The 111,423-nt window shown below is 72.7% G+C and carries 97 protein-coding genes (2 of these 97 running past the window's edge); 56 read left to right on the top strand and 41 right to left on the bottom strand.

Annotated features, from left to right (window positions below):
- A protein-coding gene (locus tag ACBJ59_RS15555; RefSeq protein WP_375110876.1) for a 4-hydroxybenzoate 3-monooxygenase crosses the window boundary here: on the bottom strand, window positions 1–1,056 show its 5' portion. It extends 117 nt beyond the left edge of the window; only the first 1,056 of its 1,173 coding nucleotides appear in the window; it begins with the start codon at window positions 1,054–1,056; its stop codon lies beyond the left edge, outside the window.
- Window positions 1,057–1,400: 344 nt separating this feature from the next.
- Between ACBJ59_RS15555 and ACBJ59_RS15550 the strand changes: the two genes are divergently transcribed.
- Entirely contained in the window at window positions 1,401–1,808 is a 408-nt protein-coding gene (locus tag ACBJ59_RS15550) for a DUF2267 domain-containing protein (RefSeq protein ID WP_364122996.1), read from the top strand.
- Between the two features lie 4 nt (window positions 1,809–1,812).
- Here ACBJ59_RS15550 and ACBJ59_RS15545 read toward each other — a convergent pair whose 3' ends face one another.
- The 4 genes from ACBJ59_RS15545 to ACBJ59_RS15530 are packed head-to-tail and all read right to left on the bottom strand — an operon-like array spanning window position 1,813 to window position 3,442.
- A complete protein-coding gene (locus ACBJ59_RS15545) occupies window positions 1,813–2,067 on the bottom strand; it encodes a hypothetical protein (protein ID WP_375110874.1) in 255 nt (84 codons plus the stop codon).
- A 57-nt stretch (window positions 2,068–2,124) separates the two neighbouring features.
- Window positions 2,125–2,496 (bottom strand): hypothetical protein, encoded by a 372-nt coding sequence (locus ACBJ59_RS15540; RefSeq protein ID WP_375110872.1) that lies wholly within the window; start codon window positions 2,494–2,496, stop codon window positions 2,125–2,127.
- On the bottom strand, window positions 2,493–3,218 hold the full coding sequence (locus ACBJ59_RS15535) for a DUF6221 family protein (protein ID WP_375110871.1): 726 nt from the start codon (window positions 3,216–3,218) through the stop codon (window positions 2,493–2,495). Before ACBJ59_RS15535 ends, ACBJ59_RS15540 begins: the two co-directional genes overlap by 4 nt.
- Window positions 3,164–3,442, bottom strand: a complete 279-nt coding sequence (locus ACBJ59_RS15530) for a hypothetical protein (RefSeq protein WP_375110869.1) — start codon at window positions 3,440–3,442, stop codon at window positions 3,164–3,166. Before ACBJ59_RS15530 ends, ACBJ59_RS15535 begins: the two co-directional genes overlap by 55 nt.
- Window positions 3,443–3,716: 274 nt before the next feature.
- Here ACBJ59_RS15530 and ACBJ59_RS15525 point away from each other — a divergent pair, with 274 nt between their 5' ends.
- Window positions 3,717–5,051: a hypothetical protein gene (locus ACBJ59_RS15525; RefSeq protein WP_375110868.1), complete on the top strand. Its 1,335-nt coding sequence runs from the start codon at window positions 3,717–3,719 to the stop codon at window positions 5,049–5,051.
- A 60-nt stretch (window positions 5,052–5,111) separates the two neighbouring features.
- Here ACBJ59_RS15525 and ACBJ59_RS15520 read toward each other — a convergent pair whose 3' ends face one another.
- The gene (locus tag ACBJ59_RS15520; protein ID WP_375110867.1) at window positions 5,112–6,515 is read right to left on the bottom strand and encodes a hypothetical protein; all 1,404 of its coding nucleotides are present in this window, start codon (window positions 6,513–6,515) and stop codon (window positions 5,112–5,114) included.
- 126 nt (window positions 6,516–6,641) lie between these two features.
- Window positions 6,642–6,806 carry a hypothetical protein gene (locus ACBJ59_RS15515; RefSeq protein WP_375110866.1) on the bottom strand — a complete coding sequence of 55 codons (165 nt, stop codon included), beginning with the start codon at window positions 6,804–6,806 and terminating at the stop codon, window positions 6,642–6,644.
- Between the two features lie 215 nt (window positions 6,807–7,021).
- Here ACBJ59_RS15515 and ACBJ59_RS15510 point away from each other — a divergent pair, with 215 nt between their 5' ends.
- The gene (locus ACBJ59_RS15510) at window positions 7,022–7,804 is read left to right on the top strand and encodes an SAM-dependent methyltransferase (RefSeq protein ID WP_375110865.1); all 783 of its coding nucleotides are present in this window, start codon (window positions 7,022–7,024) and stop codon (window positions 7,802–7,804) included.
- Window positions 7,805–7,891: 87 nt separating this feature from the next.
- On the opposite strand, the gene ACBJ59_RS15505 is transcribed toward ACBJ59_RS15510, so the two are convergent.
- A complete protein-coding gene (locus ACBJ59_RS15505; RefSeq protein WP_375110864.1) occupies window positions 7,892–8,194 on the bottom strand; it encodes a hypothetical protein in 303 nt (100 codons plus the stop codon).
- 46 nt (window positions 8,195–8,240) lie between these two features.
- Entirely contained in the window at window positions 8,241–8,711 is a 471-nt protein-coding gene (locus ACBJ59_RS15500; protein WP_375110863.1) for a hypothetical protein, read from the bottom strand.
- Window positions 8,712–8,993: 282 nt separating this feature from the next.
- On the opposite strand from ACBJ59_RS15500, the gene ACBJ59_RS15495 reads away from it, so the two are divergent.
- Window positions 8,994–9,734, top strand: coding sequence for a response regulator transcription factor (locus ACBJ59_RS15495; RefSeq protein WP_375110862.1), 741 nt, complete (start codon window positions 8,994–8,996; stop codon window positions 9,732–9,734).
- A gap of 64 nt (window positions 9,735–9,798) precedes the next feature.
- On the opposite strand, the gene ACBJ59_RS15490 is transcribed toward ACBJ59_RS15495, so the two are convergent.
- Complete coding sequence (locus ACBJ59_RS15490) at window positions 9,799–11,289, bottom strand: hypothetical protein (protein ID WP_375110861.1); 1,491 nt, start codon at window positions 11,287–11,289, stop codon at window positions 9,799–9,801.
- On the bottom strand, window positions 11,286–12,170 hold the full coding sequence (locus ACBJ59_RS15485; RefSeq protein ID WP_375110860.1) for an ABC transporter ATP-binding protein: 885 nt from the start codon (window positions 12,168–12,170) through the stop codon (window positions 11,286–11,288). Before ACBJ59_RS15485 ends, ACBJ59_RS15490 begins: the two co-directional genes overlap by 4 nt.
- A 65-nt stretch (window positions 12,171–12,235) precedes the next feature.
- On the opposite strand from ACBJ59_RS15485, the gene ACBJ59_RS15480 reads away from it, so the two are divergent.
- From ACBJ59_RS15480 to ACBJ59_RS15465, 4 genes are all read left to right on the top strand, one after another.
- Window positions 12,236–12,808, top strand: a complete 573-nt coding sequence (locus ACBJ59_RS15480; protein ID WP_375110858.1) for a TetR/AcrR family transcriptional regulator — start codon at window positions 12,236–12,238, stop codon at window positions 12,806–12,808.
- 68 nt (window positions 12,809–12,876) lie between these two features.
- Window positions 12,877–13,455, top strand: coding sequence for an NADPH-dependent FMN reductase (locus ACBJ59_RS15475; RefSeq protein ID WP_375110945.1), 579 nt, complete (start codon window positions 12,877–12,879; stop codon window positions 13,453–13,455).
- A gap of 22 nt (window positions 13,456–13,477) precedes the next feature.
- Window positions 13,478–14,449 (top strand): ATP-binding cassette domain-containing protein, encoded by a 972-nt coding sequence (locus ACBJ59_RS15470; RefSeq protein WP_375110857.1) that lies wholly within the window; start codon window positions 13,478–13,480, stop codon window positions 14,447–14,449.
- On the top strand, window positions 14,446–15,288 hold the full coding sequence (locus ACBJ59_RS15465) for an ABC transporter permease (protein WP_375110856.1): 843 nt from the start codon (window positions 14,446–14,448) through the stop codon (window positions 15,286–15,288). The genes ACBJ59_RS15470 and ACBJ59_RS15465 overlap by 4 nt, the downstream gene beginning before the upstream one ends.
- Before the next feature lie 48 nt (window positions 15,289–15,336).
- Here ACBJ59_RS15465 and ACBJ59_RS15460 read toward each other — a convergent pair whose 3' ends face one another.
- Window positions 15,337–16,134, bottom strand: coding sequence for a class I SAM-dependent methyltransferase (locus ACBJ59_RS15460; protein ID WP_375110855.1), 798 nt, complete (start codon window positions 16,132–16,134; stop codon window positions 15,337–15,339).
- 86 nt (window positions 16,135–16,220) lie between these two features.
- Here ACBJ59_RS15460 and ACBJ59_RS15455 point away from each other — a divergent pair, with 86 nt between their 5' ends.
- Together ACBJ59_RS15455 and ACBJ59_RS15450 are read left to right on the top strand one after the other, a co-directional pair.
- Window positions 16,221–16,826, top strand: coding sequence for a YdcF family protein (locus ACBJ59_RS15455; protein WP_375110854.1), 606 nt, complete (start codon window positions 16,221–16,223; stop codon window positions 16,824–16,826).
- An 86-nt stretch (window positions 16,827–16,912) separates the two neighbouring features.
- Complete coding sequence (locus ACBJ59_RS15450) at window positions 16,913–18,409, top strand: RICIN domain-containing protein (RefSeq protein WP_375110852.1); 1,497 nt, start codon at window positions 16,913–16,915, stop codon at window positions 18,407–18,409.
- Here ACBJ59_RS15450 and ACBJ59_RS15445 read toward each other — a convergent pair.
- Together ACBJ59_RS15445 and ACBJ59_RS15440 are read right to left on the bottom strand one after the other, a co-directional pair.
- Complete coding sequence (locus ACBJ59_RS15445; RefSeq protein WP_375110851.1) at window positions 18,406–21,654, bottom strand: AAA family ATPase; 3,249 nt, start codon at window positions 21,652–21,654, stop codon at window positions 18,406–18,408. The genes ACBJ59_RS15450 and ACBJ59_RS15445 overlap by 4 nt on opposite strands.
- A gap of 109 nt (window positions 21,655–21,763) precedes the next feature.
- Window positions 21,764–22,960 carry a cytochrome P450 gene (locus ACBJ59_RS15440; RefSeq protein ID WP_375110850.1) on the bottom strand — a complete coding sequence of 399 codons (1,197 nt, stop codon included), beginning with the start codon at window positions 22,958–22,960 and terminating at the stop codon, window positions 21,764–21,766.
- Between the two features lie 190 nt (window positions 22,961–23,150).
- Between ACBJ59_RS15440 and ACBJ59_RS15435 the strand changes: the two genes are divergently transcribed.
- Both ACBJ59_RS15435 and ACBJ59_RS15430 read left to right on the top strand, forming a co-directional pair.
- Complete coding sequence (locus ACBJ59_RS15435; protein WP_375110849.1) at window positions 23,151–24,677, top strand: FAD-dependent monooxygenase; 1,527 nt, start codon at window positions 23,151–23,153, stop codon at window positions 24,675–24,677.
- Window positions 24,678–25,006: 329 nt separating this feature from the next.
- A complete protein-coding gene (locus tag ACBJ59_RS15430) occupies window positions 25,007–25,699 on the top strand; it encodes a maleylpyruvate isomerase family mycothiol-dependent enzyme (RefSeq protein WP_375110848.1) in 693 nt (230 codons plus the stop codon).
- A 33-nt stretch (window positions 25,700–25,732) separates the two neighbouring features.
- Here the strand turns inward: ACBJ59_RS15430 and ACBJ59_RS15425 are convergent, their stop codons facing one another.
- Together ACBJ59_RS15425 and ACBJ59_RS15420 are read right to left on the bottom strand one after the other, a co-directional pair.
- Window positions 25,733–26,314 carry a hypothetical protein gene (locus tag ACBJ59_RS15425; protein WP_375110847.1) on the bottom strand — a complete coding sequence of 194 codons (582 nt, stop codon included), beginning with the start codon at window positions 26,312–26,314 and terminating at the stop codon, window positions 25,733–25,735.
- Window positions 26,311–26,709: a VOC family protein gene (locus ACBJ59_RS15420; RefSeq protein ID WP_375110846.1), complete on the bottom strand. Its 399-nt coding sequence runs from the start codon at window positions 26,707–26,709 to the stop codon at window positions 26,311–26,313. Before ACBJ59_RS15420 ends, ACBJ59_RS15425 begins: the two co-directional genes overlap by 4 nt.
- A 60-nt stretch (window positions 26,710–26,769) precedes the next feature.
- Here ACBJ59_RS15420 and ACBJ59_RS15415 point away from each other — a divergent pair, with 60 nt between their 5' ends.
- The 3 genes from ACBJ59_RS15415 (at window position 26,770) to ACBJ59_RS15405 (ending at window position 29,421) form a co-directional block, all read left to right on the top strand.
- Entirely contained in the window at window positions 26,770–27,414 is a 645-nt protein-coding gene (locus ACBJ59_RS15415; RefSeq protein ID WP_375110845.1) for a TetR/AcrR family transcriptional regulator, read from the top strand.
- 102 nt (window positions 27,415–27,516) lie between these two features.
- Window positions 27,517–27,975 carry a GNAT family N-acetyltransferase gene (locus ACBJ59_RS15410; RefSeq protein ID WP_375110844.1) on the top strand — a complete coding sequence of 153 codons (459 nt, stop codon included), beginning with the start codon at window positions 27,517–27,519 and terminating at the stop codon, window positions 27,973–27,975.
- Between the two features lie 450 nt (window positions 27,976–28,425).
- Window positions 28,426–29,421, top strand: coding sequence for an NAD-dependent epimerase/dehydratase family protein (locus ACBJ59_RS15405; RefSeq protein WP_375110843.1), 996 nt, complete (start codon window positions 28,426–28,428; stop codon window positions 29,419–29,421).
- A gap of 85 nt (window positions 29,422–29,506) precedes the next feature.
- On the opposite strand, the gene ACBJ59_RS15400 is transcribed toward ACBJ59_RS15405, so the two are convergent.
- Genes ACBJ59_RS15400 through ACBJ59_RS15380 form a run of 5 tightly spaced genes read right to left on the bottom strand, consistent with a single transcriptional unit; the run spans window position 29,507 to window position 34,139 of the window.
- Complete coding sequence (locus ACBJ59_RS15400; protein WP_375110842.1) at window positions 29,507–30,775, bottom strand: ABC transporter substrate-binding protein; 1,269 nt, start codon at window positions 30,773–30,775, stop codon at window positions 29,507–29,509.
- Window positions 30,776–30,780: 5 nt separating this feature from the next.
- Window positions 30,781–31,785, bottom strand: coding sequence for a branched-chain amino acid ABC transporter permease (locus ACBJ59_RS15395; protein ID WP_375110841.1), 1,005 nt, complete (start codon window positions 31,783–31,785; stop codon window positions 30,781–30,783).
- Window positions 31,782–32,663 (bottom strand): branched-chain amino acid ABC transporter permease, encoded by an 882-nt coding sequence (locus ACBJ59_RS15390; RefSeq protein ID WP_364123057.1) that lies wholly within the window; start codon window positions 32,661–32,663, stop codon window positions 31,782–31,784. The genes ACBJ59_RS15395 and ACBJ59_RS15390 overlap by 4 nt, the downstream gene beginning before the upstream one ends.
- A 4-nt stretch (window positions 32,664–32,667) precedes the next feature.
- Entirely contained in the window at window positions 32,668–33,384 is a 717-nt protein-coding gene (locus tag ACBJ59_RS15385; protein WP_364123059.1) for an ABC transporter ATP-binding protein, read from the bottom strand.
- Window positions 33,381–34,139, bottom strand: a complete 759-nt coding sequence (locus ACBJ59_RS15380) for an ABC transporter ATP-binding protein (protein ID WP_375110840.1) — start codon at window positions 34,137–34,139, stop codon at window positions 33,381–33,383. The genes ACBJ59_RS15385 and ACBJ59_RS15380 overlap by 4 nt, the downstream gene beginning before the upstream one ends.
- Window positions 34,140–34,317: 178 nt before the next feature.
- On the opposite strand from ACBJ59_RS15380, the gene ACBJ59_RS15375 reads away from it, so the two are divergent.
- The 3 genes from ACBJ59_RS15375 to ACBJ59_RS15365 are packed head-to-tail and all read left to right on the top strand — an operon-like array spanning window position 34,318 to window position 37,821.
- The gene (locus tag ACBJ59_RS15375) at window positions 34,318–35,679 is read left to right on the top strand and encodes a PucR family transcriptional regulator (protein ID WP_375110839.1); all 1,362 of its coding nucleotides are present in this window, start codon (window positions 34,318–34,320) and stop codon (window positions 35,677–35,679) included.
- Window positions 35,666–37,138, top strand: a complete 1,473-nt coding sequence (locus ACBJ59_RS15370) for a long-chain fatty acid--CoA ligase (RefSeq protein ID WP_375110838.1) — start codon at window positions 35,666–35,668, stop codon at window positions 37,136–37,138. The genes ACBJ59_RS15375 and ACBJ59_RS15370 overlap by 14 nt, the downstream gene beginning before the upstream one ends.
- 41 nt (window positions 37,139–37,179) lie before the next feature.
- Window positions 37,180–37,821, top strand: coding sequence for a response regulator (locus ACBJ59_RS15365; protein WP_375110837.1), 642 nt, complete (start codon window positions 37,180–37,182; stop codon window positions 37,819–37,821).
- 30 nt (window positions 37,822–37,851) lie between these two features.
- On the opposite strand, the gene ACBJ59_RS15360 is transcribed toward ACBJ59_RS15365, so the two are convergent.
- The 4 genes from ACBJ59_RS15360 to ACBJ59_RS15345 all read right to left on the bottom strand — a co-directional run bounded on the left by ACBJ59_RS15360 (window position 37,852) and on the right by ACBJ59_RS15345 (window position 42,346).
- The gene (locus tag ACBJ59_RS15360; protein ID WP_375110836.1) at window positions 37,852–39,540 is read right to left on the bottom strand and encodes a GAF domain-containing protein; all 1,689 of its coding nucleotides are present in this window, start codon (window positions 39,538–39,540) and stop codon (window positions 37,852–37,854) included.
- 78 nt (window positions 39,541–39,618) lie between these two features.
- Window positions 39,619–40,359, bottom strand: a complete 741-nt coding sequence (locus ACBJ59_RS15355) for an SDR family NAD(P)-dependent oxidoreductase (protein WP_375110835.1) — start codon at window positions 40,357–40,359, stop codon at window positions 39,619–39,621.
- Window positions 40,356–41,231: a dihydrodipicolinate synthase family protein gene (locus ACBJ59_RS15350; protein ID WP_375110834.1), complete on the bottom strand. Its 876-nt coding sequence runs from the start codon at window positions 41,229–41,231 to the stop codon at window positions 40,356–40,358. Before ACBJ59_RS15350 ends, ACBJ59_RS15355 begins: the two co-directional genes overlap by 4 nt.
- A gap of 14 nt (window positions 41,232–41,245) precedes the next feature.
- Window positions 41,246–42,346, bottom strand: coding sequence for a mandelate racemase/muconate lactonizing enzyme family protein (locus tag ACBJ59_RS15345; RefSeq protein ID WP_375110833.1), 1,101 nt, complete (start codon window positions 42,344–42,346; stop codon window positions 41,246–41,248).
- An 80-nt stretch (window positions 42,347–42,426) separates the two neighbouring features.
- On the opposite strand from ACBJ59_RS15345, the gene ACBJ59_RS15340 reads away from it, so the two are divergent.
- From ACBJ59_RS15340 to ACBJ59_RS15285, 12 genes are all read left to right on the top strand, one after another.
- Window positions 42,427–43,227 (top strand): IclR family transcriptional regulator, encoded by an 801-nt coding sequence (locus ACBJ59_RS15340; RefSeq protein WP_375110832.1) that lies wholly within the window; start codon window positions 42,427–42,429, stop codon window positions 43,225–43,227.
- Entirely contained in the window at window positions 43,224–44,069 is an 846-nt protein-coding gene (locus ACBJ59_RS15335) for a sugar ABC transporter permease (protein WP_364123079.1), read from the top strand. Before ACBJ59_RS15340 ends, ACBJ59_RS15335 begins: the two co-directional genes overlap by 4 nt.
- Entirely contained in the window at window positions 44,066–44,941 is an 876-nt protein-coding gene (locus ACBJ59_RS15330; RefSeq protein ID WP_375110831.1) for a carbohydrate ABC transporter permease, read from the top strand. Before ACBJ59_RS15335 ends, ACBJ59_RS15330 begins: the two co-directional genes overlap by 4 nt.
- Before the next feature lie 27 nt (window positions 44,942–44,968).
- Window positions 44,969–46,249, top strand: coding sequence for an ABC transporter substrate-binding protein (locus ACBJ59_RS15325; RefSeq protein WP_375110830.1), 1,281 nt, complete (start codon window positions 44,969–44,971; stop codon window positions 46,247–46,249).
- A 114-nt stretch (window positions 46,250–46,363) separates the two neighbouring features.
- Window positions 46,364–48,646, top strand: coding sequence for a hypothetical protein (locus tag ACBJ59_RS15320; protein WP_375110829.1), 2,283 nt, complete (start codon window positions 46,364–46,366; stop codon window positions 48,644–48,646).
- 15 nt (window positions 48,647–48,661) lie between these two features.
- A complete protein-coding gene (locus ACBJ59_RS15315; protein ID WP_375110828.1) occupies window positions 48,662–50,503 on the top strand; it encodes a BNR-4 repeat-containing protein in 1,842 nt (613 codons plus the stop codon).
- Window positions 50,504–50,567: 64 nt separating this feature from the next.
- Window positions 50,568–51,317: a sulfite exporter TauE/SafE family protein gene (locus ACBJ59_RS15310; protein ID WP_375110827.1), complete on the top strand. Its 750-nt coding sequence runs from the start codon at window positions 50,568–50,570 to the stop codon at window positions 51,315–51,317.
- Between the two features lie 43 nt (window positions 51,318–51,360).
- Window positions 51,361–52,884 (top strand): ABC transporter substrate-binding protein, encoded by a 1,524-nt coding sequence (locus tag ACBJ59_RS15305; RefSeq protein ID WP_375110826.1) that lies wholly within the window; start codon window positions 51,361–51,363, stop codon window positions 52,882–52,884.
- Between the two features lie 19 nt (window positions 52,885–52,903).
- Complete coding sequence (locus tag ACBJ59_RS15300) at window positions 52,904–53,848, top strand: ABC transporter permease (protein ID WP_375110825.1); 945 nt, start codon at window positions 52,904–52,906, stop codon at window positions 53,846–53,848.
- Window positions 53,845–54,648, top strand: coding sequence for an ABC transporter permease subunit (locus ACBJ59_RS15295; protein WP_375110824.1), 804 nt, complete (start codon window positions 53,845–53,847; stop codon window positions 54,646–54,648). The genes ACBJ59_RS15300 and ACBJ59_RS15295 overlap by 4 nt, the downstream gene beginning before the upstream one ends.
- On the top strand, window positions 54,645–56,468 hold the full coding sequence (locus tag ACBJ59_RS15290) for an ABC transporter ATP-binding protein (protein ID WP_375110823.1): 1,824 nt from the start codon (window positions 54,645–54,647) through the stop codon (window positions 56,466–56,468). Before ACBJ59_RS15295 ends, ACBJ59_RS15290 begins: the two co-directional genes overlap by 4 nt.
- A complete protein-coding gene (locus ACBJ59_RS15285) occupies window positions 56,465–56,995 on the top strand; it encodes a GNAT family N-acetyltransferase (RefSeq protein ID WP_375110822.1) in 531 nt (176 codons plus the stop codon). The genes ACBJ59_RS15290 and ACBJ59_RS15285 overlap by 4 nt, the downstream gene beginning before the upstream one ends.
- 34 nt (window positions 56,996–57,029) lie before the next feature.
- Here ACBJ59_RS15285 and ACBJ59_RS15280 read toward each other — a convergent pair whose 3' ends face one another.
- Window positions 57,030–57,719, bottom strand: a complete 690-nt coding sequence (locus ACBJ59_RS15280) for a hypothetical protein (protein WP_375110821.1) — start codon at window positions 57,717–57,719, stop codon at window positions 57,030–57,032.
- A 90-nt stretch (window positions 57,720–57,809) separates the two neighbouring features.
- Window positions 57,810–58,832 carry a LacI family DNA-binding transcriptional regulator gene (locus tag ACBJ59_RS15275; protein WP_375110820.1) on the bottom strand — a complete coding sequence of 341 codons (1,023 nt, stop codon included), beginning with the start codon at window positions 58,830–58,832 and terminating at the stop codon, window positions 57,810–57,812.
- Between the two features lie 137 nt (window positions 58,833–58,969).
- Between ACBJ59_RS15275 and ACBJ59_RS15270 the strand changes: the two genes are divergently transcribed.
- From ACBJ59_RS15270 to ACBJ59_RS15255, 4 genes are read left to right on the top strand one after another with little or no spacing between them, the layout of a single operon-like run.
- The gene (locus ACBJ59_RS15270; RefSeq protein WP_375110819.1) at window positions 58,970–60,340 is read left to right on the top strand and encodes an ABC transporter substrate-binding protein; all 1,371 of its coding nucleotides are present in this window, start codon (window positions 58,970–58,972) and stop codon (window positions 60,338–60,340) included.
- Entirely contained in the window at window positions 60,337–61,254 is a 918-nt protein-coding gene (locus tag ACBJ59_RS15265; RefSeq protein WP_375110818.1) for a carbohydrate ABC transporter permease, read from the top strand. The genes ACBJ59_RS15270 and ACBJ59_RS15265 overlap by 4 nt, the downstream gene beginning before the upstream one ends.
- On the top strand, window positions 61,251–62,093 hold the full coding sequence (locus ACBJ59_RS15260) for a carbohydrate ABC transporter permease (RefSeq protein ID WP_375110817.1): 843 nt from the start codon (window positions 61,251–61,253) through the stop codon (window positions 62,091–62,093). Before ACBJ59_RS15265 ends, ACBJ59_RS15260 begins: the two co-directional genes overlap by 4 nt.
- Before the next feature lie 25 nt (window positions 62,094–62,118).
- Window positions 62,119–64,146 (top strand): glycoside hydrolase family 2 protein, encoded by a 2,028-nt coding sequence (locus ACBJ59_RS15255; protein WP_375110816.1) that lies wholly within the window; start codon window positions 62,119–62,121, stop codon window positions 64,144–64,146.
- Window positions 64,147–64,336: 190 nt separating this feature from the next.
- Here the strand turns inward: ACBJ59_RS15255 and ACBJ59_RS15250 are convergent, their stop codons facing one another.
- A complete protein-coding gene (locus ACBJ59_RS15250) occupies window positions 64,337–64,915 on the bottom strand; it encodes a TetR/AcrR family transcriptional regulator (RefSeq protein ID WP_375110815.1) in 579 nt (192 codons plus the stop codon).
- 173 nt (window positions 64,916–65,088) lie between these two features.
- On the opposite strand from ACBJ59_RS15250, the gene ACBJ59_RS15245 reads away from it, so the two are divergent.
- Complete coding sequence (locus tag ACBJ59_RS15245) at window positions 65,089–67,980, top strand: AAA family ATPase (protein WP_375110814.1); 2,892 nt, start codon at window positions 65,089–65,091, stop codon at window positions 67,978–67,980.
- An 8-nt stretch (window positions 67,981–67,988) separates the two neighbouring features.
- On the opposite strand, the gene ACBJ59_RS15240 is transcribed toward ACBJ59_RS15245, so the two are convergent.
- Window positions 67,989–71,399, bottom strand: coding sequence for a M28 family peptidase (locus ACBJ59_RS15240; protein WP_375110813.1), 3,411 nt, complete (start codon window positions 71,397–71,399; stop codon window positions 67,989–67,991).
- Window positions 71,400–71,664: 265 nt separating this feature from the next.
- On the opposite strand from ACBJ59_RS15240, the gene ACBJ59_RS15235 reads away from it, so the two are divergent.
- From ACBJ59_RS15235 to ACBJ59_RS15225, 3 genes are read left to right on the top strand one after another with little or no spacing between them, the layout of a single operon-like run.
- On the top strand, window positions 71,665–75,309 hold the full coding sequence (locus ACBJ59_RS15235; protein WP_375110812.1) for a BTAD domain-containing putative transcriptional regulator: 3,645 nt from the start codon (window positions 71,665–71,667) through the stop codon (window positions 75,307–75,309).
- Window positions 75,310–75,347: 38 nt separating this feature from the next.
- Complete coding sequence (locus ACBJ59_RS15230) at window positions 75,348–76,490, top strand: FAD-dependent monooxygenase (RefSeq protein WP_375110811.1); 1,143 nt, start codon at window positions 75,348–75,350, stop codon at window positions 76,488–76,490.
- 33 nt (window positions 76,491–76,523) lie between these two features.
- Window positions 76,524–77,087 (top strand): hypothetical protein, encoded by a 564-nt coding sequence (locus tag ACBJ59_RS15225; RefSeq protein ID WP_375110810.1) that lies wholly within the window; start codon window positions 76,524–76,526, stop codon window positions 77,085–77,087.
- On the opposite strand, the gene ACBJ59_RS15220 is transcribed toward ACBJ59_RS15225, so the two are convergent.
- Complete coding sequence (locus tag ACBJ59_RS15220) at window positions 77,077–77,895, bottom strand: SAM-dependent methyltransferase (RefSeq protein WP_375110808.1); 819 nt, start codon at window positions 77,893–77,895, stop codon at window positions 77,077–77,079. The genes ACBJ59_RS15225 and ACBJ59_RS15220 overlap by 11 nt on opposite strands.
- Window positions 77,896–78,229: 334 nt before the next feature.
- Between ACBJ59_RS15220 and ACBJ59_RS15215 the strand changes: the two genes are divergently transcribed.
- Complete coding sequence (locus ACBJ59_RS15215) at window positions 78,230–78,415, top strand: hypothetical protein (protein ID WP_375110807.1); 186 nt, start codon at window positions 78,230–78,232, stop codon at window positions 78,413–78,415.
- Between the two features lie 27 nt (window positions 78,416–78,442).
- On the opposite strand, the gene ACBJ59_RS15210 is transcribed toward ACBJ59_RS15215, so the two are convergent.
- Window positions 78,443–79,543: a serine hydrolase domain-containing protein gene (locus ACBJ59_RS15210; protein ID WP_375110805.1), complete on the bottom strand. Its 1,101-nt coding sequence runs from the start codon at window positions 79,541–79,543 to the stop codon at window positions 78,443–78,445.
- A 102-nt stretch (window positions 79,544–79,645) separates the two neighbouring features.
- Here ACBJ59_RS15210 and ACBJ59_RS15205 point away from each other — a divergent pair, with 102 nt between their 5' ends.
- Complete coding sequence (locus ACBJ59_RS15205; RefSeq protein ID WP_375110804.1) at window positions 79,646–80,284, top strand: TetR/AcrR family transcriptional regulator; 639 nt, start codon at window positions 79,646–79,648, stop codon at window positions 80,282–80,284.
- Here the strand turns inward: ACBJ59_RS15205 and ACBJ59_RS15200 are convergent.
- Window positions 80,265–81,077, bottom strand: coding sequence for an N-acetylmuramoyl-L-alanine amidase (locus ACBJ59_RS15200; protein WP_375110803.1), 813 nt, complete (start codon window positions 81,075–81,077; stop codon window positions 80,265–80,267). The genes ACBJ59_RS15205 and ACBJ59_RS15200 overlap by 20 nt on opposite strands.
- Window positions 81,078–81,144: 67 nt before the next feature.
- Window positions 81,145–82,827, bottom strand: coding sequence for a carbamoyltransferase C-terminal domain-containing protein (locus ACBJ59_RS15195; RefSeq protein ID WP_375110802.1), 1,683 nt, complete (start codon window positions 82,825–82,827; stop codon window positions 81,145–81,147).
- Window positions 82,828–83,139: 312 nt separating this feature from the next.
- Between ACBJ59_RS15195 and ACBJ59_RS15190 the strand changes: the two genes are divergently transcribed.
- The 5 genes from ACBJ59_RS15190 (at window position 83,140) to ACBJ59_RS15170 (ending at window position 88,108) form a co-directional block, all read left to right on the top strand.
- Window positions 83,140–83,772, top strand: coding sequence for a GPP34 family phosphoprotein (locus tag ACBJ59_RS15190; protein ID WP_375110801.1), 633 nt, complete (start codon window positions 83,140–83,142; stop codon window positions 83,770–83,772).
- 25 nt (window positions 83,773–83,797) lie between these two features.
- Window positions 83,798–85,291 (top strand): APC family permease, encoded by a 1,494-nt coding sequence (locus tag ACBJ59_RS15185; RefSeq protein ID WP_375110800.1) that lies wholly within the window; start codon window positions 83,798–83,800, stop codon window positions 85,289–85,291.
- 23 nt (window positions 85,292–85,314) lie between these two features.
- A complete protein-coding gene (locus ACBJ59_RS15180) occupies window positions 85,315–85,950 on the top strand; it encodes a GNAT family N-acetyltransferase (protein WP_375110799.1) in 636 nt (211 codons plus the stop codon).
- Window positions 85,951–86,076: 126 nt separating this feature from the next.
- Window positions 86,077–87,204, top strand: coding sequence for an alkaline phosphatase PhoX (locus ACBJ59_RS15175; RefSeq protein WP_375110798.1), 1,128 nt, complete (start codon window positions 86,077–86,079; stop codon window positions 87,202–87,204).
- Window positions 87,205–87,250: 46 nt separating this feature from the next.
- Window positions 87,251–88,108: an SGNH/GDSL hydrolase family protein gene (locus tag ACBJ59_RS15170; RefSeq protein WP_375110797.1), complete on the top strand. Its 858-nt coding sequence runs from the start codon at window positions 87,251–87,253 to the stop codon at window positions 88,106–88,108.
- Window positions 88,109–88,114: 6 nt separating this feature from the next.
- On the opposite strand, the gene ACBJ59_RS15165 is transcribed toward ACBJ59_RS15170, so the two are convergent.
- Both ACBJ59_RS15165 and ACBJ59_RS15160 read right to left on the bottom strand, forming a co-directional pair.
- Window positions 88,115–89,383, bottom strand: a complete 1,269-nt coding sequence (locus ACBJ59_RS15165) for a PucR family transcriptional regulator (protein WP_375110796.1) — start codon at window positions 89,381–89,383, stop codon at window positions 88,115–88,117.
- Between the two features lie 52 nt (window positions 89,384–89,435).
- Window positions 89,436–89,909 (bottom strand): hypothetical protein, encoded by a 474-nt coding sequence (locus tag ACBJ59_RS15160; RefSeq protein ID WP_375110795.1) that lies wholly within the window; start codon window positions 89,907–89,909, stop codon window positions 89,436–89,438.
- Between the two features lie 174 nt (window positions 89,910–90,083).
- Here ACBJ59_RS15160 and ACBJ59_RS15155 point away from each other — a divergent pair, with 174 nt between their 5' ends.
- On the top strand, window positions 90,084–93,560 hold the full coding sequence (locus ACBJ59_RS15155) for a BTAD domain-containing putative transcriptional regulator (protein ID WP_375110794.1): 3,477 nt from the start codon (window positions 90,084–90,086) through the stop codon (window positions 93,558–93,560).
- Here the strand turns inward: ACBJ59_RS15155 and ACBJ59_RS15150 are convergent.
- On the bottom strand, window positions 93,484–94,515 hold the full coding sequence (locus ACBJ59_RS15150; RefSeq protein ID WP_375110793.1) for an ABC transporter substrate-binding protein: 1,032 nt from the start codon (window positions 94,513–94,515) through the stop codon (window positions 93,484–93,486). The two genes, ACBJ59_RS15155 and ACBJ59_RS15150, sit on opposite strands and share 77 nt — an antisense overlap.
- A 168-nt stretch (window positions 94,516–94,683) precedes the next feature.
- Between ACBJ59_RS15150 and ACBJ59_RS15145 the strand changes: the two genes are divergently transcribed.
- The 7 genes from ACBJ59_RS15145 (at window position 94,684) to ACBJ59_RS15115 (ending at window position 102,216) form a co-directional block, all read left to right on the top strand.
- Window positions 94,684–97,215, top strand: a complete 2,532-nt coding sequence (locus tag ACBJ59_RS15145) for a glycoside hydrolase family 9 protein (RefSeq protein WP_375110792.1) — start codon at window positions 94,684–94,686, stop codon at window positions 97,213–97,215.
- A 90-nt stretch (window positions 97,216–97,305) separates the two neighbouring features.
- A complete protein-coding gene (locus ACBJ59_RS15140; protein WP_375110791.1) occupies window positions 97,306–97,728 on the top strand; it encodes a hypothetical protein in 423 nt (140 codons plus the stop codon).
- A 55-nt stretch (window positions 97,729–97,783) separates the two neighbouring features.
- Window positions 97,784–98,413: a TetR/AcrR family transcriptional regulator gene (locus ACBJ59_RS15135; protein WP_375110790.1), complete on the top strand. Its 630-nt coding sequence runs from the start codon at window positions 97,784–97,786 to the stop codon at window positions 98,411–98,413.
- On the top strand, window positions 98,410–99,735 hold the full coding sequence (locus tag ACBJ59_RS15130; protein WP_375110789.1) for an MFS transporter: 1,326 nt from the start codon (window positions 98,410–98,412) through the stop codon (window positions 99,733–99,735). The genes ACBJ59_RS15135 and ACBJ59_RS15130 overlap by 4 nt, the downstream gene beginning before the upstream one ends.
- Window positions 99,732–101,153 (top strand): pyridoxal phosphate-dependent decarboxylase family protein, encoded by a 1,422-nt coding sequence (locus ACBJ59_RS15125; RefSeq protein ID WP_375110788.1) that lies wholly within the window; start codon window positions 99,732–99,734, stop codon window positions 101,151–101,153. The genes ACBJ59_RS15130 and ACBJ59_RS15125 overlap by 4 nt, the downstream gene beginning before the upstream one ends.
- A 40-nt stretch (window positions 101,154–101,193) precedes the next feature.
- Complete coding sequence (locus ACBJ59_RS15120; protein ID WP_375110787.1) at window positions 101,194–101,904, top strand: toxin glutamine deamidase domain-containing protein; 711 nt, start codon at window positions 101,194–101,196, stop codon at window positions 101,902–101,904.
- A gap of 12 nt (window positions 101,905–101,916) precedes the next feature.
- Window positions 101,917–102,216 carry a YrhB domain-containing protein gene (locus ACBJ59_RS15115; protein WP_364114083.1) on the top strand — a complete coding sequence of 100 codons (300 nt, stop codon included), beginning with the start codon at window positions 101,917–101,919 and terminating at the stop codon, window positions 102,214–102,216.
- A gap of 7 nt (window positions 102,217–102,223) precedes the next feature.
- On the opposite strand, the gene ACBJ59_RS15110 is transcribed toward ACBJ59_RS15115, so the two are convergent.
- From ACBJ59_RS15110 to ACBJ59_RS15090, 5 genes are read right to left on the bottom strand one after another with little or no spacing between them, the layout of a single operon-like run.
- Window positions 102,224–102,718 carry a hypothetical protein gene (locus ACBJ59_RS15110; protein ID WP_375110786.1) on the bottom strand — a complete coding sequence of 165 codons (495 nt, stop codon included), beginning with the start codon at window positions 102,716–102,718 and terminating at the stop codon, window positions 102,224–102,226.
- A gap of 5 nt (window positions 102,719–102,723) precedes the next feature.
- Entirely contained in the window at window positions 102,724–103,035 is a 312-nt protein-coding gene (locus ACBJ59_RS15105; RefSeq protein ID WP_375110784.1) for a hypothetical protein, read from the bottom strand.
- A 26-nt stretch (window positions 103,036–103,061) separates the two neighbouring features.
- Window positions 103,062–103,883: a hypothetical protein gene (locus ACBJ59_RS15100; RefSeq protein ID WP_375110783.1), complete on the bottom strand. Its 822-nt coding sequence runs from the start codon at window positions 103,881–103,883 to the stop codon at window positions 103,062–103,064.
- A 50-nt stretch (window positions 103,884–103,933) separates the two neighbouring features.
- The gene (locus ACBJ59_RS15095; RefSeq protein ID WP_375110782.1) at window positions 103,934–105,025 is read right to left on the bottom strand and encodes a sensor histidine kinase; all 1,092 of its coding nucleotides are present in this window, start codon (window positions 105,023–105,025) and stop codon (window positions 103,934–103,936) included.
- Between the two features lie 54 nt (window positions 105,026–105,079).
- On the bottom strand, window positions 105,080–107,029 hold the full coding sequence (locus ACBJ59_RS15090; protein ID WP_375110781.1) for a family 10 glycosylhydrolase: 1,950 nt from the start codon (window positions 107,027–107,029) through the stop codon (window positions 105,080–105,082).
- Between the two features lie 185 nt (window positions 107,030–107,214).
- On the opposite strand from ACBJ59_RS15090, the gene ACBJ59_RS15085 reads away from it, so the two are divergent.
- From ACBJ59_RS15085 to ACBJ59_RS15075, 3 genes are all read left to right on the top strand, one after another.
- Window positions 107,215–108,726: an N-acetylmuramoyl-L-alanine amidase gene (locus ACBJ59_RS15085; protein ID WP_375110780.1), complete on the top strand. Its 1,512-nt coding sequence runs from the start codon at window positions 107,215–107,217 to the stop codon at window positions 108,724–108,726.
- Between the two features lie 189 nt (window positions 108,727–108,915).
- Window positions 108,916–111,099, top strand: coding sequence for a hypothetical protein (locus tag ACBJ59_RS15080; RefSeq protein WP_375110779.1), 2,184 nt, complete (start codon window positions 108,916–108,918; stop codon window positions 111,097–111,099).
- 42 nt (window positions 111,100–111,141) lie between these two features.
- On the top strand, window positions 111,142–111,423 hold the 5' end (the start) of the coding sequence (locus tag ACBJ59_RS15075; protein ID WP_375110777.1) for a hypothetical protein. 429 nt of this gene lie beyond the right edge of the window; only the first 282 of its 711 coding nucleotides appear in the window; it begins with the start codon at window positions 111,142–111,144; its stop codon lies off the right edge, out of view.

Raw genomic sequence — 111,423 nt, 5'->3', positions numbered from 1 at the left:
GGACTCGTGCAGCATCTCGGTCATCCAGCGGGAGAACTCCTGGTGGTTCCAGACCCGCTTGAGACACGTGGCCGAGTACGCCGCCAGCCGCCCGTCGTCACCCTCGCGCAGCGCCGCGCGCAACGCGTGGGCCAGCACGTTCGCGTCGGCGATGGCCAGGTTCATGCCCTTGCCGCCCATCGGGGTGATGATGTGCGCGGCGTCGCCGACCAGGAAGAGCCGGCCGTGGCTCATCGGGTCGACGACGAAGCTGCGCATCTCCACGACCGCCTTCTCCGTGATCGGCCCCTCGGGCAGGCCCGCGTCACCGAGCCGGAGCCGCAACTGCGCCCAGATCCGCTCGTCGCCCCAGTCGTCGAGGGCGTCGTCGGGCGCGCATTCGAGATAGAAGCGGCAGGCCCCGGGCCCCCTGGGGAACTGGGCCGCGAAGCCCGCCGAATGCACCGCGAGGAGCGGGTGGCGCGGCGGCGGGACATCGGCGAGCACCGTGAACCAGCCGATGCCGTGGTCATAGGTGTACGTGGTCAGCGCCCCCGCGGGCACGGCGGTGCGGCTGACACCGTGGTAGCCGTCACAGCCGGCGACGTAGGAGCAGGCGATCTCGCGTACGACGCCGTCCGGGCCCCGGTAGCTGACGACCGGGGAGGCGCCGTCGAGATCGTGCGGGCGCACCTCGCCCGCGTCGAACCGCAGGTCTCCCCCGCCCTCCAGGAAGGCCGCGACGAGCCGGCCGACGAGGACCTGCTGCGGCACGATCCGGCCCGCCCTGCCGTCGGCCAGGCCGGGGACGTCGAGGTAGCGCGGCTCGCCGTCCACGCGGATCTCCAGCATGCCGTCGCGCGGCGTGCCCGCCAGCACGCTGTCGGCCAGGCCCCAGTCCTCGAAGACGCGCGCGCCCGCGTGTTCCAGCACGCCCGCCCGCTGCCGCCGCTCCACGTAGGACCGGCTCTGCCGCTCCAGCACCACGCAGGCGACACCGGCCCGCTGGAGCAGGTTGGCCAGGGTCAGGCCGGCCGGGCCGGCTCCGATGACGACGACCTCGGTGCTCTCGCGCATGCCGGTCTCCTGGGGGGTGAGAGATCCCTACGGCTCGGCATCCGACACCAAGATCGACGCATCCGCAAGCCTGCCAGGTCACGAGGGGTCCGCGCCCTCCTCCCGCACCGCCGGCACGCCGCGGGCGAACTGCTGGAAGCGCTTTCCTACTTTTCACCCCGCCGCAGCGCACAGGAGTCGTTTCCGTATAAGGCGCCCGGGTAGCCCGCTCAGGAGGGCCCGCTCTTCCCGGGGTTCCGTGCCCCGGACCGGGGGGCGGGAGCCAGCCCGCCCCGTAGGCGGCGCTGTAGATCCTCGGTCAACACATCCACGCCACAGGGCGGACTCAGTCGTGTGGAGGAATCGTGCAACACGACGAATTCATCGGAAAAGTACAGGCACGCGCTCACCTCCGCGGCCGTGAGCAGGCCGAGCGGGCGAGCAGGGCGACACTGGAGACGCTCGGCGAGCGCATTCCCGAAGGGCTCGCCGAACATCTCGCCGCCCAGTTGCCGCACGAGATCGCCGAGAACCTCCGGCGTACCGAGGTCTTCGGCGGCCTCGGCACCGGGGAGCACTTCGGACGGGAGGAGTTCGTGCAGCGGGTCGCCGGCCGCGCCGGCGTCGACAAGCCGCAGGCCACCTACATCGCGCGGGTGGTGCTGGAGGTCACCGCGGAGGCGACGCAGGGCCATGTCATGGACAAGGTCTGCGACAGCCTCCCGCAGGACCTGCGCCCGCTCGTGACGGCCGGCAGCCGGGGCCACCTCTGACGGATCAGGCGCCCAGGTCCCGGACGATGTTGTCCAGCCGGTGGGCCAGGCCGTCGAGGGCCTGGTCCGTCGGGGCGTCGTCCGGGAGCTGGGCCAGCACCTCGTCCCGCCGCGCGATGACCAGCCCCTTGTGGGCGTCGTCCACCTCAGTGGCCGGCATGACCACGCACTCACCCCGCACGAACACCAGCGTGGCGTCCGGCTGCTGCGAGTCCAGCAGTTGGCGGACGCATTCTCTGTCGATCAGCGACATGGACATCTCAAGCTCCTCCGTCGGCTCCCGCCTGGCGTTTACCCAGCTGGGAGCTGTGAAACCTCAACAGAACGTGGGCGGGCCGCCGTTCGAGCGGGACCGCCGCACGCTGAAGGCGACCAGGTAGACGGCCGCGGCCAGCGCCACCACGGCGGGCGGGACGGCCAGCGCGGGCCGGGCGGCGAGCAGCGCCAGCACGGTCAGCACCACCCCGGCGAGCAGCACGAGGCCGGCGGCGAGCAGGCGCAGGCTCAGCTTGTTCGCGGGCGGCGGGGATTGCGGCCACTGCCCGTGACCGGCTCCGGGCACGCCCGGCACGCCGGTGTCGCTCACCGGCCCGTCCTTCGGGGGCGGCGGCTCCCGCAGCACCGGAGCGAAGAACTCGTCGCCGGGATCGTCCCGCCGGTTCGTGCCGGGGTCGTCGGGCCGGTTCATGAGGCGCCCCTTGCCGCCCATTCGTCCCGCCAGCCGGGACGCAGGTGGTAGCCGGCCGCCAGGCACCGCAGCGTCGAGCAGGGCGACCCGGACGCGCACTCGGGGCAGTCCCGGCCGTGCTCGGCCAGCAGCGCCAGCTCGGCCGTGCAGCGCGCGACGACGTCGGCCGGGTCGTGCAGCGCGATGTGGATCGCCTCCACCGGCTGCAGGAGGTCGTCGTCGTGGAAGCCGATCGCGGCCACGCCCCGCCGCTCGTCGAACTCCAGCCGGTTGCCCTTGTGGGCCGGCACGTACCGCCAGGCGCGCGCCCCCGCCGACTCGGCGGTCGCCTTGTCCGCCTCGATCTGCGTACGCAGCCACTCCGGCATCGGCCCCGCCTCCCCGCCGCCCTCCAGCTCCCGCACGAACGGGGTGACCACGGCGTTCAGCTCCGCGATGAGCGCTTCGAGCGCGGCCTGGGCGTCGTCGAGGTTGGGCAGCCCGGAGGCCCGCGCCTTGGTGGGGGTGGGCAGGCGGTCGGCGGGCAGGGGCAGGCGCAGCTCCATCGTGGTCAGCGCGGTCGGCCGCTCGTACGGCGGCGCCGCGTACGTCCCGTCGTCCCCGTCCTGCCGCTGCCAGCTCACCCATCCGCCGGACAGCCGCACCGGCGCCGGCACGGCCAGCTCGATCACCGCCAGCAGGCCCCGCGCCTCCTCCGGCCGGTGGCAGGTGGCGTCCAGCACGCGGGCATGGCGGCGTACGTAGGGAGAGTCCGCCACCGGCCGGGTGGCCACCTCCCAGCCCCCAGCGCGAAGTGCAGCGGATCCAGCGTGACGCCCTCCGCGGCCGGCTCGTCCTCCGTGGCCGCGAAGGCGTGCCGCCACTTGCGCAGCTGCTCGCCGTAGTGCTCCTGCGTGCCCGCGTGTGCGGCGTCGATCCAGAACGCCTGCGTTCCGGTGCCGGCCATGGCTCCCCCGAACTCATCCGATGTCCTCCGTCCGTGCCCCTCCTCTGCCCCGGGCCGGTGCGAATATTGCCCGCCCGGATCAGGTGGGGCGCCGGATCCGCGGGCCCGTGGCCGATGCCGCCGAGCAAGCCGGGCTGCGGCGTCGCGACCTCACTTGACCTGGGGGAACGCCATACCACGCCACCACGTTTTGTGCTCGGAATATTACTGAACGTAACCGTAGGGTGTGCTCAGTGGCCCCCGGTGGGCCCCGCAGCTATCGAGAGGATCGAGCATGGCGCAGGAACCGAGAATCGACGTCGAGACCAGGGCCGACGGGATCGAGCGCAGTCTGAGCTCCGAGCAGGTCGAGCGGATCGCCGACTCGCTCGGGCAGCAGGGGGTCTGGTTCGCCACCCCGCCGGAGCGCCGGGGCGAGGCCCGCCAGGCGGAGCAGACCTGGGACCTGGTGGGCGACCAGCCGCACCACGGCCGCATCGCCACCGGACGGGCGGCCGTGCACCTGGCCGACGGGCACGACGCGCTGACCAGGCCGCTGATCCTGGCCGACGGCTTCAACTACGGGCCGAGCGACCTGGACGAGCTGTGGCGGCACTTCAACCAGCCGTACCAGAAGGGCGCGCCCGGCTTCCTCGACCAGCTCAGGACGATGGGCATCGACGTCGTGCTGCTCGGGTTCGACCAGCGGCACATCTCCATCCAGGCCAACGCCGCCGTGGCGGTCACCTGCGTGCTGCGCGCGATCGAGGAGCGGCGGGGCGACAACCCGCTGGTCGTCGGCGGGGTCAGCATGGGCGGGATGATCACCAGGTACGCCCTGGCCCGCATGGAGAACGAGCGCATCGACCACCAGACCGACAAGTACTTCTCCTACGACACCCCGCACCTCGGCGCCTGGATCCCGCTGGTGCTCCAGCAGCTCGCCTACCTGCACGAGGCGCTGGAGCCGCGCTCCGACGGCCCCGGGCAGGCGGAGCTGATCCGCAGCCCGGCCGCGCAGCAGCTCCTGTGGGGCTGGGTCGAGAGCGCGGACTACTCGGGTCCGGTGACGAGCTCCAGCGCGCTGCGCCAGGAGTTCCTGGAGGACCTGCGCAGGGTGGGCTGGTTCCCGATGCGCCCGTACAAGCTGGGCCTGGCCAACGGCACCGGCAACGGCATCGGTCCCGACCTGGCTCCGGGGACGCCGGTCTTCGACCTGCAGCACGAAGCGCTGCAGCTCACGGCCCGGATCCAGCCGGACATGGGCGAGCTGCAGAACGTCGGCGTCGTGCGCTTCGGCGCGCCGGTGTGGACGAGCGCCACCTCGCACGTGGCCGCGTTCGACGGGGCGCCCGGCGGCACGCTGGAGTCCTGGGGCCGGCTCGCCGACGCGGTGGGGCTGCCGATCCAGGACCGGTTCAGGTGGAGCTGCTTCGTCCCGGCGGTCAGCGCGATCGCCCTGGCCAGGGACCCGTTCCAGTGGCAGTCGGACCTGTACCGCGACCTCAGCGACCTGCCGAAGGACGAGACGTTCCTGGACGCGTTCTGCTGCGACGTGGCCAACACCGAGCACAGCTCCGTGTCCAGGCCGCTGATCGAGTGGTTCCTGGAGCAGCTCGCCGGCTGGTGACCTGCCCCTGAGCACACGAGTGCCGGCCCGCGGACCGCGAGCCGGCACTTTCCATGTCCGCTAGCGGATGCCCCGGTGCACGCACAGGAGCTGGTCGCGGGTGGCGTTCTTGTCGCGGTAGGCGATGGCCGCCGGGCCCTCGGCGCTGTAGTGCTCGGGCAGCCGCTCGTCGGCGGTCCAGCCGGAGCCGTTGAAGCTGGTCCACCACAGGCTCTGGTCCGAGCCGCCGCGGTGCAGGCAGTAGAGCCGGTCCTTGTAGACGGTCAGGGCCGGGCCCTCCGTGGCGTGGTGGGCGGGCAGCTTCTGGTCGGGGCTCCACTTCGAGCCGTCCCAGCGCGTCCACCACAGCGCCGAGTCGTCGCCGGCGCCGCGGTGCACGCAGTAGAGGTGGCCCCGGTAGACCGCCAGCGCCGGGTTCGAGCGGCTGGCGTGGCCGGGCAGCTTCTGGTCCGGGCTCCACTTCGAGCCGTCCCAGCGCGTCCACCACAGCGCCGAGTCGTCGCCGGCGCCGCGGTGCACGCAGTAGAGCTGCCCGTCGTACGCGGCCAGCGCGGGAGCCGCCTCGCTGAAGTGCTGCGGCAGCTTCTCGTCGGCGCTCCAGCTCGACCCGTCCCAGCGGGCCCACCACAGCGCCGCGTCGCCGCCGGCGCCACGGTGCACGCAGTAGAGCTGCCCGTCGTACGCCGCCAGCGCCGGCCCCGCGTCGCTGAAGTGCTGCGGGAAGCGCTGGTCCTCGCTCCAGCCCTCCTCGGCGTCGTAGACCGCCCACCACAGGGCGGCGTCGCCGGCGTTGCCCCGATGGGCCAGGTAGAGCCGGTCCTGGAACTCGGCCAGCGCCGGGCTCGACGCGCTGAAGTGGTCGACGAACCGCTGGTCCCGGCTCCAGCCCTCCCCCGGCTCGTGCACCGCCCAGTACAGCGCGGCGTCCCCGGCGGGCCGGCCGTCCTGCCGGGCCGGTACGAGCATGCCGGGCGCGGTCCACGGCGAGACCAGCTTGACCCCGTACGGCCGGGCGACCGAGGCGATCCAGCCGGCCTTGGCCCGCACGGCGCGCTCGACGATCGGCGCGAGCCAGGGACCGAGCACGGTGCCCGCGGTCTCGCCGATGAGCTGCGGGATCTCGGCGGCCAGCAGCGCGGCCGACTCGTTGAGGTGGATCTCGTAGCCCCACCACCTGGCCACCGGCCAGACGTCGGCGCCCATGGTGCGCAGCTCACGCTGGAAACGGCGGACCCGCTCCTGGTCCTTGGAGGTGAGCTCGGCGATCTGGTGCTCGCTCTCCCGCCTGGCTTCGACCGCCTCGCGCGCCGGGGCATCTTCCAGCAGCTCGGTCTCGACCGCCGCGTCGACGGCGGCCGAGGCCACCGGGTCGTCCTGAGCGTGCAGCAGCGCGGCCTCCCCGCCGAGCGCCACCTCTTCCTCCGTGTCGATACTGATCTTGTCGGCCCGGGTCTCGTCAGTCATTCCAGCCCCCTGGAGTAATAGATGCGCGAACTTCGCCATCGTAACTTTGGGTAGTGATTCGATTACTCTAGGGCTGGATTGTTCCGGGTAAAGCCCGGCGAACGGCGTGCAACCGCCCGCCGAGCCTCAGGGCCGCCGGCCCCCGAGACACCTCTCCAGGGTGTGCCCGGCCGCCTGCGCGTCGGTGAGCTGCGGCCGGTCCGGCGTGACGGCCGCCCCGGGCCCGGTGTTGCGGTCTCCGGCGAAGCGGCCCGCGCCCTCCCACGGGTCGTCCTTGACGTGCGCGCCCAATTCCGGCAGAGCGGCAGCATCCGCACCGGCCCCACCCCCCACGGCCGGGCCCCCGGACTGCCCCTCCCCTTTTGAAGACCCTCACCACCACTGTCCGCCCGCCCATCCCCAGAAGCCGGGGTGCAGGCGATCTTCGACGAGTACGCTCTTCCTCATATCGCCATATAGCCCGATATAGCCGATGACTCCCCCTTGTCCCTGGGAAGGCGCCACCGATGACCGAACGTCCGCTCGACACCGACATCCCGAGCCCCGCCCGCATCTACGACCTGTGGCTGGGCGGCAAGGACAACTACGAGATCGACCGCGTCGTGAGCGAGCAGATCCTCGCGGCCGTGCCCGAGCTGCCGGTGCTGGCACGTACCAACAGGGAGTTCCTCGGCCGGGCGGTGCGCTACATGGCCGGCGAGGCGGGCATCCGCCAGTTCCTGGACATCGGCACCGGCATCCCGACCGCGAACAACACCCACCAGGTGGCCCAGTCGGTGGCGCCGGACAGCCACGTCGTGTACGTCGACAACGACCCGATGGTCCTGGCCCACGCCCGCGCCCTGCTGCGCAGCGCCCCGGACGGGACGACCGCGTTCATCGACGCCGACCTGCGCGAACCCGACAAGATCCTGGCCGCCGTCCGCGACCTGCTCGACTTCGACCGCCCCATCGGCCTGACCCTCCTCGGCGTCGTCGACTTCCTCCCCGACACCGGCGAGGCCGCCTCGATCATCCGCACCCTCCTGGCCCCCATGGCGCCGGGCAGCCACCTGGCCATCTCCCACGGCCTCGTCGGCACGCAACTCGACGAGGGCGTACGGCACTGGAACGAGAGCGGCGGCAGCCCGATGACCCTGCGCACCCTCGAAGAGGTCACCGGCTTCTTCGACGGCCTCGACCTCCTGGAGCCAGGCGTGGTCGCCCTCCCCCGCTGGCGCCCCGTCCCCGAAACCCTGTACGCCGACCGCGAGGCCGTCTATTACGCAGGCGTGGGCCGCAAGAGCTGACTGACAGGGGACCAGAATCGCCCGACCGACAGCGCCTGCGTCCTGACAGGATCCTGCTGCGCCACGCCGCCCTCTGCGACGAGTTCGCTATTCGGTGTCCTTGGGGTGTCGAGGCGACGCGTAGATCACCCAGACGGTACGCGTCGTGTCGTCGATGGCATAACGCACACGCCCGCCGCTCGTGACCTCGAACTCCCACTGTTCCAAGTCCTTGCCGTTGTGACGGTGAGTCGCGAGGTCACCCCGTAGACGATGTTGCCGATCGTGGCTGGAGCCCGAACGTGGATCAACCCGCAGCGTCTCGAAGCACCGACGTGTATTGGCCAGGGCATGACGGCACAGCTCCTCCCAGCCCCGGACCGCGTCGCTGGTGCCGAACCGCACATCCACTGGTCATCCGGAGGCGGCACCGTAACCCGGTCTCCGCGCTTCGGGCTCATGCCGAGACCTGCACCGGCCCGAAGTCACCGTTCGTGGGCCGGCGGGCCTCGGCGTGGTGCGCAGGGTCTGCCTTGATTCTGGCAGTGGCTCGCCAGCCCGCTATGACCTCCTGGGTAGTCGCATCGACGTCCAGTTCGGCCGCGTCGGAGAGCGCTTCGACCAGTTCCAGGGTGAACGCACGCAGCTCGTCCGAAGTCAGGTGGCGAACCCATGGGAAGACCTCCGGCATGGCCATGACCAGCGCACGCGCGGTGGGGTCGTGCTTGATCAAGGCGAGGAGCAACCGGGACGCGGTATTCAGCGTCCGTTCGCGCTCCTCTTCACGGTCAGCCGCGGTCAGGTAGAAGTCGGGGGCGTCTCGATGCGTGACACGCACCCGTCCCAGGCGAGCCGCCCGCTCGGCGACCGCGCGTGGGTTTCTCGACAAGTCGGAGAAGGTCACTGCGTCGGCATGGCTGTTGCTCACCCACCGAGCCTATGTCAGAACACGTTCTGATGTGCACGCCTATGATCTCGCGCCAGCCTCACCGTACGCGTGCATGCTCAAGATCCTCCGTAGATCAGTGCGCCGGATGGGACCGCAGGCGCGGACGGCGGCCCGTGGCTGTGGACCACGTCAGCTCGCCGTACTTCCGACGCCGAGACCTGCTCCGCTGCTCAGAGGCGGTCAAGCCGCGCTCATCGACTCACAGTCGATTCATAAGAAGCCATCATCAAACACTCATACAAGCACGTCATCGTCACGGCTATGCACACGACCAGCACGAACTTCCAGTCCGAGCCGGTGCACCGGCCCCACGGCAACTCGATCAGCATCCTGGTGGTGGACGACGAGCCCCCGCTGACGGAGCTCCTGTCGATGGTCATGCGCCAGGAGTCGTGGGACGTGCGCTGCGCGCGCAACGGCGGCGAGGCCATCCGTGCGGCCCGGGGCCTGCGGCCCGACGCGATCGTCCTGGACGTCATGCTGCCCGACATGGACGGGATCCAGCTCCTGCCCAGGTTGCGCGCGGTGCTGCCGCGGGTGCCGATCCTGTGCCTGACCGCGCGGGGCTCGGTGCGGGACCGGCTCGTCGGGCTGCGGGCGGGGGCCGACGACTACGTCACGAAGCCGTTCAGCCTGGAGGAGGTCGTCATCAGGCTGCGGGGGCTGCTGCGCCGCTCGGGCGCGGAGCGGGCGCGGCCGGACTCCGGGCTCGCGGTCGGGGACCTCACGCTGGATCAGGAGACCCACGAGGTACGCCGGGCCGGCAAGGAGATCAGGCTGACGCCCACGGAGTTCGAGCTGCTGCGCTTCCTCATGCACAACCCGGGGCGGGTGCTCAGCAAGGCGCAGATCCTCGACCGCGTGTGGGCCTACGACTTCGGCGGCCAGAGCAACGTGGTCGAGCTGTACATCTCCTACCTGCGCCGCAAGATCGACGCCCAGCGCAAGCCGATGATCCACACCGTGCGCGGCGTGGGATACACCATCCGACCGGCCGTATGACGATGTCGCTGGAGACCGGGCGGGTCGGGGTGACCAGCGTCCCGGGGAGGCCGGAACCCCGGCCTCACCCGAGCAGGTCCCGGCGGGCGAAGGCGGCGCCGCCGACGGTCACGAACACGGCGGCGACCAGGGTGAACACGGCCGGAGCCACGAAGCCGGGTGAGATCGCGGGATGGCCGTAGCCGAACGGGGTGAGCAGGAACGCCGCCCTGCCGATCGTCCCGGCCTCCCACATCGCCACGCAGGCGGCCGACAGCGCGACCGTCACCCAGCCGGTGGGGGCGGCGAGGCGCGGGCGCAGGCCGTACGCGGCGATCGTGATGCCGGCGATCGCCCAGGTGGCGGGCGCGAACATCAGCGCCGTGCCGATCTGGGCGGCCGGCCGGCCGCTGCCGAGCCCGGTGCCGAGGCCGACGGCCAGCAGCATGGCGGTGGGCGCGGCCATCGAGAGCGCGACGTGCCCGGCCAGCCAGCGCGTCCTGCCGGTGGGCCGGGCCAGCAGGGGCTCCGCGCGGCCGCGGCTCTCCTCCGCGTACGGCCGCAGCGCCCCCGCCACGGCCAGGCAGGCCACGACCAGGCAGAAGACGTACGTGAAGATCTCCAGCAGGCTCTGCCCCGTGATCGTGCCGACCTCGAACGAGCCGGACACCCAGCCCACCCCCACCGAGACCGTGCCCAGGCTGACCGTCCACCCGGCCGCCTGCCCGCCGTACAACCGCCAGGCCAGCGCGACGGGGCTGCCCAGCCTGCCCCGCACCGGCCCGGTGCCGCCCGCGCGGTCCGGCAGCAGGCCCGCGCCGAGGTCACGGCGCCCCGAGACCGCGTACGCGACCAGGGTGAGCACCACCGCGAACCCCAGCGGCAGCAGCGGGACCCACCACTGCTCGGCCCCGTACGCACGGGCGATGCGCGGCCATCCGGCCGGGAAGATCCCGATCCGGTCCTCCGGCACCACGACGCCGGGCACGAGCCCCGCCACCAGCACGCCCACGCCGGCGCCGCGCGCGAGCGGCGCGCTCTGGGAGAGCTGCGCCGCGACGAGCCCGCAGGCGGCGAACACCGTGCCTCCCGCCCCGGCCGTCAGCCCGAACAGCAGCGACCCCCCGAAGGGATGGCCGAACCCGAGGGGCAGCACGACGGCGAGCAGCGCGGCGACGGCCACGTTCACGGCGGTGGCCACGGCCATGACGGCGCTGACGGAGGCGTACCTGCCGGCGGCTCCCGCCGCCACGAGCTCCCCGCGGCCCGCGTCCTCCTCGGCACGGGTGTGCCTGATGGCGAACAGCAGCCCCGCCAGACCCGTGATGAGCAGGCTCTGCACGCTCGACCGCCAGGCGACCAGCCCCGCGATGGAGGTGTCGTGGACCGGGCCGAGCAGCGCCGTGGCGATGGGGTTGGCGGTGCTGACCGCCACGAACGCTTCCCTGATCTGCTGGGTGGGCAGCAGCGCGCCCAGGGAGTAGGCGTTGAACGCCGGCACCGCGACGGCCGCGGCGATCCAGAGGGCGATGAGCAGCCGGTCGCGGCGCAGGATGAGGCGGACCAGCGTGCTCATGGGGTCGCCGCCACCTGGTAGTGGCGCAGGAACAGCTCCTCCAGAGTGGCCGGCTGGGCGGTGAGGTCGCGCAGGCCGAACGCGGTCAGCCGGGTGAGCACCTCACCGGCCTGCCCGCTGTCGACGCGGAAGCTCACCTCAGTGCCGTGGACGCGCAGGTCGTGTACGCCGTCCAGCCGCTCCAGGGGCCGCTCCAGCCGGGCGGTGATCGAGGTCCAGGTGAGGTGGCGCAGCTCGGCCAGGGTGCCCGACTCGACGACGCTGCCCTGGCGGACGATGCTCACCCGGTCGCACAGGGCCTCCACCTCGGCCAGGATGTGGCTGGACAGCAGGATCGTGGTGCCCTGCGCGCGGCGCTCGGCCAGGCAGCGGCGGAACTCGGCCTCCATGAGCGGGTCGAGGCCGGAGGTGGGCTCGTCCAGCAGGAGCAGCTCGGCCTCGGCCGACAGCGCGGCGATCAGCGCGACCTTCTGCCGGTTGCCCTTGGAGTAGGTGCGCGCCTTCTTGCCGGGGTCCAGCCCGAACCGGTCGATCAGCTCCCCGCGCCGCCGCTCGTCCACCCGGCCGTGCAGCCGCCCGAGCAGGTCGATCGTCTCGCCGCCGGTCAGCTCGTCCCACAGGGTGACGTCGCCGGGCACGTACGCCAGGCGGCGGTGCAGGCGTACGGCGTCGTGCCAGGGATGCCCGCCCAGCAGCCGCACCTCGCCCGCGTCGGCGCGCAACATCCCCAGCAGCACGCGCAGGGTGGTCGTCTTCCCCGCGCCGTTGGGTCCGAGGTAGCCGTGGATCTCCCCGGCCGCCACGTGGAGGTCGAGCCCGTCCAGCGCGCGGACCCGCCCGTACGACTTGACGAGGCCGGACACCGCGATCACAGGGTCCATGGCTGGGACGCTACGCAAAACTTGCAGTTCTGTAAATATGCATCGGTTGCAATATCATGGCCGGCATGTCGTTGCGGGAGCGGAAGAAGCAGCGGACGCGGCAGGCGCTCATCGACGCCGCCGGGCGGCTGTTCGACGAGCAGGGGTACGAGGCCACGACCGTCGCGCAGATAGCCGCCGCGGCCGAGGTGTCCCCGCGCACGTTCTTCACCTACTTCCGGCACAAGGCGGACGTGCTGATCACCCACGGCGTGGAGCGGGTGGACGCGGGCGTGGCGGTGATCGGCACCCGCGCCCCCGGCGAGCCGCCCGCCGCGCTGCTGGCCAGGGCCTTCGACGAGATGCTGACGGAGAGCTGGGACCTGGGGATGACGCCCGGCCTGGTCGGGGAGGCGGTCAAGCTGCCGATCTTCTCGCCGCGAGCCTCCATCGACCGCTCGAACACCCGGCTGGAGCGGCTGGCCGCCGCGCTCGTGGACGCCTGCGAGATCGACCGGATGACCGCGTACGCGATGGTCGGGGCCGCGATCGGCGCCGTGAGCGCGACGGCGGCGGCCGCGATCGGCGAGGGCGGATCCGACGAGGAGACCCTCGCCGAGGCCCGCCGCGCCTGCCGCCGGGCACTGGCGGGCTTCTGACCGAACCCCTCGCTAGATCCGATCTAGCGGCCCACCTAGCGCCTTGAGGGTGGAAGGGGGTGACCACCATGCCGGGCGACGACGACCCGCTCCGCGTCGCGGTGATCATCGGCAGCACCCGGGTGGGGCGCGTGTGCGACACGCTCGGCGGCTGGTTCGCCGAGCGGGCCCGGCGCCGCGAGGACCTGTCCGTCGAGGTGCTCGACCTGGCCGGGTACGCCTTCCCCGCCTGCTACCCGGACGAGTCGACGCCGTCCATGCGGCACTTCACCGCGGCCGTCGGCGGCTCCGACGCCTTCGTCGTGGTCACCCCCGAGTACAACCGCAGTTTCCCCGCCCCGCTCAAGCAGGCCATCGACTTCGCCTACGACGAATGGCAGGCCAAGCCGGTCGGGATCGTGGCCTACGGCTCCGGCTCGTGCGGCCACTACGCCGTCGAGCAGCTCCGCACGGTCTTCTCCGCCCTGCACGCCGTGACGATGCGCGACTGGGTAGGGCTCGACCTGCTCGGCGCGGGCGTCGACGAGTGCGGCCGGCCGCGCGACACCGACGACCTCCTGCGGGCCGTCGCGGCCCTGCTCGACCAGCTCACCTGGTGGGGCCGGACGCTCCGCGAGGGCCGCCGCAGGCAGCCGTACGCCTCATGACCTCATCTCGAAGGGAACACCCATGACAGATCTGGCGATACAGACCTCCGGCCTGGTCAAGGTCTTCGGCGACACGCGCGCCGTGGACGGCCTCGACCTCGCCGTGCCCGCCGGCGCCGTGTACGGCGTGCTCGGGCCCAACGGCGCCGGGAAGACGACCGCCGTACGCATGCTGGCCACGCTGCTGCGGCCCGACGGCGGCGAGGCGACCGTGTTCGGGCACGACGTCGTGCGCGAGGCGGACGCCGTACGCTCCCGGGTCAGCCTGACCGGCCAGTACGCCTCCGTGGACGAGGAGATGACCGGCGCCGAGAACCTGATCCTGCTCGGCCGCCTCCTCGGCCACCGCAAGCCGGCCGCGCGCGAGCGGGCCGCGGACCTGCTGGAGGCGTTCGGGCTGACGGAGGCGGCGGGGCGGCAGGTCAAGACGTACTCGGGGGGCATGCGGCGGCGGCTCGACATCGCGGCCAGCATCCTGAACACGCCCGACCTGCTCTTCCTCGACGAGCCCACGACCGGCCTGGACCCGCGCAGCCGCAACCAGGTCTGGGACATCGTCCGCATCGTCGTCGCCCACGGCACCACGGTGCTCCTGACCACCCAGTACCTGGAGGAGGCCGACCGGCTCGCCCAGCGCATCGCGGTCATCGACCACGGCCGGCTCATCGCCGAGGGCACGCCGGGCGAGCTGAAGTCGTCCGTCGGGTCCGGCTCGGTCCACGTACGGCTGCGCGACGCCGCCACCCGCCCCGACGCCGAGCGCGTGCTGGCCGAGACGCTGGACACGCCCGTCTACCTGGAGGCGGACCCGGTGGCGCTCACCGCCCGCATCACCGGCGGCGGCAACGAGGCCGAGCAGGCCTCCCGCGCGCTCGGCCGCCTGGCCGAGGCCGGCATCGTCGTCGACGACTTCTCCCTCGGCCAGCCCAGCCTGGACGAGGTCTTCCTCGCCCTCACCGACCACCCCGCCACCACCGAGGAGGCAGCAGCATGAGCACCACCACCGACAGCACCACCACGTACGCACCCGCGGCCGAGGCCCTGGCCACGGTCCTGGCACCCGGTGCCAGACCACCCCGGCCGAGCGCGTGGTCGGCGTCGATGACGTTCGGCTGGCGGGCGATGTTGAAGATCAAGCACGTGCCCGAGCAGCTCTTCGACGTGACGGCGTTCCCGCTGATGATGACGCTGCTGTTCACGTACCTGTTCGGCGGCGCGCTGGCCGGCTCCCCCACGGAATACCTGCAGTTCCTGTTGCCCGGCATCATGGTGACGAGCGTCGTGATGATCACCATGTACACCGGGGTGGAGGTCAACAAGGACATCGAGAAGGGCGTCTTCGACCGCTTCCGCACCCTGCCGATCTGGCGCCCGTCCACCATGGTCGGCTACCTGCTCGGTGACGTCCTGCGGTACACGATGGCCTCGACGGTCATCTTCCTGATCGGCCTGGTGCTCGGCTTCCGCCCGCAGGGCGGCCTCGCGGGGGCGGTGGCGGGGATCCTGCTGCTGCTGGTGTTCTCGTTCGCGTTCTCGTGGGTGTGGACGATGTTCGGCCTGCTGATGCGCAGCGAGAAGGCGGTGATGGGGGTCAGCATGCTGGTGCTGTTCCCGCTGACCTTCCTGAGCAACGTGTACGTCGATCCGGCGACGATGCCGGGCTGGCTGCAGGTGTTCGTGAACGCCAACCCGATCTCCCACCTGGTGACCTCGGTACGGTCACTGATGGGCGGGGCGCCCGACATGGGGGAGATCACCTGGGTGCTGGTGTCGGCGGCCCTGTTCGTCGCCATCTTCGGCACGCTGACGATGCGCCTGTACAACCGCAAGTAGGTCCAGGCGGCCCCGGGTCGGCGGTCCTGTCGCTGATGCCGACAACGCTCAGAGGCGGCGGCCGACGGTGAGCACGACATACCAGTGGCGGGTGAGCCGCCCGTCCGGGCGGGTGGCGAGGAGGCGGCGGATCTCCTGGTAGAGGTGCCGGCGCCGGTCCGGCTCCATGGCGATGTGGCCGGAGAACGTGTCGAGCAGGGCCAGGTATTCGTCGGCCGTGTAGCGCAGGGCCCACACGTAGAGCCGGGTCCCTGCCACCGTGAAGAGCCCGGAGGTCTCGAACTCGGTGGCGACGGGGTTGGGCTGCTCCTCGGGCGTCGGTCCCGGCCACGGGCCGTCGTGGCCTTCGCCGATCTCTTCGTAGACCTCCTGGATCTCGTCGAAGATCGGGTCGTAGCCGGCGGGCATCGCGTGCTCGGCGTTCCACACGGCCAGGTGGCCGCCCGGGGCGAGGAGGGCGGCCGCCTTGGCGTATTTGACGGCGGGGTCCAGCCACTTCCAGGCCGTGGCGGCGTACACGAGGTCGAACCGGTCGCCGGCCGGCGGCTGCCAGCCCTCGAACGGCGAGGTGATCACCGAGACGCCGGCGAAGTCGGCGAGGCGGCGCCGGGCCTCCGCCGCGAGGGCCTGGCCGAGCTCGACCGCGGTGATCCGGAAGCCCATCCGCGCCAGCGGGAGCGTGGCCTTGCCCGGCCCGCAGCCGACTTCGAGCAGGTGCGCGGGCGGCGTGAGGCCGGTGATCCGGAGCAGGTCGGAATAGAGCTCGGCCGGGTAGTCGGGGCGGGCGTCCTGGTAGGTGGCGGCTGCACTGTCGAAGGTGGCCGACAGCCGGCGGTCGAAGGACATGGTCCCATCCTGGCGGTGCCGTGCGACGGGAGGCGAGCCGATTTATCGTGACCGTGAGGTGGGATCCCGACCGGTGAGGATCACAAATGACCGACGACCTTGGTTCCGAGCAGATCGCCGCCATCACCGCTTTCGTGGACACCGAGGCCCTTCCGCCCGACGGGCGGCCCACGGCGCTCATCCTCTTCGGCACCATGTACGTCCGCCCGCCCGTCGAGATCGCGGCCGAGCGGTACCACCGGGGGCTCGCGCCGCTCATCATCGCCACCGGCGGCGTCAATCGCCACGACGGCACCCGCGAGGCGCGTACGTTCCGCCGCCTCCTGCTCGAACGCGGCGTCCCGGACGACGCCATCCGGTGCGAGGACCGCTCGCTCAACACCTGGCAGAACGTCGAGCTCTCGCTGCCCTTCCTGCACGAGGCGCTGGCGTCGGGGCTCGCCGTCACGGCGGTCTGCAAGTGGTACCACCGGCGGGCGCTCCACATGCTGAAGACCCTCGTGCCCGGCCTCGGCCCCTTCCACGGCATCACCTGGGAGCCGCCCAGCGCCGGCCGGCCGATCACGCGCACGGACTGGCCCGCCATGCCCGGTGGCAGGAAGCGGGTGATGCGCGAATGGGAAGAGGTGTCGCGGCGCGTCGCCGACGGCAGCCTCCAGGACCTCGTGCTCACCGGCGGCGCGTGGCACTGACGGGGATCCCTGACGTTCTCCCTGACCCGCGCATGTACGTTCCGTTACCATGAGCCGACTCACGGTGCCGGACGGACGGAGGGTGCATGCGCGCGAAACCCGCCCTGGTGGTCGGCGCGGTCGTCCTGCTCGGCGCGGTCTGCTCCGTGCTGACCGGCGTCTACGTCAACTTCGCCACCGACGGCCGGCCGGAGCTCAACCCGGCCCACATCCTGCCCGCCGTGCTCTTCGCCTGCCTGGCCTCCGCGTTCCCGCCGCTGGGCGAGGTCCTGCGCTCGCGGTGGGCCAACCGCACGGCGAGCGCGGCGGACCCGTTCAGCGCGCACGACCTGCCCACGTTCAAGCGGCTGCTCAAGGAGCTGCGCAAGCGGGCGGGCACGCCCCGCTTCGCCGAGCTGGAGACGCGCGCCGCCGCCCGCGGGCTGGCGTTCGGGCGGGCCGACCTGGAGCAGGTCACCGGCCGGCGCACCAGCTGGCTGAACGACGCCGGGCAGGCCGAGCCGGTCATCCGCGCCTTCCTCGCGGTGCATGACGTGCCGGGCGCCGCGGCGGACAAGTGGCTGCGGTCCTACCGCAGGCTGGCCGATCCCCAGCCGGAGGCACCCGGCCGCCGCGTCAAGCTGGTCGCCGTCGTGACAGTGCCGGTCGTGTGCGCGACCGCGGCCTTCCTGGGTTACGTGACGTACGCCGAAGCGCAGGTACGCGACTCGCTCAGGCGCTCGAACGTGACGATCCTCTCCCTGTACGTCCCCGGCCGCTACCTGGTCGTCAACAACTCGGCCCCCGCTCCCCCGCACGCCAGGCTGGGCGCCTCGATCGTCAACACGAGCCCCGGCCAGACCTACCGGTGGGACCTCGAACCGGACAAGCGCGGCGGCACGTACCTGCACCGGATCCGCAACCGCGCCACCCAGCGCTGCCTGACCCCGGAGGCCCGGCACCTCACCGAGGGGATCTACCTCACCGAGGCGGCCTGCGGCGACTCCGGCGACCAGCTCTGGCGGGTGTCCGACCGGTCCCTCGCCATCGCCTCGCCGCAGGGCGAGCTGTGCGCCGAGCCGAACATGGGCTCCACCATGGCCGGCACCCCGCTGATCCTGCGGGCCTGCGCCGGCGGGCGGCTCGTCCAGCGCTGGCTGGTCACCGACCGCCTGCCGGACCTGGGCAGCTCGCTGGCCAGCGCGGAGAACGGCGTGTGCCTGGACGCCGCGAACGACACCGACGTGATCACGTGGGAGTGCCACGGCCGCGCCAATCAGGCCTTCAGCTATCCGCGCGACGCCCGGGGCGACTACGCGATCAGGAGCATGGATCGCTGCCTGGCCGTCTCCGGCCCGCCGGGGCGGCAACGCCCGGTCCGCGAGCCCTGCTCCGGGGGCCCCGGCCAGCTGTGGCGCTTCACCTACCGCTCGCCCTTCCACGAGTGGCTCTACTGGGAGGTCAAGCATGTCGCCACCGGCCTGTGCCTGCAGCTGGAGCCGGACGGGCGGTCGCTGTCCATGACTCCCTGCGTGCGCTCGAACGTCCAGCAGTGGCGCACCCCCGACTGGCTGCACCCGCCGAACACGCCGGTCCACCCCTAGAGGCGCCACCCGATCTTGTCGTCGCCCGGCTGGTAGCGGCAGGTGGCGCCGGTGGAGACCGTCGCCCGCAGGTGGGCGGCCAGCTCGGGATGGGCGTGGTCGAGCTTGCGCAGCGTGTCGCGGATGCGCGCGGTGACGGTCTTGCGCGCCCGCTCCGCCTCGTCGCCCAGCCGCCGGGTGCGCCCGCCCAGGCCGGCCGCGGCCCGCAGCTCGGCCAGCAGCGCGGCCCGCTCCCGGTCGAACTCCGCCGCCCGCCCGTCGTCGCCCAGCTCGGCGGCCCGGTCGATCTCCTCGTCGAGCCGGGCCAGGCGGCGGCGGTATCGGGTCTTGGCCTCCTCGTCGAGCACGTCGTCACCGCCCATCCGGCGGGCCGCCACGACGAGCTCGCCGCCTTCGGGATCGAGCAGCAGCACGGCGGGCACGTCGTCACCGGGACGGCTCAGCAGCGTGTGCAGGTCGTGCAGACCCTTGGCGTCGGGCAGGTGGGCCACCCGACCGTCGAACGCCAGCGACCAGACCGCTCCCTCCCGTCGGAACTCCCCGGCCGGGCTGCCCGAGCCCCCACGCCAGGCGTTGCCCGGCAGCGCCCGGGCGCCTTCCGGCACCGCGTGCCCGGCGGGCCGCGCATGGGGTGACTCGCCGGTGTGTCGCACGGGTTGCGGAACCTGCCGCATGCCCAGCTCCACCGCCTCCCGGTGCGCCTCCTCCAGCAGTGCCCGCGCGGCCTCGGCGTCGCCGGGCCCGGCCCGGGAGAGCAGCGTCTCGGCCAGACGTCCCCGGGCCAGCACCGACCACGGCCGCGCCCGCATCGCGTCGGCCGCGCGGTAGGCGGCGGTGAGCTCCGCGACGGCCTCCGCCCAGCGCTCCTCCGCCGCGTCCACCAGGCCGAGCCAGAGGTCGTAAGGACCGCCGATATCCCAGCCGAACAGCGACACCGCCCACCGCCCCCGATGCCGCGCCAGCCCGGCCCGCGCCCGGGCGCACAGCTCCGGGTCCTGCGTGGCCGCGGCCACCTCCGCCAGGAAGCGCAGCCAGATCGGCTGGACCATGCGGTCGTCCGGCTCCTCGTCGGTGAGCTGGCGCAGCGCCGCGTGGAGGTCGCCGGCGTGCAGGGCGGTCAGCCCCTCCAGCAGCGGCACGCACGGGTGGCCGGTGCCCCTGAGCGCGCGCAGCGCCTGCTCCTGCCCGTCGACCCGGCCCTGCAGCGCCATCAACGACCAGCGGTGGTGCATGAGCATGAAGGTGAACTGTTCGTGGCGGGCGTCGGGCTCGATGGCCGCGAGCAGGGACTCCGCCTCGGCGAAGCGGCCGGCGAGACCCGCGATGATGCTGGCGTCGACGTCGGCGGTCATCGCGAGGTGCGGGCGCTCGCTGCGCCGCGCCCTGGCGTCGTAGTCGTGGAACTCGTCGAGGTAGCGCGGGTCGCCCTGCTCGATCATGGCCACCCAGCGCAGGGCGCTGGCGAAGTGCTCGAGGTCGGCGTCGGAGGTGCGCCGGGCCACGGCGATCAGCTCGCCCGTCAGCACCACCCGCTCCCCGGCCGTGCCCGGCCCCCAGATGATGTCGTGGTGCGCCCACAGCCCGAACGCCAGCGCGTCGTCGTTGCCCTCCTGCCTGGCCAGGTTGATGAGGTGGAGGACCAGATCGGTCGCGAGCCGCTCGTCCGGCACCGAGCCGCCGACCAGCCGGCGATGGGCGTCCTTGAGCCGGTCGAGGGCCTTCTCCCGGCCGTAGAGGCTGTGGAAGAGCAGCGCGACCCGGGCGGGCAGCTCGGGGTCGTCGATGTCGCGGGCGATGGCGGCGGCCTCCTCGAACACCCGCCTGGCCTGCTCGGGCTCGCCGGTGTGGTGCAGCTCCCGGCCCAGGTCGAGCGCGATCAGGCCGCGCCGGCGCGGGCTGGAGGCGGCGCTCAGCTCGTACGCCCTGCGCAGGTGACCGACCTGCTCCTCCCCGGCGAGCCTGCCGCCGGCCTCGCGGGCCGCGTCGAGCAGGAGGTCGATGGCCTTCTCCGGGTCGAGCCGGTCACCAGCTAGGTAGGCGTGCCTGGCCAGGTCGCTGGGCGGCAGCTTGCCGGCCAGGCCCGGCGCGCTCTCCACCGCGGCGACCACGGCGGCGTGCCGGCCGGGCGGGTCGTCGAGGGAGTCGTAGAGGGTCTCGCGCACCAGGTCGTGCGCGAACGCGAACACGCCCCCGCCCCTGGTCACCACGAGCCTGGCCACCACGGCCAGGTCGAGCAGCCGGTCGACGTGCGCGACCGGCTGCGCGATGGTGGCGGCGAGCACCTGGCGGTGGAACTCCCGGCCCAGCACCGCCGCGGCCGGCAGCAGCTCGGACACCTGGCGCGGCAGCAGGGACAGCCGCCGCAGCAGCGCGTCGCGCACGCCGGGCGCGATCGCGCTGGCCGAGCCGCCGCTGCGCCACAGCCGGGCGGTCTGCTCGACGAAGAACGGGTTGCCGCCCGTGCGCAGGTGGACCTCCTCGACCAGCTCGGGCGGCGGGTCGAGGCCGGCGGTGCGGGCCATGAGCGCGCCGACGCCCGCCCGGTCGAGCCCGGTGAGCGTGATCGTGGTGGCCTTGGCCACGAGCGGTGACAGCAGGTCGCGCAGCGGGTGGTCGACGGGCTCCACCTCGGCGTCGCGGTAGGTGCCGATCAGCAGCAGCCGCTCGAACCAGGTCTGCTGCGCCGCGAACTCCAGCAGCCGCAGCGAGGCCGGGTCGGCTACGTGCAGGTCGTCGATGACGATCACCACCGGGCGCCGCTGCGAGAGCGCGACCAGGGCGGAGGTGACCGCGTCGAAGAGCTGGAAGCCGTCGGGCGTCGCCCCACCGCTCGGCAGCTCACCGAACTCGGGTGCCCTGCCCTTGGCGGCGTCACCGAGCTCGGTGCCCCTGCCCCTGGCATGCGCCTCGCCGAGCAGGGCGGTCAGGCTCGCGCCCGCCGCCTCCTCGGCCGCCGCCCACTCCTCGGGCTCGGCGGCCCGCCGCAGGGCCCTGATGACCTGCACCCACGGCCAGTAGCCGGGGGCGCTGCCGGAATCCCAGCACGCGCCGCCGACCACCAGCGCGCCGCGCCGCCTGGCCTCGCCCGCCGCGCTGGTGACGAGCGTGGTCTTGCCGATGCCCGCCTCGCCGGTGACCAGCACCAGGCCGCCGTGGCTGCCCACGACCCGGGTGATCTCGGCGCGCAGCAGCTCGGCCGGGTGCTCCCGGCCGATCAGCTCGTGGGCCGCGACGTCCATAGGCATGACGCTTGCACGTTATCCGCCCGAACCGACAATTTCCCAACGCCTTCCAGCGGTTCCGGCGGGCAGGATGCGCGTCCCCGAGGGATCGGGCCGGCGGGGGTGACCCGATCTACCAGGCCACCTCCAGGGAGCTGAGCCCGTACACGATGGAGGACGTGCGGAAGCGCGGGGCGGTGTCCGTCACGCGCAGGTTCGGGAAGCGCCTGAGCAGCGCGGGGAAGGCGATCCGCAGCTCCATGCGGGCCAGCGGGGCGCCCAGGCAGTGGTGGACGCCGTGACCGAAGGCGACGTGGCCGGGCGCGCCGCGGGTGAGGTCGAACGCGTCCGCGTCCGGCAGGAACGACGGGTCCCGGTTGGCCACGGGCAGGGTGCAGATCAGCAGGTCGCCCGCCTCGATCCGCCGGCCGCCCACCTCGGTGTCCGCGGTCGCGACCTTGGTGGTGCCCGAATTGACGACGCTGAGCCAGCGCAGCAGCTCCTCCACCGCGGCGTCGATGCGCTCGGGCTCCTTCCGCAGCAGGTCGAGCTGCTCGGGGTGGCGCAGCAGGGCGAGCGTGCCCAGGGAGAGCATGTTGGAGGTGGTCTCGTGCCCGGCGAACAGCAGCAGGCCGCCGATCCCGACCAGCTCGTCGGTGGACAGGTCGTCGCCGTGCTCGCGGACGAGCATGCCGAGCAGCTCCTCGCCCGGGTCGGCCTGGATGCGGGTGACCAGGCCCTCCATGTACGCGCGCTGCTCGAACTGGAGCATCATGCGCTGCTCGCCGGGCACGGTCATGTCGAGCATCCTGGCGGTGCGCTCCTGGAAGCCCTCGCGCTCCTCGTACGGCACCCCGAGCAGCTCGCAGATCACCAGCGACGGGATCGGCAGCGCGAACGACGGCACCAGGTCGGCGGGCGAGCCCGCGGCCTCGATGGCGTCCAGGTGCTCCTCGACGATGCGCGTGATCCGCGGCTCCAGCCGGTTGATCCGGCGGATCGTGAACTCGGGGGTCAGCATCCTGCGCAGCCGCGTGTGCTCGGGCGGGTCCACGCCGAGCAGGTTGCCGGCGCGTACCTTGGCCTTCTGCTCCTCCGTCATCTCCGGCGCTCCGGGCAGCCGGGCGATGGTCTGTGGCGCGACCTTGAACCGTTCGGCGTCGCCCAGCACCTCCCGCACGTCGGCGTAGCGCGTCACGAGCCAGGCGTCGGTGCCGAACGCCGTCGTGATCCGTTTGATCCGCTCCTGGTCCCGCGCGGCCGCCAGCTCCGGCGCCGGATCGAACTCCACCCGCCGCATGTGCAGCGGCATCGTCGAGGTCTCGCTCATGCAATCCCCTGGCTGATCCTGATTTTTGCGTAGAACGCTACTGATGCGGGCGATGCGGGCACTAGTGCGATCTTGAATCGTTGTGCGCTCGTACCTGAATCATGGCCGGGCGGCGGTGCGCGGCGCCCTTTGACGCGGGCCGGACGGCGCCAGGAATATACCTGCATCCCCTACGACAAAGAGGACGCCCATGGATCTGGCGCGGCAAGTCCCCGGCCCCGTGCCCCCGTCCGTGCCCGTGCTCGTCGCGGGAGGCGGGCCCGTCGGCCTGGCGACCGCCGTGGAGCTGGCCCACCACGGCGTTCGCTGCCTGGTGGTCGAGCCGCGCGAGTCGGTCTCGTGGCTGCGCCCGCGCGCCAAGACCACCTCGGCGCGCTCGATGGAGCTGCTGCGCAGGTGGGGGCTGGCGGAGACGTTACGGGCGCGGGCGCCGCTGGCGGTGTCGTGGTCGGACGCGGCGGTGTTCGTCAACAGCCTGCTCGGGCGCGAGATCACCAGGATCGGCGGCTGCTTCGGCCTCGACCTGGCCGGCTCCGACCTGGCCGCCGAACCCGGCCAGCAGGCGCCGCAACCGCTGGTGGAGGAGGTGCTGCGGGAGGCCGTCGGCGACGCGCTGCTGACGGGCCGGCAGGTGACCGGCCTCCGCGAGGACGCCGACGGGGTGACGGTGCGGATCGCCTCCGCCGATGGCGACGAGCACGAGGTACGCGCCCAGTACGTGGTGGGCTGCGACGGCCCGCGCAGCGTCACCAGGGCGGCCATCGGCGCCCGCTACGAGGGCCGCCAGGACGCCAGGCCCAACTTCAACATCGTCTTCCGCGCCCCCGGGCTGGCCGAGCGCATGCCGCACGGCCCCGCCGTGCACTACTGGGTGCTGAACCCGGCCCAGCCCGGCCTGGTCGGCCGCCTGGACCTGGAGGAGACCTGGTGGTGCATCGCGCAGGGCGTACGCGCGCGGGACGCCGACCCGGTGCGGCTGGTACGGAACCTGGCCGGGGCCGACATCGAGGTGGAGATCTTGGCCACCGACCCGTGGACCGCGCGGATGTTGCTGGCCGACCGGTACGGGAGCGGGCGCGTGTTCCTGGCGGGCGACGCGGCGCACCAGAACCCACCCTACGGAGGCCACGGGTTCAACACCGGCATCGGTGACGCGGTCAACATCGGCTGGAAGCTGGCCGCTGTACTGCAGGGGTGGGCTCCGGCCGAGCTGCTGGCCACGTACGAGAGCGAGCGCCGCCCCATCGCCGCCGACACCATCGAGGCCGCCGCCGCGAACATGGCCACCCTCGCCCCCGAACTCGCCGACCCGGCGCTGATGGGGGACGAGGCCGAGTTCGAGAAGGTACGGCCGGCCGTGGCGGAGGCGGTGCTCAGGACCAAGGACAGCGAGTTCCACAGCCTGGACCTGGTGCTCGGGTACACGTACGCGGGCTCGCCCGTCGTCGCCCCGGACGCCGGGGAGCGGCTGCCGCACCGCTGGCTCTCGCCCGGCGAGTCCCTGTACGACCGCCTGGGCCCCGCCTTCAGCCTCGTCGGGGACCAGGGGCTGCCCGGGGCCGCCGTGGTGGTGGCGGAGGCGCGGGAGCTGGGCGTACCGCTCCGGGTGGTGCACCTGCCCGGCGAGCCCTTGACGATCGTCCGGCCGGACCAGCACGTGGCGTGGCGGGGTGAGGATCCGTCGGGCGCTCTGCGGATGGCACTCGGGCTCTCCTGACCAGGGGATGTGGGTCGGTAGGTGGGCCGGGGCCGCCCACCCGTTGCCCGATCACCAAGTGGGCCGGCGGGTCCCCACCCCAAAGGTCTTCGCCCGGGGGCGCTTCGCGCCCGATGAGCTCAGGCGTTCCCCTTCGACGCGCCTCCGGCACGACGACGCCTCCGGCGCCCATCGCGCGTTCACCCGTTACCCGGCTACACGGTGGGCCACGAACGCCCACCCCGACCCGCCACACCATTGGGCCCCTATTGTGCAGGGGACCAGACCGATGACTTTCACCAGCTTGGGATGTCTCTCTTCCCAGAACCCTCAGAAGAAAGACGTCCGGAATGCCAGACACAAGCCCAAAATCCACCCGTCGCCGTCGCCGCCGTGACCCGGCCGCCATCTGGCCGCTGATCCACACCGAACGAGCGGCCCTGGCATCCGACCTCGCCGCCCTGACAGAGGAACAGTGGGCCACCCCGTCCCTGTGCGAAGGTCTGACGGTGCGTGAGGTGCTCGCCCACCTCACGGCGGGGGCCAGCCTGAACCCGGTGCGGTGGCTGGCGGGCGTGATCCGCTGCCGGTTCGACTTCGACAAGCAGGTGGCCATGCGCCTGGCCGAGCACCTCGGCACCACCGGAGCCGACACCCTGGAGAGGTTCGAGGCCGTCGTCACGAGCACCACCTCACCACCGCTCCCGGCCGTGGCGATGCTCGGGGAGACGATCGTGCACGGGGAGGACATCCGGCGCCCACTCGGCCTGAGCCGCGACTACCCGATCCCGACGCTCACCCGGCTGGCCGAGTACTACCGGGAATCGGACCTGGTCGTCCAGGCCAAGGGCCGGATCGACGGGTTGCGGCTCACCGCCACCGACGGCCCCTTCGAGGCCGGCACCGGACCGGCTCTCGTGTCGGGGCGGACGCTGTCGCTGATCATGGCGATGACGGGGCGGATTGCCTACTGCGACGAACTGGAAGGAGACGGGGTCCCGATCCTGCGCGACCGCTCCGAGACAGCCGGAGAGCGGGCGTAGCGGGGCCGATCGGGTCCGACGTCGGGTCCGCGTCTACGGGAACGCGGTGAACAGCACTTTCCAGGTCCCCGAGTACAGGCAGTTGGCGCTCGGCCTGGCGGACTTGGCCTCGCTGCACACCTTGAGCTCCACCTCGGTGACGTCCGACCTGCTGAAGAGGAGGCTGGGCGTCTCGTCGTCGAAGCAGTTGCGCAGGCGCTTGTGGGTGAGAGCGGGCTGTCCCTCGTCGTCGTAGTAGGTGATGCGGAAGACGGCCCACGCGCAGCGGAAGTCGCTGGGGGTTCGGTCGGCGAGCAGCACCCGGACGCGTACGTGCGCTACGGGCAGGTCGTCCTCGGGGTCGAGGCCGGTGGCCCGCAGCTCGCCGATGGCCTTGGCCTGGCGGCCGGGCGAGTAGACGGGACCCCAGCGGTCGAACGGGGCGACGGCAGCGGACGTACCAATCCTGGCGGACGCGGACGCGGACCCGGCGGAGGCGACCGCTGAGGTCGCTGAGGCCGTGGACGCGGAGGCAGAGGCGGCTGAGGCTGGGGTGGCTGAGGCTGGGGTGGCGGGGAGTGCGGCTAAGGCGGCCAGCAGCACGCCGGCTGACAGGACATGGACGGTTCTCATCATTGCTCCTTCTTCTGCTGCAGGGTGTAGAGGCGGATCTCGATGCCGTCGGGGTCGATCAGGCCGGCGACCAGCCAGCCGATGCTGCCCTCGGTGATGCCGGCGTGGGAGACGCCGAGGTCGTCGAGTCGGGCGACCCAGTCGCGGAGCGCGTCGAGCGTGGGCACCCCCAGCGCGACGGGGTCGAACCCGCCCAGAGCCCGTACGCGTTCCGGCTCCTCGCGTAACGCGATCATCAGCGTCTGCCCCGCGTCGCGCATGGCCACGCCACGGAGCACCCCCTCCTCGACGAACTCGATCGCCACGTCGAGGCCCAGCACCCGCCCGTACCACTCCGCGCTCTTGCGTACGTCGGACACAGGCAGCTTGATGTGGTGGAAACCCTTGAGGACGGTCACAACCGGCCCCCTTGTCGGCCAAAGATTTAGAGTGACACTTTAAAGTGGTACTCTAAGTTCATGGCGGACGTCAATACCAGGAATCGGCGATCAGCACCGACCAGGCGGCGCATCGTGGAGGCGGCGCACGGCCTGTTCGCCACGCGCGGCTACTCGGGCACCACCTTCCAGGAGGTGGCCGACGCGGCCGGGGTGTCCGTGCAGACGGTCTACTTCCATTACGGCAGCAAGAGCCAGCTGCTCAAGCACGTGGTGGACGTCGCCTCGGTGGGCGACGACGAGCCGATCCCGCTGCTGGAGCGCCCCTGGTTCGTGGAGTTGCGCGGCTCGACCGACCCGAGGAAGGCGATCGCGCTGTGGGTCCGCGAGAGCGGCGCCATCTTCGACCGGGTGGCGGCCATCCTGGCAGTGGTGCGCGACGCGGCGGCCGGGGACCCGGAGATGGCCGAGCAGTGGCAGGTCAACAGCGGGCAGCGGCGCACGGCGCACGAGACCTTCGTCGGCATCCTCGACGGACTCGATGCGCTGCGGCCCGGGATGGACGTCCAGCGGGCGACGGACGTCACTGTGGGGTTGCTGTCACCCGATCTGTTCCTGGTGCTGGAGCGGGAGTGCGGGTGGAGCACCTCGCAATGGGCGACCTGGGCGGCCGATCAGCTCGCCTATGCCCTGCTGGGGGCGGATGACCAGTGCTCTGACCGGTGACGTTCACCGGGTTGCTGTCGGAGGCGACAGACGGGCCGGTTGGTGAGCGGCGCGGATCAATCCGGATGCGACCCATGAGCTCGGCCTCATAGCCTCGGCCTCATGAACGACCGCGTCCTCGTCCCCGACGACTTCACCGTGCCCCTGTACCTGGCCACCCCGCAGTTCCGTCTGGAGCCCCTGGGGCCCCAACACAACGTTGCCGACCACGCCGCCTGGACCAGCAGCATCGAGCACATTCGCGCGACCCCGGGCTTCCCGGACGGAGACTGGCCTCCCGTGGGCGGCATGACCCTGGAGGCAAACCTCGCCGACCTGCGGCGCCACGCGGACGACTTCGCCCAGCGCCGCGGATTCACCTACACCGTCCTCGATCCGGCCGGCGGCGAGGTGATCGGATGCGTCTACATCTATCCCTCCCCCAGCGACGACCACGCCACTGACGTGTCCTCCTGGGTCCGGGCCGACCGAGCCGAACTGGACGTGCCCTTGTATGAAGCCGTGACAGCCTGGCTGTCCACGCACTGGCCCCTTGGGACGCTCAACTATCACCCGCGCTGAGGTGTTGTCCACCGCCTGTGGACAACACCAAACCGACCCCCGCGCCCCAAGCGAAGCGCCCCAGGCGAAGGTCCTCGTGCGCGAGGCGCCTCGGGACCCCGGGCGAAGACTCCTCCGCGCGAAGCGCCCCTGAGCGGAGGCGTCGCGTGCCGGAGGGCCCCAGGCGAAGGCCCTCGTGCGCGAAGCGCCCCAGGGACCCCGCGCGAAGCGCCTCCGGGCGAAGACCCCTCCGCGCGAAGCGCCCCCTGGGCGGAGGCGTCGCGTGCCGGAGGCGCGCGCCTGGAAGACAGCCCGAGCGGCAGCGAGGTCCACTCGGGGCGGGCGTAGGGGGCCAAGCCGGTAACCAGCCCACGGGTGGGCGCCGGGCCTTTCCGGGCGGGCGCAGGCGGGCCGAACCGGTAAGCAGCCCACGGGTGGGCGGCGTCGCCGGGGCGGGTCTACGCTGGGCGCATGCGCGTAGTGGTCATCGGTGGTAGCGGTCACATCGGTACGTACCTCATCCCCAGGCTCGTCGAAGCCGGTCACGAGGTCGTCAACGTGAGCCGGGGCAAGCGTGACCCCTACACCCCGCACGGCGCCTGGCAGCGGGTCAGCACCGTCATCGCCGATCGGGAGGCCGAGGAAGCGGACGGGGCAAACAGGGCCAATGGAGCTGACGGGGCGTTCGGGGCGTTCGGGCGGCGGATCGCCGAGCTCGAAGGTGACGTGGTCATCGATCTGATCTGCTTCAAGGAGAGCAGCGCGCGGGAGATCGCCGCCACCCTCAGCGGGCGGGTGCGCCAGTTCCTGCACTGCGGCACCATCTGGGTGCACGGGCCGAGCGCGCAGGTGCCGACGACCGAGGATCGCCGGCGGACGCCCTTCGGCGAGTACGGCGTGCAGAAGGCCGCCATCGAGGCGTTCCTGCTCGACCGCGCCCGCCGCGACGGGTTCCCCGCGACGATCATCCATCCGGGGCACATCACCGGGCCGGGGTGGGTGCCGGTCAACCCGGCGGGCAACGTCAATCCCGCCGTCTACCAGGCGCTCGCCGACGGTGACGAGCTCGCGCTGCCCAATCTGGGCATGGAGACCGTCCAGCACGTGCACGCCGACGACGTGGCGCGGTTGTTCATGGACGCCATCGCCAGTCCCTCCGCCGCCATCGGGGAGAGCTTCCACTCCGTCGCCACCACCGCCCTGACGCTGCGCGGGTACGCCGAGGCGGTGGCGGGCTGGTTCGGGAAGGACGCGCGGCTGGCGTTCCTGCCGTGGGAGCAGTGGCGGGGCACGGTGTCCGAGGAGGACGCCCAGCTGACGTACGACCACATCGCGCACAGCCCGCACTGCAGCATGGCCAAGGCCGAGCGGCTGCTCGGGCACCGGCCCCGCTACACCTCGCTGGAGGCCGTCTCCGAGGCGGTCGACTGGCTGGTCCGGGCCGGGACGATCAAGCCCCAGCCCTGACCGTCCAGCCCTGACCGTCCAGCCCTGACCGTCCAGCCCTGACCGTCCAGCCCCGAGCGGCCCCGTTCGTCAGCCCGTCAGCCCGTCAGCCCGTCAGCGGGCCGAACTCCTTGCGGGTGTCGATCACCTCGCCGAACAGCTCCCACCGCTCACCCTTGAACGTCATGAGCTGCATCGACTCGATCGGGAACCCGTCGCCCTGGGCGGTGTTCAGCGTCACCCCGGGCAGCAGCATGTCCACCTTCACGTCCTTCAGGTTGCGGACGGAGTCCCGCAGCCCCTCGCGGGTCGGGCACGCGGCCGCCTCCATGGCCCTGTGGAAGCTGGTCGCCGCCGCCCATCCGAACGTGTGGTACGGCACGTTCGGGTCGGCACCGGGCGCGTACTGCTTCATCTTCTCCTTGTAGAGCATCATCTCGGCGTCGTTCGCCCACGTCGGGTCGTTCGGGTCCTTGTAGTACGTGGCCGACACGACGCCCTGCACGTTCTCGAAGCCCACCGGCTTGAGCACGGTGATCGAGGCGGCGACGTTGTTGACGATGTGCAGCGGGTTCCACTTGGTGTTCTTGGCGTCGGCCGCCAGCGCCTGCGAGCCGAACTTGGGCGTGGTGATGTTGAGGAACACGTCCGCCTTGGAGTCGGCGAGGTTGCGCACCTGCGGGTCGATGCTGGGGTCGGAGACCTCGTAGCTCTGCTCGGCCACGACCTTGATCTGGGTGCCCTCCAGCGCCCGCTTGAACCCGCCCAGCAGGTCCTTGCCGAAGTCGTCGTTCTGGTAGAGGACGGCGACCTTGGCCTCCGGCTTCTCCTGCTTGAGGTAGGCCGCGTAGACGCGGGCCTCGGAGACGTAGTTGGGCTGCCAGCCGATGGTCCACGGGTGCGCGGCGTCGGTGCCCCACTTCGAGGCGCCGGTGGCGACGAAGATCTGCGGCACCTTGCGCTGGTTGGCGTAGTCCCAGGTAGCCGTGGTCGAGGGGGTGCCCAGCGTCTGGAACAGGGCGAACACCTGCTCCTGCTCCACCAGCCTGCGGGCCTCCTCGACGGCCTTGGGCGGCTGGTAGCCGTCGTCGCGTACGACGAACTCGACCTTGCGCCCGCCGATGCCGTTCTTCTCGGCGTTGATGTAGTCGAAGTACGCCTTGATGCCCTTGGGGATGTCCCCGTAGGCGGAGGCGGGGCCGGACAGCGGGTAGATGCCGCCCAGTTTGATGCTCTTGTCGGTGATGCCGGTCGTCTGCTGCCCCTGGCACTGGCCCGAGGCGGCCGTACCGGTGCCGCCGCCGCTGTCCCGCCCCCCGCAGGCGGCGACGGCAAGCAGGAGCAGCGCCGTGCAACCGATCGCAGAAACTCGCATCCCTCTTACTCCTTCCGGGGAATCTTCTTGATCAAGCGCCCGGCCAGCCCGGCGAGCCCCGTCGGGGCCACGTACATCACCACGATGATCAGCAGGCCGAAGATGACGCCGGGCGCGGCGTCGTTGACGTCCTGCGAGATGCTCGGCACGAACATCACGAACAGCCCGCCGAGCACAGGTCCGGACAGCGAGCCGAGTCCCCCGACGACCAGGCCGGCCAGCAGGGTGATCGACAGGTTCACCGTGAACGAGTCCGGTGACACGAACCCGATCACCCACGTGTAGACGCAGCCCGCCGCCCCCGCGAACATGGCGCTCCAGGCGAACGCGAGCGTCTTGTAGAACGACAGCCGCACACCCATGACCTCGGCGGCCGTCTCGTTGTCCCGGAGGGCGTGCAGCGCCCGGCCGACGCGCGACCGCAGCAGGCCGGCGACCAGCAGGAACGCGACCACGGCGACGGCCAGGGTGAGGAAGTACAGCCACTGGTCCTCGGCCAGGCCGCTCCACGCGGGCGGCGCGGGCTTGGGCAGGGTCAGGCCCATGGACCCGCCGGTCACCTCCTCGAACCGCTTGAGCAGCGGCACAAGGAAGATCGCGATGGCGAGCGTCACGAGCGCCAGGTACAGGCCGCGCAGCCGCATCGCCGGGATGCCGAGGGCCAGCCCGATCAGGAACGCCACCCCGGCCGCGACAGGCAGGGTCAGCGGGTACGGGAGGTCCCAGCGGTCGAGCAGGATTGCTGCCGTGTACGCGCCGACGGCGAAGAAGGCGCCGTGACCGAGGGAGATCTGCCCGGCGTGCCCGACGAGCAGGTTGAGCCCGAGCAGCGCCACCGCGTACACCAGCACCATCGTGAGCTGGAAGACGTGGAAGGGGACGAGCTGGAAGGGCGCGTAGACGGCGGCGGCCAGCAGCAGGGCCGGCCCCGCCCACCGCCAGCGGGGGTCGAACGTCCGCCGCTGCCGTACGGGGGGCGGCGTCACCTTGGCACCGACCTGCGTGCTCATGCCCGCTCCACCACCGCTCGTCCGAACAGTCCTTGGGGCCGTAGCAGCAGGACGCCGAGGATGATCACCAGCGGCACCCCCACCTTCAGGTCGGAGCCGATGAAGCCGACGTAGGCGCCGGCGAGCGTCTCCGCGACGCCGACGACGAGCCCGCCGACGACCGCCCCGACCGGGCTGTCGAACCCGCCGAGCGTGGCGGCGGCGAAGGCGTAGATGAGGACGCCGCCCATCATGTTGGGCTCCAGGAACAGCAGCGGCGCCACCAGCACGCCCGACACGGCGCCCACGGTGGCGGCCAGCCCCCAGCCGAGCGCGAGCGTCCAGCCCACCCTGATGCCGACCAGCCGCGCCGAGGCGGGGTTGGTGGCCACCGCCCGCATCCCGAGGCCGATCTTGGTGTGCTGGAAGAGCAGGTACAGCAGCCCCATGACCAGCGCCACCACCCCGAGCACGCCGAGCGTGGACAGGCTCACGCTGACCCCGGCGGCCTCCAGGGCACCGCCGGGGAACGGGTTCGGGAAGTCCTTGATGAGGAACGTCCAGATCCAGCCGGCCGCCGCGTTGACGAAGATGAACAGCCCGACGGTGACGATCACGATCGTCAGCTCGGGCGCGCCCTCGACCGGCCGGATGATCACCCGTTCGATGAGCATCCCGCCGGCGAACGACACCACCAGCGTCACCGCCAGCGCCGCCCAGAACGGCAGCCCGGCGGCCACGCACTGCCAGGCGATGTAGGTGGAGAACATGGCCAGCTCGCCCTGGGCGAAGTTCACGATCCCGGTGAACTGGTAGATCAGCACCAGGGCCAGCGCCAGGCTGGCGTAGATGGCGCCCGCGCCGAGGCCCTCGACGAGTTGCTGCAGGAATCCGGCCATCGCGCTACACCCGGTACCCGAGGTAGGACTGCGCGACCTGCTCGTCGGCCCTGATGTCCTCGGCCGTGCCCGACAGCACGATCCGCCCGGTCTCCAGGACGTGCGCCTGCTGGGCGATGCCCAGGGCGAGGTGGGCGTTCTGCTCGACGACGACCACGGTGGTGCGCTCCTCTGCGTTGATGGCCTGCACGATGCGGAACAGCTCCCGGGTGACCAGCGGGGCCAGGCCGAGCGACGGCTCGTCGAGCAGCAGCAGCCGGGGGCGCAGCATGAGGGCGCGGCCGATGGCCAGCATCTGCTGCTCGCCGCCGCTGAGGCTGCCGGCCGTCTGCTTGAGGCGGGTCTTCAGGACCGGGAAGTAGGTGTGGATGCGGCCGAGGTCTTCCTCGACACTCGCCCGGCCACGCCGGACGAACGCGCCCAGCCGCAGGTTCTCCTCGACGGTCAGCGACATGAACGTGCCCCGTCCCTCGGGCACGTGCGCGATGCCCTGCCTGGCGAGCGCGTCGGGCGAGCGGCCGACGAGCTCGGTGCCGCCCAGCGACACCTTGCCGCGCGCCTTGACCATGCCGGACAACGCCCGGAGCAACGTCGTCTTGCCCGCGCCGTTGGGCCCGAGGATCGCGCAGATCTCGCCCTCGCGTACGGTGAAGCGCACGCCGTGCAGCACCCGCGCGTCCCCGTAGCCGGCGACCAGGTCTTCCACCACCAAGTCGGTCATGCGGCCGTCCCCAGGTACGCCTCGATCACGGCGGGGTTCCGCTGGACCTCTTCCGGCGGGCCTTCGGCGATCTTGCGGCCGAAGTCCAGGCAGACGATGCGCTCGCAGATCCCCATGACGAACCCCATGTGGTGCTCGACCACGACCACCGTGAGGTCGTACTCGGAGCGGATCGCCGCCAGCGTGCCGGCGAACTCCTCCACCTCGGACGAGCTGAGCCCGTTCACCGGCTCGTCGAGCAGCAGCAGCCGGGGCCGGCCGACGAGCGCCCGGGCCAGCTCGACCCGTTTCAGGGTGCCGAACGGCAGCCCGGTCGCGGGATGCCCGGCCACCTCGGACAGGCCGAGCTGCCGCAGCACGGCGTCGGCGTCGGCCCGCAGGGCGCGCTCCTCGCGGCCCACGCCCGGCAGGCGCAGCGCGGCGGACAGGAATCCGGCGCGGCCCCGGTGGTGCGCGCCGACCAGCACGTTGTCACGGACGGACAGGCGGGGGAACAGGCCCAGGTTCTGGAACGTCCTGGCGATGCCGAGCCGCGCGATGGCGTGCGGCGCCACGGCGGTCAGGTCCGCGCCCTCGTACGCGATGGTCCCCGAGTCGGCGTCGTAGCGCCGGGTCAGGCAGTTGAACAAGGTGGTCTTGCCGGCACCGTTCGGCCCGATGAGCCCCACCATCTCGCCGCCCGCCACCTCGAACCCCACGCCGTCCAGCGCGGTGATGCCGCCGAAGCGAACGGTAAGATCGTGTACCTCCAGCATCCGGCCTCCTGGAGAACAATGTTCTAAGTTGGGCTCAGCGTAGGATCCGCCGCGAGAAGGCCGCATTGGGCACGGTGACCCAAGATGTTTCAGGCGAGTTGTCCTCTGAGCACAGCGTGGGTCTCGGAGCGGTTACGACCCGTTGACCGCCCGGCCACGGCCATGGATCATCCCGGGCATGTCCACCGGTTCGAGCACCGTGGAAGCCGCCGTCCGCGCGGAACGCACTCGCATCCTGTCCGAGCTGCTCAACGACCTCCAGGAACTGGCCGGCGTCGCGGTCGCGACGATGCGCGAGGAGATCCCCGCCTACGAGGCGCAGGGGCCGGCCTTCCACGCTGACGTGCGGGACCAGGTGGTCAAGCACTACGGGGCCAAGCTGGGCGTGCTGCTGGAGGAGCGCACGGTCACGTTCGAGGACATCGCGTTCACCCGGCGGGCCGCGATGCGCCGGGCCAGGGCGGGGGTGGCGCTGGCCGACTACATCAACGCCTTCCGGGTCGGGCAGCAGGTGTTCTGGGAGGCCGTGGTCGAGCGGGCCGGGCACGCGTACGCGGGCCGCGAGGCGGCGCTGTCGCTGGCGGCGCCGCTGATGCGCTACTGCGACTTCGCCAGCACGCACGCGGCGAACGCGTACATGGAGTTCCAGCAGTACGCGGCGGCCGAGGCCGTCCGGGAGAGCCGGGACCTGCTGGAGACGCTGCTGGCGGGCGGCGTGCCGACGCGCGGCAGGGAGCTGGCCGCCGCGCAGGCGCACGGCCTGGGCCCTGACGCGCGCACGCCGCTGCTCGTGGTGATCGCGGTGCTCGCCGGGCCGCCCACCTCCGTGACGGGCCCCGACCAGGGCACCGACGCCCGGCACGCGGCCTGCGCGGCGATCGCCAGGACCGGCGGGAACGGCACGCGCACGCTGTCGGTCGTCCGCCAGTCGGAGATCGTGGCCATCCCCGCGCTCGGCCCCGGCACCGGCCCCGAGGAGTTGTGCGACCGGCTGCAGGGGGTGCTGGAGAGCCTGGCCGCCGAGGGCATCAGGCTGGCCATGGGCATCAGCACCGTCTCGACGGGCACCGCGCAGATCCCCCAGGCCTACCAGGAGGCCAGGGCCGTGCTGGACTTCGTGCCCGAGGAGGGCGGCGTCGCGGCGCTGCCCAGGATCACGCCGTTCCAGTATCTGGCGCTGAAGGCCGACGACACCGCCCGCCACCTGGTGGACCCGCGCATCACGTCGCTGCTGGCCGAGGACCGGGCGCGCGGCGGCGTGCTGACGGCCACGATCAGGGAGTTCGCCGCCGCCGACCTGAACCTACGGGCCGCCGCCGAGCGGTTGCAGATCCACCCCAACACCGCTCAGTACCGGCTGCGCCGGATCCAGGAGCGCACCGGGCGGAGCCTGCGCTCGATCAACGATCTCGTCGAGCTGCTCGTCGCGATCGCTCTCCAGGACACTCTTCCCACCAATACTGGGCGGGAAAGACTGGCCACCGCGACCAATGAGGGGCGTGCGAGAGCCGACGTACGGTCTTTCCATGAACCTCGCTGACCGGCTCCACGCCGCCGCCGCCCGGCTCGGCGGCAGGGCGGTTCTCACGCTGGACGAGGCGGAGCTCACCTACGGCGCGCTCGACGGGCTCAGCGCCCGCCTCGCGGGCCTGCTGCGGTGCCGCGGGGTCGGCCCCGGCGACCGGGTCGCGATCATGCTGCCGAACGTGCCCGAGTTCGGCGTCGTCTACTACGGGGTGCTGCGGCTCGGGGCCGTGGTGGTGCCGCTCGATCCGCTGCTGAAGCGGCGGGAGATCGCCGCGTACCTGGGGAACTGCGGGGCCCGGCTGTTGATCGCCTGGCACGCGTTCGCGGAGGCGGCGGAGGCGGGCTCGGCCGGCACGAAGGCGGACTGCTTCTTCGTGGTGCCCGGGGAGTTCCGGCGGCTGCTGCGCGGCGTCGCGGCCGAGCCCGAGATCGCCTCGATGGCGGGCGGCGACACCGCGGTCATCCACTACACCTCCGGCACGACGGGGCGGCCCAAGGGCATCGAGCTGACCCACGCGAACCTGGGCGGCAACGCCGCCACCGTGGCCCGCATGCACGCGCTCGGGGTGGACGACGTGGTGCTGGGCGCGCTGCCGCTCTACCACACGTTCGGGCAGACCTGCTCGCTCAACGCGACCGTGCACGCGGGCGCGCGGCTGACGCTGCTGCGCCGCTTCGAGGCGGGGCCGGCGCTGGAGGTCATCAGGCGCGACGGGGTGACGGTCTTCCAGGGCGTGCCGACGATGTTCATCGCGCTGCTCGACCATCCGGGCGCCTCTGACCTGTCGATGTTGCGGGTCTGCGCCTCGGGCGGCGCGGCGCTGCCGCTGGACGTGCTGCGCGCGTACGACGCCAGGTTCGGCTGCGAGATCATCGAGGGGTACGGCCTCAGCGAGACCTCCCCCGTGACCGCGACCAACCGGGCCGGCCACCTCCGCCGGCCGGGCTCGATCGGCTGGCCCATCAGGGGCGTCGAGATGAAGGTCGTCGGCGAGGACGGTCACGAGGTGCCCAGCGGCGAGATCGGCGAGATCGTGGTCCGGGGCCCCAATGTCATGAAGGGCTACTGGAACGACCCCGAGGCCACGGCGGAGGCCGTCCGCGACGGCTGGTTCCACACCGGCGACCTCGGCCGGGTGGACGAGGACGGCTACTTCTTCCTGGTGGACCGCCGTCGCGACGTGATCATCCGGGGCGGCTACACGGTCTACCCGCGCGAGGTGGAGGAGGTCCTGTACGAGCACCCGGCGGTGCGGCAGGCGGCCGTCCTCGGGGTGCCGCACCCGGAGCTGGGCGAGGAGATCGAGGCCGTGGTGGCCCTGCGCGCCCCGGTGACCGGCGACGAGCTGCGCGACTTCGTACGGGAGCGGGTGGCCGCGTACAAGTATCCCCGCCGCGTGTCGTTCGTGGACGAGCTGCCGATGAGCCCCACGGGCAAGATCCTCAAACGCGCTCTCACGTCGAGGACCTAGGTCCCTACCGGGCGGGCGCGGACAGCGCATAGCGTGGAGGCATGATACGCGTGTTCCTCCTCGACGATCATGAAGTCGTCCGCCGCGGCGTGGCCGCCCTGCTGGACTCGGAGGACGACATCGAGGTCATCGGCGAGGCCGGCACGGCCGAGTCGGCGATCGCGCGCATCCCCGCACTGATGCCCGACGTGGCGGTGCTCGACGTGCGGCTGCCCGACGGCAACGGCGTTGACGTGTGCCGCGAGGTGCGCTCCCGGGTGCCGGGGCTGGCGTGCCTGATGCTGACGTCGTTCGCCGACGACGACGCGCTGTTCGACGCGGTGATGGCGGGGGCCTCGGGCTACGTGCTCAAGCAGATCCACGGCTCCGACCTGGTGGGCGCGGTGCGCACGGTGGCGTCCGGGCAGTCGCTGCTCGACCCGCAGACCACCGCCGCCATGCTCCAGCGCCTGCGCGACCAGTCCGCCAGGAAGGACCCGCTGGCGGCGCTGTCGGAGCAGGAGCGGCACATCCTCGACCTGATCGGCGAGGGGCTGACCAACCGGCAGATCGGCGAGCGCATGTTCCTGGCCGAGAAGACGGTCAAGAACTACGTGTCCAACCTGCTGTCCAAGCTCAACATGCAGCGGCGCACCCAGGCGGCCGCGCTGTCGGCCCGCCTGCACGCCGACCGGCGCGAATGACCTGACCACGACCGCCGGCGCCGGACGCGGTCACAGGGGCACCGTCCAGTTCAGCGCCGTGCCGCCGCCCTCGGCCGGGACCGCCTCGAAGGTGCCGCCGAGACCGGCGGCCCGCTCCTCGAGGTTGCGCAGCCCGCTGCGCCGCCCCTCTTCGGGCAGCCCCACCCCGTTGTCCCGCACGGCGAGCGTGAGCCGGTCGCCGGTCACCTCCACCGACACCTCCGCCTTGGTGGCCTTGGCGTGCCGGACCACGTTGGACAGCGCCTCGCGCAGGACGGCCAGCACCTGCTCGGCGAGGTCATCGGAGATCAGGTTGTCGAGCTGGCCCTCCATGCGCAGGCCCGGCATGAAGCCGAGGTGGCCGCGCGCGCCCTCCACCAGGCCCACGACCCGCGCCCGCAGGCTGGGGCCGGCCGTCTCCCTGACGTTCTGCAGGGCGAAGATCGTGGAGCGGATCTGGCGGATCGTCTCGTCCAGCTCGTCGATGGCGTGCTGCAGGCGGTTGGACGCCTCGGGCCGCTCCACCAGCCGGACCGTGCTCATCAGGGTCATGGCGGTGGCGAACAGGCGCTGGATGACCACGTCGTGCAGGTCCTTGGCGATCCGGTCGCGGTCCTCCAGCAGGCCCAGGCGCTCGGCGTCGCGGCGCGTGTCGGCCAGCTCCAGCGCGATCGCGGCCTGGCCGGCGAACGCCTCCAGCATGCGCAGGTCGGCGCCGCTGAACGGCAGCCGGCCCGACCGCTTGGCCAGGGCCAGCACGCCGCGTACGGAGCGGCCGGCGCCCAGCGGCATGAGCAGCTCGGGCCCGAGGCCGAGCGGGCGCAGCGGGGAGTCCTCGTCGAGCAGGTTGCCCGCCGACACCGCCCGCCCCTCGGTGAACACCCCGCCGGCCGCCGTGGAGGTCAGCTCGAACATCAGGTCCGACACCTCCTGGCCCACGTCGCCCTGCGCGCACTCCACCCGCAGGTGGTCGCCGCCGTCGTCGGGCAGCAGGATCTGTACGAGGTCCGCGTCGGTCATCTGCCGGGCCCGGGTCGCCACAATGCTCAGCACCTGGCCGGTGTCAGCCCCGGACAGCAGGCTGGTCGTCACTTCCGACGACGCCTCCAGCCAGGTCTCGCGCCTGCGCGTCTCCTCATAGAGGCGGGCGTTCTCCACCGCGACGCCGGCGGCCGTGGCCAGCGCGATCACGATGGCCTCGTCCTCCTCGTCGAAGTCGCCCCCGCCGCGCTTCTCCGTCAGGTAGAGGTTGCCGAACACCTCGTCGCGCACCCGGATCGGCACCCCGAGGAACGTGCCCATCGGCGGGTGGCCGGGCGGGAACCCGTACGACTCGGGGTGGTCGGAGATGCGGCCCAGCCGCAGCGGGCGCGCGTCCTTGATCAGCAGCCCGAGCAGGCCGAGCCCGTGCGGCCAGTGCTCGATCTTGGCGATCTCCTCGTCCGTCAGCCCCACGGGGATGAACTGGACGAGCGTCTGCTCCTGCCCGACCACGCCGAGCGCGCCGTAGCTGGCGTCCACCAGCCTGGTCGCGGTCTCCACGATGCGCCGCAGCACGGTCTCCAGGTCAAGGTCACTGCCGACGGACACGACCGCCTCCAGCAGCGCGTGCACGCGGTCCCTGGTGGCCAGCACGGCGTTGAGCCGGACCTGGAGCTCGGCCAGCAGCTCGTCGAGCCGCATGTTGGGCATCAACGGAGGGTGCTCTCCATCCACCATGGGCTCAGTTTCGCACCTTTGGGCAGCCAACGGAGCGGCCGGTACGGGTTGTCGCGACGAGATCACCCTCCTCCCCGGTCACGCTCGGGGCAGGAAACGTTCGCGCAGGTCGGGGCGGAGCCAGGCGGCCGGGGAGGCGATCGACAACCCGCCGTCCACGGGCAGGACGACACCGGTGACGAACGCCGCCTGCGGCGAGGCCAGGAACGCCACCGCCCCGGCCACGTCCTCCGGGGTCCCGGTGCGGCCGAGGGGGTAGCCCTCGGTGGCGCCCGCCAGGTCCTCGCCGCCGATCAGGCCCGGGGCCACCGAGTTGACGCGGATGCCCGCGGGGCCGTACTCGAGGGCGAGCTGGCGGACGAAGGCGTCCAGACCGCCCTTGGCGGCGGCGTACGCGGGCAGGCCCGGTGCGGCCAGGAAGGAGTTGACCGACCCGACGGCCACCACCGCACCGCCCCTGGGCATCCTGGGCAGGGCGGACCTGCACAGGTGGAAGGCCACGTCCAGGGTGGCCCCCAGCGCGGCCCGCCACTGCTCGTCCGTGGTGGCCACGACGGGGGCGACGGGCATCACGGCGGTGGCCAGCACCAGCACGTCCAGCCCGCCGGCCAGCTCCGCCGCCTCCTCCACCGCCACGGCGGCCTCGGCGGGGTCGGCGCAGTCGCGGGTGAGGAAACCGGCGTAGGCGGGGTCATCGCACGGCTCCAGCCCGATGCCGACGACGCGGTCGCCCCGCGCGGCGAAGGTCGCGGCGACGGCCCGCCCGATGGGCGAGTTGCCGCCGGCCAGCAGCACGCCCCGGGCGTCCGGCCGGGTCACCACAGGTCCGCCATGACGTGCTCCAGCAGGGCGCGGCTGGCCGCGTCGAGGGGCCGGGCCGGGGAGCGGACCGCCGCCGAGGCGATCAGCCCGCGCCGGACCAGCACCTCCTTGTGCACCGCCCACGCCAGTCCGGGCTGCATCCCCGAGCGGATCAGCGGCAGCAGCCGGGCGTGCCCGGCCCGCGCCTCCCCGGTACGTCCCGCCGCCCAGTCGGCCAGCACCGGCGCGAGCAGGTCCGTGAACTCGCAGGCCGGCATCGTCCCGACCGCCCCGAGGGCGTACTCCTCCAGGCAGAACAGCGCGTTCTGCCCCCCGAACACCGCGAACCCGTCGGCCACCCCCGACACCACGGCGGCGACCTTGGGCGCCGTCGGCGGCGCCTCCACCTTGACGGAGGTCACCCCGTCGAGCTTGCTGAGCTCCACGATGAGCGGCTCGGGCATGCTCACCCCGGTCGCGCCCGGCGCGTCCTGCACCATGACGTCCACGCCGGTCCGGGCCGCGATCTCGCCGTAGAAGTCCACGAGTTGCCCGCCCGTGGGCTTGACCAGGTACGGCGGCAGCACCATGAGCGCATCCGCGCCCCCGTCCCTGGCGGCCACGGCCTGCTCCAGCGTGCTCGCCGTGCTGGTGGAGCCCACTCCGGCCACCACGGGAGCCGGGCCGGCCACGGCGCGCACCTCGGCCAGGATCCGCGCGCGGTCCCCGGTCGTCAGGGCGAAGCCCTCGCTCGCCATGCCGAACACGGCCACGCCGTCCGCCCCCGACGCGAGCTGCCATTCGGTCAGCCGCCGCAGGCTCGGCAGGTCCAGCTCGCCCTCGTCCGTGAACGGGGTGGCGAGGATGGGGATCAGTCCAGACAGAACCAACGAAACTTCTCCAATCACAGTGCTGACAATGCGGAAGGGTCGACGTCCACGCCGAGCCCCGGCCCGGACGGCACGGGGAAACCGGTGGCGTCGCCGGGCAGCGGGGCCCGCAGGATCGCGCCGGCGACCTCGCAGGTGGTGGGCTGGTACTCGAAGAAGGCCAGGTTGCCCAGGGCCGCGCTGACGTGGACGCCGGCGGCCAGCGCGACGCCGAGGCCGGTGGAGTGGTGCGGCGCCACCCGTACGTGCTGCGCCGCCGCCAGCTCCGCGATGGAGACCAGCTCCGTGATCCCGGTACGCCCCACGTCCGGCTGCGCGAGCCCGAGCGCGCGCCGGCCCAGCCAGTGGCCGAACTCGTACCGGTTGCGCAGCGTCTCCCCCACCGCGATCGGCAGGTCGGCCCGCCGCACCAGGTCCCGGTGGCCTTCCACGTCCTCGGGCGCGAGCGGCGCCTCCAGGAACAGCGCGCCCCGCTCGGCCAGCCCGCGCGCCAGCCGTACGGCCTGCGGCACGTCGTAGACCCAGTGCGCGTCCACCGCCACCTTCAGCCCCGAGGCGGCGACCGCGTCCACGGTGGCGAGGTCCTCCTCCACCCCATGCCCGAGGTGCAGCTTCACCATGGTGGCGCCCTTGGCCGCCCACTGGCGGGCCAGCTCGGAGCGCTCGGCGTCGGTCGGCCTGGGCAGGCCGCTGACGTAGACGGGGACGGTCTGCCGGAACGCGCCGCCGAGCAGCTCGGCGACCGAGCGGCCGGTGAGGCGGCCGGTCAGGTCCCACAGCGCGATGTCCACGGCGGCCAGCGCGTCGGCCTGGTGGCCGGTGAGGTGGCCGCGCTCCCGCATGAGGCCACTCAGCTTCTCCCACAGCGGGCGCACGCGCGTCGGGTCCTCGCCGATCAGCGCGGGCGCGAGCAGCCGCTCGACGATCGCGGCGGGCACCTCGGGGGCGACCGGCGCCAGCGCCTCGCCCCAGCCGGTCGTGCCGTCGTCGGTCGTGATGCTCACCAGCAGGGTCTCGAAGCGGGCCGAGTAGAGGCTGCGCCAGGGCGGGCGGACGAAATAGCCCTCCTCCTGGGCGGGCGTGCCCAGGTAGGCGTCCTCGTGCCGGATCTTCACCGGGAAACATCGCACTTGACGAATTTGCGGCATGTGCGTGACGATCCCACATAGTGCAAGCCAATTGCAATGGAGACAGGGTGGCTTCCGACCAGAGCAACAATCAGAGCGTAGAACGGGCTATCTCCGTCCTGCGGGCGTTCCTGACGGGCCGGCCAGAGCTGCGCGTGTCGGACGTCGCCAAGGCCACCGGGCTCGGCACCTCGACCGCCTCCCGGCTGCTGGCCACGCTGGAGACGCTGGAGTTCGTCGAGCGGGACGAGGTGAGCGGCCTCTACCGGCTGGGCACCGCCCCCATCACGCTCGGCGGCGTCGCGCTGAACCAGAATCCGGTGCACCGCGAGGCCCGCCAGATCGCCCAGGACCTGGCCGGCGCGCTCGGCCTGGGCGTCAACGTGGCCGTCAGGCGCGCGGAGTCGATGTTCTACCTGCTGAACTTCGAGGGCAGGCTGGCCCCCAGGTCGTTCGTGCTGACCGGGCAGCGCAAGCCGCTCTACGCGACCGGGATCGGCAAGTGCCTGCTGCTCGCCCTCACCCCCGAGGAGCGGCGCGAGCTGCTCCCCGAGATGCGGCCGTTCACGTCCCGGACGATCGTCACGCACGAGGCGCTGGACCAGGAGCTGGCCGCCACGACCGGCCGGGGCTACGCGACCGAGGTGGAGGAGCTGGCGTTCGGCCGCGCGTGCGTGGCGGCGCCGATCCGCGACATGTCGGGCACGATCGTGGCCGCGATCTCGATCTCCGGGCCGCTGTCGGCGATCGACCTGGAGGCGCGCGAGGCCGAGCTGGCCCGCACGATCATCGAGACCGCCGACTCCATCAGCATCGGGCTCGGATACGTCGGCCCGGTCCACGCCGTCGCCGCCTCGGGCCGGCCATGAGGGGACGCAAGCTCTCCGACGGCCAGTTCGCCTGGTTGCTGATGGTGCCGGGGCTGGCGCTGTTCCTCGCGATCATCGCGTACCCGCTGGTGTCCGCGCTGGTCACGGGCTTCTTCGAGCAGAGCCTCGTGCGGCCCGGCCGCTCCTTCGTCGGCCTGGCCAACTTCGCGGACCTGCTCGGCGGCGACTTCTGGCCGGTGCTGCGCAACACGCTGGTGTTCACGCTCGGTGCCACGATCGCCCCCTTCCTGATCGGGTACGCGCTGGCGCTCGCGCTCAACGCCGGGCTGCCCGGCTGGCTGCGCGGCCTGTTCCTGTTCCCGTGGGTGATCCCCGGCGTGGTGGTCTCCTTCCTCTGGCTGTGGATCTTCAACGCCAACTACGGCGTGCTCAACGGCCTGCTCGGCACGCACATCAGCTGGCTCGGCGAGCCGACGACGGCGATGATCGCGGTGATCGTCACCAAGACGTGGGCCAGCTTCCCCTGGATGATGGTCATGCTGCTGGCCGGCCTGCAGACGATGCCCAAGGAGCTGCACGAGGCCGCCTCGGTGGACGGCGCGGGGGCGATCCGCCGCTTCAGGTCCGTGACCGTGCCGCACATGCGGGCCATCGCCGGGATCGCGTTCCTGCTGGAGTTCATCTGGAACTTCCAGCACTTCGACACCATCTACGTCCTGACCGGCGGCGGCCCGGCGGGCGCGACCAAGACGTTCGCCGTGGCCGTGTACGACACCGCGTTCAAGGGCTTCGACCTGGGCCACGCCACCGCGCTCGGCGGCCTGTGGATGCTCCTGCTGCTCGTGCTGATGGCCTTCTACCTGCGCAAGGAGAACGCATGACGGCCACGCTCACCCGTACGGTCCCGCTCGCGAGCGCCCCGAGGAGGCGCCGGCCGCGCTCCCGGGTGGCCGCCTGGATCGCCGTGGCGGTGATCGGGGTGTTCGGGCTGGCGCCGATCTACTGGCTGGTCGTCACCGCGTTCACGCCGGACGACAAGGCGTTCAGCTTCCCGCCCGCGCTGTTCCCCACCGAGATCACCTTCGACCACTTCACCAAGCTGGCCGAGAACGAGCAGCTCTTCGGCTACCTGGTCAACAGCGTGATCGTCTCGGTCGTCACGGCCTTCCTCAGCGTGCTGGTGTCGGCGTACATGGCCTACGCCTTCTCCAAGTTCCGCTACCGGGGCCGCAAGTCGCTGATGCACCTCGTCCTGGCCTCGCAGCTCTTCCCGCAGGCGGTGCTGCTGATCACCCTGTACGCCGTCTTCAGCGCGACCGGCCTGCTGGGCAGCTACGCCGCGCTGATCCTGTCGTTCACCACGTTCACGCTGCCGCTGTGCGTGTGGATGCTGAAGGGGATCTTCGACACGGTCCCGAGCACCCTCATGGAGGCGGCCGCCATCGACGGCGCCTCGCGCTGGCGCACGCTGCACCAGATCGCGCTGCCGCTGGCCGCGCCCGGGCTGGTGGCGGCCGGGCTGTTCGCGTTCGTACGGGCGTGGAACGACTTCATCTTCGCGCTGACCCTCACCGACCCGGCCCGGCAGACGCTGCCGCCGGGCCTGGTGCACACCTATCTCGGGGAGTTCCAAACCGCCTGGCCAGACCTGATGGCCGCGTCCTTCGTCGTCTCGCTCCCGGTCATCGCCGCGTTCATGTTCCTGCAGCGGTACCTGGTCGGCGGGCTCACGGCGGGCGCGGTCAAGGGCTGACCTCCATCCCCCTTCTTCAGGAGAATCATGAACACGCTCAACCGCCGCGACGCCTTCCGCCTGCTCGGCCTGGGGGCGCTCGGGGCAGCCGTGGCCGCCTGCGCCCCCGACGCCTCCTCCGGAGGGGCGCCGAAGGGTGACGCGGGCGCGAAGACGTTCGGCTTCACGTCCTGGTCGCTGAACGAGGAGGCGCAGAAGGGCGCGGTGCAGGCGATCGTGGACGCCTACGCCGGGGCCAAGCAGGTGAAGATCAGCACCGCGTCGTTCCCGTACAACGAGTACCTCAACCAGGTGACGCTCAAGCTGCGCGGCGGCCAGCTCACCGGCGCGATCCAGCTCGACATCTCCTGGCTGGCCGCGCTGGCCGCCATGGGCAAGCTCAAGGACCTCGGCGCGCAGGGGGCCAAGGGCGGCTACACGGACGTGGCGCTGAGCAGCGGCCAGTTCGGCGGCAAGCAGCTCGGGCTGCCGTGGACGACCGGCTCGATCGGGCTGGTCGCCAACACCGAGATCCTGAAAAAGGCCGGGGTGGAGGAGCTGCCGGCCACGATCGAGGAGTTCGAGGCGGCGCTGCGGGCGGTGGCGAAGCTGGGCGGCGGCATCACGCCGTACGCGGCCGCGACCAAGGCGGCCCAGCTCAAGGACATCCTGCCGTGGATGCGCACGTTCGGCAGCCCGCTGCTGGAGGGCGACACGATCACCGTGGGCGACGACGCGTCGGTGGCGGCGGTCGAGTGGTACAAGAAGCTCTACGACGCCGAGCTCATCGCGCCCGACGTGGACCGCTTCGACGCCCGCGCGCTGTTCGCCCAGGGCAAGGCGGCCTTCTACGACGACGCGATCATCACCCGCGGGGTGGTGGCCGCGCAGTCGCCGGACAAGGCGCTGACCGGGAAGATGGCGCCGCTGGCCAGGCCGGTGCTGAAGGCCGGTGACACGCCGCAGGCACTGCTGTGGGGGCACGTGATCGTGGTCGTGGAGGGTGAGGGCTCGGACGCCGCCGCCGACTTCGCCGCGTACGCGACCTCCGACACCGCCACCGTGGCCTCGTTCTTCGAGAAGGTGAAGCTGCCGCCCACCACCACGGCGGGCCTGGCCGACCCGAAGGTCTCCGGCGACACGTTCACCACCGAGTGGACCGAGAAGATCACCAAGACCGCGACCGCGAACCCGTTCTGGCGCTACGCCGGATACGCCCAGATCGAGACCGCGATCGCCGAGCAGGTGCAGGCCGTGCTGGTCGGCCAGTCCCCGGCCAAGGAGGCCCTGGCCAAGGCGGCCGAGACGGCCAAGCCGCTGCAGAAGTAGGACAACCGCCCGGCAGGGGACCCGGTTCGGGGGGAACGCCCATTCCCCCCGGGGCCCTCCCACCGGGCGGCTTCCGTACACACCCGTGCCCTTCACGACAGAGGTGGTTCCCTCATGCTCGCACGGACGCGCATCCCCCACGTCTTATCCGCCCTCGCGGTCCTGCTGCCGCTCGTCCTCACGATCGGGCCGCCCGCCCTGGCCGCGCCCGGTCCCGTGCAGGCCGTCGTCACCACGCGCGACGCCGCCTACCGCGAGACCGGTGCGTGGACGCAGGCCCAGCGCACCGGTTACCTCGCCGGCACGACCCGCTTCACCAGGGAGGTGGGCGCCACCGCCACCTGGACGCTCACCGCGCCGCTCGACGGCGAGTTCTCCCTGGACGTCTGGATCCCCGCCTCCTCCGACGTCAACGATCCCGCCGTCCTCTACTCCTGGGGGCAGACCCAGGTCCGCGCGAACCAGGCCGCCTTCGGCGACGCCTGGCATCCCCTGGCCACGCTGCGGCTGGCCAAGGGTGACGCCCTGGCCCTGACCGTCACGGCCGCCACCGCGGGCAAGGTCACCAGGGCCGACGCCGTACGCCTGCGCTCGACCGCGCCCCACCAGGACGTGCTCGTCAACCAGAGCGGCTACGACCTGACCGGTCCCAAGCGCCTCACCGCCCCCGGCGCGGCGGACGGCACCCCGTTCACGATCACGCGGGACGGCTCGACGGTGTTCAGCGGCACGGTCAAGGGCGGCGTCGGCGACTTCACCGCCTTCCGCCCCGCCTCCGCCGGCCCGTACGTGGCCACCGTGAACGGCGGCACCTCGCACCCGTTCGGGATCGGCCCCTACTGGACCTACCGGGTGGCCGTCCAGCGGGCGGTGGACTTCATGGTGCAGACCCGCTGCGCCCACGGCGACGCGGGCAAGCTCGTCTTCACCGACCCCAAGGGGCCGCACTGCAACCGCGGCAACACCGGGGTGGCCTGGCGCGACGACCACCAGTTCTCGTTCTCGCTGCAGAGCCTGATCGAGCTCTACCTGTCCAACCCGGACGCCCTCACCCGCTCCCCCGGCACCGGCCGCTACGACGGGCTGGCCGTCCCGGCCGCGCCCGACGCCCCCGAGATCGTGAAGCTGATCAACTGGGGAGTGGACCTCTACCTCCAGGGCCGGGTCAACCACGACCTGCTCAAGGAGCAGCTGGCCTGGTTCGTGCACGCGTACCCGCATCTGGAGCGGTGGATCCCGCGCGAGCAGTACCTCAAGGCCCGCGACCACCTGACGGCCACCTGGGGCGACCCGGCGCGCGACCGGTGGAACTGGTACGACATCCCGCACAGCGCCGACCTGTTCCAGACGTACACGGTCATCGGCACCGGCAAGGGCATGTTCCCGCCCGGCCACTCGATCGTGCCGAACCTCATGATGTACGACGTCGCCCGGCGCGACGGGCTGCCCGAGCCGCAGCGCTACCTCGACGCCGCCCGCGCCCAGGTGGACTGGATCGTGGGCAACCTGGACTGGACCGACCCGGCCACCACCAAGGGCCAGCGGATGAGCGAGCACGTCACGATGGAGTCGCTGGCCTACTACGCCGCCAGGTATCCGTCGGCGGCCCTGCGTACCAAGATCGAGCAGTGGGCCGACGTGGTGATCGCCCGCTCGGAGAACATGTGGGATTTCCGGAAATATTCGGACTCCTTGTGGATCATTCCCGAGTTCAACGAGCCGGGGAACGTCGCGGGCCTGCCCGCCGCGGCCCTCGCCGCCGCCCGCGTGCTCGACGACCCCGTCCGCGAGACCGCGCTGCGCAGGATCGCGGCCGGCCAGATCGACCACGTCTTCGGCCGCAACCCGGCCGACGCCCACTTCTCGCACGACGCCGCCACCCCCGCCGGGTTCGAGGGCGTGGAGCGCGGCTGGCCCAAGGAGTATCCGCCCGGCCATGGCGCGGGCGAGCTCGAAGAGGTGCAGGGAGTGCTCGACGGCTCCCCCAAGGAGGCGTCCTACCCCTACGTGCCCGACGCCGACCTCGGCTACACGGAGGGCTGGGTGGCCTTCAACACGGCGTGGAACGCCAGCCTCGCCCAGCTCGCCGTGGACCGGACGAGCATCCGGCACTCCACCCCGCGCCCGGGCGGTCCGCTCACCGTACGGCTGCGCGCCCCGCTCAACCTCGACGCCACCGCCCGCGAGACCGGCACGTTGCGGGCCACCTCGTCGAGCGGCGACAGCGAGACGATCACGGTCACCGAGTCGGGCCCCAGCGCCCTCGACTTCACCGGCACGATCCGGACCGCGTCCGGCAGGGCCAGGCCCGGCGACGGGATCCTCCAGCTCGGCCCCGGCCAGAGCGCGACCCTCTCCTACGGCCTCGGCGCGTTCGCGACGACCGTCACCTTCTGAGAGAAGAGAACACCGGTGCCCAGAACCCGCTCGTTCATCACCGCCGCGGCCCTGCTCGCCGCGGCCACCCAGACGCTCGCCCCCGCCACCCCGGCGGCGGCCCGGATCCACGCCGTCGCCGACCTGGCGGCCGCCCAGCCGGCTCCGGAACGGCTGCCCTTCACCGTGGACTCCTCCAACCAGGCCGGCTGGTGGCGCCCGCTCGACTCCTTCCGCGGCGTGGACTACTTCGCCTACAACGCGCCGGCGGCCGAGGCCGGCCGGCACGAGGTGCACATCGCCGCCCGCGGCGGGGACGGCGTGTGGCGCGACGGCTGCCTGCCGGCCACCGGCGGCGGTTGCGTCACCTACGTCGACGACATCGGCCACAACCAGCCCTCGATCGTGGTGGACGGCGACGGCCGCATCCACGCGTTCGTCTCCATGCACAACAACTCCTGGCGCTACTACCAGAGCACCAGGCCGGGCGACGTGACCTCGATGGCCGAGGCCGCCGCCCAGCTGCCCGACCGCGACCTGCGTTTCACCTATCCGGTGACCGTGCGCGGCAAGGACGGCGACGCCTACGTCATGGCCAGGGCCGACCAGGACGCCGAGCGCACCCGTGGCGGGCGCCTCTACCGGTTCGACACCGCCGCGGACGCCTGGAGCACGGTGGCCGTGGTCGCCGCCGGACGCGGCTACTCCTTCTACCCGGACGACCTCCAGGTGGACACGGCGGGACGCGTTCACGTGCTGTGGGAGTGGGGCCCGTGGCCGGCCACCACGCACCGGCACCTGGGCTCGTACGCGGTGTTCGACCCGGCCGACGGCTCCTTCGCGGACGTGGCGGGCAACCCGCTCGCCATGCCGCTGGCTCCCCCGTCGGACGCGCCCGTCGTCTACCAGCCCTACGAGGGCGACGAGACGCTCACGTCCACCAGCCGGGCGGTGCAGACGGCCAAGCTCGCCGTGGTGGGCGACCGCCTGGCCGGCATCGCCTACCGCTATCTCACCGCACGCTCCGGCAGCACCTTCTCCGGCTTCGACGTCCGGTACGCGACGTGGACCGGGACGGCCTGGCGCCGCGAGACCGTGGTCGCCAACGGCGACTTCCCCGTCGACAACTCCGCCGCCATCGGCGTCACCCACGCCGGGCCCACCACCCGCGTCTACTTCGTCGCGGAGGCGAGCGGCTGCGGCGGGACCCGCAGCCAGGTCGTGCGGGCCGAGCGGTCCGGAACGGCCCCGTGGACGTTCAGCACGCTCGGCGAGGTGCGACAGGGCCTCCAACGGCTGCGCGCGCAGCGCGGCGCCGACGGCACTGACCTGCTGTACGTCACCGCGCCGCTGACCGGCGCCCTGTGGCGGGCCACGGTGCCGAGGACCGGCGTGCCGGGCGGCGGCGAGCCGTTCGCCGCGATCGCCCGGCGCCTGGCCGAGTCATCAGGCGGTGGCACGAACGCCGCGCTGAACACCTCGGTCACCGTCTCGTCCGTGCTGCGCGCCGGCGCGGAGGGCGCCAAGGCCGTGGACGGGCTGTGCACCGACGACAGCCGGTGGATCTCCGCCGAGGGCGACACCGCGCCCGTCATCACCGTGGACCTCGGCAAGCAGGTGGCGTTCGACGAGGTACGCGTGCACTCCGGCTACACCAGGGCCCCGGTGCCCGGCACCGACGTGCTGCGCGACTTCACGGTCGAGGCCCGGACGGCGACCGGCTGGCAGGCGCTGGGCACGGTCACCGGCAACACCTCGGGGACGGTGACGGTGCCGGGCGCCGTGGCCGACCAGGTCCGCCTGCTGATCACCGATCCGTCGGGCAACGCCCTGGACGTGGCCAGGGTCTACGAGATCGAGGTGATCACCCGGCAGTGATCCCCGTCTCAAATCGCGGTACGTTTCGTCTTAGCCAGTAAGACATGGCCTAGAGTCCGACAGCATGACACCTTGGGAGATGGTCGCCGTGCTCGCGGCAGGCGTCGCGGGCGGGGCCATCAACACCGTCGTCGGCTCGGGATCCCTGATCACCTTTCCCACCCTGCTCGCCGTCGGCCTGCCCCCGATCACGGCCAACGTCTCCAACAACATCGGCCTGGTCCCCGGCGGGCTGACCGGTGTCATGGGCTATCGGAACGAGCTTAGGGGCCAGCGCGAACGGCTGCTCCGCCTGGCCCCCGCCTCCCTGGCGGGGGCGCTGGCGGGCGGCCTGCTGCTGCTCAACCTGCCGGAGCGCACGTTCACGACGGTCGTCACCGTGCTCATCGCGCTGTCCTGCACGCTGGTCCTGATCCAGCCCAGGCTCACCCGCCTGCTCGCCGACCGGCCCCGGCACGCGCACGGCGGCCCGTGGTTGTGGCTGGGCACGCTGGCGTCCGGCGCGTACGGCGGATACTTCGGCGCCGGCCAGGGCATCCTGCTCATCGGCCTGATGGGCATCCTCATCGACGAGGACCTGCAGCGGATCAACGCGGCCAAGAACGTGCTGGTCGTGCTGGTCAACGGCGCCGCCGCCATCCTGTACGCCCTCGTCGCCGACGTCGACTGGCTCGCGGTGCTGCTGGTGGCGCTGGGCTCGATGGCCGGCGGGTTCCTCGGCGCCCGGCTGGGCCGCAAGCTGCCCGCCCCGGTGCTGCGCGGGGTGATCGTGTGCATCGGGGTGGTGGCGATCATCACGCTCCTCACCGATTAGGTGGAGTTTGCACCATAAATGAAAATCGTTACCATTGTCGGCCATGCGCCTAGATCGTCGTGCCTTCCTGTCCGCCGCCGCCGTGGCCCTGGCCGGATGCGCCGCCCAGCCCTCCGGCGGCACCGCGTCCTCGCAGCCCAGGAGGGGCGGCCGGCTGCGGGCGGTGTTCGCCGGCGGCGGGGCCCAGGAGAGCCTGGACCCGCACCTGGCGAACCTGTTCCTGGAGGCGTCGAGGTCCAAGGCGATGTTCGACAAGCTCGCCGACTACGGGACCGACGTCTCGATCGTGCCCCGCCTGGCCTCCGGCTGGGAGGCCGACGCGAAGCTCGGCACGTGGCGGGTCACCCTGCGCGAGGCCGCCTTCCACGACGGCCGGCCGGTACGCGCGGCGGACGTCCTCCACAGCTACGCCCGCATCGCCGACGAGAAGCGCACCTTCCGCGCCAAGGCGAACCTGGCCCTCATCGACCTGAGGAACAGCCGCGCCGTCGGCGAGCGCACGGTGGAGTTCCGGCTGCGGCGGCCCTACGCCGAGTTCCCCAACGTGCTGGCGGCCTTCGGGGCCTACATCGTGCCGGAGGGCGCCGACTCGTTCAGCCGGCCGGTCGGGTCGGGGCCGTTCGCGTTCGGGTCCTTCCAGCCGGGGCGCTCGCTGCTGCTCAGGCGCAACCCGGACTACTGGGAGGGCGCGGCGTACGTGGACGAGCTCGAATACCTCATCGCCAACGAGGAGTCCGCCCGGGTGAACGCCGTGCTCGGCGGCCAGGCCGACTACGCCCACGACCTGACCCCGGCCACCGCCCGCACCCACCAGGACGGCGGCCGGATGTCGATCGTGCGGCTGACCAACAGCGGCATGCAGGCGTTCGCGATGAAGGTGGACCGGCCGCCCTTCGACGACCCGCGGCTGCGCCAGGCCATGTTCCTGCTGGCCGACCGGTCGCAGATGATCGACAGCGTGCTCGCGGGGGCCGGGCAGGTGGGCAACGACCTGTTCGGCAAGGACTACCTCTACTACGCCGCCGGCATCCCGCAGCGCACCCCCGACCTGGACCAGGCCAGATGGCTGATCGACGAGGCCGGGGCGAAGGGGCTGAGGATCCAGCTCGACACCTCGGCGGCGGCCAGCGGCTTCCTGGAGGCGGCCAGCGTCTTCGCCGACCAGGCCCGGCAGGCGGGGCTGGAGGTGAGCGCGAAGGTGGGCAACAAGGACACGTACTGGGCCGACGTACTGAACAAGGGCACCATCTGCTGCTACCGCTCCGGCGCCATGCCCATCGAGACCCACTTCTCCCAGCGGCTGCTCACCAACTCCACCACGAACGCCACCAAATGGTCCCGCCCCGCGTTCGACGCCCTCTACGAGCAGGCGGTCGCCAGCCCCGACGAGGCCAGGCGCCGCGAGATCTACCAGGAGATGCAGCGCACGCTGCACGCCGAGGGCGGCTTCCTCATCTGGGGCTTCGCCGACTGGCTGCTCGGCACCTCCCCCAGGCTGCGCGGCGTCGCGAACGCCCCCGCCAACACGCTCGACTGGGCCCGGTTCGACAAGGTCTGGCTGGGATGAGAACCAGAGCGAGTTTCACGTGAATCTGACCCGCTACGCGCTGCGCCGGCTGCTGCTCGGCGCGGTGCAGGTCGTGGCGGTGGCCACGCTGGTGTTCGTGCTCACGGAGGCGCTGCCCGGCGACGCCGCCGTGGTGCTGGCGGGGGACATCCCCGACGAGGAGCGCATCGCCCAGCTCCGGCACGCCCTGGAGCTGGACCGGCCCGCCGTCGAGCGGTGGGCGGACTGGCTGGCCGGGCTGGCGCGCGGCGACCTGGGGGTCTCGCTGGTCTCCGGCCGTCCGGTGGCCGAGGTGCTGGCCGGCGGGCTGCCGCCGACGCTCGTCCTGGCCGGGACCACGCTGCTCCTGCTCGTACCGCTCTCGGTGGGGGCCGGGGTGATCGCGGCGGTGCGGCACGGCCGCCTGCTCGACCGGGTGCTCACCACCGTGACCGTCGGGCTGTACTCGATCCCGGAGTTCGCGCTCGGCGTGGTGCTGGTCGCGCTGTTCGCGGTGCGGCTGGGCTGGTTCCCGCCGACGGCGGTCGGCGCGCCGCCGAACCTGCTGGAGCAGCCCGCCCTGCTGGTGCTCCCGCTCGTGGTGCTGCTGGCCCGGCCGGTCTGCTCGATCAGCCGCCTGGTACGCGCGGGCATGATCGACGCGCTGGCCTCCGGCTACGTGGCGCACGCCCGACGGCTGGGCCTGCCGTCCTGGCGGGTACGCCTGACGCACGCGCTGCCCAACGCCCTGGCCCCCGGCGTGCAGCAGCTCGCCAGGACCACGGACTGGCTGCTGGGCGGCGTGATCGTGGTGGAGTCGGTGTTCGTGATCCCCGGGCTCGGCACGCTGCTGAACGACTCGGTGGCGGCCAGGGACATCCCGGTGATCCAGGCGCTGTGCGTGTTGTTCGCGACGACCACGGTGGCCGTGAACCTGGCCGCCGACCTGGGGGCGTACCGGCTGGTCCCGGCGGGTGCCCGATGAGGGCGCGCCGGGGGGCCGGGGTGCTGCTGCTGGCCGTGCCGCTGGTGCTCGCGCTGGCCGGGCCGTGGCTGGCGGGCACGCCCGAGCCGCGCGGGATCTCCTTCGCCGCCGTGCCCCCGCTCGGCACGGACTTCGTCGGGCGGGACGTGTGGGAGCAGGTGCTGCTCGGCGGGCGTTCCGTGGTGGCGGTGGCGGTGCTGGCGACGTCGCTGGCGTACGCGGCGGGGGTGCCGCTGGGCATGGTGGCGGGCATGTCGGCGGGCATGTCGGCGGCACTGGCCGGGCGGCGGTGGGTGGACGAGCTGCTGATGCGCCCGCTCGACCTGCTGCTGGCGGTGCCGTCGTTGCTGCTGCTCATCATGCTGGCGGCGCTGTTCTCGCCGGGGCCGGCCGCTCTGGTGGTGATCGTGGCGCTGATCGGGCTGCCCGAGGTCGTACGCATCTCGCGGGCGGCGGCGCTGGAGGCGGCGGGCGGGACGGCGATGGAGGCCCTGCGGTTGCAGGGGGAGACGTGGTGGCGGCGCGCCATCGGCTACACCGGCCGGTCGATGCTCACGACGCTGGTGGCCGACGTCGGCGTGCGCCTGGTCGGGGCGCTCTATCTGGTCGCCTCGGCCAGCTTCCTGGGTGTCGGCCTGGCCCCGGACGCGAGTGACTGGGCGGTGATGGTGGATCGCAACCGGACCGGGATGTTCCTGCAGCCGTGGGCGGTGCTGGTGCCCGCGCTGCTGATCGTGGCCCTGTCGGTGGGGCTGAACCTGGCGTTCGACCGGGCAGTGCGGAAGGGCGGCAGGGCATGATCGTGCGGGTCTCCGGGCTGCGCGCGGAGGTGGACGGGCGGGCGCTGGTGGACGGGGTGTCCTTCGAGCTGGCGGCCGGCGAGGTGCTCGCGCTGGTCGGGGCCTCGGGCAGCGGCAAGACCACGACGGGGCTGGCGCTGCTCGGCGAGCACGCCCCGGGGGTGCGGCTCTCGGGCGAGGTACGCCGCGCGCCGGGCACCGTCGCGTACGTGCCGCAGCACCCGTCGAGCGTGCTCAACCCGGCCCGCCGGGTGGGCGGGGTCCTCCGCGAGATCGCCCGCCACCAGCCCGCGGGCGACGTACAGAGGCTCGACATGCCGCAGGACCCGGCAGGGGACGTCCGGGCGCGGCGGCGCAGGCCGCCATGGGGCCGGGCCGGGGAGGCCGAGGAGCGGGTGCGGGAGGCGGCGCGGCGGGCGCGGTTGCCGGTCGAGCTGCTCGGGCGCTACCCGCACCAGCTCTCCGGCGGCCAGCAGCAGCGGGTCGTGCTGGCCCAGGCACTGCTGCTCGACCCGGTCCTGATCGTCGCCGACGAGCCGACGACCGGTCAGGACGGGCTCATCCGGGGCGAGGTCATCGAGGAGTTCCGCGGGCTGCGCACGCAGGGCATCGCCCTGGTGCTGCTCAGCCACGACCTGGCCATGGTGCGCGCGCTGGCGGACCGGGTGGCGGTGATGCACGGGGGCCGCATCGTCGAGTCGGGCCCGGCCGCCGCCGTCCTGGACGCCCCGCGACACGACTACACCCGACGCCTGCTCTCCACCCACCTCACCCCACCGTCCCGACCCACGAGCCCCCCGGCCCACCCCGCCTCCGGCGCCCCAGCACCGGCCACAGGACGAGCCGCCGGTGACAGCGCGGAGACGCCGAAGAGGGAGCTCACCGAAGACGGCACCACCGGCCATGCCGACACCGCCAGCGCCAGCCGAACCGGCGACGGCGACGTCGTCAACGCGGCACTGGGCAAAAGCGGCGGCGTGGAGGCGGGGCCAGACGAAAGCGGCAGCGCGGGCGCCCCCTGGGCACCGCCGGCCGAAGGCGACGTCGCCAACGCGGCGCCGGGCGAAGGCGGTGGCGCGGAAGCGGCGCCGTGCGAAGGCGGCCGACCGAGTGGCGTGGAGGCGGGGGCGGGTGGGGGTGGGGGTATGGGGGGTCTGGTGGAGGTGCGGGGGCTGGTGGCCGGGCATCGGCGGGTGGCGGTGCTGCGCGGGGTGAGCCTGAGCGTCGCCGCCGGGGAGTGTGTGGCTGTCGTGGGGAGGTCCGGGAGCGGGAAGACCACCCTGGCTCGGTGCGTCGCAGGGTTGCACCGGGCCGCCGCGGGGACGGTGACGCTGGAGGGCCGGCCGCTTCCGCGCCACCTCCCGTCCCGGGCCCGCGACGTGCAGTACGTCTTCCAGGACGCCAGGGCCTCCTTCGACCCGTACCGCAGCGTGTCGGCCCAGGTAGCGCGCACCGCCGTACGGCTCCGCGGCGCGAACGCCGGTGAGGCGGCGGCCGGGGCGCGGGCCGTGCTGGAGCGGGTGGGCCTCGACGAGCGCACGGCCGGACGGAGGCCGGCGGCGCTGTCGGGCGGCGAGCTCCAGCGGGCCGCGCTCGCCCGCGCCCTGCTCGCCGAACCGAAGGTGCTCATCTGCGACGAGATCACCTCCGGCCTGGACGCCCTCGTGCAGGCCGCCATCCTCGACCTGCTCGACGAGCTGCGCCGCGACCTCGGGCTCACCCTGCTGCTCATCAGCCACGACATGGACGTGGTGGCCAGGCTCGCCGATCGGGTCGTGGAGCTCGACGGCGGTCGCGTCAGATCGGAGAACAGCCCATGACGAACCCCTACAACGTCCGGCCCGCCGCCGCCCGCCACCTGGACGGCGCGCGGCGGGTCATGCTGGACACGTTCTACCGGGAGTTCGGCCACGGTTACCGGCCCGAGTGGCACCGGGACGTGGTCGACCTGGCGGGCACGTACCTGCTGCCCGCCCGCCACACGCTGATCGTGGCGCTGCACGGCGACGAGGTGGTCGGCACCACGGCCGTGCGGGCGGGCGGCCCGAAGAGCCCGCCGCACCCGGACTGGCTGGCCCGGCTGTACCCGGACGGCTCCACGGCGCAGCTCTTCCGCGTGTACGTGGACCCGGCCCACCGCAGGCGCGGCCTGGCCGGGGAGATGGTCGCCCAGGCCCGCCGCTTCGTCGCCGCCGACGACGGCTACCGGGCCCTCTACCTGCACACGGACACCCGGGTGGCGGGGGCGGAGAAGTTCTGGAGGTCGGTGGCCGAGCCGGTGTTCGACGCCCGCGACGGCGATCCCGAGCACTTCCAGACCGTGCACTTCGAGATCGCCCTGTCGTGACCGCCAGGCGCCGGCGCCGGTCTCCCGCCCGCGGTCAACCGGCCAGCCCCAGGAGGAACGCGACGGGGACGAACGCGACCGCCAGCCCCGCGGCCCACCACCGGGGCGCGGGCCCCTGCCTCAGCACGGACACGCCCAGCGGCACCAGCGCGACGGCGAGCCCGGCCAGGGCCACCAGCGAGACCGGGTCGCTGCTGCCCTTGAGCACGCCCAGCGGCAGCAGGGCGGCCAGCCCGAGGGCCACGCTCCGGGCGAGGCCCAGCGCCCCGGCCCGGTAGGCGCCGACGGCGAGCACGATCCAGCCGCCCATGATGCACACGTTGACCGCCTTGAACACGTGGAAGGCGCCGTACGTCTCCGCCACCGCCCGCTGGGCCGCCTCCAGGCCGAGCACGTCCACGAGCTGGAAGGCCAGATGGCTCACCCCGGCGTGGAACACCCGCCCGAACAGCCCGAGCACCACGAGCGTGAGGCCCCACTGCGCCCATCCGGGACGCCTGATCTTGATCAGCCGGGCCAGGGCGGTCACGGCGGGCCACAGCAGCACGACCCCGGCCGCGTACAGGCCGTAGGACCAGGCCATCCGTCCCGGGGCGGCGGCGTGGGCGGCCAGCTGGCCGGGGAAGAAGTCGTCCGCGCCGAGCCGGGTGAGCACCCCGGCGAGCAGCAGCAACGGGCCGAGCACCAGACCGGTGCCCTCGATCCAGCGTCCAGGAGTCGTCATACCTGCCATCCAAGCCGTGGCCGCGCGCGCGGGCACGGGCGCTGCGGCTAGACCCTGAGGTGGTCCCAGCACTACCGTCGGCAGCCCGGTTCAGGCCGGCGTCTCGCCTGCCGTGCTCTCCCTGACGATCAGCCGGTGGGGCACCACGATCTCGGGGGGTGAGCCGAGCTCGCCGCGGATCGACTCCAGCAGCGTGTCCACCGCCCGGCGGGCGAGCTCCCCCTTGTCCGGGGCGACCGTGGTCAGGCTGGGCGTGCTGTACTGGCCCTCCTCGATGTCGTCCACGCCCACCACGGCCACGTCGTCGGGGATGCGGCGGCCGGCCCTGGTCAGTGCCCGGATCGCGCCCAGGGCGAGCAGGTCGTTGTAGCAGAACACCGCGTCCGGCGGCTCGGGGAGGGCGAGCAGCCGTTCCATGGCCTCGGCGCCCAGGCGGCGGTGGAAGTGCGGGGTGGACACGATCAGGGAATCGTCCACCTCCAGGCCGGCGCGGGTGTGCGCCTGCCGGTAGCCGGTGGTGCGGAGCTGGGCGGTCTCGCCGGTCGCGTACGGCTGGTCGCCGATCGCGGCCACCCGGCGGCGGCCCAGGTCCAGCAGGTGCGCGGTGGCGTCGCGGGCGGCGGCCACGTTGTCGATGGCCACGTGGGGGAAGCTGCCGTTGAAGATGTGCTCGCCGAGCAGCACGATCGGGATCCGGTTGCCCCGGCCGCGCAGCTCCTCGGCGGAGACCGAGAGGGGGCTGAGCAGCAGGCCGTCGAACATGGTGGCCCGCGAGTCCCGCCCGAGCAGCTCGCGCTCCCGGTCCCCGTCGCCGTCGGTCTGGTCGATCATGACCACGTAGCCGTGGGCGCGGGCGGCGGTGATCACCTCGCGGGCCAGCTCGGCGAAGTAGGGCACGTCCAGCTCGGGCACCACGAGGGCGATCATCCCCGTACGCCCCTGTTTGAGGTTGCGGGCGATGAGGTTGGGACGGTAGTCGAGCTCGTCCAGGACGGCCTGCACCCGCGCGCGCAGCTCGTCGGAGACCGGCGCGTAACCGTTGACCACGTTGGACACCGTGCGAATGGACACGTTCGCCCGCTTGGCGACGTCACGCAGGGTTGGACCGGCCATGCGTCTCCTATACCTCCGGCTGCTGGTCTTGGGAAGATCCTAAATCCGCTCTTGCATCGTTGCACACGAGTATGCATTATGTCTGCATCGTTGCAGAGCCCTCACAGCACCTTCCCCCGTCCGGCGAGGAGTCGAAGATGTCCACACCCCGCATAGGCCGTCGCGGTTTTCTCCAGGGAGCCCTGGGCATCGGCGCACTCGCCGCCACCGGCTCTCTGGCCGCCGCGTGCGCCGCCCCCGGCGGTACGAGCGCGCAGCCGAGCAAGCTGGCCGCGCCGACCGCCACGACGTCCGCGGCCAAGGGCGAGATCACGATCTGGAACCGATCCGGCGACCTGTTCAAGGTCTTCGACGCGGCGATCGCCAAGTTCCGCCAGGCGTACCCGAACGTCAAGGTGAACCACCAGGCCGTGGACATCGACGCCAAGCTGGCCAACACGCTCATCAGCGGGACCGACGTGCCCGACGGCAGCTTCTGGGACGACGCCAAGATCGGCGGGCAGGCCGAGCACCTCTTCGACCTGACGGACCTGATCGCGCCGTACAAGGACCAGACCTCGGCGTACAAGCTGTCGGTCAACACGGTGGACGGCAAGATCTACGGCGTGCCGTGGGACCTGGACCCCGGGCTGCTCTGGTACCGCGAGGACGTCCTGGAGAGCGCCGGGGTCGACCCGGCGAGCCTGGCCACGTACGACGACCTGCTCGCCGCCTCCAGGACGATCAAGGAGAAAGACCCCAGGACCAAGCCCATCCACCTGGAGAAGACGCCGTTCCTCAGCCAGCTCTGGCTGGAGATGCTGGCCAACCAGCAGGGCACGAGCCTCACCGACGCCCAGGGCAGGCTGCGGCTGGACTCCGCGGAATACCGGCGGATCTTCACCTGGATCCAGACCGCGGTCAAGGACGGCCTGGTCACCCACGCCCCCTACCTGGAGCAGGCCGACGTCAACACGCTCGACAACGGCCAGCAGGTGTTCGTGCCGTGGGCGATCTGGTGGTCGTTCGCGCCGCAGCAACTCCTCAAGAACACCAAGGGAAAGTGGCGGGCCGCGCCGCTGCCGGCCTGGACGCCGGGCGGCGCGCGCAGCGGCGCGATGGGCGGCAGCAGCTTCATCATCCCGGCCAAGGCCAAGAACCCGGAGCTGGCCTGGCTGCTGTACGAGTTCCTGTGCTTCAAAGAGCCCGGCTACACCGCCGTGTACGGCCCCAACGACGTCTACCCCGGCGGCCTGTCCACCTCGATCCCGAGCTACACGCCCGCCCTCGACCCGGCCAAGCCGCTGTTCCAGCCCATCGAGGCGCTCGGCGGCCAGGACCTGTGGAAGGTCGCCGTCGAGGCCGCCGCCACCATCCCGGCCGCCGCGCCGATCCCGTGGTGGTGGGCCCAGTCGGTGGACTACCTCGGCAACAACATGCAACGCCTGATGGAAGGCAAGATGACGCCTGACCAAGTGATCTCGGAGTCGGCCGAGAAGATCCAGCGCAACCTGATCGACCGGTCATGACGGCGAGCCTCACGAGCGGCGTCCACGCGCGGTCCCGGCCGCGGATCTGGCGGTCCACGCGGCTGTCGCCGTACCTGTTCATCGCCCCGTTCTTCGTGGTCTTCGCCGCGTTCGGGATCTACCCGCTGATCTACGCGCTGCAGCTCAGCTTCATGCGCTGGCGGGGCGGGAGCGGGGCCCGCTGGGTGGGCCTCGACAACTACCTCTACCTGCTGACCAGCCCGGACTTCTGGGCCTCGCTCGGCAACAGCGCCGTCATGTGGCTGCTCATCGTGCCGATCCAGGTCGTGGCCGGGCTGGGCGGCGCGGTGCTGCTGGCCAACGCCAAGCTGCGGTTGCGCGGGTTCTTCCGGGTGGCGTTCATCGCGCCGTTCGTGACCCCGCTGGTGGCCATGGCGCAGGTGTGGATCGTGGTGTTCGACCAGGACTACGGGCTGGTCAACTATCTGCTCAACCTGGTGGGGCTGCCGGACGTGGGCTGGCTGACCTCCACGGCGTGGTCGAAGCCGACGCTGGCGCTGCTGTTCCTGTGGAAGACCACCGGGTTCGCGATCATCATCCTGCTCGCCGGCCTGCAGGCCGTCCCCGGTGGCGTGTACGAGGCCGCCTCCCTCGACGGCGCCTCCCGCTGGCGCCAGTTCTGGTCGATCACCGTGCCGCTGGTGCGGCGGAGCATGGCGTTCCTGGTGGTCATCCAGACGCTGGCGGTCTTCCAGATGTTCGCCGAGCCGTTCGTGGTCACCGAGGGCGGCCCGTACGGCTCCACCACCACCGCAGGGCTCTACCTGTACGAGCACATCACCGCCTCGGACCTGGGCACCGGCGCCGCGAACTCGTTCCTGCTGGTCCTGCTGGTCTTCGGCCTGTCGCTGGTCTCGGTCAGGCTGCTGCGCCCGAAAGACGAGGTCTCATGAACCAGCCCAGGCCGGGGATCGTGCAGTACGCGCTGCTGGTGCTGCTCGCGATCGCGTTCCTGTACCCGATCTGGTGGGCGGTCAGCTCCTCGCTCAAGCCGGCGGCGGAGATCATCGCCAGCCCGCTGTCGATCGGCGAGCTGACGCTGGACAACTACCGGGCCATGTTCGCCGACGTGCCCATCGGCACCGGATTCGCCAACACGGCGCTGGTGCTGGTGGTCAAGGGCGCGATGACGATGTTCTTCTGCCCGCTGGCCGGCTACGCGTTCGCCAAGTACGACTTCCCGTTCAAGAACCTGCTGTTCGGCATCGTGCTGCTGACGCTGATGCTGCCGACGCTGGTGCTGATCATCCCCCTGCTGCTCGAGATGAGCGCGCTGGGCTGGGTGAACACCTACCAGGCGCTGATCCTGCCGGGCAGCATCGACGCGTTCAGCATCTTCTGGATGCGGCAGACCATCGCCGCCATCCCGAACGAGCTGATCGACGCCGGGCGGGTGGACGGGGCCGGCGAGTTCGGCATCTTCTACAAGGTCGTGCTGCCGGTCATCCGCCCCGGCCTGGCCGCGCTGGCCGTGCTGACCACCATGAACGTCTACAACGACTTCGTCTGGCCGGTCGTCGCCGTCAACGACACCGCGCACCAGACGCTGCAGGTGGTGCTGTCCACGCTGGCGCAGAACGTCACCGGCAACCGGATCGGCGCCGACTTCGCCACCGTGTGGGGCGAGTTGCTGGCCGCCGGGAGCATCGCCATGTTGCCGCTGCTGGTGATCTTCGTCCTGCTGCAGCGCCACTTCATCAACGGCATCCTCGCGGGCAGCGTCAAGGGCTGACCCCGATCACATGAAAGAGAGCACCATGACGCCGCGTGCGGAATATCCCCGGCCCCATTTCGACCGGTCGCACAGCTGGTCCAGCCTGAACGGCGACTGGGACTTCCGGGCCGACACCGAGCAGGACTGGAACCGGACCATCACCGTGCCCTTCGCCTGGGAGACCCCCGCGTCGGGCATCGAGGCCCACTGGCTGCCCGTGGCGTGGTACCGCCGCTCGTTCACCGTGCCCGCGGAGTGGGGCGGGCAGCGGGTCGTGCTCCAGTTCGGAGCCGTGCACCACGAGGCCACGGTCTACGTCAACGACGTCGAGGTGGCCACCCACCGGGGCGGCTACACGCCGTTCGAGGCCGACATCACCGATGCGCTCGTCGAGGGGCGGCAGGAGGTCGTCGTCCGGGTCTCCGCGCCGCTGGACAAGCGCGAGATCGCGCACGGCAAGCAGCGCAGCATCCCGCGCGACGACTTCGACGGCGTCTGCTTCACCCCGTCGTCGGGCATCTGGCAGAGCGTCTGGCTGGAGGCCCGGCCCGCCACGTACGTGGCCGCGCTGAAGCTGCGCCCCTCGGAGGGGCTGGACGCCATCGAGGTCGAGGCGCGGGTGGCGGGGCCGTCGGAGGAGGCCCTGCTCCGGCTGAGCCTGCGCGGCACGGGCACCACGATCGAGATCCCGGTCGTGGGTGGCCTGGCGGCGGCCGGGATCCCGGTGGCCGAACCGCGCCTGTGGTCGCCCGAGGACCCGCACCTCTACCACGTCGACGCCACCCTGACCTCGGCCGACGGCACCGACGAGGTCGCGGCCTACACCGGCCTGCGGCGGATCGAGGTGATCGGCGAGGACCTGTACCTCAACGGCGACCGCCTGTTCGTCCGCGGGGTGCTCGACCAGGGGTACTGGCCGCGTACCGGGATCACCGCGCCCGACGACGGCGCGCTGGTCCACGACATCGAGCTGGCCGCGGCGGCGGGCTACAACCTGGTGCGCAAGCACCTCAAGCTGGAGGACCCGCGCTTCGTCCACCACGCCGACCGGCTCGGCATGCTCGTGTGGGCCGAGCCCGCGGCGACCGGCCGCTTCTCCGCCGACTCGGTGGCGGCGTTCGAGGAGCAGGTCGCGCCCATGGTCGAGCGGGACGGCAACTCGCCCGCGATCGTCATCTGGGGCCTGTACAACGAGGAGTGGGGCCTGGACTGGGACATCCCCGGCGACCCGGCCAAGCAGCAGGCGACGGCGCAGGCGTACGACCTGCTCAAGAGCCTCGACGCGAGCCGGCCGGCGGTGGACAACTCCGGCTGGACCCACGTCAAGACCGACCTGCTCGACTGGCACTACTACGACGAGTCCGCCGCCTCCTGGGGCCGGACGGTCGCCGCGCTGCTCGACGGCGGCCAGGACGACTTCCCCGTCAAGCTCGGCCCCGACTTCGTGGTGCGCAAGAAGCTGGCCGGCACGCCGGACCAGCCGCTGCGCGGCCTGCCCAACCTCAACAGCGAGTACGGCACCGGCTTCACCTCCGTCGAGCGGGGCTGGCAGCTGCGCTGGCAGACCCAGGAGCTGCGCCGCCACGACCGCGTGGCCGGTTACGTCTACACCGAGCTGTACGACATCGAGCACGAGTCGGCCGGCCTGCTCGACTTCGAGCGCCGGGCCAAGGACCTGGCCGGGGTGGACCCGGCCGAGGTGAACGCCACGACCACGCTCGTGCTCGACGTCGTCCCCGTCGCGCCCGGCCGGGACCTGCTCAGCGAGTCGCGCGAGGTGAGCGTGCCCGTCCGCGTCTCGCACCACGGCACCGAGCCGGTCAACGGCCACCTGCACACCGCCTGGACCTCCGTCTTCGGCGCCACCCCCGCCGAGCCCGGTTCCGCGGGGCCGTGGATCGAGGCCAAGCCGTTCCTGCTCAGCGGGGCCGCCGAGGTGCACGCCACGTTGCCGGAGGGCTGGTCGAGCGGGCGGCTGCACATCGCGCTGATCAGCGACGGGACGGTCGTGGCCCGCTCGGCCGTGGACGTGGACACCTTCACCGGCTTCGTCATCGGAGACAACCGCTGATCGAGGACAACCGCTGAGGCACTCGCCGGCGCCCATCCCCACCGAGCACGCCACTACAGCGCGAACGCGGAAGTGCTGTCCTTCCGGGAGGGAGGGGAGGGCGAAGGTGGGCGCGGGCGGGCGAAGGTGGGCGAGCCGGGCGTGGCGTGTCGGGGGCGAGCCGGGCGTGGCACGTCGGGGGGCGAGGTGGTCAGGTGAAGGGGTGGGCGATCTGGTCGAGGGTCTCGCTCATGACCTCGCGCAGCGTGCGCGCCTCCTGCTCCTCCGTCCACACGTGCGTGGCCAGCCGCAACGCCACCAGGAAGGCCGCGGCGAGCACCCGGGGCGGCACCGGGGTGGGGCGGTCGGCGATGACCTCCGTCAGGTCACGCTCCAGCGCCGCGTGGTTCGCCAGTTGCCGGGCCAGCAGCGCCGGGTGCCGCCTGGCCAGGCGGGCGCGCAGCGCCCACTCGCGCTCCGGCTCCCCCAGCTGCTGGTGCAGCTGGTCGATCGAGGCCCGCAGCGCCTGCCAGGCCGGCATCCCGGACGGCTGGGCGCTCACCTGGTCGACGAGGGCCCGGATGCGCTGCTCCTCGCCGTAGAGCAGCGCGTCCTCCTTGCCGGAGAAGTAGTTGGAGAACGTCCGCCGCGAGATGTTCGCCGCGTCGGCGATCGCCTCCACCGTGACGGCGTCGAGGCCGTGCTCGACCACGAGCCGCAGCGCCGCCTCGTGTACGGCCTGACGTGTCTCGGCCTTCTTGCGCTCGCGCAGCCCCAGCGTGCTGTCCATGATGCGGCCAGCCTACCGGCGGAAGGTGCGGGGGCTCCGGCTGCGGACAAGGCCGGACTCGCCGCGGCGGCGCTTCCCGCGCAGGACGCCACAGGAGGCTTGACCGCGGCTGACCGGGAGAGGATAACGGTATTCCGACAGGGGGAGTAGAACGCACTGTTACGGAGACCCCGATGGCAAGCCTGGCTTCTCCTGCGTTGGTCGGGCGCGACGCCCAGTTGCGATTACTCGTCAGCACCATCACCAGCCCGCCCGCCGTCACCCAGGTGCAGGGCGAGGCCGGGATCGGCAAGACCAGCCTGGTCAGGGCGGCGATCGGGCCGCTCACCGGCGGCGGGCGAACGGTGCTGCTCGGCCACTGCCACCAGATCCGCGAGCCCTTCCCGTACGGACCCGTCCTCGACGCCCTGCGTCACGTCGCCGCCGCGCTGCCGGACCGCGACCGGCTCAGCCCGGTCACCGGGGCGCTGCGCGGCTACCTGCCCGAGCTGGCGGGGCGCCTGCCGCCGGCCCCGTCCCCGCCCCCGATGGACGACCCCCGGGCCGAGCGGCACCACCTGTTCCGCGCGGTCCACGCGCTGCTGGCCGCTGCCGGGCCGGTCGTGCTGGTGGTCGAGGACCTGCACTGGGCCGACGACGGCACCCGCGACCTGCTGCGCTTCCTCACCGACCAGCCGCCGGACGGGCTGGCGCTGGTGGTGACGTTCCGCAGGGAGGAGTTGCCGGTGCCGGGGCTGCCGTTCGGGCACGCCTACCGGCGGGCGCCGGGCGTGCGCAGCGAGGTGATCTCGCTGACGCCGCTCGACGTCGAGGGCGTGCGCAGCCTGGCCGGGGCGCTGCTCGGCCGGGCGGAGCCGACCGCGGCCTTCGCCGCCAGGCTGCACGAGCGCACCGCCGGGGTGCCGTTCGTGATCGAGGAGGTGGTGCGCTCGTTGCTCGATGACGAGGGCCGCTTACCCGAGCCGGCGGCGCTCGACCGCATGGCCGTGCCGGTGCTGCTGCGCGAGGCCATGGCCGAGCGGCTCACCGGGCTGTCGCCGGCCGCGCTGAGCTCCGTGCGCGCCGCCGCCGTGCTGGGCCTGCCGGCCGAGGAGCCGCTGATCAACGCCGTCTCGGGCCACGACCCCGGGGAGTCCGGGCTGAGCCGCGCGCTGCAGGCCGGCGTGCTGCTGGAGCACCAGGACGGCCAGTACGGCTTCCGCCACGACCTCGCCCAGCAGGCCGTCTACGACGCCATCCCCGGCCCCGACCGCCGCCTCATCCACCGCCGGGCCATGGCCGCGCTGGCCGCGCTCGACCCGCCGCCCCTGGTCCAGCTCGCCCACCACGCCCGCCGCGCCGGCGACTTCGCGGCCTGGCAGCGGCACGGCGGCGCCGCGGCGGAGCACGCCGCCGCCCTGGGCGACATCCCGCTCGCCGTCGAGCTGCTCGAAGGGCTGCTCGCCGACCCGAAACTCCCCCGCGAGGCCCGGGGCCCGCTGGCGCTGCGGCTCAGCCGGGTCGCCGCGGTCGGCCTGTCGCACCGCCGCGTGGTCCGCATCCTGCGCCACCTGCTCTCCGACGACTTCCTGTCCAGGAAGGTACGCGGCCAGGCCCGGCTCAACCTGGGCGTGCTGCTGTCCAACCAGGCCGGCGCGATCACCGCGGGCCGGCAGGAGATCCTGGCCGCGCTCCCCGACCTGGCCGACAGCCCCTGCCTGGCCGCCCGCGGTCTGGCGCTGCTGGCCATGCCCGCGTGGGGCGGCGAGCCGCTGGCCGTGCACGAGGAGTGGATGGCGCAGGCCGAGAAGCTGCTGGTAGAGGGCCAGGACCCGGAGCTGGCCGCCGCCGTGCTGGCCAACCGGGTGAGCCTGACCATGATGATCGGCTCGCCGGACGCGTTCGACCTGGCGGAGACGCTGCCGGTCAACGACCCGTCCACGGCCGTGCGCAGGCAGGTGGCCCGCGGCTACTCCAACCTGTACGACGCCGCGCTCGCCCTCGGGCACTACGCCGCCGCCGGCCGCTTCGCCGACCAGAGCAGGCGCGTCGCCGAGGAGACCGGCGCGCTCTACCCGGTGTTCCTGGTGGAGATGTCGTCGATCCGGCTCGACCTGCTCACCGGCCGCTGGGACGGCCTGCGCGAGCGGGCGGTGGCCGCCGTCGAGATGACGTACGAGGCGCCGCTGCTGGCGGTGGAGGCCCGGCTCGCGCTCGGCGTGCTGGCCCTGGCCAGGGGTGAGTGGGACGAGGCCGGCGAGCACCTGGAGGTGGCCGGCGTGCGGGACCTCGACTCGGGGTTCCTGCCGGTCGCCGTGGCGGGCTCCAGCGGGCTGGTCGAGCTGCACCTGACCAGGGGCGCGCTGGAGCCGGCGGTGCGCGCGGCCGACCTGGCGGTGACCCGGCTGCGGCGCAAGGGCGTGTGGGTCTGGGGCGACCAGCTCGTCCCGGCCGCCGTCGCCGCGCTGCTCAGGGCCCGGCGGCCGGCGGGGGCGGCGGGGCTGGTGGCCGAGTTCGCGGCGGGCATCGAGGGCCGGACCGCGCCGTCGGCGCACGCCGGGCTCGACCTCGCCAGGGGCGTGCTGGCCTGGGACGCGGGCGCGTTCGAGGAGGCGGCGCGGCGCTACGCCGGGGCGCGGGTGGCGTACCTGGCGATGCCGCGACCGTACTCGGCGGCGCGGGCGGCGGAGTCCGAGGCGGGTGCCCGGTTCGCGCTCGGGGACCGGGAGCGGGCCACCGAGCTGATCGCCGACGCGGGCGAGCGGTACGCGGCGCTCGGCGCCACCCACGACGCGGCCCGCTGCCGGCGGCTGCTGCGCGAGATCGGCCCCGACCGGGGCCGGCCCGCCCCGCCGCGCCGGGGCAGGAAGGCCGGCAACGGCGTCCTGTCGCCCCGGGAGAGCGAGGTGGCCAGGCTGGTCGCGCTCGGGCGGACGAACAGGGAGATCGCCGAGGTGCTGTTCCTGTCGCAGCGGACGGTGGACACGCACGTGGCGCGGGTGCTGCAGAAGCTCGGCGTGCGCACGCGGGCGGACGTGAGAGAGCCCCGGCCGGACGACCGGCCGGGGCCCGCCACCCCCGAGTGACCGGGCGGCTAGACCGTGATGCTCCACGAGTCGAGGAAGCCGGTGTCACCGGCGTAGACGTCCTCGATGTCGAGCACCCAGGTGCCGGCCGCCTGCTGGGTCACCGGGACGGAGAACGTCCTGGTGCCGTACGCGGTGCAGGTCGTGCCGCCGTAGCGGTCCACCGCGTACCAGGTGCCGTTGGGGCCGCGCAGCCAGATGTCGAGGTCCTCCGCGCACGTGTGGCTGATCGTGATGGACAGCCGGACCGGGGAGGTCGCGGCGCCCGTCGCGGTGGAGCCGACCGAGCTCTGGGTGTTGCTGAAGTCGGCGATCGGATAGTTGGTGCCGTTCGTGAACGTCCGGCCGCCGGAGGTGCCCTCCACGGTCAGCGCGTACGTCGTCGTACGCGTGACCGTCTCACCCGTGCCGGTCACCGTGACGGTGTAGTTCCCGGCCGGTGTGGTGGGCGCGGTCGATACCGTCAGCGTGGCCGACCCGCCGGAGGTCACCGAGGCCGGGTTGAACGTGGCCGAGGCACCCGTCGGGAGCCCGCTCGCCGCCAGGTTCACGGTCTGGGCGGTGCCCGCCGTGGTGCCGGTGCCGATCGTGGTCGTCGCCGCCGAACCCGCCTGCACGGTGCCGGAGGCCGGGTTCGCCGAGATCGAGAAGTCGCGCGCCGGCGGGGTGTCGCCGACCGCCTGCTTCCAGACCGCGTACATCGCCGCGTCCGCCGCCCGGTCCAGGACCGTGTCGTTGATGTTGGTGGAGGTGTCGCAGGCCGCGTGGTAGCAGGAGTCGTACGCGCGCCCGGCCGTGCCGCCCCACTTGGCCGCCTGCGCCGACGTCTTCGTGGCGCTGGCGCCCGCCGCGACGCCCGAGCTGGCGATGCCGGCGTTGCGGAAGGAGGCGTCGTCCGAGCGGTTGGCGCCCTCGACGTTCTCCTCGGGCTGGAGGTTCAGCCGGTCGTAGAACTCCTTGAGGTAGGCGGCCCCGGTGGTGGTGATGTTGTTGATGAAGTAGCCGCCGTTGGTGGAGCCGGTCATGTCGTAGTTGTAGTAGACCTTGATCCGCGACCGCTCGGTGGCGCTGAGCGAGGCGACGTAGAACTCCGAGCCGTTGAGCCCCTGCTCCTCGTCGGTCCACCAGCCGAACCTGACGTGCTTGGCCAGTGCCGGGTTCTTCTGCGCCAGGGTCAGCGCGACCTCCAGCAGGTTGGCCGAGCCCGAGGCGTTGTCGTTGATGCCGGGTCCGGCCGAGACGCTGTCGAGGTGCGCGCCGGACATGATGACCTGGTTCGCGTCGCCGCCCGGCCAGTCGGCGATCAGGTTCGGGCCCGCGCCGCCGGTGCAGTAGGTCGTGCCGCAGCTCTGCCGTGCCACGGTGTAGCCGGCCGCGCGCAGCTTCTCCTCGATGTAGGAGACCGACTGGAGGTAGCCGCTGCCCGTGGACCTGCGGTTCCCGCCGTTACCGGTCGCGATCGACTGGAACTGCGTCAGGTGCGCCTTGACGTTGCTCAGGCTGATGTCCGGCGGGTCACTGCCGCCCGGCCCCTGCCCGACGGTGAGCGCGTACGTGGCGGTGTGCGTGGCCGTGCCCGCCCCGGTGACGGTGATCTGGTACGACCCCTGCGCCGTGGCCGAGCCCACCGACAGCGTCAGCGTCGAGGAGTTGCCCGAGGTCACCGACGACGGGCTGAAGCTCGCCGTGGTGCCGCCCGGCAGCCCGGACGCGGCCAGGTTCACCGTCTGCGCGCTGCCCGAGGTCGTCTGCGTGCCGACTGTGACCGTGAGCTGCTGTCCCGGCGCCGCGCTGCCGGACGACGGGTTGAGCGAGAGCGAGAAGTCGTTGCCCGGCGTGCCGCACGCGGGCTCGCCCGACGCCGCCGCCACGCTCACCGCGCTCCAGGCGGCCTTGGTGGTGTTGCACTCCACGCTGCTCGCGCCGTACAGCTCGATGACGGCCGCGACGGAGGCCGCGCGGACGTTCGAGTAGCGCCAGGTGGACGTCTTGCGGCCGAGCGCGCCCATGAAGATCTTGCCGGCCTTCTGGATGCCGATGCCGGTGACCGACGACGGGCCTCCGGAGCAGATCGGGCTGGACGGCTTGCCGCCGCCCGGGTTGTTGCCCTCGGCCAGCAGGTAGAACCAGTGGTTCAGCGGGCCGGCCGCCGCGTGCACCTCGGTGCTCGGGATCGAGGAGGAGTAGCAGTTCGGGTCGCCGAGCGCGCCCGGGTTGTACATGTTCCGGATCGGCCCCTGCCCGACGAGGTTGACCTCCTCGCCGACCAGGTAGTCCGGCGGGTCGTTGGGGTTGTCGGCGTAGTGCTCGGTGAGCGCGCCGAAGATGTCGCCGGTGCCCTCGTTGATGCCGCCGTTCTCGTTGCCCGAGCCGGCGCCGCCCGGGGTGGTCTGGAAGATCGCGTGCCCGTACTCGTGGGCCACGACGTCGATGGGGGTGGCCTGCTGGGTGTTGGCCTGGTTGTGGCCGAAGTTGGTGTAGCTGCCGTTCCAGTAGGCGTTGACCTCGTTCAGCCCGACCCGGGCGGGGAAGCCGCGGCCGCTGCCGTTGATGCCGTTGCGGCCGAGCCACTCGCGCAGCATCTCCCACTCGCGCTGCACGCCGTAGAGCGCGTCGACGCAGGCGGTCTCCAGGTTGGTGCCGGAGCCGTTGCCCCACGTGTCGTCCGTGCCGGTGTAGGCGGTGCCTCCCTGGCCGCCGCACTGGATGCCGGGCCTGCTGGTGTCGGTCATCGAGTACGAGCTGCCGGAGCCGCTGGTGCCGATCGTCACCTGGCCGTTGTAGAAGCCGGTGCCGGTGCCGGCGCGTACCAGGTCGTACGAGTCGGCGATCCTGCCGGTGCGCGCGTCCACGAACACGTGCTGGATGCTCGGCTTGCCCCCGGCGATGCCGCTGACCACGGCCTCCCAGGTCAGCCGGGGCCGCTCGCCCCAGGCCAGCACCACCAGGCGCGGCTCGGCGGTGTCGTCCACCCGCTCCAGCCTGGTCCTGGCGACCTCGGTGGCCCGCCCGGCGCTGATCGTGGCCCTGGTCGGCACGTCGCGCGGGCTCGGCCCGGCCGCCGCGACCGTGTCCCTGACGTGCCCCGCCGCGTCCGTGACCACGACGGCGTCACCGCCGACCATGGGCAGGCCCTTGTACGTACGCTCGTACGCCACGTAGAACATGTCACTCGCGCCGGGGGTGACCGAGACCCGGCTGTACGCCTCGTCCGGTCCCCTGGTGAGCTCGTCGAGCCGGCTGGCGACGGCCTTGTCCGCGACCGCGGCCGCGAGCGACTCGGGGTCGGCCGCCGCGAGCCTGGTCTCCTGGGACTTGGCGGCCCCTGGAGGGGCGGCGTTCGCGGATGACGCGGGTAACGCCATCGTCGCGGCCGTGGCGATGCCCACGACCGCCGCGAGCAGGGCTTTGCGTTTCACGCTGGGTGCTCCTTTCGGCGGTTCCCCCGGGCCGCCGGGCGCTTGTGAGCGCACGACGGCCGCCGCGTCGTCCGGGATCGCCTGGACTCGCGGAGATGTCAGGGAAACTGGGGGGTGATGGAGGGTGACGGGAAAGCGAGCGGACCGTTTCGCCTTGTTGCCGCCAGACGCTAGGCCCTCGCCCCCGGCGGGAAAATACGTATGTGCATCGGTAGGCATACCGATAATTCCGTTTCGCCTGGTCAGTTGAGGGACAATCGGGGGCGTGCAGTTCGGTGTCCTGGGCCCGCTCGTGGTGCGGCCGGCCGGCGGCGACCCGATCGCCGTGGGCGGCCCCCGGCCGCGTGCGCTGCTGGCGATGCTGCTGCTCGACGCGGGGCGGCTGGTCAGCGTCGAACGCCTCGTCGACGGCCAGTACGGCGACCGGCCCCCGGCGGAGGCGGCCAACGCCATACAGGCGCAGATCTCCCGGCTCAGGCGGAACCTGCCGCCTGACCTGATCGAGTTCCACGGGACCGGCTACCGGCTGGCGGTCGATCGGGAGTGCGTGGACGCGTACCGGTTCGAGCGGCTGTCCCGGGACGGGCGCGGGCTGCTGGCGGCCGGCCGGCCCGCGCAGGCCGCGGCCCTGCTGCGGGAGGCGCTGGAGCTGTGGCGCGGCCCGGCGCTGGCGGACGTGGCGGACGCGCCGTTCGCCGGGCCGCAGGCGGTGCGGCTGGAGGAGCTGCGGCTGGCGGCCACCGAGGACCTGTTCGAGGCCGAGCTGTCCCTGCCCGAGGCGAGCCCGGCGGCCGGGCTGCGCGAGCTCGTGGCCGCCCACCCGCTGCGGGAGCGGCCGCGCGGGCTGCTGATGCGGGCCCTGCACGCGGCGGGGCGGCCGGCTGAGGCGCTGGCGGTGTACGACGAGGGGCGGCGGCTGCTGGCCGAGGAGCTGGGCACGGACCCCTCCCCCGAGCTCGCGGCCCTGCACCTGGAGATCCTGCGGGGCGAGCGGGAGCGCGCCGTGGTGACGGGGCTGCCCGCGCAGCTCACGAGCTTCGTGGGACGCGCGGACGAGCTGGCCCGCTTGGGCGCCCTGCTCCCCACCGCCCGCCTGGTCACGATCGTCGGCCCGGGCGGCACCGGCAAGACCCGCCTCGCCATCGAAGCCACCACCCGCCCCGGCCCACCCGCCCGCCCCACCACCGACTCCGACCTACCGGCCGACTCCGGCCTGCCCACCCACAGCGGCCTGCCCACGGGCCCCGGCCTGCCGACCGGCTCACGCTTGCCGGGCCGGGCCGGGGGCGGTGTGGCGGGCCGGAGCAGTGCCGGCCCGGCGGAGGGCTCCGATTGGACGGGCGGGGCCGGTGCCGGGGTGGCGCGCGGCCCCCGACTCACGGGTCGCACCGTCGCCGACGTGCCGGACGACTCCCGCCCGCAGGACCGAACCGGCGCGGGCGGGACGGGTCGCTCCGGTCAGGCGGGCCGGAGCGGAGCCGGTGTGGCGGTGTTCGTGGATCTGTCGCTTGTGGACGGGGGTGCCGGGCAGGTGGCGCGGGCCGTGCTCGGGGCGCTGGGGCTGCGGGAGCCCGCGCTCAGGCCGCCCGCCGCCGACGGCGACGAGGCCGCCGGCCGGCTCGTCGCCGCGCTGGCCGAGCAGGACCTGCTCCTCGTGCTGGACAACTGCGAGCACGTCATCGACGAGGCCGCCACGCTCACCCGCCACCTGCTGGCCCGATGCCCCGGCCTGACCGTCCTGGCCACCAGCCGCGAGCCGCTGGGCCTCACCGGCGAGCACCTGGTCCCGCTCGCGCCCCTGCCCACCCCGCCGCCAGGGGCCGACGACCCGCTCGGCTACCCGGCGGTCAGGCTGTTCGCCGACCGGGCGGCGGCCGTACGGCAGGGCTTCACCGTCGATCCCGCCAACCTGGACGCGGTGCTCCGGATCTGCGTGGCGCTCGACGGCCTGCCGCTGGCGATCGAGCTGGCGGCGGCCCGGGTGCGTACGTTCGGGGTGGCGGAGATCGCCGACCGGCTGGCCGAGCACGGCAGGTTCCGGCTGCTCTCGCGCGGCGACCGCACCGCCGCCGCCCGCCACCGGACGCTGCACGCGGTGGTGGAGTGGAGCTGGAGCCTGCTGGACGCCGAGGAGCAGGCACTGGCCCGGCGCCTGTCGGTGTTCGCCGGCGGCGCGACCCTGGAGGCGGTGGAGCGCGTCTGCCACCCGACCGGCGCGGAAGAGGCACCGGCCGGATACACGGGGATGGCCGAGCCGGCGGAGACGCTGGCGGGGCTGGTGGACAAGTCGCTGGTGGAGACCGACGGCGAGCGCTACCAGATGCTCGACACCATCCGGCTGTTCTGCCTGGAGCGGCTGGCGGAGGCGGGCGAGGAGGACCGGCTGCGGCAGGCGCACGCCGCCTGGTTCCTGGAGTTCGCGGGGCGCGCCGACGACCACCTCTACCGGGAGGAGCAGCTGGAGTGGCTGGCCCGGTTGTCGGCCGACAACGCCAACCTGCAGGCGGCGCTGCGCTGGAGCGTGGAGCACGACAGGCCCACGGCGTTGCGGCTGGTGGCGGCGCTGGGCATGTACTGGTGGCTGACCGGGCGGCGCGGTCAGGCCGCCCGGCACGCCGTACGCCTGCTCGACGCCGTCGGCACCGGGCCGCTCGACCACCTCGCTCATGAAGCCCATGGAGCCGGAGCCGAGGAATACGTGATGGCCGTGCTGCACGCCGTACCGGAGGCGGGGTCACCGCACTGGGAGCGGGCACGGGCGATCGTCGGGTCGTTCGACCGGCCGATGCGCTACCGGTTCGGCGTGGCGCTCTGGGGCATGATCGCCGGACCGCCCGAGGGCGGGATGATGTCGGAGCGCGATCGGCGGATGCTCAGCGCCGACCCGTGGAGCCGGGCGCTCGATCGGCTCGGCAGCGCGCTGATGACCCTGCACGGCGGCCTGCTCGCCGAGGCGGAATCCGAGCTGGAGCGGGTGCTGGCGGACTTCGGCGCGGTGGGCGAGCGGTGGGGCATGGGGCAGGCGTACGACTGGCTGGCCCTGATCGCGAGCTGGCGCGGTGACTGGCCGCGGGCGATGGAGCTGTGGGACCGGGCGCTCGGGCTGTTCACGGAGCTCGGCGCGCTCGACGAGCTGGCGGACGTGCTGAGCAGGAGGGGCCACGCGCACTGGCGGGCGGGGAACGCCGAGGCCGCCCGTGCCGACAACGAGCGGGCGGCCGAGCTGGAGCGGCGGCTGGGCCGGCCGGAGCTGATGGCATGGGTGCAGCTGCAGCTGGGGGACATCTCGCGGCTCCAGGGCGACCTGCCCGAGGCCGCCCGGCGGCTCGACGCGGCGCGGTCCGGCTCGGAGACCGGCGCGTTCACCGCCGGAGGGACGCGGTCACGCGTGTACACGGCGCTGGGACGGCTGGCGGCCGCCCAGGGCGACGCGGAGCGGGCCGCGCGCATGCACGCCGAGGCGCTGGCGTCCGCGCTGGGCTCGCCCCTGGCGAATGACGTCGCCGAGGTCGCGGAAGGGCTGGCCGGCCAGGCCCTCTTCGAGGCGACGCACGGGGCTGCGACCTCGGGGCCGGAGCCCGGATCACGGATCGGGTCGGCGCCCGAGCCGGAGCGCGGGACGGGGAGCGGGCCGGAGAGCGGGCCAGGGGCCGAGCCGGAGCGCGGGACGGGGAGCGGAGAGGCGGCGGGGAAGGGGCGGGAGGCGGCGGCTGAGACGGCGGCGATGTTGCTCGGTGTCGGGGCGGCGGTGCGCGGCATGGCCGTGGTCGGGGATCACGACGTGGCCGTGGCCGCCGCCGGTGCCACCGGCATCCTCGGGCCCGAGGCGTTCGCGGCGGCGTACGCCAGGGGCGCGGCCATGAGCCGGGACGAGGCGCTGACAGTCCTGCGGGGCGTTGTCAGCCGGTAGTCGCCCCGCTGTCAGCGCTGCTCACGAAGCTTCGTGGCATGCGAAACAGCAACGTCCTCATCTCCGGCGCCGGCATCGCGGGCCCCGCCCTCGCCTACTGGCTCGTCCGCCACGGATGCACCGTCACCGTCGTCGAGAAGGCCCCGGCCCTGCGCCCCGGTGGCCAGGCCGTCGACTTCAAGGGTGAGACCCACCAGACCGTGCTCCGGCGCATGGGACTCATGGACGAGGTGCGCCGCCTGCAGACGGGCGGCACCGACCAGGAGATCGTGGACGCGGACGGCCGCCGGCTGGCGGTCGTGCCGGGCGAGTTCACCGGCGGCGACGTGGAGATCACGCGCGGCGACCTGGCCCGGCTCCTGTACGAGCACACGGCCCCCCACTCCGAGTACGTCTTCGGCGACTCGATCACCTCGCTCACCGAAACGGCCGGCGGCGTCCACGTCACCTTCGAACGCTCCGCCCCGCGCACGTTCGACCTGGTCGTGGGCGCGGACGGCATCCACTCCAACGTGCGCCGCCTCACCTTCGGCCCGGAGTCCGCGTTCGTCCGGCACCTCGGCCACCACTACGCCCTGGTGGAGGTGGAGGGGGACTTCGGGACGGTGCCGAGCATGTACAACGAGCCCGGCAGGATGGTCGCCGTCGGCGGGCCGAAGGCGCCGGCGTTCTTCGTCTTCGCCTCCGGGCAGCTCGACTACGACCGCTACGACATGGGGCAGCAGAAGGACGTCCTGGCGCGTGCGTACGCGGGCATGGGCTGGCGGACCCCGGCGGTCATGCGGGCGGTGGCGCGCTCCGGCGACGTCTATCTCGACTCGATCAGCCAGGTCAGGATCGACCGCTACAGCCAGGGCCGGGTGGTGCTGCTCGGCGACTCGGCGTACGGCAACACCCTGGGCGGCTTCGGCACCGGCCTGGCCGTGGTGGGCGCGTACGTGCTGGCGGGCGAGCTGGCCGCGGCCGGCGGCGATCACCGCACGGCCTTCGCCGAGTACGAGCGCCAGATACGCCCGTACGCCAAAGTCGCCAGGAACGGCAACGCCGGCCCCTTCCTCGCCCCCGGCACCCCGGCCCGCCTCCGGATGCGCAACTGGATGTTCAAATACCGCTTCCTGCTGGATCTGATGATGAAAATGGGGGACAAGTTCGCCACCGACATCACTTTGAAGCAGTACTGAACCTTTGTCCCACCGGCCGCATCGAACACCGGCATGAGAACAGATCGCGTACTGGCCGCCCTCGCCGTGGCGCCCGTCGCCGCCGCCCTGGTCGCCGTGCCCGCGCAGGCCGCCGCCCGCCCCTCCTGTCCCGTCCCGTCCAAGGCGGAGCTGGAGCGGACGGAGTCGGACCAGCCGCCCAGGGGCAGGAAGGCCATCAAGGGGATCCTCGTCGGCCACCTCCCCAAGGGCTTCGCCTACGGCCGGGTCGTGGCGTCCCGGCATGACGGCCTGACCGAGTACGGCTACCAGTGGTCCGACGACCGCGACGACGTGGACCGGGCACACAGGTCGCTGTGGGTGCGGGTGGTGTGCTGGCCGCAGGCGCGCAGGCTCGGCCAGCTGAAGCACGCGCCGCTGGAGCTGGGCACGTTCTCGGGCGAGACGACAACCGTGAAGATCGGCGGCCGTCGGGTGCTCACCCAGGAGGGCGACGGCGCGCTCGGCCACGGCCGGTACGCCGGCTGGGTGGAGCGCAAGGGCGTCGTCGTCACCGTGATGGCCGGCGAGCCGCTCGTGCCGGAGCTCGCCAGGATCATCAAGGGCATCAGGCTCTGAGCCGGCCGACCGCCCCGTCCACGCGCAGCTTCGGCATCTCGTCCAGCAGGGGGAGGTGGACCTCGTCGGGACCGAGGTGCCAGTCCTGGACGGGCACCAGGCCGGGCCCGATCAGCTCGAACCCGTCCAACAGCCGCAGCACCTCGTCCCGCGTGCGGAACCGGGCCTGCGCGGGCGAGCCCGCCGTCGCCATCTGGAGCTGGGCGATGGCGTCGGCGGAGCTCTCGGCCATGGCGTGGGAGACCACCAGGTGGCTGCCCGGCGCCATGCGCTTCCTGAAGGCGGCCACGATGCCGGCCGGGTCCTCCTCGTCCATCACGAAGTGCAGCACGCCGACCATCAGCACGCACACCGGCTGGTCGAAGTCGATCAACCCGGTGACGTGCGGGTCGGCCAGGATCTCCGCCGGATGGCGCAGGTCGGCCTGGATGCCGGCGACGCCCGGGGCGTCGGCCAGCAGCACCTGGGCGTGCAGCCGCACCACGGGGTCGTAGTCGACGTAGATCACCCGGCAGGCGGGGCTCACCGCGCGGGCGGTCTCGTGGATGCTGGGCGAGGTCGGGATGCCGGTGCCCAGGTCGAGGAACTGCCGGATCCCCTGCTCGGCCAGGTGCCGGACCGCCTCGACCTGGAAGTGGCGGTTGGCCCTGGCGACGAGGCGGGTGTCGGGGGCGACCGCGAGCAGCTTCTCGGCCACGGCGCGGTCGATCGCCACATTGTCCTTGCCGCCGAGCAGGTAGTCGTACACCCTGGCGGAGCTCGGGACGCTCGGGTCCACGCCGGGCGGAACGCGTTCTAGCTCGGTCACGGGTGGCCGTCTCCTTCGCCGCGAACAACTTGGGCGACATATTACTAGCTGGTTTCCGGCCGCCGCGCGACGTGCCCCATCGACCGGTCAGACCGTCTAAATAGAACACGTTCTCCTTCACCGCGTATCCGCAGGGAGGAATGCCGGGATTTTGCTGACACCGGTGCAACTCCGGAAACACTAGTAGCGTCGTCCCCGCAAGTAGTGGGTCCTTCCCCGGACGGACCTGAAATACAGCCGCCCGACCGATGCGCTCAGGGCCCGAGCCTGTGCATCCTGGTGGGGACGGGTCCGGTGCGGGGCTCGTTCCGGACCTGAGAGGAGCCACGAGGGCATGGACTATGCGGCAGGCCGCCCAACCGTGATCTTGGACAACGGTGTCGTCGGCAGGGTCATACTGGCCCATTCATACCGGCGCGACCTCGTGCTGGTGCTCGGCATGGACGGCACCCTGCTGAGCTGTCAGCTGGACGACATCGCCTGCGTGGTCGGCGGCAAGCCGCTGTGCCGTGACGGCTGAGCCCGCACAGGGCGGGCCAGGTCCGGGCTAGGCCCGGGTGACGATGCCGCCGAGCAGTTCGGCCGCCGCGAAGTCGTTGGTGAGCCGGTTCTTGGTCAGCGCGAACGCCATGCCGGTCGCCGTGTCGGCCCAGGCGGCGCTGCCGCCCGCCCCCGGCACCCCGAAGACGGTCGGGCTCTCCTCGGCCGTGGCGGCCGGGCCGCCGATGCCGAAGCCCAGGCCCCACGTGGAGGGCATGCCGAACACCTCGTCGATGCCGCTCGACACCACGGCCGTCGCCTCGCGCAGCCGCTCGGACGCGATCAGCCGCGTCCCGTCCACCTCTCCGAGCAGCGCCGCGTACATCCGCGCGATGGCCCTGGCCGAGGTCTTGCCCCCGGCGGGGATGTCGGCCGACAGATAGTCGGGCCGGCTGCCCAGCTCCGCGTTCGGCATCAGCGTCATCGGCCCCGCCTTGAACATCGGCAGGTCCGCCGGCATCTCCCCGAACGCCGACATGTCCATCGGCACGTCCTCCAGCCTCGCCAGCCGCGAGTGCTCCTTCTCCGGCATCCCGAAGTAGAGCTCGTCGGCCACGCCCAGCGGCCCCGCCACGTCCTCCAGCAGCACCTGGGAGATGGGCTTGCCGGTCGCCCGCCGGACGATCTCGCCGACCAGGAACCCGAACGTGTAGGCGTGGTAGCCCACCTTGGTGCCCGGCTCCCACCACAGCTCGGCGTCCTCCAGCGCGGCGACCATCTTGCTCCAGTCGCAGACGTCCTCGGGCGTGGTGTCGAGCGGCACGCCGGGCACGCCCGCCGTGTGCGACAGCACGTGCCGTACGGTGACGCCCTCCTTGCCGTGCCGCGCGAACTCCGGCCACAGCTCGGCCACCGGGGTGTCGTAACCGAACAGCCCCCGCTCGGCCAGCACGTGCGCGACGGTGGCGGTGGCGCCCTTGCCGATCGAGAAGTTGTAGAACGGCGTGCCGGGGGTGACGGGCCGCCCGGTCTCCGGGTCGGCCACGCCCGCGACCACGTCCACGATCTGGACGCCGTCCCGGTAGACGGCCACCTGGAGCCCGCGTTCCTCGCCGGACTCGACGAGCCTGTCGGCCGCTTCCTGCACCTGCTGCTGAAGGTCGCTCATGACGTCTCCATCCTTGTTCATCTTCGGAACTAGACGGTACAGTACTCACATCGGTACGGAACTGTCTAGTACTCTGTTTCCGTCGGACGAGAGAGGGCGGTCATGGCAGCGGAAGAGGACGGCCGGGCGGCACGCAAGCGCAGGCAGATCCTGGAGGCGGCGCTCCCGGTGTTCCTGCGCAACGGCTACGTCGGCACCAGCATGGACGAGGTGGCCTCACTGGCCGCCGTGTCGAAACAGACCGTCTACAAGCACTTCACCGACAAGGAACAGCTCTTCACCAGCATCATCATGGACACCACCGGCCAGGTGGAGGGGCTGGCCAAGATGATCACGGCGACCCTCGACGACAGCGACGACCTGGCGAAGGACCTCGGCGAGCTGGCCCGCCGCTTCCTCGACCAGCTCATGCGGCCCGAGCTGCTGCGGCTGCGCCGGCTGGTGATCGCCGAGGCCGACCGCTTCCCCGACCTCGGCCGCACCTGGTACGAGCAGGGCTTCGAGCGCTCGCTCAAGACCATGGCCACGGCCTTCGAGCGGCTGGCCGGGCGCGGGCTGCTGCGCGCGGACGACCCGCAGCTGGCCGCCGAGCACTTCGTGGGCCTGCTGCTGTGGATCCCGGTCAACAAGGCCATGTTCTGGGGCGGCGCCGACCACTACTCGGAGGCCGACCTCGACCGCCTCTCGGAGTCCGCCGTCGCGGTGTTCCTGCGCGCGTACGCTAGCCCAGAAAGCGCCTGAGCCCGCCGGCCAGCGCGGTGGCCATGCGCTGGCGGAAGGCCGGGTCGGACATCTTGGCGGCGTCGCCCTTGTTGCGCATGTTGCCGCACTCGATGAACACCGCCGGCCGCTTCGACAGGTTGAGCCCGCCCAGGTCGGTGCGGGTCTGCAAGCCCTGGTTGGCGGTGTAGGTGGCGTACGGCATGCCGGTGCCCTTGCGGTAGGCGTCGCGGATGTCGTGCCCGAGCCTGCGGGACGGCTTGACCACGTCGTCGTTGTGCCCGGGCAGCAGCCCGGGCATGATCACGTGGAACCCGTGCCCGTCCGGCGCGGCGCCGTCGCCGTGGATGGACAGCACGGCGTCCGCCCTGGCCTCGTTGCCGATCGCGGCCCGCTCGGTGACGCACGGGCCCACGCCCTTGTCGTCGGGCCGGGTGAGCACGACCTTGGCGCCCATCGCCTCCAGGATCGGCTTGAGCCGGCCGGCGACGTCCCAGGTGAAGGCGTGCTCCGGGTAGCCGGCGTCGGTCCGGGTGCCGGTGGTGTTGCACGCCTTGCGGCCGGTGATGATGTCGACCTGCCGGTTGATCTCCTCGGGGTGCGAGGCGTTGCCGCCGTTGTGCCCGGGGTCGATCACCACGACCTTCCCGGCCAGCGGGCTCCGGGCGGGCGACCGGGTGCCCGGCGACTGGGTGGCGGGCAGCGAAGCGGGCAGCGCCGCCTCCTGCGCCGCGGGCACCGCGCCGCCGCCGCACCCGGCGGACAGCACGGCCAGCGTGACCAGTGCCACGGTTCCGGTGCGGTAGGCGCGCATGGCATCGACCGTACCCGGCACCGGCCGTGATTCCCAAGACCCGCCTTGACCTGGTATTTCGTGTCGGCTAGCGATCCCCGGGCAGCGGGGGCTCGTCGCGCTTGCGGATCAGGTACGGGGGCATCGCCAGCGCGTGCAGGCCGGTCTCCCGCAGGGTCTCGATCGAGTGCTCCGGCGCCTCGGTCAGCGGCTGCCCCGGGCCGTTGAGCGAGGTGTTGATCAGCACCGGCGTGCCCGTGCGCTCGTTCCACCTGGTCAGCAGGGTGTGCAGGAACGGGGTGCTCTCCCGCTCGACCGTCTGCGGCCTGGCCGTGCCGTCCACGTGCGTGATACCCGGCAGCCGGTCCCGGTGTTCCGGCCGCACGGCGGCGGTGTACTGCATGAACGGGGCCGGGCGGTCCAGCTCGAAGATCCGCTCGGCGTGGTCGGCCAGCACCAGCGACGCCAGCGGCCGGAACCACTCGCGCCCCTTCACCTCGAAGTTGAGGTAGTCCTGCAAATCCGGGTTGCGCGGGTCGCCGAGGATGCTGCGGTTGCCCAGCGCCATCGGGCCCGACTCGCTGCGGCCCCGGTGCAGGCCCACCACGCGGCCGCTCTCCAGCAGCCCGGCCAGCTCGTCCACCAGGTTCTCGGGCCGCTCGGCGTACAGGTCGGCGGGCAGGCCGCGCACGGCCGCCTCGATCTCGCTCTCGTCCGGGTGGGGGCCGAGGAAGTCGTCCGTCCAGCGGAAGCGGCTGTCCACGCCGAGGCACGTGATGAGCCCGTACAGGGCGCAGCCCACGGCGGTGCCGCCGTCGTGCGGGGCGGGCGGGACGAACACCTCGCGGAACGGGGACTCGCGGACGAGCCGGCCGTTGGCCGCGCAGTTCAGGGCCGCGCCGCCGGCGTAGGCCAGCGCGTCCAGTCCGGTCCTGGCGTGCAGCCACCCGGCCACCTCGGCCAGCGCCCGCTCGAAGGCACGCTGGCCGGCGGCGGCCAGGTTGGCGGCCCGGCGGAACTCCTCGCCGCCCGGCTCGTACACGAAGGCGTCGCGGCGGGTGAACGTCCGGGTCCAGGCGGGCGGGATGTGCACCTCGTGGCCGCGTACGTCGAGGTCGGGCAGGGCGAGCGCGTCCGGGTCGCCGAACTGCGCCAGCCCCATCACCTTCGCCTCGTTGCCCTCACCCTCGGGCCACAACAGCTTGGTCAGCAGCGCGTAGAAGCAGCCGAGCCCGGCGGGCCTGGACCAGTCCCCGTCCCAGAGCTGCTTGGCCAGGCACTCGATCCGGCCGCGCGCGCACCGGTAGAACGAGGCCACCTCCAGCAGGTCGCCGCCGGTGCCCGGCGGCAGGTCGACGTGCTCGGTGAAGTCCCTGACCCGGCTGCCCTGCGCGCCGATCACCAGCCCCGCCGCCGCCTCGAACGGCGAGGGGTAGAACGCGCTGTAGAGGTGCGAGAGGTGGTGCGAGACCAGCACGATCGGCGCGCCGTCCTTGAGCCCGAGCGTCTCGCGCGTCTCCTGCTGGTACGCGCACACGTGCTCGATCTCGGTGTCGGAGGAGTAGCCCTCCACGACCAGGTCCACCGGCTCCTTCAGCAGCGGCATGGCCGGAAGGTAGCGGTCGGGCAGGTCGCCGAGGCGGCCCCAGTGGTGCTTGCGGCGGCTGATCCGCTCCTTCTGCAGGCTGTACATGCCCGACTCGCCCACCGCGACGGCGATGGAACCATCCTGGGTGCGATTTACACCGACAACAATGGGAAAGTCCGCCATTCCCGTGCCTCCTGATCGTGATCACGGGCACCGATACCCCACGCCAGAACAAGTGGATCTCCCAACCGCGTAAGGGACACGTCAGCTCTTACCGGCAGAGCGGGCCGGGCGGGGGAGGCGAGGGAACCGGACATGGCCCCAGGCCACCAAAAAATTGGATAAATCATCATATTGCGCGCTAATGCCACCGATTTTCTGACTTGCCGGCAAATGGGTCTACCCGGGTTCCGGCGTTCTTGATAGATATTTCGGCTGGTGGCGTCCCGCCGCCTGGTTGTCCTATATAGATGATAATGAGCGGACCGATTCAAGGTGCTGGCCGATGATTTCTTCCTCGTCTCCTGGGATACCACCGGCTCGGGCAGATCGCGCCTGCACGAGCAGGGGGTGGCTCTGGGGCTGGCCGGCGCGCTGATCGGGGAGCTGGTGCTGCACCAGCGGATCGCCGTGCGCGGCGTGCGGCTCGACGTGACCGACGCGCGGCCGGTCAAGGAGAACGTGGCCGACAAGGTGCTGGCCGATCTCGGGAATTCGCCGCACCATACCGACGTGCGGACATGGCTGGCCTATCTCGCACAACGTTCGGTCGAAGAAGTGAGCGGGCGGCTGCGGAACGACGGGCTGCTCGTACGCGAAGCCCCGAAAATCCTCAAACGCAAACAATCCCGCTTTTTCGCCACCGACTTCAGCCGGGCCATGTGGCCCATGGCCCGGCTGCGGCTGGCGCTGGCGCAGTGCCGGCCGCTGTCGCCGCAGGACATGGCGCTGGCCACGCTCATGGACGCCTGCGGCCTGACCGACACCGTGCTCGACGACCCGGACGACCGGCGGGCCGCCCGTCACTACCTGACCACGCTGCTGGCCACCATGCCCCAGCCGCTCAGCGACCTGAGCCGCCAGGTGAGCGCGGCCGTGGGCGACGCCGTACTGACCTATCGCACCTGACCCTCCGCACCCCCCTGGAAGAACCATGACGCGTACCGCAACACCCGGCGCCGGAACCGATCCGGTCGCCGGCGCGCTCGCCGCCAACCGCCTCGGCGCGCCCTCGGTCGTCTACTTCGTCCTGTCGGCCGCCGCGCCGCTCACCGTCGTCGCCGGGGTGATCACCAACGGCTACGCCGTCACCGGGATCACCGGGCTGCCGATCGCCTTCCTGGTGGTGGGGGCCGTGCTGGCGGTGTTCGCGGTCGGGTACGTGGCGATGGCCCGGCACATGGCCAACGCCGGCGCGTTCTACACCTACATCACCCGAGGGCTGGGCCGGCCCGCCGGCATCGCGGCCGCCTGGGTGGCGCTCATCGCGTACAACGCGCTGCAGGTGGGCCTCTACGGCGTGTTCGGGGCGGCGGCGACGCCGCTGCTCGAAGCCTGGCTGGGGATCACGCCCGCCTGGTGGGTGGTCTCGCTGGTCGCCTGGGCGCTGGTCTCGGTCCTGGGCCTGATGCGGGTGGACGTCAACGGGCGGTTGCTGGCCGTGCTGCTGACCGCCGAGGTGGCGGTCATCCTCCTGTTCGACCTGGCCGACCTGCTCAACCCCGCCGGGGGCTACCCCGTCGAGACCCTCTCGCCGTCCGCGCTGTTCGTGCCGGGTGTGGGGGCCCTGCTGGTGCTGGCGACGCTCGGGTTCGTCGGGTTCGAGTCGTCCGTGGTGTTCTCGGAGGAGAGCCGCGAGCCGCGCCGGACGGTGCCGCTGGCCACGTACGCGTCCGTGGCGATCATCGCCGTCGTGTACGCCCTCTCGGCATGGGCCATGACGGTCGCCATCGGCCCGGGCAACATCGTGGCCACCGCGCGGCGCGACCAGGCGGACACCATCTTCGTGCTGGCCCAAGGGCACCTGGGCACGACCGTGGTGGACATCGCCAGGGTCCTCTTCGTGACCAGCGTCTTCGCCGCGATGGTCTCCTTCCACAACACCACCGCCCGCTACTTCTTCGCGCTCGGCCGCGAGCGGGTGCTGCCGGCGGTCTTCGGACGTACGCGGCCCCGCAGCGGGGCGCCCCAGGCGGGCTCGATCGCGCAGTCCGTGCTCGGCCTGGCCGTCATCGTGCTGTACGCGGCCCTCGGCCTCGACCCGCTGGTGCAGCTCTTCTTCTACGGCGGCTCGTTCGGCGGCCTCGGCGTGCTACTGCTGATCTTCGTGACCTCCGTCGCGATCATCGTGTTCTTCGCCCGCGAGCCGAGCGGCGAGACCCTGTCCCGGCGGCTGGTCGCGCCCGTGCCGGCCACGATCGCGCTGGCCGTGATGGTGTGGCTGGCGCTGGACAACTTCTGGGCGCTGCTCGGCGTGGGCGAGGGCGACCCGCTGGCCTGGCTGCTGCCCGCCGCCTACGGCGTGGCCGCCGTGCTGGGCGTGGTGTGGGCCCTGGTGCTGCGCGCCCGGCAACCCGGCGTCTACGCTGCGGTTGGGATGGGCGCCAAGGCGGCCACGTCCGCCGGCGGCGCCCAGGACACCGCATGACCGAGGAGAGGAGACCTGGGTTCATGGGAGACACCTTCGCGGCCTGGCCGCCACTCGACCGCACCGCGGGCGAGACGTTCGCGATCCGGCCCGCCGTGCGCGCGGCCACGGCCGCGGACGCCGGGCGGGCCGCCGAGCTCGTCGCGACCGCTTTCGCCGGGCTGAGGCCCATGGCGTACCTGGTGCCCGACCGCCGGTCGCGACACCGGATCATGACCGCCGACTTCCGCATCTTCGTCGACCACGCCCTCGAACACGGGGAGGTCCACCTCATCGACGACGCGGCGGTCGCCGTGTGGTTCCCGCACACGTCTCCGCTGCCCGGACCGCTCGACTACGACCGCCGGCTGGCCGAGGCCACGGGCGAGTGGGTCGAGCGCTTCCGGGTGCTGGACGACCTGTTCGAGAAGAACCATCCGTCGTCGCCGCACCACTATCTGGCCTTCCTGGCGGTGCACCCGGACCGGCAGAACCAGGGGCTCGGCACGGCGCTGCTGCGCTACCACCACGCCCGGCTGGGCGGGCTGCCGGCGTACCTGGAGGCCAGCGACCCGCGCAACAGGGACCTGTACGCGCGGCACGGCTACAAGGCGCGGGAGCCGTTCGCGTTGCCGGACGGGGCGCTGTTCTGGCCGATGTGGCGGCCTGGTTCACCCTGATTCGCGGCGGTTTGTGAGGCGTCACAGATTTGACCGCCGACATTTACTCCGCTGTCCAGTTCACAGAATGACGAGCATGGCTCATCGTTTGTCTGCGAATCGAACCGCGACCAGTGGAGAGCCGCCATGCGCCGCCGTACGTTCATCACAGCCATGTCCGCGTCGGTGGCCTTCTCGGGGGCGGTGTGGCACGAGGCGGTGGCCTCGGTGTCGGCGGGGGCGAGCCCGTACGGGCCGCTCGGCGCGCCCGACGCCAACGGCATGGCGTTACCCGCCGGGTTCACCGGCCGCGTCGTGGCCAGGTCGGGCCGGAGCGTCGGAGGCACGCTCTGGCACCCGGCCCCCGACGGCGGCGCCTGCTTCGCCGACGGCGCCGGCTGGATCTACGTGTCCAACTCCGAGGTGCCGCTGATCGGCGGGGCCTCGGCGATCAAGTTCAGGGCCGACGGCTCCATCGAGCGCGCGTACCGGATACTGAGCGGCACCAACCTCAACTGCGCGGGCGGCGCGACCCCGTGGAACACCTGGCTGTCGTGCGAGGAGATCTTCCGCGGCCGGGTCTACGAGACCGACCCGTACGGCGCCCGCTCCGCCCAGTCCCGCCCCGCCATGGGCCGCTTCAAGCACGAGGCCGCCGCCTGCGACCCCGACCACCGGGTGATCTACCTGACCGAGGACGAGTCCGACGGCTGCTTCTACCGCTTCACGCCCACGACCTGGGGTGACCTGTCCAGCGGCCGGCTCGACGTGCTGTGCGGCCTCGGCGGCGACGCCGTGGAGTGGCGCCCGGTCCCCGACCCGTCGCCCGCCGTGCTGGAGCGCCAGACCAGGCACCAGGTCTCGGCCGCCCGGCACTTCAACGGCGGCGAGGGCTGCCACTACGCGGCGGGCATCTGCTACTTCACCGCGAAGGGCGACCGCAGGGTCTGGGCGTACGACACCGCCCGCCAGACCGTGACCGCCGTCTACGACGGCACGGGCACGCTCGACGGCGTGGACAACATCACCGGCCGCCCGTCGGGCGATCTCTACGTCGCCGAGGACGGCGGCAACATGGAGATCAACATCATCACGCCCGACGGCGTCGTGGCCCCCGTCATGCGCCTCGACGGCCAGGCGAGCTCGGAGATCACCGGCCCGGCCTTCTCCCCTGACGGCAGCCGGCTCTACTTCTCCTCCCAGCGCGGCACCAGCGGCGAGGCCGCGGGCACCGGAGGCATCACGTACGAGGTGACCGGCCCCTTCCGCCGCTGACCGACCACGGATTCCGCACCCCCCACCCCTGCCGGAAGGAGTCCTCATGGTCCGACGGATGATCATCATGCTCGCCGCGGTCTGGCTCGCCCTGGGCCTCGCGCCGCCCGCCCACGCCGCACAGGCGGAGGTGTACGTGGCGCTGGGCGACTCGGCCGCCTCTGGACCGCTCGTGCCGAACCAGATCGGCCCCGACTACGGCTGCTGGCGCTCCGACCGCAACTACGCCCGCCTGACCGCCCAGGCCATCGGCGCGGCCACGTTCCGCGACGTGACCTGCTCCGGGGCGGACACCAGGGACATGTACGAGTCGCAGAGCACCGACCTCGGCGACGTGGCGCCCCAGCTCGACGCGCTGAGCCAGGACACCACGCTGGTCACGGTGCAGATCGGCGCGAACGACCTCGGGCTGACCGACTTCATCGAGGACTGCCTGAACCTGCTGCCCCCACCGGTCGGCGACGCGTGCAACGACGACTACATCGTGAACGGCCAGGACAAGTGGCGGGTCGAGACCGACGCGCTGCGGCCTCGGCTGACCACCCTGGTCGGCGACATCCGCGCCCGCGCCCCGCAGGCCCGGGTCTTCGTCGTCGGCTACGCCACGTACGCGCCGCCCAACGGCTGCTACCCGCGTGTCCCGATCATCCGGTCGGACGCCAACTACATCAGGACCACGCTGACGTACTTCAACCAGATGCTGGCCGAGCAGGCCGCCGCCGCGGGGGTGGGCTTCATCGACCTGCAGACCCCGAGCGTCGGCCACGACCCGTGCACGGCGCCCGGCGTGCGGTGGATCGAGCCGTACGTCCCGGCCTCGCCCGCCGCGCCGTTCCACCCGAACGCGCTCGGCATGCGCGGCTTCGCCACAGCCGTGACGGCCGCGGTCACCGAGGCCCTATGAGGTGTCTCACCGAAGGCCGGTGAGACGGCGGGCGGCCAGGGCCGCCCCGATCCGCTGGAGGTGCGCCGGGTCGACCGGGTCGAGCCCGGTCAGGCTGACGGCCCGGCGCAGGCGGTAGTCCACGGTGTTCGGGTGCACGTGCAGCAGCTCGGCGGTGCGCCGCCGGTCGAGGCCCGTGTCCAGGTATACCGTGAGCGTCCTGAGCAGGTCGGGGTTGTCGAGCAGCGGGTCGAGCAGCCCCGCGAGCAGCGCCGTGGCCTGGCTCGACCGGGTGAGCTGGTATTCGAGCAGCACGTCGGCCAGCCGGTAGGCGCCCGGCGGCTGCTCGAAGACGCGTACCACCTCCAGCACCTCCTCGGCCAGCCGCGCCGCCGCCGGCACCCCCTGCGGCGGCGCGCACTCGGCCGCCAGCCACACCGGCACGCCCGCCGCCTTGCCCGCCGCCGCCGCCAGCTCGCCGACCGCGGGCTCCGCGCCCTGGTACGGCTCGCCGGGTTCCTGGACCGGCTCGCCGACGGCCGGTTTCGTGCCCTGGAGCGGGACCAGCACGAGCCCCCCGGTCGTGTCGAGCGCGGGCAGCACCGGCTCGGTCACGTGCCGCTGGAGCGCGGTGCTGATCCGGTGCAGCTTGCGGCGCGCGGCGATCGCGCCGCCGGGCCCGTCCTCGTCGGGATGCCGGCCGGCCGCGACGGCCAGGACCAGGTAGCGCGGCGCCAGCCGGACCCCCGCCAGGGCCGCCCGGTCACCGGAGAGCAGCGCGGAGACGGTGGCGTGCATGGCGTGCTGCTCCTGGCTGAGCAGGCTCTCGCGCTCCTCCAGGTAGGCGGTGCCCACGGCGGTCGTCGCCGCCTCCATGTAGAGCAGGATGATGCGCCCGGCCTCCAGAACGTCGCTCACGTCCCCCGGCCCCGCCCCGGCGAACAGCTCCTCCCACACCATGCGGGCCCCGAGGTGGTAGGCCGCGAGCAGGGCTTCCAGCGGCACCCCCTCCTGGGCGCGGCGGGCCGCCGACTCGCGCAGCGGCGCCAGGTCGGCCCTGGCGGGCGGGCGGCGGTCGCGGATGACGCGCGAGATCAGGCGCAGGTTGTGCTCGGTGATGGCCGTGATGTCGCCGTCGAGCGCCTCCTTCGGCAGCCGCCGGTAGAGGGGGATCTGCTCGGCGAAGCCGCGTACGAGCCGTCTGGCCAGCCTGGCGGCCTGGCGGTCGAGCAGCTCGTGCACGGGGCACCCGGCCAGGGTGAGGGCGCGGACCACGCTCGAACCCTCCCAGAACATCCGGAATTGGTGAAGCCCCGCCGGGACGCGGCGGGGCTTCATGCCGGATCGGTCACAGGCCGGTCAGCTTGAGCTTGACCCGGTAGGAGTAGAAGGTCTCGTGGGTTCCGTCGATGTAGTCCTCCTCGTAGTCGACCGCGCCGACGGCGAGCGGGGCGCACACCGTGCCGTGGGCGACCACGGAGCCGAGGCTGTCGCCCATGCCGACGGCGGGCGGCTGGACCTCGCGCAGGTTGAAGGACACGGTCCCCGTGCTGGTGACGACGGTGGACGGGTACCCGAAGTCGCCGGGGTCGCCGTCGCCGCCGTTGTACATGTTGTAGTAGCTGTTGTTGGGGAACAGGTTCCCGCCGACCAGGAAGCGGAGCTCGTCCTTCCCGTCCCTTTCGGCGATGTTGAGATTGTCGATGTCGTAGAGCTCCACGCGGCACTGGCTGGCCGCGGCGGCCGGGCTCGCGGCCAGCGCGGCCGGCACCGCCAGCCCCGCCACCAGTCCGAGCGAGACGATCAGCTTGTGAGAGCGCATGCTGTCTCCTTCGAGGGCTTTCACCGGCGTCTCGCGACGTTCGCGAAACACGGCCTCAGGCTGCGGCAGGCCGCGTGAGCGCATCGTGAGAGCCCAGGTCAGTAGTGGAGAGCACATGCCGTACGTACCGTTTGACACAGTCGGGAGGCGGGCTCGCGCCTACCCTCCGGCTCTATGGGAGACTCGCTGACCCTGCTGTTGCTGGGCACGCCTGAGCTGTCCGTCGGCGGGGCACCTCTGGGCATCCGCTCCGCCAAGAGCCGCGCCCTGCTCTGCTATCTCGCCGCCACCCCCGGGCCCCGCTCCCGGACCGAGCTGGCCGGGCTGCTGTGGGGCGAGCGCCCCGACGCCAACGCCCGGGGCAGCCTGCGCCTGGCGCTGTCGGAGCTGCGCAGGGAGGTGGGCGGCTGGCTCGACATCACCCGCGAGCACGTACGCTTCCGCGCCGGCGACGGCTGCTACGTCGACCACCGGGAGCTCAACCGGGCCGCGACCGTGGCGCAGGCGCTGCGGCTGTGGCGCGGTCCGTTCATGGACGGGGTCTCCTTCTGTGACGCGCCCGCCTTCGCCGGGTGGCTGGAGTGCGAGCGGCAGCGGGTGCGGCAACTGCTGCGCGGGCTGCTCGTACGCTCCGGGGACGGTGACGAACCCGACCGGACGGTACGGCTGGCGCGCCTCGTGGCCACGCTCGATCCGTACGACGAGGAGGCGCACCGGCTGCTGATGTCGGCCCTGGCCCGGGCGGGCAACCGGGCGGCGGCACTGGCCTGCTACGACGAGCTGCGGCGGCGGCTGGCGGACGAGCTGGGCGTGTCGCCCGCGCCGGAGACGGTGGCTCTCCGGCGGGACCTCGTGCCCCGGCCGGTGCCCGCCCGCCGCGCGGCCGTGCCCGTGCCCGGCACGGAGCTGGTCGGCCGGGCGGCCGAGGTGGACCGGCTGCGAGCGCTGCTGGCCCGCGAACGCCTGGTCACCCTGCTGGGGCCGGGCGGCATCGGCAAGACCCGGCTGGCCATCGCCGCCGCCGCCGAGACCCGGCCCGGCGCCGAGACCGCAATCGCGCCGAGAGCTGGAGCCGCCTTCGCGCCGAGGACGGAGACGGCATTCGTGTCGTTCGCCGGGGTGCGGCCGGAGGCGGCCGTCACCACGCTCGCGCGCCGCCTGGGCGTGGATCTCTCACCACCGCGCCCCGCCGCGGACCTCCTGCTGTCGGCCCTCGCCACGCGTCACCTCCTCCTCGTCCTCGACAACCTCGAGCACCTCCCCGCCTTCGACCGGGTCATCGGCGAGATCCTGCGGACCGCCCCGGCCGTGCGGATCCTGGCGACGAGCAGGCGGCGGCTGAACCTGCCCGGCCAGGTGACGGTCGCCGTGGAGGGCCTGCCGGCACCGGCCGCCGAGTCCCTGTTCGTGGCCAGGGCGCTGGCCGCCCGGCCGGCGTTCGACCCGGAACGCGAGGCCGCGCGCGTGGCCGCGATCTGCGCCGCCACCGGTGGCCTGCCCCTGGCGATCGAGCTCGCGGCCGGCCTGCTCCGGGCCGTGCCGTGCGCCGACCTGGCCCAGCGCCTCGGCGTGGACCCCGGCCTGCTGTCCGCCGCCGGGCCCGCCGCCCGCGCGCGGCACGCCTGCATGCGCACGGTCTTCGAGACGTCCTGGCGCCTGCTGGAGCCGGCCGCGCAGGAGGCGCTGGCGGCGCTGTCGGTGTTCAGGGGCGGCTGCACGCTGTGCTCGGCCCTGGAGGTGGCCGGCACCACCCCCGAGGTGCTGGTCCTGCTGGTCGACCAGAGCATGATCGAGCTCACGCCCGCCGGCCGCTACACCATCCACCCGCTCGTCCAGCAGTTCGCCGCCGCCCGCCTCCCGGAGTGCTCCCCGGTGCGGGCCCGTCACGCCGCCCACTTCGCCCGCCTGCTCGACCGGCACGCCCCCGCCCTCCACGACGCCTCGGACACCGAGGCCACCGACGTGCTCGGCGCGGAGATGGACAACATCCGGCTGGCCTGGACGGTCTCCGGCGAGCCCGGCTTCCTGGACCGCTACTGGACGCTGTGCCTGCGATTACGCCTGTACGAGGAGTCCGGGGCCGTCGTGCGCCGCCACCTCGCCCGTCCGGGGCAGCCGGCGCACCTGCGGGCGCGGTGGTCGTGGATGGCCGGGGTCAGCGCGTACCAGATGGCCAGGGAGCGCGAGGCCGCTCAGCTGGCGAACCAGGCGCTCGCCATTCTCGGCGAGCCCCTTCCCGACTCCCCCGCCGCCCGCGTCGCCGCGATGACCCGCGCCGCGGCCCGCCAGGCCGCACACCGCCTCCTGTCCCTCAGCGGATCCGGCGGTGGCTGGAGGCGTTTCGCGCCGGCCGCGCGGACGGATCCGGCGGGTCCCGAGGCCGCGCAGGCGCTGACGCTGCTGGCCAGGCTCGCCTACCACCAGCATGACCTGCCCACCATGCTGGTGGCCTCGCTGCGCCAGCTCAACGCCGCCGAGCGGGCGGACGACCCCGCCCTGCGGGCCGAGGCCTACGCGAACTTCGCCACGATCGGCCGGATGGCGGGACGTCACCGCCTGGCCGACCGCTACGGCAGGCTCGCCGACCGCGCCCTGGCCGGCATCGGGCACCCCACCGACGCCGCCAACCGCGCCCTGCTGGCACGCGGCCTCGACCAGCTCCATTCGGGCGCGTTCGACGCCGCCCACCGCTCGTTCACCCAGGGCAGGGCCAGGACGCTCGACCCGCGGATGGCGGAGAACTGCGCGGGCATGCTGGCCGAGACCGCGCTGTGGCGGGGTGACTTCGGGGTGGCGGCGGAGTTGTTCGCGGAGACGGAGGAGCTGTCGGTCAAGCGCGTGGGCGGGGACGACATCGGCCGTTACTGGTGCCTGACGGGCAGGGCGGAGGCGCTGCTGCGGGTGGACGGGGTGCCGGTGGAGCACGTCCGGGAGCTGGTGGCGGCGGCCCGCGCCTCGACCGACCGGCGCGTCGCGTACGAGAAGGAGCTCGGCCTCCGGGACGGGCGGGTGATGCGGATCGTGCAGGACATGCGCCTGCTGACCGCCACCGCCCGCCTCGACCTGCTGACCGCCCCCACCCGCTTCGACCCGCCGATCGCCGCCGCCTGCCCGGACCGCCCCACGCCCCGCCAGGCGCTGGTGGACGCGCTGGCGCTGGCGGAGCGGCTGCCGGCGGCCCAGCCCGGCATGCTCGAATGCTGGGCCGGCCTCGCCGAGCTGCTCTGGTCGCTGGACCCCCGGCCGGACAGGGCCGTCGCGCGCCGCCTCGCCGCCCACCTGTCCCGGTACGCGGCCCGCAACCCGGGGGCGGCGGCCAGGATCGGCTGGGCCCGCGCCCTCGCGCTGGCCACGGCGGGCAGGGACAGGGCGGCGAGGAGGGCGGCCGAGCACGCCGTGGCCGCCGCCGACCGCCTGGCGGCACCGTACGACCGCCGCAGGGCCGAGGAGGTCGCCCGGCACCTCGGCCGCGCCCACCGCGCACCGGACGCTCAGCCCATCGCACCTCACGGACAGGACGCTCAGCCCCGACGACCCGTCGCGCACCGCGCACAGCACCCTCAGCCCCCGGGGCCTATCGCCCCCGCCGCGCGACCAGGACCGGCCGTGCCGGAAGGCCGGCCGCTGCTTCCCGGGCGGCCCACCGGGTGAGCACCGCCCGGTGGGCGGTCTGCGCGCCCGTTCGCGGATCGATCGCGAAGGCACCGAACAGCGTGCTCGTCTCCAACCCGGCGGCCACGGCCCACAGCTCCTCCCGCCCGGCGCCCCCCGCCCGGAGTGCGCAGTGGGTGGCGATGATCGCCGCGGCCACCGCCTGCACGGCGGGGTAGTCGGGCAACCGCCCGACCCGGACGCGGTAAGCGTCCAGGAACTCGCGCTCGGAGATCCCCAGGCAAGCCTCACCCCCGCTGCCGGGGAACCACTGCCCGACACCGTAGATCCCGCCCGGCTCGTCGAGAGCCGCCCCGAACTCCCGCACCCCGGCCGCCACGGCGCACATGACCCGCGAGCCCGCCCGGGCCCGCCTGATCATCTCGACGTCCTCGTCGAAGGACCCCGCGCAGAAGAGATTCCACGGCCCGCCGGCCGGCACCTCACCGGGACCCGCGCGGGTCACCGGGATGCCCGCCTCGCCCGCCAGCCGCTCCGCCCCGTCCGCCACCTGACGCCCGAAGCGGCCCCTGCCCTGGACGATCAGCAGCCGCGTCCGGTCGCCACCGTCCGCCAGGTGCCGGACGAAGGGCTCGGCATAACGGCCGGCCGGTGCCGGTATCGACACGACATGCCCGGGATGCGCCGTCTCGACGTCATCACCGGAACCCCCGTGGTTCCAGACCAGCCGGTCCAGCTCCGCCGCAACGCGCCCCGCCCGGCGCGCGAGCTGCGTCGAGTACGGCCCCAGCAGCAGGTCGCACCGCCCCGCCAGCCGCCGTACGGCATCCTCCAGCACGTCCGGATCGCTGCGATCGTCCTCGACGACCACGTCCACGGACGCGCCGAGCGCCCCCCAGACCTCAAGCCCGAGCGCCGCCTGCCGCCCGAACCGGGCATGCCGGCCGGACAGGGACAGCGGGACCCCCAAACGGAGCCGGCGGTCAGGGGACACGGCCCCTCAGGTTCGCGACGCGCACAGGCTCCCCCTGCCCGCCGGGGCATGAAAGTTTCACAGTCTTCCGGGCCGGGCGGTGCGCAGCCGTTGACGGCGCGGCGGCGGGAAAGGAGGATCGGATTCGCGCCATTTTTGGGAGCGCTCCCAACCCCCTGAAGGACCTCCATGACCCGATGCCGGGCCGCCTTACTGGCCCTCCTCACCATGGTCGCCCTGTCCCCCGCCCCGGCCGCGCACGCGGCGGCCGACGAGGGACCCGAGCAGATCGTGAACGGCACCTTCGACACCGGCACCGCCCCCTGGTGGGGAACCGGCAACGTCACCCTCGCGGTGGACGGCGGCCGGCTGTGCGCCGACATCCCCGGCGGCACCGCCAACCCGTGGGACGTCATCATCGGCCAGAACGACATCCCGCTGGTGGAAGGCGAGACGTACGCCTACCGGTTCTTCGCCGCCGCGACCCCGGCCAAGGTCGGCCGGGCGCTGATCCAGCTACCGGTGGACCCCTGGACCCAGTACCTGTCGGCCGCGCCGGAGATGAGCGTCTCGGGCAACAGCTACTCCTACACGTTCACCGCCCCCGCGTCGCTGCCGAACGCCCAGGTCGTGTTCCAGCTGGGCGGCAGCGTCGAGCCCTGGAGGTTCTGCATGGACGACGTGTCGCTCAAGGGCGGCGCCGAACCCGAGGTCTACGAGCCTGACACCGGCCCGCGCGTGCGGGTGAACATGGTCGGCTACCTCCCCGCCGGGCCCAAGAAGGCCACGGTCGTCACCGCCGCGACCGAGGCCCTGGACTGGGAGCTCAGGAACGCCGAGAAGGAGACCGTGGCGAGCGGCCGGACCACCCCCAGGGGCGTGGACGCCAGCTCGGGCCAGAACGTGCACACGCTCGACTTCGGCGCGTACCGCAAGCCCGGCGAGGGCTACACGCTGACGGCCGACGGCGAGACGAGCAGGCCGTTCGACATCAGGGCGGACATCTACGACCGGCTCCCCTCGGACGCGCTCAAGTTCTACTACACCCAGCGCAGCGGGATCGAGATCCTCGACAGCCTCCGGCCCGGGTACGGCCGGCCGGCCGGTCACGTCAACGCCGCGCCGAACCAGGGCGACGTGGACGTGCCGTGCCAGCCCGGCGTCTGCGACTACACGCTGAACGTCAAGGGCGGCTGGTACGACGCCGGCGACCACGGCAAGTACGTCGTCAACGGCGGCATCTCCGTCCACCAGCTCATGGCCGCGTACGAGCGGGACCGGGCGGCGTTCACGGACGGCCAGCTGAACATCCCCGAGAGCGGCAACGGCCGGCCGGACATCCTGGACGAGGCCCGCTGGGAGCAGGAGTTCCTGCTGAGCATGCAGGTGCCGGACGGCAAACCGTACGCCGGGATGGCGCACCACAAGATCCACGACCAGAACTGGACCGGCCTCCCCCTGCTGCCCCACCTGGACCCGCAGCTGCGCGAGCTGCACCCGCCCTCCACGGCCGCCACGCTCAACCTGGCCGCGACGGCGGCGCAGGCGGCCCGGTTGTACGCCCCGTACGACGCCGCGTTCGCCGCCAGCAACCTCAAGGCGGCCCGCAAGGCGTGGGCGGCCGCCAGGGCGAACCCGGAGAAGTACGCCGACCCGAACGACGGCACCGGCGGTGGCGCCTACAGCGACGGCGACGTGAGCGACGAGTTCTACTGGGCGGCGGCCGAGCTGTACATCACGACGGGCGAGAAGGAGTTCAGGGACTTCGTGCTGGCCTCGCCGCACCACACCGGCGACGTCTGGCGCGAGCGCGGCTTCGACTGGGGCAACACCGCCCAGCTCGGCCGCCTGGAGCTGGCCACCGTGCCGAACGCGCTGCCCGACCGGGCACGGGTGCGGCAGTCGGTGATCGAGGGTGCCGAGAAGTATCTCGCGATCCAGAAGGAGCACCCGTACGGGCTGCCGTACAACCCGCCGGACTTCGACTGGGGCTCCAACAACCTGGTGCTGAACAACCTGGTCGTCGTGGCGACCGCGTACGACCTGACCGGCCACGAGAAGTACCGGGCGGCCGTCCGCGAGGGCATGGACTACATCCTGGGCCGCAACGCGCTCAACCAGTCGTACGTGACCGGCTACGGCGAGGTGGCCTCCAAGAACCAGCACAGCCGCTGGTACGCCCGCCAGCTCGACCCCGAGCTGCCCAACCCGCCGATCGGCACGCTGGCCGGCGGCCCGAACTCCAGCATCCAGGACCCGCTCGCGCAGCGCCTGCTCCAGGGCTGCAAACCGCAGTTCTGCTACATCGACCACATCGAGTCGTGGGCCACGAACGAGCTGACCATCAACTGGAACTCCCCGCTGGCCTGGGTCGCGGCGTTCCTGGCGGACAAGAGCGAGCGCTCGGACTGCCGGGTCGGCTACTCGGCGCACGGCTCGTGGCCCGGCGGGTTCACCGCGCAGGTCGTGATCGAGAACACCGGAAAGCAGGCGGTGGACGGCTGGAGCCTGCGCTGGTCGTTCCTGAGCGGCCAGCGGGCCGGGCACGCCTGGGGCGCGACGCTGGCGCAGTCGGGCTCGGTGGTGACGGCCAAGGCGCTGGGCTGGAACGGCAAGATCAAGCCGGGCCAGAAGGTGACGTTCGGGTTCAACGGCACGAACGCCGCCGGCCCGAACCCGGCGCCCGAGGTGTTCCACCTCAACGGCGCGCGCTGCAAGTAGCACGGTGATCCCCTGGGTGTACGCCCAACCGCCGTACGCCCAGGGGATGCCGCGGTGAGCCGTTCGGGGCCGGGAAACGTCCAAGAGGGCATGAGGATCTGGAGAATCGTGCTCCTGCCCGTGCTCCTGCTGGCACTGAGCACGTCCATGGCCCCGGCGGCGCAGGCCGGGGTGGCGCCGAGGAAGGCGCTGGTGGACTTCCGCAAGCAGGGCGGCTTCGCGGGGCTGGACGACCGGGTGATCGTCTACGGCAACGGGTGCATACGGCTCAGCCGGCGTACGGGGCCGACCATCGACAAGTGCCTGACCGCCAAGGAGAAGCGCCGGCTGCGCGCCCACCTGAGGCACCTGCGGGTCGGGCGCTCGGAGGTGCAGCCGCCGGGGGCGGACTTCATCAAGTACACGCTGGCCTACGACAAGCGGCGGGCCAGCCGCTACACCCTCCCGGCGAGCTGGCAGCCGGTGGTCCGGCAGCTGGACCAGCTCATGGAGAAGTACTGGGCGCCGGACTGAGCGCTCTCCATCAAGTGATTGACCGAGAGGGGGTGACCGAACTACCTTCGGTCGCATGACCCCTGCGGAGAGCACACAGGCCGGCCTGATCCTCAAGGTCGCGACGCAGCTGTTCGCGGCGCTCGGTTACGACGGCACCTCGACGCGCCAGATCGCCGAGGCCGCCGGGCTGAACATCGCCACCGTCAACTATCACGTGGGCGGCAAGCGGGAGCTGTATCTCGCCGTCATGGAGGCCGCGCACCGGGCGGAGAAGGCGGCGCTGGAGACGGCGCTCGGCCGGCTGCCCGGCGACGACCCCGTGACCGCCATCCACCGGCTGGCCGACGACTACCTCGACTTCTGCGTGGACAACCCCGAGGTGCCCGCCCTGTGGATGCACCGCTGGCTCTCCGACGCCAGCGACATCACCGAGCTGGAGCGCCAGTACGTCCAGCCGCTGCTGTCGGCGGTGACCGGCGCGCTGCGCCCCGCCGTCGAGACCGGGCTGATCTCCGCCGACGTTGATCTCGAATACACCGTCTGGACGGTCATCTGGTCCGTGCACGGCTTCGCCAAGGGCGGGGTGCTCGACACCGAGGGCCGCCGCCGGGCCGCCGGCGACCGGGCCGCGCTGCGCCGCTTCCGCGCCCACCTGCACCTGACCCTGCACCGCACGCTCGGCCTGCCCGGCGACCCCCGGTGACCGCCGCGCGGCTGGGCCGGGACCGGCTGCTGGGCTACGGGATCGGCTCCGTCGGCACCGGCGTGTTCTCGGCGGTCCCCGGCCTGCTGCTCCTGTACTACCTGACCGACATGCTCGGCGTCCCCGCGGCCGTGGCGGGCGCCGTGCTGGTCGCGCCCAAGATCTGGGACGTGCTGCTCAACCCGCTGGTCGGCGCCGCCAGCGACCGCGAGGCCGTGCGGACGGGCCGCAGGACGCGGCTGCTGACGATCGGCTCGGTGACGTTGCCGGTGGCGTTCGCGCTGATGTTCGCGGTGCCGGGGGACGTCCCGGGGGCGGTCTGGGCGGGGGCGGCGTTCCTGGTCGCGGCCAGCGCGTTCGCCTGCTTCCAGGTGCCGTACGTGGCCCTGCCCGCCGAGATGTCGGCCGACCGGGGCGAGCGGACGCGGATCATGTCCTGGCGGGTGGTGTGCCTGACGGTCGGCATCCTGGTGGCCGGCGGGCTGGCCCCGGCCGTGGTCGATCTGGCGGGCGGGGGCCGGGCCGGGTACGCCGTGATGGGCGTGGCGATCGGCGCCGTCATGGCGGTGGCGCTGGCCGCCGCGACGCTGGCCACCCGCTGGGTGCCGTCCAGGCCGGGACCCCGGCCGCTCGGCCCGGTGGCCGCCTTCCGCCTGGCCAGGGGCAATCTGCCGTTCTTCGTGCTGCTGGCGGCCTTCGTGACGCAGGCGCTGGCCGTGGCGGTGATGCTGGCCGGAGCGCCGTACGTGGCCTCGTACCGGCTGGGCGACTACGGGCTGACCTCGGTGATGTTCGTGTGCCTGGTCGGCCCGAGCATGCTGGCCGTGCCCGGCTGGGCCTGGCTGGCGCGCGTCCACGGGCCCGTGCGCTGCTACCTGGCCGCCTCGCTCGGCTTCTGCGGCGTCGCGGTCGCGCTGATCCCGGCCATCTCGGCGGGTGGCCTGGCCGCGACGCTGGTGCTGACCGCGCTGGCCGGGGTCTGCTACGCGGCGCTGCAACTGCTGCCGCTGTCGATGCTGCCCGACACCGTGCACGCCGACGCCGCCCGCACGGGGCACGCGCAGGCCGGCGCGTTCACCGGGCTGTGGACGGCGGGCGAGACCGCCGGGCTGGCGCTCGGACCGGGACTGTTCGCGCTGGTGCTGTCCGTGTCCGGGTTCGCCTCGGCGCCGGTCGAGTCGCCGGTCGCCCAGCCGCCGGGCGCGCTGACCGGGGTGCTGCTCGGGTTCACGGCGCTGCCCGCCCTGCTCATGCTGATCAGCCTGCCGTTCGTCGTCCGGTACGGCCGGCTCGCCCCCACGAGGAACAAGGAGACCGTGTGAACCTGCCCCCGGCCGGGAGGACCGCCGAAGACCTGCTGGCGGAGGTGGCCCGGCTCAAGGAGCACGACCTGCCCGTGCGCGGCGGCCAGGTGACCGCCTACGTCTACGACACCGGGCGGGCCGAGGTGAACGACGCCGCGACCCGGGCGTACCTGGAGATGCTGGAGGTCAACTGCCTCGACCCGACCGCCTTCCCCAGCGTGGTCGAGATGGAGCGGCAGGTCGTCGGCGCGGTCGCGGACTTACTCGGCGGCGGCCACGGCATCTTCACCAGCGGCGGCACCGAGTCGATCATGCTGGCCGTGAAGGCCGCGCGCGACCTGGCCGGCCGGAACCGCCCGAACCTGGTGCTGCCGGTCACCGCCCACCCCGCCTTCCACAAGGCGGCGCACTATCTCGGGATCGAGGTGGTCGCCGTGCCGGTGGACCTGGAGACGTACAAGGTGCGGGCCCGCGACGTCGAGGAGGCGATCGGCGCCGACACCGTCCTGGTCGTGGCCTCCGCGCCGTCCTACCCGCAGGGCGTGATCGACCCCATCGAGGAGATCGGCGCCGTGGCCGCGGCGGCGGGCGTGCCGTTCCACGTGGACGCGTGCGTGGGCGGGTGGCTGCTGCCGTGGTTGCGGGCGGCGGGGGCGGCGATCCCGCCGTTCGACCTGTCCGTGCCCGGGGTCACGTCGATCTCCTGCGACCTGCACAAGTTCGGGTACGCGCCCAAGGGCGCCTCGGTCCTGCTCTTCGCCGATCCGGCGATGCGCCGCAAGGCGTACTTCGCCTCGGCCGCCTGGCCGGGCTACACGATCATCAACGCGACCGTGCAGAGCTCCCGGTCGGCGGGCCCGCTCGGCGGCGCCTGGGCCACGCTGCAGGCGCTGGGCCGCGAGGGCTACGTGGAGCTGGGCCGGGCCACCCTGGAGGCGGCGGACCGGCTGCGCGAGGGCATCGCGGCGATCCCCGGCCTGCGGGTGCTGGGGGCGCCGGAGTCGTCGCTGGTGGCGTTCGCAGGTGACGGGATCGACGTGTTCGTGCTGGCGGACGAGGCCCGGGCGCGGGGCTGGTTCCTGCAGCCGCAGCTCTCCTACGCCGGCATCCCGGCCAACCTGCACATCACGGTCACCGGGGTCACGCTGGCCGGGGTCGAGGCCATGCTGAAGGTGATCGCCGAGTCGGCCGCGGCCGCCCGCGAGCGCGGCCCCGCCGTGCTGCCCGACGGGCTGGTGGACCTGGTCGCGGGGCTGGACCTGGAGGCGCTGGACGACGCCACGTTCGCCGAGCTGAGCGCGTCGGTCGGGGTGGACCTGCGGCCGGGCGCCGGGCAACCGGAGATGGCGGTGGTCAACGCCGTCCTGGACGCGCTGCCCGCCGCCGCCCGGGAGGCGGTGCTGGTGCGGTTCCTGTCGGTGATCTACAGCCGCTGACCCTCCGATACGACGCCCGGGATCGTGCTATACATCCCGGATGGCGAAGTTCGGTGGGGCGGCATTGGGCCTCTTCCGCAAGGCGGCGCCCTGGTTCAGGAGCAGGGCGGCCCGCGGGGGCGGGCGGCGCGGCCCCCAGCTGCTGGCCGGGGTCGACGACGAGGCCGCCCGCTACGCGCTGCGGCGGCGCGGGCAGATCCCGCTGGTCGAGCTGCGTCCCCAGCGCGTCCACCTGCTGGAGGGCGGCAACACGCCGCTGACCGCGGCCCAGCAGACCGCCATGCGGGAGGGCCACCAGCAGATCGACCGCCTCCTGCGGGAGGCCGGCGGCCGGCCCCTCGGCAGGTACGAGACCAGGGTCGCCATGCGGCACGTGAACCCCACCGGCAACAAGCGGAACTGCGCGGAGGTCGCCCTGGCGGTGGACGACATCCTGGCCGGCCGCGCCGCCGTCGCCGGCGCCCGGGCCAGGGGCGTGCCGATCCCCCAGGCCCGCGGCGCCTACCAGGGCCTGGCCAGCGACCGGATGACGGGTTTGAGCTCCCTGGACGACGTGGAGCGCCTGATCGCGGCGAACCCCGGCGCCCGCGGCATCATCGTGGCGCGCGGCGGCGAGGGTGCGGGGCACGTCTACAACGTGGCCAACGTGGGCGGCCGGATGTCGTACCTGGACGGGCAGTTCATGCGCATGGCCGACACGAATCCGCACGCGGCCAGGTTCTCCCAGTACGATTTCTACCGGACGGGGTGACGGAGGACAGCGATGATCACCAGAGCGGAGGCCGAGCGGATCGTCCGCGACTACGTCGCCAGGGAGTTCGCTCCCGAGGAGGGCGAGGAGGAGTTCGCGGTCAACGACGAGGCCACGATCGAGCGCCCCTACGGCTGGCTGTTCGTCTACACCACCCTCTCCTACCTGCGCACCCGCGACCCCGAGGAAGGCGTGCTGGGCGCGGGGCCGCTGCTGGTCCTGCGGGAGGACGGCCGGGTCATCGAGTTCCCCTCCTACCACTCGCGCGAGTCGGCGCTGGCGGAGTACGAGAACGGGCTCGCCGGGGCCTGAGCCGGCCTCAGCCGCCCATGACGCCGTTCATGGCCACGGTGATGCACAGGTCGAGCAGCCTGCCGGTGATCTCCATGAGGATCGGGACCTGCAGCGTGGAGGCCCCCATCGTGGCCGGCGCCGCCGCCATCGCCTGGAAGAGCTGGATCGCGAGCTGGATCAGCTGGACGATGAAGTTGACCTTGAGCACCAGAACGATCGCGGCGCACACCATCAGCCCCAGACCGATGATGTCCGCGCCGGTCAGGCCGTCGAGCAGGTTCTTCTGCGGCGAGTCCGGGCCGTCCCACGCGTCGTGCGCGGCGGTGACGCTCGCGCCCTCCTGCACCGTCCAGGCCGTCGCCGCGAGCGCGCCGGCGGAGCCCGCCAGCCGGCCCACGTCACCGCTCATGCCGAGCCAGGCCAGGCCCATCCTGAGCAGCTTCTCCTCGTCGCTCATCGGCCATTGGCGGCCGGTCAGGTTCATGACCTTGGCCAGCCCGGCCGGCAGCTTCATCCCCATGGCGGCTACCCGAGCATCTTTCGCACGTTGTTGATCTCGACCACGGCCGCGTCCTCGCTGCGTTTCTGGTTGACGCCCGTCACCTGCAGCTTGCGGGCGTACGTTCCCATGTCACCCGTGTTGTCGCCGTAGGACTCGAACGCCATCTGGTGGATGGCCCCGTAGATCGTCCCGATGACGGCGCCCAGGTCGTCGGCGCCGAACGCGTCACCGTCGCCGGTGAGCTCCCGCTCGAAGGCGGCCAGGCGCGCCCGCAGCTCCTCCGCCGACGCCCCCACGCCCGTGGCGGCCCGGTGGGTGTCCGCCGGCCTGTACAAGATTCCTTCGGGGTCCACCGAACACCTCACTCCGGTCCCTGGATGCTGGTCATGATGTCGCGCAGCGCGCGGGTGGCGGCGTGCATCTGCGCGACGCCGGCGAGCTGCGTCTCGCGCGCGCGGCGGGCCACGTCCGCCAGGTCCACCGCGCCGGTGCCCTGGCGGCGCCGGGGCAGGTCCTCGAAGGCCGCGTTCATGGCCGCGCGCAGGTGGTCGCCCAGCTCGTACGAGCCCTCCGCCATGGCCTTCGGGTGGATCCGCACCGACTCCACCCGCCCGTCGGTCACCACCACGCGCACCCACCCCCTGGCGGCCTCGCCCTTTCCGCGTACGGGCTCCGCCAGGCCGTCCACCCCGGCCAGCGCGTCGTCGAGGTTGCGCCGCGTCAGGTCGAGGAGGTCCTCCAGGCCACGCGGACGGGGGTCGCCGGCCACGGAGGTCCGCTCGCGGATCCTGGCCATCGCCGAGGCGATCGACCGGGAGATGACGTCCATCTGGTAGAGGGCCTCGTCGCGGACCTGGTGCAGCGTCCTGGCCAGCTCGGCCAGATCGGGCACGTCGGCGGTGGGGCGGCCGAGGAGCTCGGCGATCGCCGCGTTGGCGGCCTCCCGCACCAGCTCGGCCAGCCTGTCAGGAGGCAGCCGCAGGAGGCGCGGATCGAGGCTGACGAGCTGGACGGCCCCGGCGCGGACGACCACGCGCACCCGCCCGTCCTCGGTCTCGCCGCGGGCCTCCGGCGCGTCCGGCACGCGCTCCGGGGGCGTCTCCCCGGCCCGTAACGACTCCACGCGCGCGAGCGTCTCGTCCATGTGGCGCTCGAGCTCCGCGTCGTCGAGTGGCTCCGGCACCGCGTGACTCACCCCCCAGGCTTGGACCCGACGAGGTTATCGCAGCGCGGTCATGGCGGTGACGTGGGGAAGATCGCCTCGACGCGGAACCCGCCGTCCTCCTGGACGCCGCTCTCCAGCGTGCCGCCGGCCACCGCCACCCGGCGCCGCAGGTCGAGCAGGTTCACCCCCGGGTCGTCGGCGGTGACCCAGGAGTCGGGCCGGGGAGCGGTGTTGCGGACGGCGATCCGCACGGAGCCGCGCGTGTAGCGGACCGTGACGCGCACCTCCGCGCCCGGCGCGTGCTTGCGCACGTTCGCGAGGGCCGCCTCGACCACCAGGTACGCGGTCCGCCCCACCACCCCCGAGACGGGCACCGGCGCTCCGTCCACCGCCAGCTCCGCCGGCACCCCGGCCCGGGCCGAGTCGATCACCAGCGGCCGCAGGTCGGGCATGGGCAGCCCCAGGTCGAACCCCTCGCCGGTGCCGCGCCGTAACAGCGCCACCATGTGGCGCAGCTCGTCCAGCGTCTCGGAGCCGGTCGCCCGGATGTCCTCGGCCGCCGCCCTGGCCCGGTCGTCAGCGGCGGTCAGGGCCAGCACGCCCGCCTGGAGCACCATCTTGCTGACCCGGTGGGTGACGACGTCGTGCAGCTCGCCCGCCAGCCGCTCGCGCTCCACCCGCTCGGAGCGCTCCACCAGCTCGGCGCGCAGGCGTTCCCTGGTGGCGGTGTAGAGGCCGTACACCACGGCGAGCGCGATGACCGCCTCGGTGCGGGCCACCAGCGGGAGCCGGTCGGGCAGGGACAGGACGGCGGCGGCGAGCACGATCACCGGCACCCACCGCGAGAGCGGGCGATGCCGCCCGGACGCGAACGCCATCGCGCCGTAGGCCGCGAACGCGCACACGGGCGGCCAGATCGGGGCGCCGGCGGAGGGAAGCGGAACGGCGGACGGGACGAGCGCCGACAACACCGGCAGCACGATCGCGGTGCCCGCGCCGACCCAGGCGACGACGATGGGCGCGCAGCGCATCCAGAGCACCGGCAGCGCCCCCGCCAGCAGGATCACCAGGCCCGGACCCGTATAGCCGGTCGCAGGCGTCAAGCCTGCCGCGACCAGGACCGCGATCGCGTCGACAGGTCGCGGGCGGGCACCGTCCACCGGTTCATCGTACGATCACCCGCCGTACGTGCCCACCCTTCCCCGGGTGGCCGATCAGAGCTCGGTGATCCGGACGGCGTCGGCGATGACGTATCCGGTGGTGGAGGTCCAGCGGCTCACCCCGACCACGTTGTAGGTCCCGGCGGCGAGCGGGAACGTGCCGATGCTCCGCCACGTCCCGCCCCCCGTGCGCTGGTCCACGGTGACGGTCTGGTTCCCGCCGGAGGCCGCCACGATGTACGGCGTCGCGCTGTTGTACCCGGCGTCGGCCGGATGCCACACCTCCACCCGGTAGTTCCCGGCGCTCGGGACGGCCGCCCTGAACCAGGCCGGATCGCTGGCCGCGACCGGCGGGGCGAAGCGGTAGTCCGCGCCGTGGAGCTGCGCCGAGTACGTGGAGGTGCCCCAGGCCGAGCCCGCGGCGAACCCGGCGTCCGCGTTGTCGATCACCACGCTGAACGGGCCGCCCCCGCCGGAGCCCGCGGCCTTGCCCGTGCTCGGGGCGCTCTCCTGGTGGGTCCGGTTGAGCGCGGTCACGTAGTAGGTGTACGCCGGCCCGCCGGCGGTCGTGTCGGTGAACGTCTTCTGCCTGGTCGTGGTGACCATGTTGCGGGCGTCGGCGAAGAAGCACGGGTCGGCCGCCGGCGGTGAGCCGTCCACCCGGTAGACCGCGTACGCCGTGGCCGAGCCCGTCCAGGCGAGCTGCACGCCGTTCGAGACCCGCGTCGCCGAGGTGATCGAGGGCGCGGCGGGGGCGGCGGCGGAGCCGCGGGCGGGCAGCAGCGCGGGCCTGGTGTAGTGGGCGTTGACGACCCTGGTGAAGGCGCCGATCCGGTCCGCCTTGACGTCCTTGGCGCTGAAGTAGATGTCGCCGGCCACCTCGGGATGTCGCCGGTTGTCGAAGAGGTGGTCGCTCAGCTCCGCCGGGTCCTGCCAGGCGGCGTCCTGCCCCGAGGCGCCCGCGCGGTAGGCGGCCTGGCCGATGACGAGCTGCACGCCGGTGCCCCGGACCACGTCGGCCCACCAGGCGGTGAGCACCTCGTAGGCGGCCGTGGAGAAGCCGATGTGCCAGTAGATCTGCGGGGCGAGGTAGTCCACCCAGCCCTGCTTCACCCACTGCCTGCTGTCGGCGTAGATCGCGTCGTACGACTGCAGCCCCGAGGTGGGCGAGCCGAGCGGGTCGGTGCCGGCGTTGCGCCAGATGCCGAACGGGCTGATGCCGAAGGACACGTGCGGCTTGGCGGCGTGGATGCGCTGGTCGAGCTCGCGTACCAGGAGGTTGACGTTCTCGCGGCGCCAGTCGGCGACGTTGCCGAACGAGCCGCCGTACCTGGCGTAGGTCGCGGAGTCGGGGATGGCCTGGCCGCTGACCGGATAGGGGTAGAAGTAGTCGTCGAGGTGCACGCCGTCCACGTCGTACCGGGAGACGGCGTCCATGATCGCGTCCTCGATGAAGTCGCGGACCTCCGGGATGCCCGGGTTGTAGTAGAGCTTGCCGCCGTAGGCGAAGCGCCAGTCGGGGTGCTGCCGCGCGGGGTGCGTGGCCACGAGCCTGGACGGGTCGTCGTGGTTGGCGATCCGGTACGGGTTGAACCAGGCGTGGAACTCCAGGTTCCGGGCGTGGGCCTCGTTGACCATGAAGGCCAGCGGGTCGTACCCGGGGTTGCCGCCCTGGGTGCCGGTCAGCCACTGCGACCACGGCTCGTACGGCGAGGGCCAGAACGCGTCGGCGGTCGGCCGGACCTGCACGACCACGGCGTTCATGCGCTTGGCCACGGCCAGGTCGAGCCAGGCCCGGAACTCGGCCTGCTGCGCCGACACGCTCAGGCCGGTGCGGCTGGGCCAGTCGATGTTGGCCACCGAGGAGATCCACATGGCTCTGAGCTGCCGCTTCGGCATGGCGGGATCTGTCGTGCAAGCGGCTGCGACGGCGGAGGTAGGGGCCACGATACTGACGAGTGCGGCGGTGAGCGCCGCCAGGACGGTACGCAGGAGCGCGGTCACGAAGGGAAGTTTCAGTGCATTCGCACGGAAGCGCAATAGTTTTCAGAAGTTCACGGGGACCTAATCTCCGGGACCCCTGACCGCGGGGCGAAAAGTTTCACCTAACTCCGCTGTAATGTCAATTATCGACATTAGTCAGAAGCTGCCATAGGTTGCACCCGTCACCTGTGAACGAGGAGCACCCCATGACTCTCGCCCGCACGCGATTAGCAGCCCTCGCCACCTCGATCCTCGCCATCCTCCTCATCGCCGCAGGCCAGCCCGCATGGTCCCAGGCCAAGGAGCCCCCGCTGCCCGCGGCCTTCGCCAAGGCGGCCGCCGCGCACGACGTACCCCGCGACCTGCTCGTCGCGCTCGCCTACGCCGAGACCCACCTCGACGGGCACGGCGGCGAGCCCAGCGCCAGCGGCGGCTACGGCGTGATGCACCTGGTCAGCAACCCCACCAACCACTCACTGGAGAAGGCCGCCGAGCTCACCGGGCTCACCGCCGACCGGCTCAAGGCCGACGACGAGGCCAACATCCTCGGCGGCGCGGCCGTGCTGCGCGCCCACGCCGACGGGCTGGGCCTCGACGAGACCGCCAGGAAGGACCTCGGCCGCTGGTACCAGGCCGTGGCCAAGTACGGCAACGCCGCCTCCCCCGAGCTGGCCCGCCTGTACGCCGACGCGGTCTACGAGCAGCTCGGCCTCGGCATCGACCTGCGCGGCGTGCAGGTCAAGCCGCAGGAGGTCACCGCCGACCGCGGCGCCCTCGCCAAGGCGCGCGACCTGAGCGCGCAGGCGGCGGTCGCCAGCCCCGACTACCCGCCGGCCGCCTGGGTCCCGGCCAGCACCAGCAACTACCGCGTCTCCAGCCGGGAGACCAGCTACAACATCGACCGGGTGGTCATCCACGTCACCCAGGGCTCGTACGCCGGGACGATCTCCTGGTTCCAGAACCCCAGCGCCCAGGTCTCCTCGCACTACGTGGTCAAGTCCTCCAGCGGCGCCATCACCCAGATGGTGCGCGACAAGGACGTCGCCTGGCACGCCGGGAACTCGACCTACAACAACCGGTCCATCGGCATCGAGCACGAGGGCTTCGTCAGCGACGCCTCGTGGTTCACCGACGCCATGTACCGGGCCTCGGCCGCCCTGACGCGCGCCCTGTGCGACAAGTACGGCATCCCCAAGACCCGGACCGGCATCATCGGCCACAACGAGGTCCCCGGCGCGACCCACACCGACCCGGGCCCGCACTGGAACTGGACCACGTACATGAACTACGTGACCGGTGGCGGCACCCCGACGTGGAGCACCACGGTCGACAACGCCACGGCCGGCCAGTTCACCGCCGGCGCCAACTGGGGCACCTCCACCTACTCCAGCCAGCGCCACGGTGCCGACTACCGCTTCGCCGACCCGGTCGCGGCCAGTGACCCGGCCTGGTTCTCGGCCACGATCCCCAGCGCGGGGACGTACCAGGTCGAGGTCTGGTATCCGGCCGATCCCGGGTACAACAGCTCGGCGCCGTACATCGTGGCGACGTCGAGCGGCAACCAGACCGTCTACGTCGACCAGCGCTCCGGCGGTGGAGCCTGGCGCAGCATCGGCACGTTCGCCCTCAACGCGGGCACGTACAACGTGGTCGGCGTGAGCCGGTGGACCTCGGGCACCGGCTACGTCATCGCCGACGCGGTGCGCATCAGCAGGTAGCCCATCCCCCACGACGGCCCGCGCCCGACCCCCCTCCCGGGCGCGGGCCGTCCGCTGCGCCGTAGGTGGTACGTGCGGCGTCCCGCCACGGGTTCGATCCGATGCCGACCGGGACGCGTCCCCCTTCCACGCGGCCCGCGGACCCTACGCTCTGGCCACAAGGCGATCCCCACTGCGCTGGAGGCCTCCATGTCCGAGGCGGTGTTACCGGCGGACACCCGCCACGACGACGCCATGGCCGCCGGACAGCGGTCCGGGGTGCTCCGGCCGGCCTACGCGACCGCGGCGCGGCACCTGATCCGGCTCGTGGCCCCCGCCCTGCTGGTGTTCGTGCCGGTCGGCCTGCTGTCCCTGCTGGGGCTGGCGCTCGTCGTGGACGGGTCGGCGGCGCTGGTCAACGGCGCGTTCGAGCTGATCGGCGCGCCGGGCCGGCCGCTGGCGGTGTGGACGGCGGGCACGTTGCTCGCCTCGCTGGCAGCGCAGGCCGTCGTCATGCCCGCCACCGTCGTGCTCGCCGCCGGGCTGCTGGCCGGCCGGCCCGTCAGCACGTCCGCGGCGCTGCGGGCCGCGGTCCGGTGCCTGCCCGCGATCCTGGGGCTCACGCTGCTGGGCGTCGTGGTGTTCGCGGCGATCGTGGCGGCCGGGGCGGCCACGCTGCTGTGGGACGGGGAACTGCTGGGGTCGTTCGCCGTGATGGTCCCGCTGACGCTGCTCGCGATCCCGTGCCTGCTGGCGGTGCCGATCGTGGCCCTGGAGGGCCGGCCCGCGGGAGGCGCGCTCAAGCGTGCGTACGTGCTGGCGTGCGCGCGCGGGCACGGGACGGGCGGTTTCTGGTCGAGCGCGGTCACGCTGGCCTTCGGCGTGCTGGTCCTCCCCGCCCTGGTCCAGCAGGGCGCGCAGTGGGCGGCGTCCGGGAACCAGCTCGCGCGGGGCCTGGCGGGCTCCGTCCTGGGGCTGGTCGTCCCCGCGTTCCAGGCGACGGTGATCGCCCGCCTGTTCCTGCACCGCCTGGCGCTCCGGGGCGGGACCGCCGAGTACGGGCAGGTCGTCGAGGGCCTGCCCGGGAGCGGGCCGGGCCCGGCCAGGCCGGCCTCGGTGCTGGGGGCGCTGCTGGTGCCCGGCCTGCTCTACGGCGGCACGATGCTGGTCAACCCGCTCGGCTGGCTGGAGACCATCGAAACGGTCGTCACCGCCACCTGGAGCCGCGACCGGGGCCCGGAGATCCAGGCGGACGGCCGGCCGCGACCGACTCTCGGCGGATGGGACCTGCAGGCCGTGCACGCGGGCGAGGGCGCGCGCACGGTCATGCTCATGGACTCATCCGCCGAGGCCAAACTGCTCACGTGCGCCGACAGCACCTGTGACCGTACCCGGTACGCCTGGGCCGAGCCGGCCGGCGTCGACGGGGACCCGCGGGCGGCCGTCGCCCGGCTGGTCGGCGGGCGGCTCGTCGTGGCGACGTGGGCGCAGGAGGGGAACAAGCTCGAGGACGACGACTGGCGCGCCCGGCTCGGGCTGCTGATGTGCGACGCGGCCGGCTGCGTCCCGGCTCCTGGCGGCAAGCCCCTCGCGGAGGCGACGCACGCCACGGACGACCGGCTCGTGGCGCTGGCGCCGGGGCGCTACGGCGGCCTGGTGGTCGCCCACGTGCGCGGGCTGCCGTGGCGGGAGGGCGAGGAGGACCAGGAGGTGCTCTCCATCACCACCTGCGAGGACCCGGCCTGCACCAGCCCGCGCACGAAGGAGGTCGCCAGGCTCCCCTCCCGCACCTCGGTCTACCAGGACCGCGGCCTCGCCGTCGCCGCCGGCCCGCTCGACCGCCCCTCCGTCGTCCGCTTCGACGGCGACACCGGCTCGATCACCGTGATCACCTGCGCGGACTCCGACTGCGCGCGGCCCCGTGTGGAGCGGCCCGTCCACGGCGGCCGGCCCTGGCGCCGCGACGACCACGACAACCAGTCGGGCGCGACCATGCTCCTCCGGGAGGACACCCGGCCGCTGATCGCCTACCGGGACTCGGCCGACGGATCGATCAGGCTGCTCGACTGCCGCAACCCGGAGTGCTCGCAGGCCGACACCGTCGTGCTGTCCGCGCCCGGCCTGGATCACGCGGCGCCGGCCATGGTGCTGGACCGGGACGGGCGGGCCCTGGTGGCCTACCAGGACCTCGACCGCGAGCGGCTCGTCGTCGCCGCCTGCACGGGCACGCGCTGCACGCACACCCCGGTGGCGAAGATGCGCCATTACGCGGGCCACGGCCTGGCCATGGCGCTGAACGGCGAGGGGCGTCCGGTGATCGCGTGGATGGACGGCAGCCCGTACGGGGGCGAATGGCACCTCGTCGTGACCACCCCGCTCAACCTCCCTTCATGACGTGCGCCGCAGTAGGGTTTCGCGGACACAGAGGAGGACGGCTTGTCGCGATCAGCCCTGGTTGCCTGGTCAGGTGCCCTTGGTGCCGCTGCCTACCCGACGTGGGCGGCGTGGAGGGACGGGCCGGGATACGGGTGGTTCTCCTACTGCCCGGCGTCGGTCCTCCAGCCGCTCGGCGTGTGGGACCGGATCATGGAGCCGCTCCTCCTGCCGCTGCGCGCGGATGCGTTCGCGGTGGTGTGGCTGTCGCTGATCGCGGCCGTCCCCGTGTTCGTGGTGCTGATGGCGCCGGCCTGGCGGCGGTCGGGGACGACGGGGCGGCGC

The sequence above is a fragment of the Nonomuraea sp. MTCD27 genome (assembly GCF_041950495.1).
Taxonomy (GTDB): domain Bacteria; phylum Actinomycetota; class Actinomycetes; order Streptosporangiales; family Streptosporangiaceae; genus Nonomuraea.
Note: the sequence above shows the minus strand (reverse complement) of the source record. Positions and strands in the feature narration are given on the sequence as shown.

What these genes read in the sequence shown, in the direction of transcription:
- ACBJ59_RS15360 (WP_375110836.1), bottom strand. Translation starts at nt 39,540, where the DNA reads ATGGTGGATGGAGAGCACCCTCCGTTGATGCCCAACATGCGGCTCGAC.
- ACBJ59_RS15165 (WP_375110796.1), bottom strand. Translation starts at nt 89,383, where the DNA reads ATGTTCTGGGAGGGTTCGAGCGTGGTCCGCGCCCTCACCCTGGCCGGG.
- ACBJ59_RS15085 (WP_375110780.1), top strand. Translation starts at nt 107,215, where the DNA reads ATGACTCTCGCCCGCACGCGATTAGCAGCCCTCGCCACCTCGATCCTC.
- ACBJ59_RS15545 (WP_375110874.1), bottom strand. Translation starts at nt 2,067, where the DNA reads ATGTCCATGTCGCTGATCGACAGAGAATGCGTCCGCCAACTGCTGGAC.
- ACBJ59_RS15520 (WP_375110867.1), bottom strand. Translation starts at nt 6,515, where the DNA reads ATGACTGACGAGACCCGGGCCGACAAGATCAGTATCGACACGGAGGAA.
- ACBJ59_RS15410 (WP_375110844.1), top strand. Translation starts at nt 27,517, where the DNA reads ATGAACGACCGCGTCCTCGTCCCCGACGACTTCACCGTGCCCCTGTAC.
- ACBJ59_RS15445 (WP_375110851.1), bottom strand. Translation starts at nt 21,654, where the DNA reads ATGCCTATGGACGTCGCGGCCCACGAGCTGATCGGCCGGGAGCACCCG.
- ACBJ59_RS15450 (WP_375110852.1), top strand. Translation starts at nt 16,913, where the DNA reads ATGCGCGCGAAACCCGCCCTGGTGGTCGGCGCGGTCGTCCTGCTCGGC.
- ACBJ59_RS15375 (WP_375110839.1), top strand. Translation starts at nt 34,318, where the DNA reads ATGTCCACCGGTTCGAGCACCGTGGAAGCCGCCGTCCGCGCGGAACGC.
- ACBJ59_RS15255 (WP_375110816.1), top strand. Translation starts at nt 62,119, where the DNA reads ATGACGCCGCGTGCGGAATATCCCCGGCCCCATTTCGACCGGTCGCAC.
- ACBJ59_RS15265 (WP_375110818.1), top strand. Translation starts at nt 60,337, where the DNA reads ATGACGGCGAGCCTCACGAGCGGCGTCCACGCGCGGTCCCGGCCGCGG.
- ACBJ59_RS15490 (WP_375110861.1), bottom strand. Translation starts at nt 11,289, where the DNA reads ATGAGCACGCTGGTCCGCCTCATCCTGCGCCGCGACCGGCTGCTCATC.
- ACBJ59_RS15230 (WP_375110811.1), top strand. Translation starts at nt 75,348, where the DNA reads ATGCGAAACAGCAACGTCCTCATCTCCGGCGCCGGCATCGCGGGCCCC.
- ACBJ59_RS15180 (WP_375110799.1), top strand. Translation starts at nt 85,315, where the DNA reads ATGGGAGACACCTTCGCGGCCTGGCCGCCACTCGACCGCACCGCGGGC.
- ACBJ59_RS15380 (WP_375110840.1), bottom strand. Translation starts at nt 34,139, where the DNA reads ATGCTGGAGGTACACGATCTTACCGTTCGCTTCGGCGGCATCACCGCG.
- ACBJ59_RS15135 (WP_375110790.1), top strand. Translation starts at nt 97,784, where the DNA reads ATGACCCCTGCGGAGAGCACACAGGCCGGCCTGATCCTCAAGGTCGCG.
- ACBJ59_RS15430 (WP_375110848.1), top strand. Translation starts at nt 25,007, where the DNA reads ATGCCAGACACAAGCCCAAAATCCACCCGTCGCCGTCGCCGCCGTGAC.
- ACBJ59_RS15395 (WP_375110841.1), bottom strand. Translation starts at nt 31,785, where the DNA reads ATGAGCACGCAGGTCGGTGCCAAGGTGACGCCGCCCCCCGTACGGCAG.
- ACBJ59_RS15270 (WP_375110819.1), top strand. Translation starts at nt 58,970, where the DNA reads ATGTCCACACCCCGCATAGGCCGTCGCGGTTTTCTCCAGGGAGCCCTG.
- ACBJ59_RS15310 (WP_375110827.1), top strand. Translation starts at nt 50,568, where the DNA reads ATGACACCTTGGGAGATGGTCGCCGTGCTCGCGGCAGGCGTCGCGGGC.
- ACBJ59_RS15510 (WP_375110865.1), top strand. Translation starts at nt 7,022, where the DNA reads ATGACCGAACGTCCGCTCGACACCGACATCCCGAGCCCCGCCCGCATC.
- ACBJ59_RS15185 (WP_375110800.1), top strand. Translation starts at nt 83,798, where the DNA reads ATGACGCGTACCGCAACACCCGGCGCCGGAACCGATCCGGTCGCCGGC.
- ACBJ59_RS15370 (WP_375110838.1), top strand. Translation starts at nt 35,666, where the DNA reads ATGAACCTCGCTGACCGGCTCCACGCCGCCGCCGCCCGGCTCGGCGGC.
- ACBJ59_RS15465 (WP_375110856.1), top strand. Translation starts at nt 14,446, where the DNA reads ATGAGCACCACCACCGACAGCACCACCACGTACGCACCCGCGGCCGAG.
- ACBJ59_RS15175 (WP_375110798.1), top strand. Translation starts at nt 86,077, where the DNA reads ATGCGCCGCCGTACGTTCATCACAGCCATGTCCGCGTCGGTGGCCTTC.
- ACBJ59_RS15245 (WP_375110814.1), top strand. Translation starts at nt 65,089, where the DNA reads ATGGCAAGCCTGGCTTCTCCTGCGTTGGTCGGGCGCGACGCCCAGTTG.
- ACBJ59_RS15160 (WP_375110795.1), bottom strand. Translation starts at nt 89,909, where the DNA reads ATGCGCTCTCACAAGCTGATCGTCTCGCTCGGACTGGTGGCGGGGCTG.
- ACBJ59_RS15200 (WP_375110803.1), bottom strand. Translation starts at nt 81,077, where the DNA reads ATGCGCGCCTACCGCACCGGAACCGTGGCACTGGTCACGCTGGCCGTG.
- ACBJ59_RS15210 (WP_375110805.1), bottom strand. Translation starts at nt 79,543, where the DNA reads ATGAGCGACCTTCAGCAGCAGGTGCAGGAAGCGGCCGACAGGCTCGTC.
- ACBJ59_RS15155 (WP_375110794.1), top strand. Translation starts at nt 90,084, where the DNA reads ATGGGAGACTCGCTGACCCTGCTGTTGCTGGGCACGCCTGAGCTGTCC.
- ACBJ59_RS15250 (WP_375110815.1), bottom strand. Translation starts at nt 64,915, where the DNA reads ATGGACAGCACGCTGGGGCTGCGCGAGCGCAAGAAGGCCGAGACACGT.
- ACBJ59_RS15120 (WP_375110787.1), top strand. Translation starts at nt 101,194, where the DNA reads ATGGCGAAGTTCGGTGGGGCGGCATTGGGCCTCTTCCGCAAGGCGGCG.
- ACBJ59_RS15475 (WP_375110945.1), top strand. Translation starts at nt 12,877, where the DNA reads ATGCCGGGCGACGACGACCCGCTCCGCGTCGCGGTGATCATCGGCAGC.
- ACBJ59_RS15275 (WP_375110820.1), bottom strand. Translation starts at nt 58,832, where the DNA reads ATGGCCGGTCCAACCCTGCGTGACGTCGCCAAGCGGGCGAACGTGTCC.
- ACBJ59_RS15320 (WP_375110829.1), top strand. Translation starts at nt 46,364, where the DNA reads ATGCTCGCACGGACGCGCATCCCCCACGTCTTATCCGCCCTCGCGGTC.
- ACBJ59_RS15330 (WP_375110831.1), top strand. Translation starts at nt 44,066, where the DNA reads ATGACGGCCACGCTCACCCGTACGGTCCCGCTCGCGAGCGCCCCGAGG.
- ACBJ59_RS15525 (WP_375110868.1), top strand. Translation starts at nt 3,717, where the DNA reads ATGGCGCAGGAACCGAGAATCGACGTCGAGACCAGGGCCGACGGGATC.
- ACBJ59_RS15080 (WP_375110779.1), top strand. Translation starts at nt 108,916, where the DNA reads ATGTCCGAGGCGGTGTTACCGGCGGACACCCGCCACGACGACGCCATG.
- ACBJ59_RS15405 (WP_375110843.1), top strand. Translation starts at nt 28,426, where the DNA reads ATGCGCGTAGTGGTCATCGGTGGTAGCGGTCACATCGGTACGTACCTC.
- ACBJ59_RS15335 (WP_364123079.1), top strand. Translation starts at nt 43,224, where the DNA reads ATGAGGGGACGCAAGCTCTCCGACGGCCAGTTCGCCTGGTTGCTGATG.
- ACBJ59_RS15110 (WP_375110786.1), bottom strand. Translation starts at nt 102,718, where the DNA reads ATGGGGATGAAGCTGCCGGCCGGGCTGGCCAAGGTCATGAACCTGACC.
- ACBJ59_RS15325 (WP_375110830.1), top strand. Translation starts at nt 44,969, where the DNA reads ATGAACACGCTCAACCGCCGCGACGCCTTCCGCCTGCTCGGCCTGGGG.
- ACBJ59_RS15460 (WP_375110855.1), bottom strand. Translation starts at nt 16,134, where the DNA reads ATGTCCTTCGACCGCCGGCTGTCGGCCACCTTCGACAGTGCAGCCGCC.
- ACBJ59_RS15285 (WP_375110822.1), top strand. Translation starts at nt 56,465, where the DNA reads ATGACGAACCCCTACAACGTCCGGCCCGCCGCCGCCCGCCACCTGGAC.
- ACBJ59_RS15365 (WP_375110837.1), top strand. Translation starts at nt 37,180, where the DNA reads ATGATACGCGTGTTCCTCCTCGACGATCATGAAGTCGTCCGCCGCGGC.
- ACBJ59_RS15145 (WP_375110792.1), top strand. Translation starts at nt 94,684, where the DNA reads ATGACCCGATGCCGGGCCGCCTTACTGGCCCTCCTCACCATGGTCGCC.
- ACBJ59_RS15540 (WP_375110872.1), bottom strand. Translation starts at nt 2,496, where the DNA reads ATGAACCGGCCCGACGACCCCGGCACGAACCGGCGGGACGATCCCGGC.
- ACBJ59_RS15290 (WP_375110823.1), top strand. Translation starts at nt 54,645, where the DNA reads ATGATCGTGCGGGTCTCCGGGCTGCGCGCGGAGGTGGACGGGCGGGCG.
- ACBJ59_RS15455 (WP_375110854.1), top strand. Translation starts at nt 16,221, where the DNA reads ATGACCGACGACCTTGGTTCCGAGCAGATCGCCGCCATCACCGCTTTC.
- ACBJ59_RS15140 (WP_375110791.1), top strand. Translation starts at nt 97,306, where the DNA reads ATGAGGATCTGGAGAATCGTGCTCCTGCCCGTGCTCCTGCTGGCACTG.
- ACBJ59_RS15400 (WP_375110842.1), bottom strand. Translation starts at nt 30,775, where the DNA reads ATGCGAGTTTCTGCGATCGGTTGCACGGCGCTGCTCCTGCTTGCCGTC.
- ACBJ59_RS15170 (WP_375110797.1), top strand. Translation starts at nt 87,251, where the DNA reads ATGGTCCGACGGATGATCATCATGCTCGCCGCGGTCTGGCTCGCCCTG.
- ACBJ59_RS15470 (WP_375110857.1), top strand. Translation starts at nt 13,478, where the DNA reads ATGACAGATCTGGCGATACAGACCTCCGGCCTGGTCAAGGTCTTCGGC.
- ACBJ59_RS15390 (WP_364123057.1), bottom strand. Translation starts at nt 32,663, where the DNA reads ATGGCCGGATTCCTGCAGCAACTCGTCGAGGGCCTCGGCGCGGGCGCC.
- ACBJ59_RS15195 (WP_375110802.1), bottom strand. Translation starts at nt 82,827, where the DNA reads ATGGCGGACTTTCCCATTGTTGTCGGTGTAAATCGCACCCAGGATGGT.
- ACBJ59_RS15215 (WP_375110807.1), top strand. Translation starts at nt 78,230, where the DNA reads ATGGACTATGCGGCAGGCCGCCCAACCGTGATCTTGGACAACGGTGTC.
- ACBJ59_RS15485 (WP_375110860.1), bottom strand. Translation starts at nt 12,170, where the DNA reads ATGGACCCTGTGATCGCGGTGTCCGGCCTCGTCAAGTCGTACGGGCGG.
- ACBJ59_RS15225 (WP_375110810.1), top strand. Translation starts at nt 76,524, where the DNA reads ATGAGAACAGATCGCGTACTGGCCGCCCTCGCCGTGGCGCCCGTCGCC.
- ACBJ59_RS15305 (WP_375110826.1), top strand. Translation starts at nt 51,361, where the DNA reads ATGCGCCTAGATCGTCGTGCCTTCCTGTCCGCCGCCGCCGTGGCCCTG.
- ACBJ59_RS15415 (WP_375110845.1), top strand. Translation starts at nt 26,770, where the DNA reads ATGGCGGACGTCAATACCAGGAATCGGCGATCAGCACCGACCAGGCGG.
- ACBJ59_RS15280 (WP_375110821.1), bottom strand. Translation starts at nt 57,719, where the DNA reads ATGACGACTCCTGGACGCTGGATCGAGGGCACCGGTCTGGTGCTCGGC.
- ACBJ59_RS15435 (WP_375110849.1), top strand. Translation starts at nt 23,151, where the DNA reads ATGGATCTGGCGCGGCAAGTCCCCGGCCCCGTGCCCCCGTCCGTGCCC.
- ACBJ59_RS15115 (WP_364114083.1), top strand. Translation starts at nt 101,917, where the DNA reads ATGATCACCAGAGCGGAGGCCGAGCGGATCGTCCGCGACTACGTCGCC.
- ACBJ59_RS15425 (WP_375110847.1), bottom strand. Translation starts at nt 26,314, where the DNA reads ATGATGAGAACCGTCCATGTCCTGTCAGCCGGCGTGCTGCTGGCCGCC.
- ACBJ59_RS15295 (WP_375110824.1), top strand. Translation starts at nt 53,845, where the DNA reads ATGAGGGCGCGCCGGGGGGCCGGGGTGCTGCTGCTGGCCGTGCCGCTG.
- ACBJ59_RS15260 (WP_375110817.1), top strand. Translation starts at nt 61,251, where the DNA reads ATGAACCAGCCCAGGCCGGGGATCGTGCAGTACGCGCTGCTGGTGCTG.
- ACBJ59_RS15480 (WP_375110858.1), top strand. Translation starts at nt 12,236, where the DNA reads ATGTCGTTGCGGGAGCGGAAGAAGCAGCGGACGCGGCAGGCGCTCATC.
- ACBJ59_RS15530 (WP_375110869.1), bottom strand. Translation starts at nt 3,442, where the DNA reads ATGGCCGGCACCGGAACGCAGGCGTTCTGGATCGACGCCGCACACGCG.
- ACBJ59_RS15385 (WP_364123059.1), bottom strand. Translation starts at nt 33,384, where the DNA reads ATGACCGACTTGGTGGTGGAAGACCTGGTCGCCGGCTACGGGGACGCG.
- ACBJ59_RS15495 (WP_375110862.1), top strand. Translation starts at nt 8,994, where the DNA reads ATGCACACGACCAGCACGAACTTCCAGTCCGAGCCGGTGCACCGGCCC.
- ACBJ59_RS15440 (WP_375110850.1), bottom strand. Translation starts at nt 22,960, where the DNA reads ATGAGCGAGACCTCGACGATGCCGCTGCACATGCGGCGGGTGGAGTTC.
- ACBJ59_RS15205 (WP_375110804.1), top strand. Translation starts at nt 79,646, where the DNA reads ATGGCAGCGGAAGAGGACGGCCGGGCGGCACGCAAGCGCAGGCAGATC.